The following is an 89,181-nucleotide window of genomic DNA, read 5'->3' as shown; positions in this document are numbered from 1 at the left end:
AATGTAATGTTTACAGTAGTAGTTTGTGCTTGTGCGTTGTTAGTTCCGAAAAAGAATGCTCCAAGAGCTAGTGTAGAAATAATTAGTAGGTTTTTCATAATATAGGGATTTAGGGGTTTTTTGTTAAATGTCAGTTACTTTGTTTTGACACTACAAAGATAGAACGCATTGCAAGTTTTGTTTGTAGTAGAAATTGTAAGTGCGTGTAGTAAAATATCTACAAGGGGTAGATAAGCAGGGTTGCCGCGAATTCACATTAATATATAATAGCGAATCTACGTTTGGCTTATTGCAAACGCAGACTATATATAAGGAGTGAAAATGTATGCAGATATTCTGGCTGCATTTATATTGCAGCGAACAGATTCAAACACAAGTTTAGTTTGAATGCCTAAATGTAAAGGAAAAGAGATTTGTGTTGTTAAATAGTATTAGAAAACAGAAGCTGTTTTTCTAGCGAATAAATAATATGATACTAGATGGCAGTAACACTATATGTAACCTTCTGCGTATAAGTACCGGCAGGTTTTCCCAACATATCTGTAGAAGACGATTTTGCCTGAGGAATTATATAATCTAAATCAAGATTTAATCTACTTCCTCTGTCTGCACCACTAATTAAAATCTGATCTTGAGTGGAAAGTACTATAGGAGCAGAGATTCCTGTTAGTTGTGAGCTTTCGTTTCTTTTAATAGTTAATACATCTACAGGAATAGAATTAGAGCCATTTTCAAAATTTTCACCATTCGCCTTTACCTTCAAGTTGAAAGGCTTAGTGAAAGTAATAATTAAGCTATTGGGGATAGTAGTTGTTTTTTCGGAATTGTAATCGTTTACATTTTCATAATGAAAATCGACCGTTCCACCGTCGGCAGCACTTCCTTGCTCTATTGAAATTACATCTGCCAATATAAGATTTACTGTGGTAGTTGTTTTTTGAGCCCACGCAGTGTTAATTCCAAATAAAAAGAATAGTAAAGTTATAGCTGAGATAGTCACTATTCTTTTATTCGACGATGATAAAGAGTGTGCTTTCATTTTTAGATGGTGTTAAAATGGTAGCCAAATATAATTAAAAGATTGTACTTTAACTAATATATTTACCTTTAAACTGATATTTGGCCTTTTTAAATAATTCTTCGATTCTATTGCGAGATTTTGAAATGATTTTATTTTCTAATAGATAACATCCTTTATGCCTACCGCTTAGGGTGTTATGGTTTCGAGTTTACATTTAAATATTCAAATTCATTGAAACATTAATTCGAATCCAATAGAATAGTTATATTTTTGACCTTCCTAAATCTAGAAAATAAAATGCCCCGAATACTGCTTGCCTTCCTCATTATTATTTCAGTTTCCTGTTCCAACAAGCGTGATTATAAAAATAGTTCGCGCGGCACTGGTTGGAGTATGATTGGTCGTACCGGTGGTTCGGCAAGTAATTACAATAAAGATTCCAAAGAACAGCAAACAGGTCCCGGTTTGGTTTTTATAGAAGGAGGAACTTACACAATGGGGCGAGTACAAGATGATCCAGTTCGCGATTGGAACAATGCTTCCAACCAGCAGCATGTAATGTCGTTTTATATGGACGAATCTGAAGTTACAAATGTTATGTATTTGGAATATCTAGATTGGTTAAAGCGGGTTTTCCCTCCTGATGTGGAAAATTATAAAAACATACTCAAAAGCGCAGTGCCAGATACGTTGGTTTGGCGAAACTCCTTAGGGTTTAACGAGTCTATGGTAAATAATTACTTACGCCACCCCGCATTTTCAGAATACCCAGTTGTGGGTGTAAGTTGGCTTCAGGCGGTTAATTTCAGTAAATGGAGAACAGATAGAGTAAACGAAAAATTACTGGAAGAAGTAGATTTTACCGCACGTAACACTCGGTATAATGTAACTGGAGATGAGCTATTTTCTACTCAAACTTATATTCAGGCGCCAACATTAACCTATGGTGGAAAGGATTCTATTTTAAGTGGTGGGAAACGTTCCAGTAAATTACTGGAATATAGAAACGACAGTAGCGTGATTGGAGCTAAAAACATCAATTTATATTTACAACGTAGTGATGGGGTTTTTCTTCCCGATTATCGATTACCTACAGAATCTGAGTGGGAATACGCCGCTTTAGGCCTTAACGATATTAGAGAATACAACTCACATAAAGGGCGGAAAAAATATCCGTGGACCGGACAATATACCAGATCGGGAAAACGGCAAGTGCGTGGCGATCAATTGGCAAACTTTAAACAATCAAGTGGCGACTATGGCGGTATAGCTGGATGGAGCGATGACAATGCAGATATAACTGCTCAGGTGAAAAGTTATCCACCAAATGATTATGGTCTTTACGATATGGCTGGAAATGTGGCAGAATGGGTTGCAGATGTTTACAGGCCGATAGTTGCAGATGAGTATAATGACTTTAATTACTACCGTGGAAACGTCTATACTAAAGATTCCAGAAATGAAGATGGTACTTTTAATGTAGTTACAGCCAGTAGTATTATTTACGATACATTACCCACTGGTAAACTAGTGCCGCGCCAACTTCCGGGCGAATTAGTGCAAGTACCCGTTGATGAAACGGAAACCTATCTTCGAATGAATTTTGATACTAGTGACAATCGAAATTACTTGGATGGCGATCAAAGATCTAAACGGAACTTAGCTCAAAACACTCCAGACAATCAACCTATGTATAATGCTCCGGTTCAAGTAGCGAGTATTGATAGCGCAGGTATTGTACAACGTCAATACGATAAAACCGGCAATAGAACTACATTAGTAAATGATGAAGTTCGTGTTTATAAAGGCGGTTCATGGCGCGATCGCGAATATTGGTTAGATCCAGCACAAAGACGCTATTTACCACAATATATGTCTAGAGATTTTATTGGTTTTAGGTGCGCTATGTCTAGAGTTGGTTCAAAAACTATCGCGAAAAAGAAGCCTCGAGGGTAGGCAGTTAAAAAACGAATACTTATTTAGTCGAAATTGTTTTTTCTGATTACCGCATTTATTATATTCACGTCCCAATTTAAAACCAATGATTTTAAAAACTATAAAAAATCGCAGAGCGGTTTTCCCGGCACAATACAATAATGAACCAATCGCTAAAGAAGAAGTATTAACAATACTTGAAGCTGCAAATTGGGCACCAACCCACAAGCGCACCGAACCTTGGCGTTTCAAAATTTTCCACGGAACATCGCAAGTTGCTCTCGGGAAATTTATTGCAGAAACCTATAAGCAAACTACAGAAAACTTTTCAGAATTTACATATAGTAAATTCATGGATAATCCAGTAAAAGCGGGTTGTGTAATAGCAATTTGTATGCAGCGAGATCCTAAAGAAAGTTTGCCAGAGTGGGAAGAAATTGCCGCTACAGCAATGGCTGTTCAAAACATGTGGCTTGCCGCACACGACATGGGTATTGGCGCATATTGGGCTTCTCCAGGAATCGTAAAGTATATGGATAAATTTATTCAAATGGAAGATGGAGAGCGATGTTTAGGATTCTTCTATTTAGGTAAATATGATGGAGAACTTCCGGAAGCAACGCGAAAAAGTACTATTGAAGAGAAAACTGTTTGGGTATAGAAAATAACTTAAAACCAAAACACAAATTTTAAACCTGACAGGTATCCAAAACCAGTCAGGTTTTTTTTAGTGATAAAATTTAACAACTAAGAAATTAGTTTGAACTAAATAATTAGTTATATTTGTTTTCATACATTTAATATTTGAGTTTAAATTTTAATAAAAATGAAACAACTAACAAAAGCAGAAGAAGACATTATGCAAATCCTTTGGGATTTGGAAGAGGCAAACGTTGCGTCTATTATTGAAAAGTTGCCACAGCCTAAACCTGCGTATAACACAGTCTCTACTATTGTTAGAATACTTGAAAGCAAGAATTTTGTCGATTATAGAAAGGAAGGAAGAGGGCATGTATATTTTCCAAAAATAAAAAAGACCGAATACAGTAACCAATCTTTAAATAAACTGATGGACGGCTATTTTCAAGGCTCGTTTAAAAGTATGGTTTCCTTTTTTATGAAGAAAAATGACGTCAGTATTCAAGAAATGGAAATTATTATGAAAGAAATTAACTCTGAAAAAGTTGAAAAATGATACACACATTATTTCAAATACTCGTTTTTCAAATACTGTTTTTGGCGGTGTACGACCTATTTCTAAAAAATGAAACATTTTTCGGACTGAACAGAATTTATCTATTACTAACGCCAATTTTAGGTTGCATTTTACCATTCATCAGTATCGATATTATAGAAGAGAGCATCCCGCAAGCCTATATTTTTCAGTTGCCAGCTGTAGTAATTGGCGGTAATTCTTCAGAAACCATTACTAATGGAACAATCTCTTGGTTACCGAGTTTATTATATGTTTGGCTATTCGGAATTTTTATTAGCTCGCTATTTTTCTTGTGGAAACTTTACAAAATTACAAAGTTAAAATTGTCCGGAACTACGGAATATAGTGACGGGTTTAAACTGAAAATTCTTCCCAACACCGATGCTGCCTTTTCGTTTTTCAATACTATATTTTTAGGTGAAAACATTTCCCAAGCAAATAAAACCAACATTGTTGCCCACGAAAAAATACACATTGAGCAAAGACATTCTTTAGACTTACTTTTTTTTGAAATGCTCCGCATCGTTTTTTGGTTCAATCCGTTGGTTTATTTGTTACAAAACCGAATGGAAACGCTACACGAATTTATAGCTGACGCAAAAGTTACTGTTCAGAAAAACAAAAAAGAATATTATCAAAATCTGCTTTCTGAAGTATTTCAAACTGAAAAAATAACATTCATCAATAAATTTTTCAATCAATCATTAATCAAAAAACGAATTAGTATGTTACAAAAATCTAAATCACAAAAAACCGCACAACTAAAGTATTTACTATTGGTGCCAGCAATCTGCGCAATGTTATTTTACACCGCATGTAGCAACGACCCAAAGGCTGAAGAAACACAAACCGTTTCACAGTCCGATTCTGAAGTAATGACCAAAATCAACGAATTGGCAGAAGCTATTATGAAAAAAGGCGATATGACTCCGGAGGAGGAAAAAGCCCTAAAATTTTTAACGACCGAAGCGCAACCCGGAGATAAGGTTTATACTTCTGTGCAGGAATATTTGGACGAAACCAAAGGAGAGGGAGATCTGTCCATGGCTTTTTCCGAAATAGAAAAAGCACCAACTTATCCAGGTTGTACAGGCGATAATGAAACGTTGAAGAAGTGTTTCTCAGAACGTATTAGCAGTTTTGTAGGAGAAAATTTCAACACCAACCTAGGCGAGGATCTAGGTCTTATTGGTAAACAACGAATTGTTGTCCAATTTAAAATTGACAAATTAGGACACCTTGTTAAGGCAACAGCAAAAGCTGCAAAACCCGAACTTGAAGCCGAAGCCCTTCGTGTTTTAAGTTTACTACCACAAATGCAGCCCGGCGAGCAGAAAGGCCAGAAAGTTGGCGTGCGGTATTCGTTGCCTATTATTTTTGAAATAAGGGAATAGTGTAAAATAAAAGTACTTTATTAGACTGAAGCTAATGTTTCAATAAAAGGAAAAACATTTGGGGTATTTCAAACCAAGTACGGTTTATTACTTCTTGAAAGTATAAAAATAAAAAAAGGGTAGATTTTCATCTACCCTTTTTCCATTAATAAATATTTCAATTTACATTCTTAATAGTCTTAAGTCGAATATTTCACCATCACTGGCAATTACCTTTAAAACATATAAGCCACTATTTAAATTAGATACATCTAATTGAAGGTCGTTTGTAGGAGCCGTTGTTAATGTATTCAACAAAATACCATATAGATTATAAACACCTACAGTTACCATATCAGCATCAGATGTTATATCAACGTATGACACTGCTGGGTTTGGAGACATGATGAAATAACTATAATTACCTTTACTACCTTTTTTGTAGTGGTTTTCATTTTTATCATCACAACTGTGTTTACCATCGTGTTTTGAACAAACGCAATCTGGATCTGAAGGATCCATCGGGTCAGGGTCAATTGGGTCTGGTGGGTTTGTAGATTCTACTGGAGTGTAATTAAATTCCTGAACAATACTCATACTTCCAGATCCTTTAAACGTTGCAGTATAGGCGCGAAAACCATCTGCTTCATTTACATCTGTCAATGTACCATTGTACTGAATATTGTTGGGATCTTCAATAGCATCATCCATATCGTTCGAATAAACCATTAAAGGCTTTAAACTAATGGTCTCGTCGAATGCATTTAATTCACTTTCTGTAAAATACATAGTAACATCATAAGTTGCATCTGCATTAGCAGTTGTAATGCTGAAAGCTTTTGATGGCCTAGCGGTATTTATGTTAGAAAAAATTCTAAAACTAGTGCCTTGATCAATTATAGACATTGTTACACATCCTAAATCGTCTGAAGCGTTTTCTATTTTCGCAATTAGCGAATTATCTACACTACTCATAAAGTATATTGTGTTTCCAAGATATACTTGTGTAGTAGCTGTTTTACCAACTTGAGTTGCAATACCAGCTGGAATTGCAGACACTTTTACATTGTCTATGGCAAAACTAAACGCAGAACCTGCATTTGTATCATTAAACCATCTCCAAGCTAAGAAAAATGCTTTTCCATTTAAAGCGTTTATTGTAGCGCTGTAAGTTCCGTTAGCTTTAATAATCCCTGCGGGACCATCACCAACAAACTGTTGCATAGAAACATAGTTAGCACCATCTAGCGTATACATAAATTCGCCGTAGTCAAAAATGGTACCTTCAACTGCATCTTTTTCACCACCAACTTCCCAGTCAAAAGAGACTGTAATATCACTAGCTGCTCCAGCATTAATCATTGGAGATCTAAATATGGTATTAGTTGTAGAATTTGTGTCGTAAATAGGAAGTTCAGTAATGCCATCGCTTACGTATGCTTTACCTTCGGCATCTAAAATTCCGTTTGCTTTCCAAACATTGTTTCCGTCAGATAAATCAATAGTAGACCAACCTGTTGGCAAACCATCTACATCGAAGGTTTCAGTAGCCATTAAATCAAAAGGCTCTGTTCCTGTTCTTGGAGCAAAATCATTATCTGAAATTGAATATGTTTGTTTGTGAAATTCACCATTAAAGATGTAAGATAAAACAATCGTTTCTACATCTTCTACTATAGCGTCATCATGAACAATTACTTGAATTGTTTGAATTTCTGATCCAGAAAAAGTTAATGATGTTGATGAAAGATCAAAATCTTGTCCTAAGGTAGCAGTACTCCCAGAAGTACTTAAAGAAATAGTTGCAGACGGATTAACTTCAACTCCTGTGAAAAACACTGGAAAAGAATTAGAATCATCACAACCATTAATGCTATTACTTTCAGAGAAAATCTGAACATTGCTTTCGTTAAAGCTAATTGTATTTGGATCGCCTACAGTATAAGCGTCTCCAATGTCAACAGCATGCCAAGCATTGGTGGTTTGAATTTCTTCATTAGACCCTGGTCCGTATAAAACTTGAGCGGCTAAAATTGAAGCTGCACGCATTTCAATAAACTTTGCATTAGGTGAAAGCATAGTTTCGCCCATGTATGCAATTTGCGAAGCTTTATTAAATCCTAAACCTTGCACATTGTATTGGTTACCAGCATCTGAAACCTGATCGTCAGCAGAAGCCTTTTCAAAACCAGCTGAAAAAGATTGTCCACTTCCAGTTACCAATAAATAGTACCATTTGTTTAAAACGCCACTATTGGTATGAACACCACATTGGTCATTCGCTAAAGTAGGAGTTCCGCACTCTGGTTCTACCCAGTTTGCTCCACCATATGAATCTGGATCGCCAGCTGCTTTTGGATCATCCATCCATCTTAACGCTCTAGATCCGGCCTCTCCCGGCTGTAATCCACCATCGCGCTCGTCAATTTGTTCTCCAATTCCCCATGGGTCATAGTTTAAAGAACTATCAATATCTGAAAGAACATACGCCTCAACAGAAGCTCCCCAAATATCTGAAAAGCCTTCATTCATAGCGCCAGATTCTCTTTGGTAAACTAAGTCTGCAGTAAATTCACATACTCCGTGTCCAATTTCATGTGCACAAACATCCATAGATGTCAATGGCGCAAAAGATCCATCTGGCTTTTGACCACCTTGATAACTTCCATCACCATAAGTCATGGCAGTACCATTCCAAAAGGCGTTGTCATAAGCATCACCGTAGTGTACATAATTGGTAACCTTAGTACCTAAATCATCATAACTTGATCTGTTGTGTACATTTTTCCAATAATCCATTACAACCTCTGCACCCCAGTGGGCATCAAGGGCAACATCATCATTATGAGCTTCATTATGACCAACAGCTGGAATACCATTTATTGGTACAACAGGCGCATACGGCAAAGAGAAATCATCTTTTCTGTGTTCAGCAGCAGTCCAATTGTTATCTGCTGTTTCTGGATGTAATATGTCTCCATCTCCGTCAGCGATTGGCACTGCTAAGCCAGAAATAGGGGCGCTAATTGGTAGCCCACCAATTCCTTCATAGGATACTGTTTCATTTTCAATACCTGAAGGAGTAACTCCTTTCAACACCCAATTGCCGTTGGCATCCATCGAGGTGTCAAAATTTCTAGTACCAGCATAACGGGTTTCTCCACTAGCAGCTACAAGCGGCATTGGTCCATATATGGCTGGTTTTATTTCCTTTTTGATATCTTCTTTACTATGATTGCCATCTACATGTTTTATGATAGCATCTAATAATAATATCTGACCCGAAACTGCATCTATATAAATATCTGCGCGAGACAAAGGCTCTGCGGCATAAATATTAAATTTATAGGCAAGGGTAAGGTCTACTTCATTTGTTAAGTAATTGTCAACAAATACAAGTTCACCATTAGGAAATACCTCATTGTAAGCAGCGGTAATCTCTGGAGAAGTACCTAAGCTTTGGATATAATCCCAAGCATAAAGTGTCGCGCCTACATGGTTCAATACCATTTGTAAAGCAGCACTTTCAGACAACGATGGGTTGGCGTTAATACTTGGTGATAAGCTATAATACTCCGCAGTAAGAGCTTGAACAATGTTATTCTTTGAAATAGACTTGAATACTCCGTGTTCTACTTTTATTGAGTTGGTATATTGCTGAAATTTATTTACTTGTAAACCATTGGTAGTAGTGGTTGCCTCTACAACAAACGTAGTTTCAGATCCAGTTCCTAAATTGGAGCTAAGAAAATCTGATACCTCATTTATTGATAAAGTATTTCCAGAACTATTTAATGTAATTAGCGAAGGGGTTCCCCGAGTGGAGTCCATTGTAAAGTTAGTTACTCTGGAGTCTTGGGATAAATTCGACGAAATATCCTGACTGGAGGTTTGTGCATTTAAAACTAATATTGCTTGTAAACAAAATACTGTTACAAGAAGAATTTTCTTTTGTATTATTTTTAACATTTTTAGGGGATATAAAAAATTAGTAAAAATTAGTGTTAAGAAAGGTTTGTTTGTATAGGCCTAGGTTTTAAGGGTTAATAATTAATTTTTAGGGATTTTCTAACGTTAGATTCGGCGACAATATAAAAAAACATTTAAAAAAATATGACAAAAATCATATTTAATCGATAAAGTGCAACTTTAACATATTTATTTTTATAAATTATAATGTGTACTTTTCACAATAGAATTTTACCTGAAAATGAAACACTATTGGGCATATCTGACACTGTTATTACTGGCAACTTCTTGCCAGTTTTTTGAGACCGAAAAAGTGTCTTCAGATATACTATACAAAGAAGAAGTAGAAGCTATAGATTGGACAGAAGTGGATCGCTATCCTTCCTTTTCCAATTGTGAAAATGCTTTGGAAAAGCCGGAACAGAAAGACTGTTTTATCAATACAATTAGCTCGCATCTTTATAAATCTATCAATCACGAAGAAATTGTAGCCGTACGTGAAGTTTACGATACTGTAAAAGTAAATTTTGAAGTAAGTAGTAGTGGACAGCTTCAAATTCTCGAAGTAAAAATGGACACGCTTTTGAAGAAAGAATTTCCAGGTTTAGCAGATTGGATTATACAAAGCATCGATTCGCTTCAACCTGTTGCCCCTGCCTACAAACGCGGCATTCCCGTGAAAACGCGCTTTACACTACCCGTTGTTATCAAAACAAATTAGTTATAAGTTAAACTTATATCCAAGTGTAAAATCTAAGGGAAACTCATCATTATTTTCAACATTCAATCCTACAATATCGTCGTAATTAAAAGTGATGTAGCCATTGCCAATTTTATAATCGGCACCAATACCAAACGTAAAAGGAGAATTAAAATCGGAACCCGAAACAGGTTCAAATATGGGAGCGTTACCAGATTCGCTGGGTATTTCAATTTCACTACTTGAGTGCGTAAATGCGGCAAATTTGCAATTCAAAAAAGCATCAAATTTTGAAGTTTTTACAAATTTAAAACGATAATTAAGCGATAATTGCGAAGCAGAATATTTATAGTCGCTGCTCTCAAAAGTTTGTTTAAAGCGCATTGCCATTGAGTGTCTTTTCAATTTCACAGCATCAACCACTTCAAACTCTAATCCTGCAATGGGTTGCAGCGCATTGGTTGGATTTTTCGTGTAACCGCTATTACTTATACCCGCAAAACCCCCGAGCCGAAATTGCAGATCTATAGATTGTTTTGCGTCATTATAATTGGGATCTTTCTTGCTATTGTATTCAACAAAAAAGGCGTGCAAACTCGGCAATGTCAAATTTACTTTGTCGGTTATAACCGCTGCATCGCTGGTCTGTTGTTTCAGCGTTTCTTTATATTCTTCGTTGTATTTACCGTTTTTCTTTGTGTTTTTTAACTCTTGAATGTCTTCACCTTTTTTTGAAAAATAGCGGTATTCGTTATCAATAGTATTCCAAAGCAGGGTTAAAGGGCCTTCAACTTCGGTATTCAACATATAGATTTGGCCGTCAACCGTGTATTGCTGCTGGGCTTGCAGTGTTCCTGCGAAAAGGAAAAGAAACATTAAAATTAAAGGGAGAAGCGATTTCATGCGTTCTTGATTTTAAGTATGGCTAAGGTAAAAAATTTAATTAGTTTGTTCGGCTTTTTTGAAGATTCGCCCTTTCCAAGAATACTCTCCGCTAAAACTTCCAAAAACAACTGCTACAACTACAGCAGCGTACACAAAGGGTTGTAATAGAAATTTCAAAAACAGAATGTTTTCATTAAAAAACATTGCTACTTGCCGCACGATAATATAATCTGTAATTATTTTGAAGCAAAGCAAAGCAGCGTAAACCATTAAATTTTCAGGTTTTAAAACCATAAATAGTGGAAGTATTAAAACAGAAATATTTACCAAAAAAACGAGTACTCCTAAAAAAATGGAAGCCGTGCTTTTCTGTTTAGAAGTCTTGGAAGCCCAGCGAATTCGCTGATTAATTACATCTTTCCAAGATTTTTGCGATTTTGTTGAAACAATAACTGCTTTCGATTTTAAAAACTGGACTTGCTTTGGAAACGCTATTTTCATCTTTTCCAACAGAAAAATATCGTCGCCACTAGCAATATGGTCGTTGCCAGAAAAACCATTCACTTTTAAAAATGCTTCTTTTTTATAGGCGAAGTTGGCGCCGTTGCTGAGTAAAGGATTGCCAAACCCAAAACTTCCAACGGTTACAGCTAGCAAACTCATGCCGTCCAATTGTTGAAAATTTTCAATAAAACTTCCGTTAGATTTATAAATTATCGGACCGCAAATCATCACTGGATTATAAATTTGAATAAAAGCATCCAATGTTTTTAGCCAATTTATTGGAAGCTCACAATCTGCGTCTGTGGTTACAATCCATTCAAAACTTGCGTTTTTTATTGCTTCGGAAATGGCGTCTTTTTTAGGTGAATTCGAAACACGCTTGTTTTGAATTAGTTTAATGGAAAAATCGCTTCTTTGGATGGCTTCAAAAATGATGGTTTCGGAAGAATCTTCGGAAGCATCGTTCACAAAAATGATCTCAAATAATTCTGATGGAAAGTCCAACCTTTTTATTGTTTTCAATAAATTCGGAAGGTTTTCCGCTTCATTTCTAAAAGGAATTATAACACTAAAACGTGTTACTGAATTTATTTCTTCTGTGGAAAATAATACCACTTTTTTAAATCCGAATACTAACGCCATCATACAAATAAAGTATGCGACAAAAAGTATTAAAAATATCGAAATCATCGGGTTGTAGGTTGATAGGTGAGCACAAAAAAGCTCCCTAAAAGTGAAGGCAGCACAAAATTGTAAAGCCACATTGCGAGAACGGTTGATAAAATAATTAGCTCTGGAATTTCCACAAATGAAAACAACCAAACTGCAACGCCCCCGCGAATTACAACGTCAAATATAAAAATTGTGGGCAGTATTGAAACCAAAAAGTACATTGCAAAAATCAATGGCATGGCTTCTGAAAAGCCGATGTTTCCGCCAAAAAACAGCAGAAGCCCGTAAAACATTCCGCTGAAAATTATATATCGAAATACCGAAAACACAACTGTTCTAAATTTAACTTGAAACGGAATACTTCTAAAATAACGAAAGGTTTTCGCAATTGAAAAACCTTTTAATAGTAGCTCCTTTTCCTTAAAATAATAACCAATCGCGAAAAGTAAAACAGCTCCTATTCCGAAGTAAACTACAGTTGAAATAGAATAATTTATATTGAAATTTCGCAGTAAATAAAACACTCCGAAAAGCCCAAAGACTGTTGTAACAAGCATTTGTGCGGCGCCCGAAAAGAAATTCAACAACAGTATTTTTTTTCGCATTCTATTTTCAAAAAAAAGTGCTTTTGCGCCGTATTCGCCAATGCGGTTGGGCGTTGCTAAAGAAACTGTAAGCGATGCCAAACTTTGTTTTAGCGCAGTTTTAAAATCTATTTTTTCCAAAGTAGAAACCAAGGTTTGCCATTTTAAAATTTCGAAAAACCAATTGGCAGTTGCTAAAAGCAGAAACAGTAGTAATGCAAAAATTGAAATAATCCCTTTGGAGGAAATTGCTGTTATAAGCTCACTAAAATCTAACGATTGATTGTTTTTCAGCTTATAAAAAATATACCCAAAAGTTACAGCAAGCACCAAAACTTTGGCGGCAGTAAGCAGATATTGTTTAGTTTTGCGGGGTACGGCAATCATAGTGCTAAAATACTAATTCCTGCGAAAGCAGGAGTCTCATGGGTATGAAAGACAAAACTGAAAAAATTATATTAGGAATTGATCCCGGAACCACAATTATGGGTTTTGGACTTATAAAAGTGGTGGGCAAACAGATGCAATTTCTGCAACTAAACGAGCTTCAGCTTAAAAAATACGACGACCATTATCTAAAATTGAAACTCATTTTCGAACGCACCATCGAACTTATAGACACTCACAATCCAGACGAAATTGCTATTGAAGCACCTTTCTTCGGGAAGAATGTTCAGTCTATGTTAAAGCTTGGAAGAGCACAGGGAGTAGCAATGGCGGCGGGACTTTCGCGAGAAATTCCTATTACCGAATATTCTCCCAAAAAGATAAAAATGGCGATTACCGGCAACGGAAACGCGAGCAAAGAACAAGTGGCAAAAATGCTTCAAAGTCTTTTAGGTTTGAAAGAATTACCCAAAAACTTAGACAGCACCGATGGTTTGGCAGCAGCCGTTTGCCATTTCTACAATATGGGGAAAGTTGAGGTTGGCAAAAACTACACCGGATGGGCAGCTTTTGTGAAGCAGAATGAAGGTCGAATTAAGTGAAAAAAGTAGCAGTATTCAGTTGTAGTTGGCAGCGCCTCCGCTCCGCACGCAGCGACTCTGCGGTTCAACCTAATTTCTAGAAATCCAATCATCCACGATATGCGAAATTTCTTTGTTCTCCTGTAAATGGATTATTTCTAAATCTATATTTCGTTTCAAATTGCTTCCTATCGGGAAAACAAACCCATAATACTGTGGTTCAATTTTTTTCTTACTTAGAATGTATTTGTCCTTTTCTTTTGCAGCAAAAATATATTTCAACGGAATTTCATCATAAATCAATGCGTCTACTTTTTTATTTAAAAGCATTTCGTATCCTTCCGAAATGGTTTTTACAGCTACTGGCTGGCCATCGACGTTGCGAACCCGTTCCATAATTTTATTATAATCGGGAACAGCAACTTTTTTGCCATCCAACTGTTGAATGCTTGTAATAGTTTTATCTTCTCGAACGGTCAACGAAAGCGTCGTGGCAATTCCGGCGACAAACGTAGTAGCCAGAATTAATGAGATTATCATCCAAGAACCCATCACTACTCTACCCGCAGGCGTCCGTGGCGCATAATCGCCGTAACCAACGGTGGTCATCGTTACAATTGCCAGCCAAATGCCAGAACCAATGCCTTGGTGCATACGCGCTCCGTAATCCTCTTTGTATTTCCGACCTTCCACCAGCCAAAATAAAAAGCCAACAATGGTGAGTATCAACAATAGTCCAAGAACTGCAAAGAGAAATGTTTTTGAAAAAAGCGGACTTACTTTATCCCAAACGGAGAGTTCCTGTACGGGTGCTAAAATGGCCATCTCGGTATTATAATAGGGCTGTGAAAACGAAATTTCTTCAGCGCGTTCTTCATTTATAGTTGTTGGCCCCAGTAAAATATCTATTTCGTCATTTTTGGCTGCTTCAATGCCCGCTTCCACTGAGGGGAATTCGTGTAAAGTATATTTTAAGTTGAGTTTAAAAGCAATTTCTTCCCAGATATCGAATACAATTCCCTCTTCCTTTTCGTCGTGCATTACAAAAGGCGCCGAACCCGCATAACCCACGCGAATTTTTTCATCTTTAGTTTGTCCAACCGAAAGCATGGAAAAAAATAGAAAGAGTAAAGTTAAATAACGAAGCATGTTTTGATGATTTTTCAATGATTTGAAATTCAATTTTTAAAATGAAGAAGCCCAATTTCGGTAAAAATAATAACTAATTTTGAGGGATTGGAACCTTTTAAAATTTTAAAAATCAAATGTTCCAAACTAACGAAAGGATTTGGAAGAAAACAAGTATCAAAATATAGAAGTTAATAGTTCCCCCTTGGGGGGCGGAGGGGGCTTATACATTCACATCCCGTTCTGCAAACAGGCTTGCCATTACTGCGATTTCCACTTTTCAACTTCCTTAAAGAAAAAAGGGGAATTGGTGAATGCCCTTTGCAAAGAATTGGTGCTGCGGAAAGATGAATTAAAAGGCGAAGTGGAAACCATTTATTTCGGCGGCGGCACACCCAGTTTACTTTCTTCGGAAGAATTGCAACATATTTTTCAAGTAATTTATGAAAATTATCAAGTTTCTAAAACCCCCGAAATAACGCTCGAAGCCAATCCAGATGATTTAACTCAAACCAAAATTGACGATTTATCAAATTCAGCAATTAACAGATTGAGCATCGGAGTTCAGTCTTTTTTTGAAGAAGATCTAAAAATGATGAACCGCGCTCACAATGCCACTGAAGCGTTGGAATGTATAAAACTGGCAAAGAAAAAGTTCGAGAATTTTAGCATCGATTTAATTTACGGAATCCCCGGAATGACAAACGAGCGCTGGAAAAAGAATCTTGAAATTGCCTTAAATCTCGACGTGCCTCATCTTTCGTGTTATGCCCTAACTGTCGAGCCGAAAACTGCTTTAAAAAAATTCATCGATAAAGGCATTGTGCCGCCCGTAGATGATGAGGTGGCAAAGCAACATTATGAAATATTGCTGCGCGAAACTGAAAAAGCAGGTTTAGATAATTATGAATTTTCTAATTTCGGATTACCGGGTTTTCATTCCCGAAATAATACAGCCTATTGGGAAGGAAAATCGTATTTGGGAATAGGTCCGTCGGCACACGGTTACGACGGAAAATCGCGAAGCTGGAACGTATCTAACAATACAAAATATATAAAATCTATTGAAGCTGGCGTACTTCCTTTGGAAACTGAAATACTTTCTAAAGAAGACAAATACAACGAATATATAATGACTGGCTTGCGCACCAAAAAGGGTGTTTCTCTCGAAAAGATTGAAAGTGAATTCGGAAAAAATTATTCGGAATACCTTTTGAAACAAGCTGAATTTCATTTGAAAAACGAGCTTTTAATCCGCGAGAATCAAACTTTAAAGATAGCGCCAAAAGGAAAATTTTTGAGTGATGGCATTGCGAGCGATTTGTTCAAGATTTAACGTAATTTAGACCTGTCAGGTTTTAAAAATCTGACAGATTTTAAAACTGTACTTCCAAGAAACTCAATTTCTAAAAAATGAAAACTACTGTTGAAATAAATAATAAAACTATCGTGGTTGATCTTTCCAAACCTTTGGATATTTCAATTCCATTGCAAGCTTCAGCAAATAATCCGCTGGCGTGGTATCAAACCAAACCGACAATTGAACCAGTAAAAATGGGGGATTGGACGGGAAAAGTTACAGAAGGTGGATCGGTAAATTTCAATAATGTGTTTTTTAATCCGCACGCCCACGGCACACATACTGAATGTTTCGGGCATATTTCAGAAGAATTTCATTCGGTAAATGAAGCATTGAAAACCTTCTTTTTTTTAACTGAAGTGATTTCAGTAAAACCCGAAAAAGTAGGTGAGGACAAAATCATTTCCGAAGAAAGCATTGCGAAAGCATTAAATGGAAAAACGCCCGAAGCCGTTGTAATCAGAACCCTTCCGAATAAATTAGATAAAAAATCGAAACATTGGTCGGATACCAATTGGCCATTTCTTCACGAAAAAGCTGCTTTGTTTTTACGCGAAATTGGCGTGAAACACCTTTTAATTGACCTTCCTTCCGTCGACAAAGAAAGAGACGAAGGCAAGCTTTTAGCTCACAAAGCATTTTGGAATTACCCAGAAAACCCTCGAGAAGACTGTACGATTACTGAATTAATCTATGTTCGAGATTCCGTTAAAGATGGAAGTTACTTGCTGAATCTTCAAATGGCTTCTTTCCATAATGATGCTTCGCCCAGCAAACCCGTACTTTATAAAATCCTTTAAAATGGAAACAACTTTAAAAATTGAAGAATTGGCGCAATTTGTTTTAGGAATTTTCTTTTTTTCGCAGTTAGATTATGCGTGGTGGTGGTTTCCCGCCTTGTTGCTTACCCCAGATTTTGGTATGATTGGGTATTTAATTAATGCTAAAATTGGCGCTTTTACTTACAATCTATTTCACCACAAAGCAATTGCGATTGCCATTGGGTTGACAGGATTTTATTTGAACAATTCATTCTTAATATTAATAGGTGTAATTTTGTTCTCACATGCTTCCTTCGACAGAATTTTTGGCTACGGATTAAAATATTCAGACAGCTTTAAAAACACGCATTTGGGAAGCATAGGAAAATAATATCATGGAATATCTCTTCATAGGATTAGCGGTTGGTGCCGTGTTGGCTTACTTTATTTTCGCGCGTTTTGGCGGCGGAAGAAAAGAAAAAGTAAATACTCAGTCTGTTATTTTGATGGAGAAAATACGCAGTGTTTGTAAATTCATTACGGTGGAAGGCGATTTTTCTGAAATCTTCTATTATGAAAATGTAAAGGATAAATGGCTTAACTTGCTATTGGGAAAAAAGAAAGCCTTAGTTTTAATTGAAGCAAAGGCGCATATTGGTTTCGACCTTACAAAAGTTAAGATGCATGCTGATACCAAAAACCGAACGATTGTTTTAACAAACTTTCCGCAGCCCGAATTGCTAACCATTGAAACCGATTTTAAATATTACGATAAAAAGGAAGGGTGGGCCAACCCCTTTACGGCAAGCGATTTGACCGATATAAACCAAGAAGCCAAAAAACATATTGTAGATAAAATTCCAGAAAGTGGTCTTTTAAATGAAGCTTCAAAACAGGCTTTGGAGACCATTCAACTTATGGAAAAATTAGTGGAAACCATTAATTGGAAACTCGATTATACTGCCTTGGAAGTCCAAGAAACCCCCAAACTTATTGCCCCAAAAAAATGAAACTATTACTACTTTTTTTTACGTTCCTACACGTAACAGCTATTGCCCAGGATTACGAACGCGTGGATGCCATCCTTACAATGTATCCATCCACTTTTGAAAATCCGGAGAAACTTGCCAGATTCATAACCCGCGATTTTGTAACTGATGAAGATAAGGTCAGGGCTATCTATACTTGGATTATACAGAATGTTGCCTACGATCCTAACCAGTATAAACAGTTTGATTACAAGTTTTCAAATTACCGGGAACGGAACGAAAAAGACGAAAAACTTCGGGTCAAAATCATTCAACGAACCCTCCAAACAGGCCTTGCCGTTTGTGAAGGATATGCTATGGTATTTGAAAAGCTGTGCGAGTTGCAGGGCATAAAAAACTATTTGGTACGTGGCGATATAAAATCCAATTTTGCAGATATTGGACGACCCTTTAAGCGCGTTCATATGTGGAATGTAGCTACTATTGATGGCAAGCCCTATCTATTCGATGCTACCTGGGGGGCTGGAAAATACAACGGCAAGTTTATTAAGGAACCAACCTATTTTTATTACAAAACGCCACCAGAATTATTTATAAAAACGCATTATCCTGATATGTCCGAAGATAATTTTTTGGAAGAAATATTAAGTAAAAAGCAATTTTCTGAGCGGCCATTGGTAATTGAAAAAAATCTGTTTTCAAAAGATATTGAATACCCCGCAGATGGCTTGCTTGTTGAAGATGAATATTTCGACGAAATTTTGTTCTCTATCAAAAACATAAACCCAGGAAAAATTTCATATTCTTATGGGCTTGAAATATTTTCCATTGAAGAAATTGAGAGGGAAGCAGACCGAATAAAGTTTAATGTGCCTTTGACGATTGGGGCCAAAAATTTATTAGTCTATTTTGACGGAAAGCCTGCTTTGGGTTATAAAATAAATTAAAGTTTCCTTCAAGAAAACAGATTTCTTGTAGGTCTTTATTAAAAGAAATATGAATATAGAAGAATTCAGAGAATATTGCATTTTAAAAAAAAGGGTGACAGAGTCTTTTCCTTTTGATGAAAGTACGTTAGTTTTTAAGGTGATGGGCAAAATGTTTGCGCTTGCTGGATTAGAAAAACATCCTGCATCTGCCAATTTAAAGTGTGACCCCGACAGGGCGATTGAACTTCGCGAAGAGTACGATGGGTTAATAATTCCGGGCTATCATATGAGTAAAACTCATTGGAATACTGTTGAAATTGAAAATAATTTACCCCACAATTTAGTTACTGAGTTAATAGACCATTCCTATGATTTAGTTGTAAAAAGCCTTACCAAAAAATTGCAAGCAGAACTAAATATGCTATAACTGAGAAGTTATCTCGCAAGGTCTAAAAAACAACTTGTAGCTATAAAGAATAACCTATGAACAAACCATTCGATTTTTATAAACTTCAGATTGAAACCCATACCGAAGCCTTACAAAAACTAAAGCGTAAACTCGCCTTGTCCAGCACTATTCGGCTTGTTATATTTTTGCTTGCTTGTTTGGGCGTGTACTTTTTCTTCGGAAATGCGAAAATTGTAATTGCAATTATAGTTGTATTTATTGCGGCCTTTATTTACTTGGTTTCAAAACACAGTGGTTTGCAATACGAACGCGATCTTAAAAAAGCATTGATTGCTCAAAATGAAACCGAACTCGATGTTTTAAACCGTGCTTTCCATCAATTACCTACTGGCGAAAAATATAAGGATCCGCTTCACTTTTACAGTCAGGATATAGATCTTTTTGGGCGTGGTTCAATTTTTCAATATTTGAATAGAACTGCTCTGGAAAGTGGCTCCGATTTTTTGGCGAAACTTTTCACCCAAAACGAAATTGATGGCATTCCAAAAAAGCAACAAGCAATAAATGAATTAGCAGAAAAAGCCAAGTGGCGCCAGCATTTTTCGGGCATTGCTTCGTTGGTAAAAACAGAAGTTTCCGCAGTTGAAGTTACCGATTGGCTGAAAAATTATAAAACCTTTGTTCCTTCGTGGATCAAGCCAGTTTCATTGGTATTTTCTGTCATTTCGCTAGCATTGATTGTATTAAATTACCTCGATTTGGTTTCGGGTTATGCGATTGCTGGTTGGTTCTTTTTAGGCATTGCAATTTCTGGGCGTTATTTGAAAAAAGTAAACGATTTATCATCCCACACTGCAAAAATACAAAGCACTTTTGAGCAATTTCACAAGCTTATTTTGGAGATTGAAAACCAAGATTTTACTTCAGAATTACTTTCTGAGAAAAGAAACTTAATTATTAATTCTTCCACAAAAGCATCAACAGTTTTAAAGAAATTTGCCAAGCATTTAGACGCTTTAGATCAACGCAGCAATATGCTTATTGGTGTAATTGCGAACGGTTTTATGCTCCGCGATCTTCGACAGTGTTATAATATTGAAAAATGGATTGAATCGCATAAAGAAAGCGTTCCCGTTTGGTTTGATGCTATTACGTTTTTTGATGCTTATAACAGTTTGGGGAACTTCGGTTTTAATCACCCCAATTATGTTTTTCCGAATATTAATGATGAAGTTCCAGTGTTAAAAGTGAAAGGCGCCGGGCATCCATTATTGAAAGAAGCAACCATGATTCGCAACGATTTTCAGATTAATTCGGAGGAATTTTTCATCGTAACTGGAGCGAATATGGCAGGTAAAAGTACATTCTTGAGAACTGTTTCGCTACAAATTGTAATGGGGAATGTTGGCCTGCCTGTTTGTGCAGAAAAAGCGGACTATAACCCAATCAAGCTTATTACCAGTATGCGAACCACCGATAGTTTAACGGACGATGAGTCGTATTTTTTCAGTGAATTAAAACGTTTGAAATTCATTGTTGACGAAATTAAAACCGATCGTTATTTCATCATTCTCGACGAAATTTTGAAGGGAACAAACAGCACAGACAAGGCCATTGGCTCCCGCAAATTTGTAGAAAAACTCGTTGCCAGCAATTCCACGGGAATTATCGCTACGCACGATTTAAGTCTTTGTGTGGCTGCTGAAGAATTGCCCGAAGTAAAGAACTATTTCTTCGATGCTCGAATTGAAAACGACGAACTCTTTTTCGACTATACTTTTAAAACCGGAATTTGCCAAAATATGAATGCTTCTTTTCTTCTTAAAAAGATGCAGATTGTAGATTAAAACATATATAAGTGTCACAATAACAGTTATGTAAAGTAATTTTAATTATATTTAGGTTCTGATTCCTAAACACTCTTTCCCATATTTTCATCCTCTTTTAGTTTGCCCCAACTATTAAATAGTAATCAAATTTAATATTTATACTAATTTAATTTTATGGGATTATGAAAACAACTACCAACCTTAAGTTTATCGCAATTGCATCTATTATGTTGCTTTTGAATTTTAGTGTATTTGCGCAAGATGCCGCGAACAGGCCACAATATCTTTCAGTAACAACTAACCATTGGAATATGGATAAGGAAGATTTCAGCATGGACGAATGGAAAGCCTTGGAAAAGGAATATTTGCAAAAAGTTGTAAGCAAAAATGAACATATTTTTTCGGCATCGTATTACACGCATTTATTCTCGCCAGATAATTCTGAAGTGCTTTATGTGCAAACCTACGCTTCTTGGGAAGCAATGGACAAGGCGACCAAAAGGACCGATGAGCTTGTAAAACAAGCGTGGCCGGATGAGAAAGCTAGGGGCGATTTTTTTAAAAAACTGGGCGACTACTTTGCAGTAAACCATTCCGATGAAATATATGCTCCAATTGATGGTGCCAAATACATACCACAGGACAATACAAAAGATTTAGTGCTTTATGTTCGAAAAACTTATTTCACTTTTCCAGAAGATGGTTCACAAAAGGAATTTGATGAATTACGAGCTGAAAATTTCGCAAAAGTCATTTCAAAGAATGATTACATTAAAGGATATTATCCAAATGTTCACGCTTGGGGAAGCGATAAAACCGAATTTGTAGAAGCATTTTTTGTAGATTCTATGTGCGACATGGAAAAAATGTTTGACAGAAGCGGCGAATTATTTAATCAAAATTGGACTGGAGATGTTGCAAAACAACGTGGCAAAAAATGGGGCAAATATTTTACAGGAATTCACGGTGATGCCGCCTATACTTTAGTTGCCGAGCTATCAAAATAATCATTAAAAATAATATTGAATTGAAAAGGATGCTTTAAAAAAGCATCCTTTTTTTATACTGGGGAAGTGTGTATTTTCACCGCTTCGTAAAAAGAAATAATGTTTTCCGAATGGATTCAGTAACACAGATAGTATTAGGCGCCGCAGTTGGTGAAGCGGTTTTAGGAAAAAAGATTGGCAACAAAGCGATACTTTTAGGCGCAATTGCAGGTACTATTCCAGATTTGGATATAATTGCAAACTATTTAACCGACACCGTTACGGCTTTAGAAATTCATCGTGGTTTTACTCATTCTATAGTTTTTGCCATTACATTCGGGTTACTTTTTGGGTGGCTACTTTCACTCTGGGACAAGCGCGCAACATTAAAACAATGGTCTTGGTTTTGGTTTTTGTGTTTCGTAACCCATCCGTTGCTGGATGCGCATACCACTTGGGGAACACAGCTTTTTTGGCCACTAGATCTTCGTTTGGCATACAAAAATATATTTGTAATCGATCCGCTTTATACCCTGCCATTTTTAGTGTTTCTGATTCTTGCGATGCTTCAAAAAAGAGGAAGTATTAAAAGACGAAGATTCAACAATCTTGGTTTGATTGTAAGCAGTTCCTATATGTTGCTCACCTTAATTCTAAAGGGAATTAGCTATACTAAATTTGAAGCTGCACTCAAGGATCAAAACATTGCATACTCGGCAATAGAGACGAAACCGAGTCCGCTAAATACAATTATGTGGACCGCAAATGTGGAAACTGAAGATGCATTTTTAATAGGCGATTACTCTTTTTTTGACACCAAACCCATTCAGTTTTTTTCGCACCAAAAAAATCACGAAGCGCTCGGAGATTTAAAGGAATACGACAAAGTACAACGGCTAATAAAAATTACCCAAGGTTGGTACACTATTTCCGAAAAGGAAAATGGTATTTATTTAAACGATCTTCGTTTCGGATTGATCAGCCTTGATCCTACTGCCGATAAATATGCCTTTAGTTTTCTTATAGAAAAGGAAGGAGATGATGTAAATATCAGCGAAGAGCCGAAGGACACTAGCGATGCCAAAAATCTTTTACCAGCCCTTTGGGAACGGGTAAAGGGAAATTAGCAGCTTAAATCTGCAATAATCTTCCATTCTCCCTCAATCTTTCGGAAAATAATTAAGAAGACTCCATTGGCATTTCCAGCATCCCGCACCAAATGGAATTGGCCCATTATGTAATATGAATTAACTTCAATTTTGGTAATGGCATCAATTGTAAATGATAGATTTCCAGTATATTCTTTGGTAGGATATCCTTTTTTGTAGTTATCCAGCGTTTTTTGCCAACCGTTGGTAACACCTTTACTTCCGTAAAACTTCAAGGAGTCGCTTTTCCAATAACCCTGCATAAAACCCTCAAGATCGTTTTGGTTCCAAGCGTTTTCCTGTGTTTTTAAAACTGAAAGGATCGCTTCTTTATCTGCGGCTTCTGTCTGCGAAACGGCATTTAGTGTTGCAAGTATGCAGAAAAGGAAAAGTAATTTTTTCATAAATATATATTTTAAGCTTCGTTTCCTCTGCGCATCTGTGGTGTATATTTTTACCGCAAAGTCGCAGAGGGCGCTGAGTTTCTAAATTAAAATTTCAACATATAGTCTTCTCCAAAAACAGTTTTCAATCTAGCGAGCAGCTCTTTTGCATTCTCTTTACTGAAAGCCATTGGCGGTTTTATTTTTAATACGTTGTGATCTGGCCCGTCGATGCTCATTAAAATACCGAGTTGTTTCATTCTGTTTGCTAAATAGGAAGCGTGTTTGGGCAACGGATTTTTGTTAGAATCGTTCAATTCAAACCCCAAAAACAAACCTTTGCCGCGCACATCTCCAATAATTGGAAATTGCTTTTGAAGTTTTTTCAATGCAGCAATTAAAAAACCGCCAACCTCCAATGCGTTTTGCTGCAGATTTTCATCATCAATTACTCCCAAAACCGTGCGGCCAATAGCGCAGGAAACAGGATTGCCGCCAAAGGTGTTGAAATACTCCATCCCGGTATTGAATTTTTCGGCAACTTCTTTTGTACAAGCCACAACTGCTAATGGATGCCCATTACCAGCAGGTTTGCCCATCGTTACTATATCTGGTTTAACATCGTAAAGTTCAAACGCCCAAAAGGTTTTTCCCATCCGTCCGAAACCAGTTTGTACCTCGTCTGCAATGCAAATGCCACCCGCTTCGTGAACGTACTTGTAAATTTCTTTGAAATAATTCTTCGGTGGCACAATTTGTCCGCCACAACTAATCATAGTTTCGCCTATAAAACCTGCAATTTCTCTGCCTTCAGCTTTTAGATTTGCAATGATTTCCTTTGCGTGATTGGCGTAATCAATGCCGCAATTTTCTCCCGAATATTTCCCTCGGAACGAATCCGGAAGCGGAAGAATATGTGTTGTTTCAGGTTTTGGGAAACCGCCTTCGCCTTCAAATTTATACGAACTCACGTCCATCACGGCGTTTGTGTTTCCGTGATAACCTACTTCGATTGCTAATATATCTTTGTTTCCGGTTAGAGTTTTCGCCATTCGCAGTGCGAGTTCGTTGGCCTCGCTACCTGAATTCACAATATGAATTACCGATAAATGTGGCGGTAATTTTTTAAGCAAAGCTTCCGCGTAAGCGATAATTTCTTCGTGTAAATAGCGGGTATTTGTATTTAAAACCGCCATTTGTTGTTGCCCAGCGGCAACCACTTTGGGGTGCTGATGGCCTACGTGGTTTACATTGTTTACGGTGTCTAGATATTTTCGGCCTTCAATATCAATTAAGTAAACTCCTTCGCCGCGGACGATATGCAAGGGTTTTTCATACGAAAGACTCAAACCTTTCCCGAGGTGATCTTTTCTAAAGTTGAGCATTTTTTCTTCGGAAATCTTCGCTTCGGCAGTTTCCAATTCCTCTTCAAAAATTAAATTTGGGTTCGGGCAAATACTTTTCCAAACCTCCACTTTTGAAGGCAAAGCAACACCATTGAAGTTTTCATCATTACCTAAAAGATCCAAAATAAGTTGAAAGTGAAGATGCGGCGCCCAGTTGCCATTTTCCTTCGAAGCGCCAATGTAAGCAATGCGATCGCCCTGTTTTACTTTCTGACCAACCTGTAAAATCTCAAGGGACATTAGCGATAAATGTCCGTAGAGCGAATAGAATTTTTCGTCATTAAAACGATGTTCCAAGATGAGCATTGGACCGTAATCCTTATCGTAATTGTTGTGGTGAATTATTTTCACTACGCCGTCAAAAGGTGCGTGTACCGGTGTTTTTGCGGGTACCCAAAAATCGGTTCCCAAATGAACTGTTCTGTATTGCGGACCGTTGTTACCTTCACTTTTAAACGCTGCGGTGGTGTAAAACGGACGTGTTTCTAAATAACCATTTAGCAGAATAGTTTTAGGTTGAAGTTTTTGAAATTGTCTCAGTTTAAATTTCGAAATTTCGGGGTCGTTGTATTCCGAAAGGTTCCCCAGAAGCGTGCTCCCAACGCTCATGTCGAGATTCACTATTTTTTCAGAAGCAACATTTGGAAAGATTGTTTTTAATGTTATTTGTTTGCTTTTTGCCCAAGTTATAAATTTCTTTTCTAGTGGATGAGCCGTGTATCCACAAGCATTTCGGAAGGAATAATAGGCGAAATATTCATTCACATTAAACCATATTTCCAATAAATCCCAAGCGGGTTTTTCGCTAATTACGAAATATTCATCATTGGGGAACTCTTCTTTTTTAAGCGAAGCGTTTGTTACCGTAATAACGAGGCGCATTCCAACCAAAGTATAAAGACATTTAAGCTCTTTGTCTGAAAGTTTGTAGTATTTGTTATAACCGTTTATGACCTCCAATGCTGCCGAAAGCGGATCTGGCAAATCCATAATTGCGTACGCCACAGCAATTGCGAGATCGTTGACGGTGTGAGTGAAAACCGAGTCGCCGAAATCAATAAATCCTGAAACTTTTGGATTGCTAAAATCTTCGGAAACTAAAATGTTATAATCGTTTAAATCATTGTGAACGATGCTTTTAGGAAGCTTTGTATAGGTATTTTGAATTTCTTCAAATCGATTTTGAAAATGTTGAATAATTTCTTTTTGTTCCCCTGCAAAGCTATCTGTGTGTGCGTTTGTCCAAGCCGAATTTGCCAAATCCCAATCTAAATTTCTATGCGCATTTGGGTGTTCAAAATCTTGTAAAGCCTTCGTTAAACTGCCGGCGGCTTCACCAAGATTGTTTCGTAATTTTTCAGTTTTTGGATTTACAGTCGCCCAAAGCCTGCCCGGAAGCCATGATAAAACGCGGGCAGTTTTTTTGTTTTGAATTGGGGTAAGCGATTTTCCTACTTTGTTTAAAACAACTTCTGAAACTGATACAGCAAGTTTTTTATCTGAAAGATACTTCAGAATTTCAATCTGAAAATCTAGTTGATCAAAATATTCTTCATCAGAAATTTTGAGAAGAAATTTTGCGCCTGTAGCACTTTGGAGTAAAAAGTTTTCGTCCACATATCCGTCAAGTTTTATGGCTTCGGCTTTTATATTATAATTGTCATTAGCAATTTTTGAAACTTGTGCAGATGTGGTTTTAGACATAATAAGCTGAGGATATTTGACTATCAAAATTACTAAAAAATGCTTTGGTTATTGACCCATAGCCTTCAAGGTTTATAAAATTTTGAAGACAAGAAGGACTATCTTACTATTAGCTCGCTCCAATTTAAGATTTTCTCTTTTGGGGACAAGGAGTTTTTATAAAACACTTTTCTGTTTTTTATAGAATGCATCAGCCTGCATTTGCATTAATTCGCGAGCTTTTTTGCGTTTGTAATCGTAGAGTTCTTGTTCTTCTGCAATGTCTGCGTATACTCTATTATTAATTTCACGGTCTGTAGTTACAAGTATATTGCGTTGTGCTTGTTGTTGGGTTACCCAAGATTTTAGCGCACTTTCTTGCTCTTCAAGTTTTAAATCGTAAGCGCCTTTTGGCGATAAAAGTTTTGCCAGAATTGGCGAGGTTTCAATTGCCAAAAACAATAGAAAAATAAAAAGTGACGGTAGCCATGGCAGTTTATTCAACGCATTCACTCGAGCCATTAACCCATCAAAACCATCAATTATGGGCTGGGTGTTCGAAACTTTTGTTTGATATTCTGTGGCGAACGTTGCAATTTGTGCTTCAGCAGCGGTTATTTTTTCGGTGTTAGTTTGCTTTAAATCGGCTAAAGCTGCGAGTTCGGTGTCGTGCTTTTCGCGCTTCTCTTTGTAAACCGGTCCTTTGCCCAACTTCTCGGTACCTTTTCTTCCTTCGGCTTCGGCAATGTAGGTTTCATAAAGTGCGTTTACCGATGCTTCTTTGTCGGATATTTCTTTTTTCAGTCCTACTATTTCGGTTTCCAAAGCCGTTACAGATGGCGTGTATTGTAATGCCAATTGATCTTTGTTGGCAAGGGTCATTTCATTTTTCTCTATAAGTAAAACCTGATTGATTTCCTTTTCGAAAATCTTCATTTCCAATGGTTTTGAAATTACGATTGCAATAATGATTGCCAGCGCAATTCGCGGAGAAGCTTGAATTAATTCATCAAAAAAGTTGTCACGTTTTTTAATGGTTGAAACAATAAATCTATCGAGATTGAAGATTAATAGTCCCCAAATTAAACCGAAGAAAATTGCGGAAAAGTAGTTATCGAAAACGGTATAAAGTGCAAATGAGCCCGCAATGGTTGCCATAACGGCGGTAAAGAAAACGGTGGCGCCAATGCCAGCATATTTGGTGCGTTCGCCGGGAGAACATTCGTCAAGGATTGCTGTATCTGCGCCAGAGCAGAAGATGAAAAAACGTTGTAGCATTTTGATTTTAGATTGATGAATCTATATAACGCTTTTTCTGTTAGAATGTTACAGAAGATGAATGATTATTGGATAATGTGAGATGAAGAATAGGTTTTGGTGCTTGCAGTAAAAAGGTTGAAATCTAAATAAAAAAATAGCTTACAGGTCCATTTTTCAATCTGTAAGTCTAGAATAATAATGTCAAAAATTAATGAAGAAAAGACTTGTTTTTTACCTCAGGTCTTTGTTGGCAACTGGCTTTTATTTATTCAATTCGTAAGATTCCATTATTTCCTTCGCCATTTGTTGAGTAATAGTATTTCTCATATTTGTCAAACTATCGGTCGTTTCAAAATCAAATTCGAATTCGGGAAATTTTATTCTATTCGAGTCAAACATTAAATTATGCTGAAAATTTTGAGTCAATGACTTTCCAAGTAATGGAATTAAACTGTCGACTTTATTTCCAAAAAACAAAGATGCTATATGCATTTTTGAAGCATTTCGATAGAGGTCCTTGTGATATTGTACCATTAATTCACTCAATCTTTCTCCTTGCTCGGGTTTCGTATAGTATTTCGATACTGCTACTTCTAATTTTATTTCTTTTGCTTGAATCTCAAGTTGCAATATTTGTGCGTTTACATCTTCCAACATTCTGATTCGAGTATCATTTATTTTATCGATACTTTCAATATCATACTTTTCTTTCCAAGAAGACAATTCTTTATCTAATTGTCTACTTTGTAAGTATGATTGAGAAATAGTTGTTATCAATGCAGTTATTATAGCTGTTAAAACTATTTTTCCAAAACCTATTTTATTCTCTTTTTTACTCATTTTCGGTCTATTTCAATTATATTTTCATCTTCCAATATTTTAAAATAAAGTTGGAAAAACCGAACTAAAGGCAGAATACTTATTTCCTTTTCATTGTCATATTTATATTGAATTAGACAATCTAAAGTTTTCTCATTAATATTTACAATAGAGACTAAATTAAATACTACTTTTTTAGTATTGTGATGTTTTAGCTTGTTATTAAACTCTCTTAACTCTTTAAGATACTTATATTTAATTTCCAAATTTGGTTTGTCAAATTTTCCATTTTTTGCGACATAAACTCCTTCTAAAATTGAGTAAATATCTTTTACTATACTCTTAATTACAGGAATTGATTCGTTAAATTTTTTTGTTGTCTCATCCGAAATCCAAAAGGCATCTTCTGGAAATTTGATTTTAGAGGTAAATTTTATTCTTTCTTTTAAAAACTCAATTTCATATAAATTTCCAATTCTGTCTATCACATTTTCAATATCTTCTTCGAGAAATGCAGAATTATTCAAATCATAAACATTTAGTTTTTGAGTCATTCAATTTTATTTAGTATCAATCGCAGAGTTTCGCGGTAATTGCTGCTAATGGTCTTGTATAAGGTTTGTTGCGTGTTTGTGTGCGAGGGTTTTCCGAAGGAAAATCAGAAGCTAGCAAACAAGCAACTAACATTGGTTTAGCTAAAACTAGCAATTTTTTTTATATGGTGTTGTAACACGTATTTACCGCTTTAATATGCTTTCAAGTAAATTCTCTCTTGTTGTTCCCAACGCTTTTTGTTTTTCCGATGCAAGTACATTTTCTTGAATATTTGTAAATAATACGCTTGGATTTAATTGCGGTATGGAACCTATTCCAAAATTTAATTTGTATTCCGAAAACTTCAAAGGTGATTTTTTACCACCAAAAAATAGAATTAAATCCATTTCATTATTATGTTGGTCATTTAGGGTATTCATATTAAAAATTAATTTCTGGTCGTTCATCTCTGGCGCACCAAAGTGTAATATATCTACTCTATTTTTATTGATATATTGATGACCTTCCATTGTATAGTTAGATTGCAAGTTTTGATTTAAACTTCCAGCAAAAATTGCTTGAGGACAGATTAACCTATAGCTGACATCTTGTTCGTTCTGTAGTTCAGAAAAATTAATTAATAAAATAGAAATGTCTAAAAACACATTACCATTATTCATATTTCCAAATCGGTTAAGATTTATAAAACCTTCAATATTTGGATAAGATACTTTTTTGAATAAAGCATCGATTAGATAATGAGGTGCAGGTTTAGTTTGACCATCTAAACGAGCATAATAAATGTTTTTAAATTGATGTGGACTATAATTACTCGTTTGAACTTCAAACACGTATAAATAATTTCCTCCGTTTTCAATAATTTGAACATTCACGTTGACAGGTAAAGGCGTAATTGAATCAGAAATTTTACTAATTAACGAATCCTTTTCTATAAGTTGGTCTACTAATGAAAGTGCTCCTTGAAAAATTAATCTTTCATCAATTGTTTGTCCCAAAGGTGCTCCCCAAATTAAAATTCCACCATTAGAGTTTAAAAAGGCAGAAATACCACGAATTACTCCTTCAAGATTTTTATTGAAATTCCCATATTGCGGATGAAAGGCTTTAAATTCGATTTTGTCTGATTCTTCTTTTTCATCATTAAAAAAATCGATAACATCTTGGAATTCTAATGTCTCCAAATCTTTTCCAAAGTATTGATGTGCGTAGTTTATCATATGTGTTACAACATGTGGATAAAGTCCATTATTGCGTTTATGCCCCTTAGATGGTTATATTGTTCAATTCCAAATATAACACAATCCATCTATTTTCATGTCACCTGCATCAGCGTTTCCACCTTGTTAATCATTAGTTTATTTTCTTCTTTGAGTTTGAAAATAAATTCTTGAAAGACAATTATATGTTTTGGCTGTATAGTTCAGCAACTTTTTTCAGGTCGGTTGCTTTAGTTAGTAAAAAAAAATAATCGAGTTGCCATTGTTGTGTTCTTTGGGCTTGTTTGCTGGTTGGGGTATCCCAAATAGGATAAATACGAAAGCCTGTTTTCCCATCTTTCACTTCGGTAGAAACAATTCCTTTGCTAATTAAAATTGATTTCGGAAAAACAAATTGCCCCACGCGGTTGTCCTTTTCTACATTAATAACGTAAAAGTGGAAGTTGTCCTTTACAGAAAATGGTTGTGTGATTCCTTTTGTGTTTCGGTTCCAAAAAGTAACGAACTGCCCTATTTTTTTAGGAGTTATTTTCGCTGTTCGGCATATAACAAAACACCCATCAATTTGAAATTGACAGGCGTTGTATTCTTTGCTTTCGGGTTCAGTTTTATGGTCAGAAATCTGGAAACCACAATGATTATAAACTTCTGTTGTGACTGTATTCATTAATAAAATTAAGGTAGAAGTTTTACTTTTTACTGTTAAATTGGCTTCATAACCTCAAATTTCAATCCGCTATCTTGGTCGGTAAAAAACACTTTATCGCCGCTTTTAGAAATTTTAAACGTCATTTTGGTACGCGTAGTAGAAATAGTTTGGGTGCTTTGGTTGAAACTCCACGTTGCATTTTTATTTGAAGTAGTGGTATATGAATAAGCAGTGCCATTTTCCTGTTTTTCCTTTACCTCAAAACTATTATCGGCATACAAATTAATTACAGCTTTGGTCATTGCCGTAGCCATTTTTGGATTGCTGTTACTGTTTTCAATATTTACTACAAGCCAAGTGCCAGTAACATCTTGTTGTGTTAAAGATTGACTTTGTGCCGTGGCAGCAATAAGTACGAAGGCGAAAAGTGCGATTAGATTTTTCATAGCTATATTTTTTATTGAATTATTTTAATGCGTTTTTAAACTTTTGTGAAGATAGGAATTTTTAGATAATGATTTTAATTTATTAAAAAATGCCCCATATTTCAGGGGCATTCCGGTTGGAGTTCAACCTTACTAGCTATTGAAAAATCTATTGTTTTATAATCCTTAAAGTTTTTGATCCTTCTTTAGCAGTACTCACTTTTACGAAATAGGTTCCTGCGGAAGCATTTAATTGCTTTTCGATAACCTTTGCAGAAAGGTATTTTTCCGAAGAAATTTGTTGCCCGAGCATATTGTATATCTGTAGGGTTACATCAGTATATTCCTTGCCGAGATCTATTGTGAAATGACCATTGGACGGATTGGGATACATTGAAAGATTACTCAACGTATTTACTTCAGTGCCTAATACAATGTCGGTAATCTTTAATGTAACATTGTCTGGATTGCAGATAACATCGAAAGTATAGTTTTGGTCGCCATAATGAGCAACGACCGTATTGGGTAGATTGCAACTGGTAATTGAATTTGCTGTAACAATTATAAATTCATCATTTAAACTTGCCGGATACCTCAGGTGCAATAGTATGTTTCCGTCCATAATGGCGTTGCCTTGAATATCAAAAACGTCATATTCAGTTCCTGCGGTTGGTCCATATATTTCCGTGGCCAAGATTGCGTTTGCAGAAGCTGTGTAATTGCCTTCGTTGGTCAAAGTTCCAGGAAAACCACCTGGAGAGATTGTGCCTTCAAAGGTAGTTCCGCTTGGCAGTTTCACAGAGCCATTTCCTGTAAGGGTTCCGGTGCCGGCATAATTCATAAACTCCAATAATCCTGTTTCGCTCTCAAAAGTTCCAGAGGCTAAATTATTCATGGTGGCAAACATAACAAACGTGTCTGAACTACCTTGTTTTCGTACCAGTCCTGAATTTGCTAAGGTTCCCACTCCCGCACTATAGGTTATTTGTCCTCCAGCATTTAAATTGATAATTCCCGAGCTTGTGTTATCAAGGGTTGAGGTTCCTTCTAAAATCAAAAAACCAGCAATATTGTAATCAATAACTCCTTCATTCCTTAAAATTGACTGTCCGCTTACGCTCCAAGTTGCGGAACCGCCCAAATTTAGTAGTCGCCTGTTAATGAGTGTGCCATCTCCCAGAAGGCTACCGTTAGTCCACGTTAGACCTGGACCGTCAAAATCGAAAATTGCTTCTGTACCGCTAGCAACATTTATAGTTCCGTTCCATTCTAGCGCGCCGTCCATTTGCCCTGTAAGGGTTCCGGAAAGGTCAAATCCACTATTCCATATTAATTTCTGTCCGCCGCTCACGTTGTAAATTCCATCACTAAGAATTGCATTAGGTACATCTCCATTTTCCGAATTTATATTTAGGGTTCCATTTTCTACTGTTATGGTTCCATTGTCATTTTGAAATGCGGCCAAGATTAAAAACCCTCCATTACTTTGCTGTTTTTTTATCAAACCAGAATTTAAAAGCAATCCGCTTCCGCCACCAAGCATGTGCGTTATTTGCCCGCCAGCATTTAAATTGATTACACCTGTTGAAGTATTAGTAAAGCCGTGATTTATATTGTTCAGCACAAGCAATTCATCAGAATTCATATTAAAGTCTCCATTGTTTATGAAGTGAGTATTTCCATTCATACCCTTATTGTTGACATTACTAAAATTAAATGTTCCATTATTTGTAATTGTACCTCCTTCAAGATATCCGAATGTCCAGTTTACAGTAGCGTTGCTAGCTACAGTTGAATTCTCACTAAAAGTGATGGTATTTGTTAGAGAAACAACGGCATTGCCCTCAATAACTATGGATTTAATGTCGGCGCCATCTATAATCATATTGCTTCCTGTTGGAATTATAACATCATTAAGTGATCCAGGAACTCCCGCAGGGTTCCAGTTGGCCGCAACATTAAAACTGCCGCCCGAAGGGCCTATCCATGTTTTGGTCTGAGCCGAAATAGTAAGGCAAAAAAGGCTCAATACTGAAAATAATAACAATCGTTTCATAATATTTGGTTTTAGGATTATACCCTTACATCGAAACGTTTTGCAATTGTCATCGCTTAAATGAAAAAGAAGTTTATTTTTGTAGTCTATCCCTAACCTTATGCCGCAACACAGATTTATTGTTAGTAGTTATACCGAATTTTTAGCAGATGGAGCCGTTTCTTGGCAATCTCCTAGCAATATTGCACTCGTTAAATATTGGGGAAAATATGGCGAACAGATGCCGATGAATACATCTGTAAGTTTTACCTTGAGTAAATCTCACACAAAAACAAAGTTGTCTTTTGAAAAATCTTCTGTGAAGGAATTTCAATTTGAAGTTTACCTTGACGGGAAAAGAGAAACATCCTTCGAGCCGAAAATTGAGAAATTTTTTGAAAGAGTAGAAGTGTATTTGCCGTTTCTGAAAGATTTCAAATTTCAAATTGAAACTTCAAACAGTTTTCCGCATAGCAGCGGCATTGCCTCTTCCGCTAGCGGAATGAGTGCATTGGCGCTTTGTTTAATGGAAATGGAAAAACAATTACAGCCTGCAATCACCGAAGAGTACTTACTCGAAAAAGCCTCCTTTTTAGCTCGGTTGGGTTCGGGTAGTGCGTGCCGAAGTTTAGAAGGACCATTAATTGTTTGGGGTGAACACCCAGAAATTCAAGGTAGTAATAACTGCTATGGAACAGCATATCCGTTTGAAGTTCACCAAAATTTTGAAAATTATCAGGATACTATTCTGTTAGTCGATAAAGGTGAAAAGCAAGTTAGCAGCACGGTTGGTCATAATTTAATGTTGGACCATCCTTTTGCAGAGCAACGCTTTAGACAGGCAAAGGACAATCTTTCAAAATTGATCCCTATTTTTAAAAACGGCGATATTTCAGAATTTATGAAAATTGTGGAAAGTGAAGCTTTATCGCTTCATGCAATGATGATGACTTCTATGCCGTATTTCATCTTGATGAAACCAAACACTTTAGAAATCATCAACCGTATTTGGAAGTTTAGAGAAGAAACCAAAAGCAATGTATGTTTTACGCTAGATGCCGGCGCCAATGTGCACGTTCTTTATCCCGAATCTGAAAAAGCAACTGTTTTGAAGTTTATAAAAAATGAACTTTCTAAATTCTGTAAAAACGGTGAGTTTATTGAAGATGAGGTTGGTTTTGGAGCTTCCAAAATTCAGAATTAAGAAGTCGTTCGTTTTTTGTATAGAAGTATAAAAATAAGAAGTAGAACTGCAACAATACCCGCAAATAAAAACCACCACCAAGCAACACCCGTATTTAAAGAAATAGGCGCGGTATCGCCAATAAGAACGAGTCCCGCCCAATATTGAGGAGCTGCGGTTCGACCTTCCGCGGTTTCCAAATAACTCAGTTTTGCCTTTTGCAAAGCTTCATCCTTCGGCATTCCCTTCGATAAATTATCATAAAAAAACTTCACTATTTTAGCGCTAGATTCTTCGTCAATTTCCCAAAGACTGGTCAAAATACTTTCGCTACCCGCGTAATTAAAAGCGTGGGCTAATGAAATCATTCCTTCACCCGACTGAAAGGTGGGTTTTCCTGTTTCGCAAGCAGTTAAAATAGCAAGGTTTGATGATAAATCTATATTGTAGATTTCATAGGAATACAAAGAGTTTTCGTCATAATTTTCTTCGCTATCAAGCTTTTTTGCAAAAATTAAACGGCTCAATTCTGGATTTACATTATTGCTTTCTGCGTGGGTGCCAATGTGTATTATTTTATGTTCGTTGGCCTGTGTTACAAACAAATCTTTGCTCGCGTTCTCATTCAGAAAATAATTGCCGTTAAAAATTTTGGAGTATTGCTTCACCAAATCTTCACTAAAAGGTTGCGGAAGCAGCGTGAGATAGGTTTTATCTAATTTCACTGAATCTTTAATAGCAAGTTTATATTGTTCCTTCATTTTAGTGTTGAAACCAGGCGCAAAGGCAACAAAATCTGAAGTATAATCCACCACCTTCTTTTTGTCTTTGTAAAGTAAAAGGCTGAAATTATACGATATTTCATATTTGGCAAGCAAACTATTGTTAGCCATTTCTTGAAAACTTTCGATAGGTTTTGGCGTGAGCATTTCAAAACTAAGATTGAAAAGCTCTCGGTCGGGAATGATTATTATTTTTTTGGTTTGCACAAATTCCTCAATTGGAAACCAGAGTATTTGATAAAGTTCGTAAAGCACAGGCCGCATTTTTTCTAATGAAAAGCTATAATCCTTTAAATTTGAAATATCATTTTCGGCTTTGTAATTATTTAAGTGAATCATTTTTTTCATTGAAGGCGAAACTACATAGGCATACAATTCATCTTCAATAAAAATATAACGCACCACGGTTGTGTTCTTCGGAATTTTCTGCTGAAGATCGCTTATAGATTCTTCCAAAGTTGCATAGCGCATTTTGTAGTATTTGGGGAAATTCTGTTTTAATGAATCTAAAAATTCCTCCCAATTTTTTGATGCTTCAAAAAAGTTGGAAATACTACTGTTTTCAGAATCATTCAATGATGAAACCATTTCGTTTTTAAGTAGATTTTCACGTGTTTGCACTTCATCAGGAATATGTTTGAACGTTACATTCTCGCGAAGATTTAACCGCGATCGAATGCGATTGTAAATGCTGGATTCGTGAAGAGCAATTAGTTTGTCTAAGTAGGTTTCATCTTTTGTAAGTTGAAAAAGTTCAAGCCTTAATTTTTCAGCAAAATTTAAAAGATCCTCATTTTCAGACATAAGTAGCGTAATATCTTCGTGATTATTTACCACTTTTTTACGTTGGTCTAGAATTGCAATGCCTTGTTCAATTTGCAATAGCAGTACTTTTAAGAGAGCTTGATTTTTGTTTTCAGTTATATAATATTTAGACGCTGCGTTAATAAGTAATGCCTGTGGTTTACGATATTGGCCCAAAATACTGTCTGAGGCATTCATCTTTTTCTCGCCCACCATATTGTAATTCAAAGCTTCGTGGCTGTACTTTATTGCTTCGTTATAATTTTTGAGTAAATAGTGAACTTGAGCAATATTAATAGTATGGTAGAATTCCTGCAACGTATTTTTAAGACTTCCTTCGTGAAGAAAATTATAGGTCTCTGCGGCAATTGCGATTGCTTTTTCTGGTTGCTTATTTTTTGCGTAAAACAGAGAAAGCTCGATTAAATTATCAAGAAAATCTTTTGAATAGGTGCCGTTCAATGATTTTCGGTACACTGCTTCTCCCTTTTCATAAAATCGTTGCGCATTTTCTATATCGCCAGTAAGTTCATAAATAGTGGCTCGGGTAACAATGGCCGCGGCATCCCAATATAAATCGGCGCCAGAACTCGTTTTTAAAAGTTCGAGCGCTTCGTCTGCATTTTTTGCGGCCTCTTCAAAATTACGATTGGCAGTTTTTGCCTCTGCAAGTATTATTAATGAAATTATAATACTGATATCATTCATTTCCAAAATCTTCTTTTTTTGAGCGTACGAATATTCCATAAGTTCTTCGGAACGCGAATACTCACCTAAAGTATTGTAGTATGAAGCAAGGTTATCTATTGCCACTAGCTGATTTCCTTTTGCTTTATGAATTCTTCCTTCGTCAGTAGATTTTTCTATGAATTGTTGAAATCCAGCTATAGCTTCGTCAGAAATTTTAATGGCCTCCCTGTTTTTACCGAGGGCATTCCACAAAATGGAAAGGTTCATTTTAACCAATGCAGGTCGGTAATATTTATTCATTATATCTTTATCATCGGTTTTTTCAAGAACTAAAACAGCTTGTTCAAAATAATATTTAGCACTGTCTAGCTTAGCTTCCTGCCACATTAGCCCGCCCAATGAATTGTACAATTGCTGATAAAAAACATAATCAGGATCTCCACTTTTTTTCAATAGTGATAACGAACGGATGTAATGTTTTTTTGAAAGCGGATAATTTCCCAATTTAGTAGAATAGTAACCCAAACTGTACTGAATTCCGGCTGCATCGGTGTTTTTAGGATCTTTGATTGTAGCGACAATTGGGACTGCGGTGAGTAACAATTCGTACGCTTTTTGAAGTTGACCGGCATCGTCGTAAACCCAGCCCATTTCAGTAAAAGCCTTTTTTATAAAATGTGGATTATTGGTTTTTTTAATCTCGGCAGTAAGTGCTTCAGCTTTTTTAACGGCCAATTTTTTATCTCCGTTATTTAGTTTAAAACTTCCTTCTAATTGAATATAGTTGGAAAGGCTGTCGTAGTTTTTTTCAGCCCTGTAAAAAGCAATATTTTTCGCAACTATTGCGCGCGCTTTTACTAAAGAATCTTGCTCAACGAGGGTTTGAATTTCTTTTACTGTGAAAATCTTTTCTTGCGCATATCCATCGAAAATGGTGAGCAGAAATAGTAAGTTAAAAACAAAAAGGAATCTCCAGTTTTTAGACACCATAATTTAGAAATGTTTTAAAAGATAAAACGCAACCGGGGATAGTGTACAGAAAGATACAACTTATTTTTTATTGATCTAGTTGGCCGCTTAAAACCAGTAAATTAATTCACACAGCTTTCTGAAAATAAACTTCTTAAAAATGTTATCTTTGTAACATATTTCAGTTTTAGGAATAAAACCTGTATTTTTATAGTTACAACAACACAGCTTATGCGCGGCCCGCTTTTTTACTCAAAAATTTTACTTTTCGGTGAATATGGTATTATTAAAGATTCTAAAGGACTTTCCATTCCTTATAATTTTTATAATGGCGCACTGAAAATTGATACCCATCACACCGTTTCTACTCATAAATCCAATGCTAGTCTTAAAAGATTTGCAGCTTATTTGGAAACGATTCAAGGTGAAAATCCAAAACTTGTTACTTTCGACATGGAGGCTTTGAAAAATGATGTAGAAAACGGATTGTATTTTGATAGTAGCATTCCACAAGGGTATGGAGTAGGCAGTAGCGGTGCTTTGGTGGCTGCTATTTATGATAAATATGCCAACAATAAAATTACGGTTCTTGAAAATCTTACGCGCGAAAAATTGTTGTCTTTAAAAACTATTTTTGCTGAAATGGAATCTTTTTTCCACGGTAAATCTTCAGGATTAGACCCTTTAAATAGTTATTTGAGTCTCCCAATTTTAATCAATTCTAAAGATAATATTGAACCTGCCGGTATTCCTTCACAAACGGAAAACGGTAAAGGTGCTGTGTTTTTATTAGACAGCGGAAGCACAGGAGAAACTGCGCCAATGGTTCAGATTTTTATGGAAAATATGAAGCAGGAAGGTTTCAGAAATATGCTGAAAGACCAATTTGTAAAACATACCGATGCCTGTGTTGATGATTTTCTGCAAGGCGACGTAAAATCTCTCTTCGGGAATATTAAGCAACTTTCAAAAGTAGTACTCGACAATTTTAAACCTATGATTCCTGCACAATTCCACAAACTTTGGAAGAAAGGAATTGACAGCAACGCCTACTATCTAAAACTTTGCGGATCTGGCGGCGGTGGCTATATGCTCGGCTTTACAGAAGATATTGATAAAGCGCGCAAAGCCTTAAAAGATTATAATCTGGAAGTGGTTTATAGTTTCTAGCAATACATTTATCTGAAATATTTCTTCAGATTTCTTCAACTTTATAAGCTATGTTAACCCGAAAACAAAAACACTTCCTGCTAAAGTTTTTCAGCTTGTTTTCTGTGGTTCGCGGCTACAATATTTTAATAATTGTAATTGCACAATACCTTACCAGTATTTACATTTTAGCGCCAGATTTGCCGGTGCGACAGGTTTTGTTTGATGTTAGTTTGCTAATGCTTGTTCTTGCTTCTTCGTCTGCAATTGCTGGAGGGTACATTATAAACAGTTTTTACGACAGCGAGAAAGATTTAATAAACCGTCCGCGCAAAACAATGCTGGATAAGCTCGTAAGTCAGCATACTAAGCTTTCTGCGTATTTCGTACTCAATTTTTTGTCGGTCATTTTTGCGAGTTATGTATCTTTTAGAGCAGTGCTTTTTTTCTCTATTTATATCTTTTTCCTCTGGTTCTATTCGCATAAATTAAAAAAATATCCCTTTATAGGAAATGCTACTGCCGCTATACTTGCGGTGATTCCTTTCTTTGCAATTTTTATGCATTATGGTAATTTTGATATCATAATTTTTGTGCACGCTACCTTCCTGTTTTTGCTAATTTCTATGCGCGAATTGGTAAAGGATCTCGAAAACATTCAAGGCGATTTAACGCACGGCTACAATACAATTCCGGTTGTATATGGCGAAAAAGCCTCAAAAAGAGTGTTGACACTTTTAAGTGTTTTAACGCTAGTACCTATAATTCTGCTAATCACAAAATTTAAAGTAGAAATAGGATATATGGATTATTATTTTTACGCAAGTATTGCCGGACTAGCTGTGTTTCTTGGGGTTTTGTGGTATTCAAAAAATAAAATACATTATATTATTTTGCACAATATTCTAAAGTTTGCCATCGTGCTAGGTGTTTTTAGTATTGTGTTAATACACGTAGAAATTATACTTCACCGCTTGTTTTAAATTGAAAAGCTATTTTTACTGACTATTTCAGTTTTACAAATAAGTCCCAAATCACAACCCCCACACTCACTGAAATATTTAACGAATGCTTGGTGCCAAACTGTGGAATTTCGATCACTGCATCGCTCTCAGTAACCACTTTTTGCTGCACACCTTTTACTTCATTTCCGAAAATTACTGCATAAGTTAATTCCGGTTGAACAGAAAAATCGTTGAGATTAACCGCAAGTTCGGCTTGCTCAATGGAAGCCACAAAAACCCCTTCCCTTTGCAGTTTTGCAACTACGTCTAAGGTGTTTTCAGCATATTCCCAATCTACGCTGTCCGTCGCGCCCAAAGCTGTTTTTTGAATATCTTTATGAGGTGGTTGGGCAGTAATGCCGCAGAGATATATTTTCTTAATCAAAAACGCATCAGCCGTTCTAAAAACAGAGCCGATATTGTTCAAACTGCGGATGTTATCAAGAATTATTATCAGTGGCGTCTTTTCCGAAGCTTTGTATTCTTCAGGATTGATGCGGTCTAGTTCGCTATTTTTTAATTTGCGGTTTTTCATAGGCGGCAAAGTTAATTATTAGCCAGCTATAGTTGAGGCCAATTGTTGATAAAAGCCAATAATTCTCAACCCCTTCATTTCAAAGAAAAAAGCATTTTCGTTACATTTATCCATTCAATAATTAATAGGAATATAAATTTAAAATTTTGAAAAAGGAAACCCCGTTGATGAAGCAATACAACACGATTAAGGCCAAGTATCCCGATGCTTTGTTGCTTTTTCGCGTGGGCGATTTCTACGAGACTTTTGGCGAAGATGCCGTGCGAGCCGCAAGAATTTTGAACATAACACTTACCGCTCGTAATAATGGCGGCGAGAATGTGGAGCTGGCTGGTTTTCCGCATCATTCCTTAAATACCTATTTGCCTAAATTGGTTATGGCTGGTTGTCGGGTTGCAATTTGCGACCAATTGGAAGATCCAAAAATGACCAAAACCATTGTAAAACGTGGCGTTACCGAATTGATTACGCCGGGTGTGGCTTTTAATGATGATATTTTACAATCAAAAACAAACAACTTTTTGGCGGCCGTTCACTTCGGTTCAAAAAACTTGGGTGTTTCTTTTTTAGATGTTTCCACGGGTGAGTTTTTGGTTTCTGAAGGTTCTGCGGAATATATTGATAAACTACTTCAGAATTTTAATCCTTCGGAAGTGCTTTTTTCGAAACAAAAACGAAAGCTTTTTTCAGAAACCTTCGGAAATAATTTTCACGTTTTCCACTTAGAAGATTGGATTTTTCAAACCGATTATTGCTTTGAAACGCTTACAAAACATTTCGATGTAAAAAACTTAAAAGGGTTTGGCGTAGATTATTTGGAAGATGGCATTATTGCCGCCGGAGCTGCGCTTCACTATTTAAGCGAAACGCGTCACACAAAGCTTCAGCATATTTCTCGCTTATCACGAATTGCCGAAGACGAGTACGTTTGGATGGACCGTTTTACCATTCGTAATTTAGAATTGTACCATTCTAATCAGCAAAACGCGGTTACGCTTTTGGATGTTATTGACAAAACTATTTCGCCTATGGGCGGAAGGCTTTTGAAACGTTGGATGGCGCTTCCACTTAAAAATGCCGAAAAGATAAATCGTCGTCATGAAGTGGTGAGTTTTCTGTTGGACAATCATACTGTATTAGAAAAAACGCAACAATACACCAAACGCATTGGCGATTTGGAACGACTTATTTCAAAAGTAGCAACCGCGAAAGTGAATCCTCGTGAAGTTATTCAGCTTAAAAATTCTTTGGAGGCTGTGGTTCCTATAAAAGCATTGGCTTTAAATTCAAAAAATGAATCTTTAAAAATTATAGGCGAACAATTGCACGACTGCGAATTGCTTCGGAATAAAATAAAGGAAACACTTTTTGAAGATGCTCCGGTGAATATTTTAAAAGGAAATTCTGTCGCCGAAGGTTTTTCGGAAACACTGGATGAGTTGCGTAATATTTCAGCAAATGGCAAGGGATATCTGGACGAAATGCTACAGCGCGAAACAAAACGCACGGGTATTACTTCATTAAAAATAGCTTCAAATAATGTTTTTGGATATTATATTGAAGTTCGAAATACCCATAAAGATAAGGTTCCTGAGGAATGGATTAGAAAGCAAACGCTTGTTAGCGCGGAAAGATATATTACCGAGGAATTAAAAGAATACGAAACCAAAATCCTCGGTGCCGAAGAGAAAATATTGGCTCTTGAGCAGGAGATTTTTGGAAAGTTGGTGGAATGGATGATTCAATATATTGATTCTGTTCAGCAAAATGCGGCTTTAATTGCGCAGTTGGATTGTTTATCTTCCTTCGCTACCCAAGCAAGAGAAGCAAATTACACCAGACCGTTGCTTGATGATACTTATGATTTAGATATAAAAGATGGCCGTCATCCAGTAATTGAAAAGCAGTTGCCGCCAGATTCACCGTACATTGCGAACGATGTTTTTTTAGATCGCGATAACCAGCAAATTATAATGATTACTGGGCCAAACATGAGTGGTAAATCGGCTATTCTTCGGCAAACGGCGTTGATTGTGCTATTGGCGCAGATGGGTAGTTTTGTTCCCGCTAAGGCAGTGCGTATGGGCTGTGTGGACAAAATTTTCACTAGAGTAGGTGCGAGCGATAATATTTCGATGGGCGAATCTACTTTTATGGTAGAAATGAACGAAACCGCGAGTATTCTAAATAATCTATCGGAGCGGAGTTTAATTCTTTTGGATGAAATAGGTCGTGGAACCAGTACGTATGATGGAATTTCGATTGCGTGGGCTATTAGTGAATATTTGCACGAACATCCGTCGCGTGGAAAAATACTTTTTGCGACGCATTATCACGAGTTAAATGAAATGACCGAAACTTTTGCACGAATTAAAAATTATAATGTTTCGGTGAAGGAATTGAAAGACAATGTGCTTTTTCTTCGGAAATTGGTTCCGGGCGGAAGTCACCACAGTTTCGGAATTCACGTTGCAAAAATGGCCGGAATGCCGCAAGCTGTACTTTTAAGAGCGAATAAAATACTTAAAAGGCTCGAAAAAAGTCATGCTTCGGAAGAATTGACCGAAGAAATGAAGGCAGTTTCCAAAGATGAAATGCAATTGAGCTTTTTTAAATTGGACGATCCGCTGCTTGAAGAGCTACGCGAAGAAATATTAGACATTGATATTGACACACTTACGCCCGTAGAGGCCTTAATGAAGCTAAATGAAATACGCCGCATGTTGCAACGTAATGCGACGGTTAAAATGAAAAAGTAAAATTCATTAATAATTTCTTCAAAAACACTTTGCTTTTGAAGTAAAATTTTTAAATTTGCTCCCGCTTTGAATACCAAGCGACGTTCATTAAAAATTACCCGAAAATTGCTCAGTTTGTGGAGCGCGTCCGCTTAAGGCGGATAGGGTTTGCGGGTAAGTATTGAAATAATGCGAAAATAGCTCAGTTGGTAGAGCGCCACCTTGCCAAGGTGGAGGTCGCGGGTTCGAATCCCGTTTTTCGCTCAACAAGATGCCGATGCAATTCGGCATTTTTTGTTATGTCCCGGTTGCAATAGGCAACCCAATTAAGCTCGAGTGGTGGAATTGGTAGACACGCCGGACTTAAAATCCTGTGACCATTAGGTCGTGCGGGTTCAAGTCCCGCCTCGAGTACTTTTAAAAAGCGCAATTCATTGATTATCAATGGTTGCGCTTTTTTTTGTCACTACATTTTTTATTAGACTAGCTGGTAAAGGACTTAGACAGAGATAGCTAGAGAAATAAAAAATTTAATTAAGTAGGTAGTTAATCCTTTTTCAGTTCCGAAAGAATGAGGTGTGTAGTTGGATTACCATATTTAATTAGCTTATCTATAAATTGTTGAAGGTGTAATTGGTCACGTAATACTACTACCATAAGTATATTATAAGGACCGGTTATTCTATATGCCTTTTGTACTTCTGGGAATGTTTTAATTTCTGTTAATATATAATTCAGTTTTCCATCAAAGATTTTTAATAAAACGAATACCTCTAATCCATTACCCAATAAGGCTTCATTTAATTGAACGTTATAGGACAATATCACTCCCATATCTTCTAGTTTTTGAACTCTTTCCCGTACAGAAGACGGTGAAAGAGCTATTTTTCTTCCAATTTCCGCAAATGAAAGTCTAGAATTTTCTTTTAATAAATTGATTATTTGAGTATCTATATCGCTTACCATTGATTCGTTCATATTTGTTTAAAAATACATTTTAAATTAATAATTATCTGCTTTTTGCCATTAAAGCCATTTTGCGAGGTGAGTTATCTCCCTTAATTTTAATGTAAATAAATAGTTTTTTTATATGGATTTAGAAATGTTTTTAGTTCTCTCAGTAGGAATATTTGTTGGGTTTTATGTGCAAACTGTAATTGGTTTTGCAGGGGCTTTAATGGCGCTCCCTATTTTGCTTTTTAAAATGCAACTACCAGATGCCGTAGCGTATATTTCTATATTTTATCTGTTTTCGAGTATTTTTCTAATAGCTAAGGAATGGAAAAATATTGACAGAAAAATTATACTTCAGCTTGCAATAGCATCTGTAATAGGCGTTATTTTAGGGATTGTAGTACTCGCTTTCACAAAACCGATAATTTTAAAAAGAGCGCTTGGACTATTTATATTGTTTTATGTAGCTTATGTTGTTTTTGGTAAAAAGAAGATAAAATTGAATAAGCCTAGTGTAATTAGTCTGGGTGTTTTGGCAGGTTTTTTTTCTGGAGTATTCTCTACTGGCGGCCCACTTTACGTAATATGTGTTGAAAATACAGTTAAAAATGTTAGAGCGTTTAGAGCAACAATGATTGGGATTTCGGGCGTTGTCACTATAGCTAGGGTTCCGGCACTTGCTGTGAGCGGAATATTAAATCTTAGTCATTTGAAAATGACGTTGATAGTATTTCCAGTTTTTATTCTTGCTCAATTCTTAGGAAAACGAACTTTTATGAAGATTGAAGAAAACTTGTTTAAAAGATCTTTAATGTTCCTTTTATGTGCTTCTGGCCTGATACTAATATTTTAAAGTGATAGTTTGTGAAAACAATCAGCCATGAGGCAGATAACCAGATTGTTGATGGAGATTTGATAAAAGTAATGGGTTGGTATGATAAGGAATTCGGGCTCACTAATCAGATGATTCGTGTGGTTCAAGAAATATAATTGATTTCTTTATTAGAATAATTCTAAGAGTTACCTTCAGTAAAGTCCTGAACATGTAATTTTGGGTGATAGCCATAAAAAAAGCCCTTTCATATTTGAAAAGGCTTTCTATTTTTTAGCAAAAAAATATGCTTATTGACCGTCAGTAGCGTCTTTTACAGCTTCTTTAGTGTCATCAGCAGCTTCTTCAACAGCTTCACCAGCATCATCCATAGCTTCTCCAGTTGCATCAGCAGCGTTGTCTATAGCATCGCCAGCTTCGTCAAGTGCATTTTCAGCATCAGATTGCATAGTTTCTGCAGTTTCTTCAGCATTTTCAGTAGTAGTTTCTCTGCAAGAGTAAACAGAAGCAACCAAAGCAAGAGCGGCAAGTGATAAAAATAATTTTTTCATTGTAGTAATAGATTAGTGATTAATAGTGCGCAAAAGTAATTAAAAATTCAATTCAAAAGTTTTTTTCAGGTAAATATTTCCAATACCTTTTTGGAATGTGTTTTATGTGTAATTCCATGTTCTTTCGAGAGACTATATTACTGTTTTTAAAGTAATTGCCCCACAATTTTTGAAACTGCATTTCTTTACATGTAAAGTAAGATTTCGCATCGATTTTACTATTTATGGTTGGCGAAACCTCTAATAAAACTGTTTCTACATTCTCAAGGTTGTAATAAATGCCATAATTTCGTTTTAAGTCGAAAATAAGCCATTTTTGATCGGCATATCTTCTTTTAAAATGAGTTTCAATTAAGGGCAATACATTAAAGTCTGGTTCTACTGTAGCAAAATAAATTCCATCTTTGCTTAATCGGAAACGTACAAAAGCATCCATTCTGTGTTTTTCGCGATTTACTTTTTTTACAACTTGTTCAATTTCTAAAATAAACGGATCCGAAAAATCTTTTTCAATATTAATTTCGGAAGAAAGTGCCCGACGAATATAATGTAAGATGGTATCTTCAATGGAAATGATCTCGCTTAGGTATGCTTTGTATAATTTCCTTTTAGCTTCGGCGCTTATTTTATTCGAAAGTCCATTCCAAACGCGTTGCGCTTTTTGAGAATCAGTAATTATTTCTTCTTCAGTATCGAAAAAACTTTTAACGGAATGCTCCTTTTTAACGATTGAAACAACCTTCAACTTATATTCATAAACGTAGAAAATAGCAGAAAGCATGCCATCAAAACTTCCGTCATAAATCAATATATTTTTCATGCAGAATGAATATTTGGAATGTCGAATAAATTTAATTGAGTGCTGAGATCTTTTCTAAATTTGCTGCTTGATTCGCTTAAAATTAAACCTTTTACTTGGGCAGCCGTCCGATCCTTACTTTCAAAAATTCTTGAATCGCAGGTAATAAAGTATTTTGCCCGGTTGAGCGAACCACCAATTGACTTTAGATTTTCCCAATTTAATTTTCGATACTTACGTGCGTGTATTATTTTATGAACAGATTTTAGTCCCAAACCGGGTACTCGTAACAACATGCGCATATCTGCTTTATTTATATCGATAGGAAATTGATCTAAATTTCGAAGTGCCCAACTTAATTTTGGGTCTATATCGGATTCTAAATTTGGAAAATCTTTGTTTAATAATTCACGAACATCAAAGCCGTAAAACCGAAGTAGCCAATCTGTTTGGTACAATCTATTTTCACGTAAAATAGGAACTGCGGAACCAATAGATGGCAATCGGGTATCATGGCTAATAGGCACATAACCGGAATAATAAACTCTTTTTAAATTAAACGATTTATAAAAATAGGCCGAAGTGTACATAATTTCCGCATCGCTTTCACCACTGGCACCCACAATCATTTGCGTGCTTTGTCCAGCGGGAGCATAAATAGGTACTTTCTTAAGAAGTTTCTTTTCGTTTTTATATTGAATGATTTCATCTTTTACCTTTTGCATAGGTTTAATGAAATCTTTTCTATCCTTTTCGGGAGCCAGAAGTTTTAAACCTTTCTCTGTGGGAATTTCAATATTTACAGAAAGTCGATCGGCGTAGAGACCAGCTTCGCGCATAAGTTCGTCGCTAGCTCCTGGAATTGATTTTAGGTGAATATAGCCGTTAAAATTTTCTTCTTCTCTAAGTTTTTTCGCCACGGAAATAAGGCGTTCCATAGTATAATCTGCGTTTTTGAAAATTCCACTGCTTAAAAAGAGGCCTTCAATGTAGTTTCTTCGATAAAAATTTATAGTGAGGTCAACTACTTCCTGAACTTTAAATGCTGCGCGTTTTATATCGTTGCTTTTGCGAGTAACACAATAGGCACAATCAAAAATACAGTGATTAGTTAGCAGAATTTTTAAAAGGGAAACACATCTTCCGTCTTCGGTATAGCTATGGCAAATGCCCATACCGCTGCTATTTCCTAAGCCTTTATTTTGGTTTTGCCTTTTGCTTCCGCTGGAAGAACAGGACACATCATACTTTGCAGCATCGGCTAAAATGCTGAGTTTTTCATTAATTCTTTCAAAATTCATAGTACACTTTGGAGTATGGCCAAAATTACGGAAATATTCCTAGTTGATTGGATATAATCCAATTTAAATTTAGGATATGTTCCAAATTATTATATATTTGTGTATGGAATCACAACTAACTATTGAAGCCCAACGATTTAAAAAGATTCGTGAAGAACAAAGGCATACGCAGCAGTCGTTTGCGGAATTGCTCGATATTGGTGCAACTACCGCCGATATTGAAAGGGGGAAAACCAAAATTACCGGTAAAATTATTATGGAACTCATGGCTCAGTTTAATATAAATCCGTTGTGGGTTTATGGTAAGAGTTTTGAAAAATATATAGATACGACGCGTGGCGACGTGAGTCCGAAAGTTTTAACTGTAGATACTACGGGCAACGACAGTATTTTGTTGGTTAATCAAAAAGCTGCGGCTGGTTATCCTAATAATATTCACGATGTAGGTTGGTATCAAACACTTCCTGCTTTCAATATACCATTGCCAGAATACAGAAACGCTTCATATCGTGGCTTTCAAGTAGAAGGCGATAGTATGTTACCAAATATTCGTCCCAACGAATGGGTATTGGGACGAGCAGTACCAAGCATTACTGAAGCTACGGATAGTAAAATATATATCGTGGTTTTGAGGGATTCTGTTCTGGTTAAAAAACTTCAGAAAATCCCAAATAATCCACAGGGCATTAGGCTTATTTCATTAAATGAAGAGTATTTGCCAATAGATGTAAAAGTGAAAGACATACAAGAACTTTGGATGGTAAATAGCAAACTTACTTTTGGAATTGACGAACCTTCAGAAAGTAATTTGTTGCGACAATTACAACATTCCATGGACGAATTGAAAGCGCAAATGACAGGAATAAGCCAAAAAAAAACCGACTAAAAGTAGTCGGTTTTTGAATTGTTGAAATTGCGAACTTAGTTGTTAACGTCAACTTTTATTTTAGAATCTCCGTCTTCATCTGTTTTTATTTTCACAGACTTTTCGTCGGTTTCCATTTTTATTTTGGTATCACCGTTGTCAGTTTTAACTTTTACGTCGGCGCCATCATTCTTCATTTCTTGAATAAGTGATTCTTCTTCAGTCATTTTCTCTTTTTGGTCACGACAAGAAGTAAAACCAGCAGATATAAATACTGCCGATAAGATTATTAATGCTACTTTTTTCATAATTGGTTTTTTAAGGTTAAATGTGATATTAAAATAGTATTCTAGATATCGTCTGTGCCGCCAGTTCCTGTGTTTTCCTGAATTTCATTTACACCTTCTTGAATGGTGTTTTCAATAGGATCTGTGGCGTCATCGTCTGTCATGTCTTTTACATCGTCTGCCGCGTCATTCATGTCGTCAGCAACATCTTGTACATCGTCAGTCTTTTTATTATCACGGCAAGAAACGAAAGCTGTGCTAAATGCAAGAACTAAAGCCAGACTTAAAATTAGTTTTTTCATAACTATATTGAATTTAAGTTAATTTATTTTTTGTCATCGTTACCGATGTCGTCAATTTTCTTATCAATTTCTTGATTTACTTCCTTATCCACTTCTTTAGCGGTTCTTTCTAAGATACCCTCTCTGTCATTAGAAGTATTGGTTTCAACCTTAACTTCGCGAATTACTTCTTTAGTTTCAGTTGTCTTCTCGCGGCACGAACCAAAGGCTGCGGCAACGATTGCAAGTGTTAGAATTAGTTTTTTCATAATTAGATTGTTTTTATTTGTTGGAACAAAGCTACCTTTTTAAAATTATGAAATGTATAATTATATACTAAAAAGTGTGAAGATTTTATTAATGCTTTTCTAATTTGTAGTTTTTAGCATAATATATTAAGGAAAATAAAGGCTATTTATAATTACTATTAATCCATTCCATTATTTTTTTTGTAGCGCCAGTATTTTTATTCACAAAGTGGCCTGCAATCATTCCAGTTTGGCTCCGAAAGCCTTCATTCGCAACTAGTTTCTCAAAGATTTCTTTACTTTCCGTAACATTTTTAATAGAGAATAAACCTGCCAACTCGCGCAAGCGAATGGCCTCGGGGAACTGTTCGTAATTGTTTCCTATTATAATAGGTACTCCAAAAGTGGCTGGCTCTAAAATATTATGAAGCCCAGTTTTTCCCATCGCGCCACCCACATAAGCGATATCTGCATAATTATACAGTTTGGTTAATAAGCCGATGCAATCTATTATTAAGACAGAATATGCAGCAATATTTACTTCATCTTTATTAGAATGAAGCACGGTTTTCTTTACAATATTTTCAGTGAAAGCTGCTATTTTATCGGCTTCTATTTTATGTGGAGCAATAATGAATTTTACATTTTCTGGGGCGCTATTTATATAATCTAAAAGTACGGCTTCATCTTCTGGCCAAGTGCTTCCGCAGACAATACAGAGTGAATTACCTTTAAATTCTTCAGCAAATTTTAAAGTATTGTCAATTTCAATTTGATGCGAAACCCTATCAAAACGCGTGTCGCCACTAACAGTTGTGTTGGTAAAACCGATGCTTTTCAAAAGTATTTCTGAATTTTCATCCTGCAAAAAGAAGTGATTAAAGCTTCCAAGCGCTTTAATCATAAAGCCGCCATAACTCTTAAAAAATATTTGGTCTGCGCGAAAAACACCCGAAACCAAAAGTGTTGGTGTATTTTTTTTCTGAAGTTCGAAAAGATAATTAGGCCAAAATTCATATTTCACAAAAATGGCGAGCGAAGGGTTAACTGCAGCAATAAATCTTTTCGCATTAGTTGGGGTGTCCATTGGCAAATAAACTACAGCATCTGCTAGCGGTGTGTTCTTTTTATTTTCAAATCCCGAAGGCGAAAAGAAACTCACCACAATTTTATGGTTGGGTTTTAGTTTTTTCATCGCCTCTATAATTGGTACGCCCTGCTCAAACTCTCCTAATGAAGCACAGTGAAACCAAATGGTTTTATCTGAAGGAGAAATTTTTTGTTGAAGTATTTCAAACACATCTTTTCTGCCGTTGACGAAAAGCTTCATTTTACTACTAAATAGAGCCACAATCCTTAAACCGAAGGAGGCTACATAAATTAATAAATTGTAGAGTTGGTGCATATGCTGTAAAAATACTAAATTCAATGTTCAGTAATTTAGTTATTTTGAAACGTGTTATCTTTCGAATACCTAATTAACCAATCTCTAATTCCGACGAATCAAATATCATTTTCGTAATTTTACCGAATTCAAAATTATTTCAACAAAATGAAGAAAATTCAAATGGTTGACCTTAAAGGTCAGTATCAAAATATAAAGGAACGCGTGGACAGTTCTATAATGAACGTAATTGAAACTACCACTTTTGTTAACGGTCCCGAAGTTCACGAATTTCAAAAGGAGCTTGAAGAATATCTAGACGTAAAACACGTAATTCCCTGCGCTAATGGAACAGATGCACTGCAAATTGCTATGATGGGGCTTGGCCTAAAACCAGGCGATGAAGTAATTACGGCCGACTTTACCTTTGCTGCAACAGTGGAGGTTATCGCACTTTTACAACTCACTCCAGTTTTAGTAGATGTTGATCCAATCAATTTCAATATAGATGTGGAAGCAATTAAAAGAGCTATCACGCCAAAGACAAAGGCTATCGTTCCTGTGCATCTTTTTGGCCTTGCGGCAAATATGGACGAAATTATGGCCATTGCTAAAGAACATAATCTTTATGTAATTGAAGACAACGCCCAAGGAATTGGCGCTGATTATACATCAAAAGACGGTTTAAAAAAGAAGACTGGTACTATTGGCCACGTTGCTTCAACGTCATTTTTTCCTTCTAAAAATTTAGGATGTTACGGTGATGGCGGTGCTATTTTTACAAATGACGACGATTTGGCGCACATTATTCGCGGCATTGTAAATCACGGTATGTACGAGCGCTATCATCACGATGTGGTGGGCGTAAATAGTAGATTGGATTCTATTCAAGCAGCCGTGCTTCGTGCAAAACTTCCACTTTTGGACCAATACAATGCGGCGCGTCGAAATGCAGCGAGAAAATACAGTGCGGCATTCGCTGGGATTAAAAATATAATTACGCCAACTGGATTTTGTGATAATACGCAAACCATTTGCGATGTATGTGACTGCCACGTTTTTCACCAATACACTCTTAAAATCGTAAATGCAGACCGCGATGCCTTGGTGAATCACTTAAATGAAAAAGGAATTCCTTGCGGTGTTTATTATCCAATTCCGTTACATCTTCAAAAGGCTTACAGAGATGAGCGTTACAAAGAGGAAGATTTTCCTGTAACAAATCAATTGATAAAAGAAGTTATTTCCCTGCCCATGCATACTGAATTAGATGATGAGCAGATTGATTATATTACAAAAACTGTGATTGATTTTATTTCGAAAAAATAATTAAGAGATACCCGCCTTCGCGGGCATAGATATGAAAAAAATACTCGTTACTGGTGGTTTAGGCTATATTGGCTCCCACACCGTTGTTGAGCTTCAAAATTCAGGTTATGAAGTTTTAATTGTAGATAATTTATCCAATTCTTCACTAGACGTTTTAGAGCGCATTACCAATATTTCTAAAACTCCACCAACTTTTGAACGTTTGGATCTTCGGCTAAAAGCAGATGTTTCAGAATTTTTCAAAAGAAATAATGATATTGAAGGAATCATACATTTTGCAGCGAGCAAAGCCGTGGGAGAAAGTGTTGAAAATCCGCTTCTTTATTACGAAAACAATCTAAACACACTTATCTATTTGCTTCAGGAATGCAATACCCATGAAATTGAAAATTTCATTTTTAGTTCCTCGTGTACTGTTTATGGTGAGCCGGATTCGTTGCCCATTACAGAGGATGCGCCTGTAAAAGCAGCGACTTCGCCCTATGGAAACACAAAGCAGATAAGCGAAGAAATATTAAAAGATACTTGCGCAATTTCAACTCTAAAATCGATTGCACTGCGTTATTTCAACCCAATTGGAGCGCATGCAACTGCGCAAATCGGGGAGCTTCCAGCGGGTGTTCCTCAAAATCTGGTGCCATTTATTACACAAACTGCTGCGGGCGTTCGCGAACAGCTTTCAGTTTTTGGAGATGATTACCCAACAGAAGATGGTAGTTGTGTTCGTGATTATATTCACGTTGTAGATTTGGCAAAAGCGCACGTTATTGCATTGCAACGCTTGCTTTCAGCTAAAAACGAAACTCAATTTGAAGTTTTCAATTTGGGAACAGGTAGAGGAAGCTCAGTTTTGGAAGTGGTGAATTCCTTTGAAAAAACAACGGGCGAGAAATTGAATTACAAAATTGTAGAGCGTCGCCCGGGAGATGTTACTTCGGTTTATGCAGATACCAAAAAAGCGAATGAAGTTTTGGGTTGGAAGGCTCAGGAATCTATGGAAAATGCTTTGGCTTCGGCGTGGAAGTGGGAAAAAAAAGTGCGCGGTATTCAATAATTTAATTATTTATATATGAAAAAATTACTACCCCTCTTATTGCTGCTTGTTTTCATCGGAAGCAATGCCCAAGACATTTACCTGCATTGCGGAAAACTAGTTGACACTAAAAATGGCAAAGTGCTTTCAGAAAAAACCATTGTTATTTCTGAAAATAAAATAACAAGCATTGAAGACGGTTATGTAACTCCAAAAAATCCTACAGACCAAGTAATCGATTTAAAAAATAAAACGGTGCTACCCGGCTTAATAGATATGCACGTTCATATTGAAGGAGAAAGCAGTCGCAATGGTTATTTAGAGCCTTTTATTTTAAACGAGGCAGATGTAGCTTTTAATGCTGCAGAAATTGCAAAACGAACGCTTATGGCTGGTTTTACAACTGTGCGTGATTTAGGTGGAAGTGGAGTAAATGTATCTCTTCGCAATGCAATAAATAGTGGAAAAACCGATGGTCCGCGAATTTATACTGCAGAAAAGGCCTTGGCCACAACTGGTGGGCACGCAGATCCAACAAACGGACGAAAGAAAGAATTAATGGGAGACCCCGGTCCAGCCGAAGGTGTAGTAAATGGAGTGGAAGATGCAGCAAAAGCTGTTCGGCAACGATATAAAAATGGTGCAGATTGGATAAAGATTACTGCAACCGGCGGAGTTTTAAGTGTAGCAAAAAGCGGGAAAAATCCACAGTTTACTGAAGAAGAAATAAAGGCCATAGTAGATACCGCAAAAGATTACGATATGCAGGTAGCAGCACATGCACACGGCGATGAAGGTATGCAACGCGCCGTTCGCGCAGGGGTAAAAACCATTGAGCATGGTACGCTTATGAGCGATGAAACTATGGAGTTAATGAAAAAGCATAATACATATTTAGTACCAACGATTTCCGCAGGGAGGTTTGTAAGCGATCAGGCTAAAATTGAAAACTACTATCCGGCCATTATTGTTCCCAAAGCGTTGGAAATAGGTCCGAAAATTCAGGGTATGTTTGCACGAGCGTATAAAAAAGGGGTGCCAATAGTATTTGGTACCGATGCTGGCGTGTTTCCACATGGGCAGAATGCAAAAGAATTTAGTTATATGGTTGAAGCAGGAATGCCAGCAATGGAATCTATTCAGTCGGCTACTGTGGTTCCAGCGATGCTTTTAAAAGCTGAAAACGAAATCGGCCAACTCGCTATCGGTTTTATGGCAGATATTATTGCTGTAGATGAGGATCCAACAAAAAATATCAAAACGCTTGAAAATGTAGTTTTTATTATGAAAAACGGCATAATTTACAAGAATTAACCCTCAATTAACCCAGGTTTAACGCTAATTATTTGGAAATGAGGCTTAGCAATGGTTTCTTTGTACTCGAACAGCATCCTTTACTTTTGCTTTCAAACATTTTGTCTGGTGGGCTAAAGGGGATCAAAGAAAACATGATGAAGTTAGTTTCAGTGAAACGACAAACAAGAATAGAAAAAAGATTTACAGAAAAAATGGGAATGTTCACAACTAGTGTGATCTACATCAAAAAGACATTTTTGAGTGTTCCGTTTAAAACAGTACATAAGTATCGCGAAACCTATTACGGTAAAGTAAAGTCATGCGAAGATTGCAGCATAAGTGCTTAAAAAATTTTAAATTCAGAATTCTGGATTTATAAAAACGCCGAATGATATTTATCATTCGGCGTTTTTCATGTTACTATCCGTCCATTTCTTTTTTGGATAGAACTAATCACAATTTCAGCTACCATTAAATATGTGTTCCCAAGTATGCTTTAAATCATATTTTGGAGCTTTAATATGGGCTATTTTTGAGCTATTGTAAATAGTGAAAATTAAAAATCATAATTATGAAAACAGCATCATTAATAAACGACCTTAACTACAACGAGCAAAAGCCCGCAATACAAGTTTTAATGGAAACTGAAAGTGGAAAGGAAATCAGAATTGCCTTTAAAGAAGGTCAAATAATGAAAGAGCACAAAACTCCATTCCCAATTGTAGTAGAAATATTTGAAGGAGCCATAGACTTTGGTGTAAATGGAGTGATTCATAACTTGAAGAAAGGAGATTTAGTTGCGCTTGAAGGAGGCATTCCACACGATTTAAAAGCTTTAGAGCCAAGTACGGTACGTTTAAGTCTTAACAAGGCAGACTCAGCAAAACGGGTTCAAGATGTTGCCAATCAATAATATATTTTCAAAGTAAGTATAATTTTTAAAGGGAATATCAGTTTATACTTATAGCGAAGAATATCCAAAAGATATGCGTAATAATTGTTATTATTGCAGCCTTGATGGTGAAGGAGATTTTATAATAAAATAGTTAACCTAATCCTTTAAATTACTATGAAAAGAATCTTGTTTTTAATTTTTATGGGAGGATCCTTATTGGGGTTTTCTCAAGAGACAGAAAATTTTGAAGCTGGACCTCAGGGCAAGCACGAATTAAGACTTGATGCTTTTGAAGCTTTAGCCTTTAAAAACATTGAAATAAATTATGAATATATTATTAGCAAATACTCGGGGGCTGGTGCCGCCATTAGCTTTAATTTAGATGATGAGTCTATTGGTGGTTATGGTGAAAATTTTGCCTTTACTCCTTATTACCGACAGTATTTTCTGAATAAAAAAGAGTACGGAGCGCGCGGTCTTTTTGTTGAAGGATCGTTACAATTTGCGGGTGGAGAACGTGAAAATTATTTTTATAGCTATAATCCAGTTACAGACTCATATATAGAAGGAACCACAAAAGAAAACTGGTTTGACGCTGGTGTGGGATTGGCTATTGGTCAAAAATGGGTGAGTAATAATGGTTTCACTTTTGAAATTAGCGCAGGTGGCGGAAGGTATCTTTTAAATGACGATGCTGCACCGGGAGGCTATTTTAGAGGCGGAATTTTAGTAGGCTATAGATTTTAATGAATTTGTAATTCGCTAAATAAAAAAACCTTCGGTGCCTACCGAAGGTTTTTTATACTTCAAATTGTCTATATCTGAACTAACAGATTTATATTTCCGCTTTTTCAGTTTCTGCTGAAGAATCTATCTTTTTAACCAATCCCTGTAAAACATTGCCGGGGCCAACTTCAATAAATTTAGTAGCGCCATCTTTAATCATATTTTGAACACTCTGTGTCCATTTAACTGGAGAAGTCAATTGGAAAATTAGGTTTTCCTTTATTTCCGAAGGATTCGTAACAGCAAAAGTTGTAACGTTTTGGTAAATAGGGCAGGCAGGTGCTGTAAAAGTCGTTGCTTCAATAGCAGCGGCAAGTTCTTCGCGAGCAGGTTCCATTAACGGGCTGTGAAATGCTCCGCCCACGGGCAGAATCAATGCGCGTCGTGCGCCAGCTTCTTTCAAACTTTCGCAAGCTTTTCCCACCGCATCAACATCGCCAGAAATTACTAATTGTCCGGGGCAGTTGTAATTTGCTGCAACTACAATTCCGGGAGTGTTTGCGCAAATTTCTTCAACTAAATGATCTTCCAATCCTAAAACCGCAGCCATAGTTGAAGGTGTTTTTTCACAAGCTTTTTGCATTGCCAAAGCACGTTTGTAAACCAACTGCAGTCCGTCGCTAAAAGCAAGTGTTCTATTGGCTACTAATGCTGAAATCTCACCCAATGAATGTCCAGCAACCATATCTGGTTGGAACTTACTGCCCATTACTTCGGCCAAAATAGTTGAGTGAAGAAAAATAGCGGGTTGGGTAACTTTGGTTTCTTTTAGTTCGTCGGCAGTGCCTTCAAACATGATTTTGGTAATGTCAAAACCCAAAATTTCATTAGCTTGCTGAAACAGCTCTTTAGCTTTTGAAGAATTTTCGTAAAGATCTTTGCCCATTCCGGTAAATTGAGCGCCTTGTCCGGGGAAAATGTATGCTTTCATATTAGTGGTTTTCTATATTTAATCAACTTTTTTATTGTCTTTTAATTGCAACGAATTTGATTCTGGAATTCGTTTTTTCAGTAATAGTATTTGTCCCAAATGGCTGGATTGATGCTCCATTACGTGAAACCATGAAAAATGATTATTTACGGTCGATCCTTCTGTAAATTCGGCTAACCATGCATCGTCTTTCTCTTTCAACAATTCCAAGGTTTTTTTTCGGGCTTTTTTGTAAATATCTAAATAATAAGCTGCGTCGTGGCCTTTTATGTGTTGTCTGCCTTCATCGCCCAATTCCATGGCAATTCTTAACTCTTCTAATTCCTTTTCAGATAAATTACTACTGCCGAAAGTTGCTTCTTGATAATAAACTTCGGTAGCGGCAAGGTGCATTACCAAAGCGCCAACAGAGTTTGATTTTTTATCGATTTGATAATCTAATTCAGCTTGTGTCATATTTGCCACGGTATATTCTACGCGATCGCTGAGGTTGTTTAGCATTGTTACTAAGGTGCCAATATTAGGTGTGTAGCCATCAATGGGTCCAATGTAATTTGCGTCTATGTGATTAATGTTTTTGCCCTCGATTCTTATAGAATGATTGCCTTCAGAATTTTCCTCAGAACTATAAACTGAAAAACCTTTTATGCTTTCCGCACTTGCTTTGTCAATGCCAATCCACCATTTAGGAATTTGGCTGTCTTTTACCGTAGTTTCAAAACTAGAATTATCTATGATAACCGTTTCCATTTTTCCTGTCTTTGGGTTTTCAATGGAGAGTTTAAAATCATCAAAATAAAAATTTCCATTTCCGTAAACAAGTCCCCCAAAAACCAATCTTCTAGCCTTCGAATCTAAACTGCCTTTTATAGAATAAGTTTTCCAAACAGAATCTTTAATGGGTCTATTAAACATATTATCAAAAAAACCCATTTCCCCTTTTTTGTTATCAACCCGAGCCCAGAGTCCAGCTTTACTGTAAGCTTCAGAAGCGTCTGTTTTAACAGATGCGGTTAATTCAAAAGATAACTTTTTATTGACTTCCAAGTCTAATATTTGAGAAAATGCGACCCAATCCTGCTCTTTTTCCTGTGCTGATACCGATGAAATAATAACAAGGAAGAAACTGAAAAATATTAGTTTTCCGAAATTCATAATTCTTTTTTTAGTGAAGACTTCCTTGTAAAAATATGATAAAAATAAATTTAAGCGAAAACTATTTCTTCACCCAGGTTTCATAATCAAACGAATACTTATGTTTTTCGTCTTTGCCGTGTTCAACTTCAGAAATAAGTTGCCATTCTTCTTTAGAAAATTCAGGAAAAAAAGTATCGGCATCTTTAAAAGTTCCGTGAACGCGGGTGAGTTCTATTTTATCGGCAAAGGGAAGCCCCATTTTATATATTTCGCCGCCACCAATTATAAAAGGTTGTGCGTCATCTTTTGAAATTTGAAGTGCTTCCTCCATGCTATGAACCACCACAGCGCCTTCTTTTTTATAATCCGCATTTCGGGTTATCACAAGATGCGTTCTATTGGGGAGTGGTTTTGGAAACGATTCAAAAGTCTTTCGACCCATAATTATATGGTGTTCGGAGGTCAGTTGCTTAAAACGCTTAAAATCGTCTGGCAGATGCCAAAGCAAGTCATTGTCCTTTCCTAATTCATTGTTTTCGCCGGCGGCGGCGATCATTGTAATCATTGTACGTCTGGTGGTAAAGGATTATACAATTCGTTTTCATTTGTAGTATTTGGTGGTGTTGAGGGCAGTTGTAACTCAGTATCAACCTTTTTTTGAAGTTCTCCTATACGCTCTGCTTGGCGGGCTTTTAGTTTTTCTAACTGCATATCTTCCCACTCTTTGCCCATGAATTTGTTCATTACAAAAACATTGAAAAGGTGAATTAAGAAGATAAAAGTCCAAATTAAGATAGCCCAAATAAACCAATCTTTTATAAAGAAATTATTACCATATCCTAAAAGCGGATTTATAATAATAAGTAATACCGAACCCACCAAAAATACTATGAAATGGCGCATTAGGTTTTTTTTCTGATTGATTCGGTGGCGTGCATATTCGTACTGCTCGCGCTGCTCTGAATCAATTCTTTCGGTTTTTTTAGATTTTGAAAACATAGTTGGTTATTTTCGTTGAAATTCAACAATTTCTGTTACTTTCAGTGTTGTAAAAATACCATTTTTCACCATTTAGACCACTCACTTATGGAAGATTTAAGAAAACACTTTCCTGCTTTGGAATCCTGTACGTACTTAAACACAGCCTCAAATGGCTTGATACCGAAACCTATTATTGAATGGCGCCGCCAGCACGATTTAGATTTATTGAATCATGCAAGTGTTTTTCGCGATAAACATAAAATTCATATTGAACAAATAAGGAAAACTGTTTCCGGTTTTTTTGATGCTTCCATTGCCGAAACAGCTTTGGTTCCTAACGTATCTTTTGCGCTTAATACCGTTTTAGAAGGATTTCCAAAGAAACAGAAAATCTTGCTTCTGAAAGATGATTATCCGTCAGTAAATTGGCCTGTTGAAACAAGAGATTTTGAAGTTTGCTACGCCGAAATCGATGAAAATTTAGAACAAAATATTGAAACGGCTGTGGCAGAAAACAAGCCAGATATATTTATGTTTAGCATAGTGCAATGGCTAAGTGGTATAAAAATAGATTTCGATTTTTTAAAGCAATTAAAGGGCTATCACCCCAATTTATTACTCATCGCCGATGGCACACAATATTTAGGCACAGAAGATTTTAGCTTTGCAGATAATGCCATAGATATTGTGGCTGCTAGTGCTTATAAATGGCTAACAGCAGGTTACGGAAATGGTTTTATCATGGTGAAAGAATCTGCACGTGAACGTATTATTCCAAAGACTTTAGGATTTAATTCGGCAGAACGTTTTGAGAGTTTGGCGACGGAAACAACGTTTATGAAGCATTTTGAACCGGGACATCAAGACACTTTAAATTACGGAAGTTTGGAGCAAGCAATATTATTTCAACAAAAGCTTGGGGCGAAAAATTTGTATCAAAAACTTGCTTCACTTTCTATGAAAGCGAAGGCGCGTTTTACTGAAATGGATTTGCTGAAAAATGACACCTTGCTTCGCGAAAAACATTCTTCTATTTTTAATTTGAAAGGTGATAAAGCACTCTTCAAAAAACTGAGGGAAAACGATATTATTTGTTCGCTTCGCGGTGGGGGAATACGAGTGAGTTTTCATTATTACAATACGGAAAAAGATTTGGAAAAGCTACTTCGAATTTTGAAATAATTATTCTTTTACTTCCACGCCTTTCCAGAAAGCAACGTAATTTTTTATTCCCTTTGCAGCATATTTTGGCTCTGAATAATACCAAGCGGCATCTTTATTTTTTTCGCCATCCACAACGATGTTATAATAGGAAGCTTCCCCTTTCCAAGGGCAGTAGGTTACGGTATCTCTTTCTTCGAAATATTCTGATTTAATAGCATCTGCGGGAAAGTAATGATTGTTTTCTAGAACTACAGTTTCTGAGCTTACTGCAATTATTTTATTGTTCCAAATGGCTTTCATGTTTTAAGTTTTGAGATTCGGGTTTATTACTTTTTAAGCTTCTTTCTTTACGCTTTTGTAAAGGCATAGTTTTTATAATATCCTTTTTCATCAGTAAAGGAAGATTCAATTTTTAGTCCAGCTTCTTCCGCAAGCCAGCTTACAATTGTATCGTCATATTTCTGCGAAATTTCTGTGTGTATGGTTTCCCATTGTTCAAAATGAATCTTTAATTGCAGTTTTTCAATAGATACGTCCATTGCTTCAAGTGCAACTAAAAAACTTTTTGCGGTACCTGTTTCGGGGTCGTAAACTTCCCAATGTTTAAATTTTGCCAAATCGAAGTTGCCATCTAATTCGCGGTTTATTCGCGTTAAAATGTTTTTATTGAAAGCTTCCGTTATTCCTTCGGCATCATTGTATGCATTTAAAATAGTTTGCGGATGTTTTTTTTGATCGAAACCCATAAAAACTATATCATCTGGAAGCATCGCATCCTTTAGTTTTGTAAGAAACTCGATTGCTTTTGGGTGTTTAAGATTTCCGATATTACTACCCAAAACCATAATTACTTTTTTGCGTTTATTGAACCCTTTCAATCGTTCCAATACTTCAAAATATTCACCTACTTCAGCATCTACATTTAGATTGGGCATTTCTTTTGCCAAATTATTCGAAAGTAATTCTACTGCATTTTCGCTTATATCAATCGGCTTGTAAACAAAGTTGAATTTGTTTTCAGACATATAATTTAGCAACACTTTTGTTTTTTTTCCATCTCCCGCTCCCAATTCAATTAAATCGAGGCCATTTTCACGATCGCGGAAAAGTTCGCCAATTGTTTCAGTATGCGTGGAGAGAATTTGAAATTCGCAACCGGTTAAATAATATCCCGGCATTGCCATAATTTCCTGAAAAAGCTTATCGCCTTTTTTATCGTAAAAATATTTTGACGACAGATACTTCGGAAAACTTGAAAGTCCTTCAGAAATTTCATCTTGAAAGGTCGTACTGCGCTGAGGTTGTGTTTTGGTAGTCATAAAGCTTTTGTCGTAATTATTTAGCTAACCTTAAACCGGTGAATTGCCATCTTAAATTTGTTTGAAAAAAGTTGCGATAGGTAGAACGCGTATGCTTAGGTGAAGTAGCCACAGAGCCACCGCGAAGCACCTTTTGGTTTACCATAAATTTGCCATTGTACTCGCCAATGGCGCCGGGTGCTTTTGTATAACCTGGGTAGGGTAGGTAGGCACTTTCTGTCCATTCCCATCGACTTCCCCAATCAAAATTATGTTGCGCTGCTTCCCATTCAAACTCGGTTGGCAAACGACAATCTTTCCATTGTGCAAACGCGAATGCCTCAAAATAAGAAATGTGCGAAACAGGCGCTTCACCATTGAGTTTGTGTAAACCTTGTAAAGTGTATTGATGCCAATCACCGTTAATATTATACCAGTGCATTGGAGCCACAATTTGGTCTTGCTTTACCCAATCCCAGCCTTCAGCGTGCCAAAGGTTGAAATCTTTGTAACCACCAGCATTTATGAATTCTAGGTATTCGGCATTTGTAATAAGTTTGTTTGAAATTTTATAATCGTGTAGATAGACTTTATGCCTTCCCAATTCATTGTCGTAGCAAAATTCTTCTGAATTTTTATGGCCAATTTCATAAATTCCTTCGTTCATTTCAATCCATTCTTGCTGGAATTTCTGAAGTGGATTTTCTATAAATGAATCATTGTATTTCGGCAATAAAGGATTGTTTCCTAAAATGTATTTTATGTCTGTAGTAAGTAATTCTTGGTGTTGTTTTTCGTGATGAATTCCTATTAAAAGGATCTCTCTAATTTCTTCGGAAATATCTTCCGAAAGAAATTCTCTCATTTCATTGGTTACATAAAGACGGTAATCATAAACTTTTGCCACTCCTGGTCTGGAAAGGTTTCCGCGATCATTCCGAATTACACGTTTGCCTACATTTTCATAATAACTATTGAAAACAAAGGCGAAATCGTCGTGAAAAAGCTGATAATTGGGTTTGTGTGGTTTTAAAATGAATTCTTCAAAAAACCAAGTTGTATGACCTAGGTGCCATTTTGGAGGGGATACGTCTACAATTGGCTGAACTACATAGTCTTCAATTTCCAGCGGTTTGCAAATGTTTTCGGTATGTTGGCGAGTTTCGAGAAAGAGCGAAACCAATGTATCGGTTGCAATCATAAAAAAAGTGCCGCATTTTTTTGACGACACTTTAAATATAAATATTATAATTGTTTAACTCTATTTCATACACGTTAAACAGTTGTTAAACTAGGTTTCGCGTTACAAAAAGAGTATTTTGAGTTATTATTTTCCTGTTTTGAAGGTAAAAGGTACGGCCATTTTAATTGCTCGTGGTTTTCCGCCCATCATTCCAGGCTTAGACATTTTTGGGATTGCCATAATATTTCGTTTAGCTTCCTCTTGTAATTCCTTTGTGCCGCCCGAAACATTTTGTACTTCTACCATGCCTTTTTCATTAATAATGAATTCAACAATAACTTTTCCTTGATCGTTATTTTTGTACGAAACTGTAGGATATTTGAAGTTTTGGGCGATGTGCGTAGCAAGTTTATTGTTAAAACAATTGTCGCGATCTGAGGCGCTACCTTTTTCACAACCGGGCCATACTGGGCCTATTTCTTTAAGGGTAACAGTGTTTTTTTGAACATCTCCCCATTCTTGCTGGGCAAAAATAGTAGTGGAGAATAGAATGCAGGCTAGAATAATTAAGTTCTTCATAATTGGGGGTATAAATTTGGGTTAAATGGCAACAGCACCTTTAATGTGGGGGTGTGGATTGTAATCCACAAGTGTAAAGTCATCAAAAGTGAAGCCAAATATATCTTTTACTTCTGGATTAAGCAACATTTTTGGCAAAGGTCTTTGATCTCGAGACAATTGAAGTTCAACTTGTTCGAGGTGATTGCTGTATATATGGGCATCGCCAAAGGTGTGTATAAAATCGCCAGCTTCGTAACCGCATACTTGCGCCATCATCATGGTTAAAAGTGCATATGAAGCAATATTGAAAGGAACTCCCAAGAAAATATCTGCACTACGTTGGTAGAGTTGGCAGGACAATTTTCCATCGGCTACGTAAAACTGAAAGAAGGCGTGACACGGTGGCAGTGCGGCTTTGCCATTGGCAACATTTTCTGCAAAAGGCTTTGAGGTATCTGGTAATACACTCGGATTCCAGGCGCTAACGAGCATTCTTCGGCTGTCAGGATTTGATTTAAGTGTTTTCATAACATCTGAAATCTGATCAATCTCCTCGCTGTTCCAATTTCTCCATTGATGGCCATAAACTGGGCCTAGGTCGCCATTTTCATCTGCCCATTCATTCCAAATACGAACACCATTTTCTTGCAGGTATTTAATATTTGTGTCACCATTTAAAAACCACAATAGCTCATAAATAATAGACTTTAAGTGAAGCTTTTTAGTAGTTATCATGGGGAAACCTTCGCTTAAATCGAAGCGCATTTGGTAGCCGAAAACACTTTTTGTGCCAGTGCCAGTACGGTCCTGCTTTACGGCGCCAGTTTCAATTACGTGCTTAAGGAGATCGTGGTATTGTTTCATTTTAAGGAAGCTAAATTAATGGTCTAAAATTACTAATAGTGCAGATGATGCTCAAGGAATTTAAGAATTGCTTTTTAAATAGTTATTAACGATTCAGAATTATTTCTTAATTTTAATCGTAATCTACTCACTATGGAAGAAAAATACGAGCTAATAACAGGAACATTAGAGTGTTATCCATTTTATGCTATATTCTATTTTGATGCACCGCAATATGATTTCGCCGAAGCAAAAGAGCTCGTTAATACTTTAGACACACATTATAAGGGTAGAAAATGTGTGGTTATTTCTAATAGGGAAATGGCTAAAAAAGTGAATCCAGAAGTGTACAACAGAGCTAAATCCAAAAGTGTCGTAGGCATCGCAATAGTTTCAAATAACGACGATGTTAAAAGCGAAGCAATTGAAGAGCAGGGGCTTTTTGAAGGCGCCTTTAGTTATTTTAAATGTATTAAAGAGGCAGCAGATTGGGCCGAAACTGTTGTTAATTAACATTAACCAATAATCATTCCTGCAATTGTCGCTGAAATTAGCGAAGCGATGGTTCCACCAATTAAAGCTTTCATTCCAAATTTAGAAAGAGTTTTACGTTGTCCGGGTGCTAAAGAACCAATCCCTCCAATTTGAATTCCAATAGAAGCGAAATTTGCAAACCCACAAAGCATGTAGGTTGCCATAATAATGCTTTTCTCATAATTAAGGTGAAGCCCGTTAGATATGTTTTTGAGTTCTGCTAACTGAATGTAGCCTACAAATTCACTTGCGGCGAGTTTAATACCTAACAACTGGCCCATCATATAAATGTCTTCCTCTGCAACGCCAATTAGCCACATTAAAGGCGCAAAAACGCTTCCGAGAATTGCTTCCAAAGAAAAACTTTTGTAGTCTGAATTTGCAATAACCCAATCATTTAAGGGGGTTACTCCACCAATCCAACCTAAAATTCCGTTTAGCATTGCGATAAAAGCTACAAAAACTAAAAGCATTGCACCTACATTTACAGCGAGTTTTAAACCTTCCGTAGTTCCGTTGGCGATTGCATCCAAAAGGTTGGAACCAATTTTTTCTGATGATACTTTTACATCTGTATTTATAGGTTCTGTTTGTGGATACAGAATTTTTGAAATCACAATTGCACCCGGAGCCGCCATTACTGAAGCTGCCAAAAGGTGTTTTGCAAATGTTAATCGTAACGCTGGATCATCACCACCCAAAAACCCGATGTAGGCCGCTAGAACTGCTCCGGCAACCGTTGCCATCCCACCAATCATCACGAGCAGCATTTCAGATTTGTTCATTTTTTCTAAATAGGCTTTTATAAGAAGCGGTGCTTCGGTTTGTCCTAAAAAGATATTTCCAGCAACGCTTAAACTTTCCGCTCCCGAAATATTCAAAAGCTTTGTAAGCAGCCAGCCCATTCCTTTTACTATTATTTGAATTATTCCGAGGTAAAAAAGAACCGACGTTAGCGCAGAGAAAAATACTATAGTTGGTAATACTTGAAAAGCAAATATAAACCCGTAGGAATTGATGTCTAGCATGCCGCCAAAAAGGAATTCGCTACCAGCTTTGGTGTAATCTAAAACATTTACGAATAATTGGCCCACACCTTCAAATGCGCTTTTAATAAAATTCACTTTTAACACGCCAATGGCAATTATCAATTGAAAAGCGAGGCCGATACCCACCGTTTTCCAATGGATGGCTCTTCTATTTGAACTAAAAAGAATGGCGATTACCAAAAGAGAAATCATCCCTAATACGCCACGCCAAAGACTTTGCATAGAAAAACCTTGACTAGGAGTTATTTCTGAACTATTAGCAATAGTGTCGAGCGCGGAAGCCTTTTGTATGCTTTGCGTTTTTAATTCGTATTTATAATTGTTTTCAGAAAGTAAAAGTGTGCTATCTGTAAGTTGCTCAACGCGAAATCTTCTTATACTGTCTGCAGGTTCGTTAAAGAAAAGAACCAATAAATTATTCTGAAGTAAATAGTCGCCGCTCGATTTTAAGCTGTCATTTTCAACTTGGTATTCAAAAGCTCCATTTTCGAGTTTTAGAAAATCCTTTTCAGAATTGATGTTTAGTGTAGAAAGGCCATTTTCATCTTTTACTTCTGAAAATTGCCATGTTTTTTCAATGCTTTGCGCAAAAACATTTCCGAAGAAGAAAAGCGCAATGGCTACAAGTATAAATTTCTGCATAAATTTTTTATAAATCCCAACCCTTCATTTGCACTTCGGCTTTACTCAGGGTGCCAAATATTTTAATTCTTAAACCAACAACCGACGCTACTCCCTTTTGGAAATTTCATCGCGGATGCTTGCTGCTTTTTCGTAGTTTTCGTTATTTACTGCCTCATCCAGCATTTTATTTAAATCGCCGAGGCTAAATTTAGTGAAATCCTCGCTTACTGGTTTGAAAGACTCTTTGTCTTCACCAAGAATTAAATTCTCAATAACGGCCTCTTCTTTTTTAGATAATGTTTTTTTAGAAGTAGTCGTTTTGAGAAAGATTCCAGCCTTGTCTAAAATGTTTTTATAAGTAAAAATAGGTGCTTTAAAGCGAAGTGCTAATGCAATGGCATCGCTGGTTCGGGCATCTATTATTTCTTCAATTTTGTCGCGTTCGCAAATAATGCTTGAATAGAAAACGCCATCCACCAATTTGTGAATTATAACTTGCTTCACCACAATATCGAAGCGATCTGCAAAATTTTTAAAAAGGTCGTGGGTGAGTGGGCGCGGTGGGGTAATATCTTTTTCTAGCGCGATTGCAATGGACTGTGCCTCAAAAGCACCGATAACTATAGGTAGTTTTCGTTCGCCATCAACTTCGTTCAATATAAGGGCATATGCGCCATTTTGAGTTTGGCTGTATGAAATTCCTTTGATTGTAAGTTTTACTAAACTCATTCTTCAAAAATCAGTGATAAATATTTAGTACGCGGTGTTCAGTTAAACAATTGATTATAAAAGTAACGAATAAAAAAACAATAAAAAAAGCTGTTTAAATTTGGATGCTTCCTTATTTAAACAGCCCTTTTTCGAGGCACAAATTAATGAAAAATTATGCGTTTTGCGCCTTAAATTCTTTTAATTTTTCTGTGAGTTTTGGCACTATCTCAAAGGCATCGCCAACAATACCGTAGTCTGCGGCTTTAAAGAAAGGCGCTTCGGGATCGTTATTAATTACCACCTTCACTTTTGATGCGTTAATACCCGCCAAATGCTGAATAGCACCAGAAATACCAATTGCAATATAAAGGTTTGAAGCAACAGGTTTTCCTGTCTGTCCAACGTGCTCGCTATGTGGTCTCCAGCCCATGTCGCTCACAGGTTTTGAACAAGCTGTGGCAGCACCTAATGTTTGTGCAAGATCTTCAATCATTCCCCAGTTTTCGGGACCTTTCATTCCACGACCAGCAGAAACTACAATTTCGGCATCGGCGATAGTAACTTTATCGGTTGCCTTATCTACGGAAACAATTTCCATATCAAAATCGTGTGCGTCAAGATTTGGTGCGAAGTCTTCATTTGTTGCTGAAGTTTCATTTTCCTTTAAACCGTATGAATTTTTCCCTAAACCAATTATTTTGATATCGGTTTTAATTTCTGTGGTTGCAAATGCTTTATTTGTGAAAACGCTGTGTTTCACTTTAAAAGGTGAAGTGCTTTCTGGAAGCGCAACTACGTTTGGCACAAAACCAGCCTCAAGATTAACCGCCAAAGTTGGCGCTAAAAACTTGCTGTTTGCACTTGCCGTTAGCACGATAACTTGTGCGCCTTCATTTTTTGCGGCTTGTCCAATTGCGTCTGCATAAGCTTCGCCATTGAAATTGTTCAATTTGTCATTTGAAACCTGCAATACTCTTGAAGCGCCATATTTTGCCAATTCTGAAGTGTCATTGGCATTAATGCTAACTGCAGTTACAGAAGTTCCCATTTGGTCTGCAATTCCTTTGGCATAAGCAACTGCTTCCAAAGCGATCTTCTTAATTTTTCCTTCTTCTGATTCTGTATATACTAAAACTGACATTTGATTTACGATTTTAGATTTACGATTTTAGATTGAAATGTTCGTAAATATTATTATTAAAAATTGAGTGAGCCGAACAGAGTCGAGGTATTAAATTACCTTGGCTTCGTTATGCAAAAGATTGATCAAGTCGTCCACATTATCAACCAATTTCACCGCGCCTTTTGGGGCTGGTTTTTCAAAAGAAATTGAAGTTGTTTCTGCTGTAGCATCAATTGGTTCTTTCACATTAAGTGGTTTTGAACGCGCTTGCATAATCCCGCGCATATTAGGAATACGAAGATCGCTTTCTTGAACCAAACCTTTTTGTCCGCCAATTACTAGTGGAAGTGAAGTTTTTAAAGTTTCCTTTCCTCCGTCAATTTCACGAATAGCAGTGGCTTTATCGCCTTCTACTTCAAGACCGATGCAAGTATTTACGAAATTTGCTCCCGTTAACTTTGCAAGCATTCCCGGCACCATTCCGCCGTTATAGTCAATTGATTCTCTACCGCCGATTACTAAATCGTAACCGCCTTCTTTTACAATAGCTGCAAGTTGCTTAGCTACGGAAAAACCATCAGTAGCAGGCGTATTTACGCGTATTGCTTCATCGGCACCAATAGCCAAGGCTTTACGAAGTGTTGGCTCTGTTTCTGGTCCGCCAACGTTTATAACGTGTACGGTTGCACCTTGTTTTTCTTTAAACCACATGGCTCTTGTTAAGCCAAATTCATCATTCGGATTAATTACAAACTGAACGCCATTAGCATCAAACTTGGTGTCTCCGTCGGTGAAGTTAATCTTTGAGGTAGTGTCCGGTACGTGACTTATACAGACTAATATTTTCATCTTTAAAAGTATTTTTGGATTGTAAAATATTGGCAAATTTAATTGTAAGTAAAAAAGAAATTTGCTCGTGTGCGAAGTTAAGAATATATTTCTTTTTTTTATTATGCACGCATAATAAATTTTGGTTAAAAGTGAGGAAATTATACTCAAACAGATGTTAATTATAGTATTTTTGCTTCCCCATTCCGATAATTTATGGAATTCAGTTATTTATATTTCAATCTAGACAAATGAAAACATTACAATTTAGAGAAGCCATACAAGAAGCGATGAGTGAAGAAATGCGTCGCGACGAAACTATATATTTAATGGGCGAGGAGGTTGCCGAATACAATGGTGCCTACAAAGCCAGTAAAGGAATGCTCGACGAGTTTGGAGCGAAACGCATTATAGATACTCCAATTTCTGAAATGGGCTTTTCGGGAATAGGCGTAGGTTCTGCAATGAACGGGAACAGACCGATTATTGAATTTATGACTTTCAACTTCTCGTTGGTTGCCATTGATCAAATTATTAATAATGCTGCAAAAATGCGACAAATGAGTGGTGGGCAGTTTAATATTCCTATCGTTTTCCGCGGACCAACGGCTTCTGCTGGACAACTTGCAGCTACACACAGTCAAGCTTTTGAAAGCTGGTACGCTAACTGTCCAGGTTTAAAAGTGATTGTGCCAAGTAATCCTGCTGATGCAAAAGGCTTGTTGAAAAGTGCCATTCGCGATAATGATCCGGTAATTTTTATGGAAAGTGAGCAGATGTACGGCGATAAAGGTGAAGTGCCAGAAGGAGAATATTTAATCCCGATTGGGGTTGCCGATATTAAAAGAAAAGGAACAGATGTAACGATTGTTTCCTTCGGAAAAATTATAAAAGAGGCTTATAAAGCTGCAGAAACACTTGCCGAAGAAGGCATTGAATGTGAAATAATCGATTTACGTACTGTACGTCCGTTGGATTATGAAGCAATTTATGAATCTGTGAAGAAAACAAATCGTTTGGTGATTTTAGAGGAAGCGTGGCCTTTTGGAAACGTTGCTACCGAAATATCGTACCAAGTTCAAAACAATATTTTTGATTACTTAGACGCACCAATCGTAAAAATAAATACTGCTGATACTCCAGCGCCTTACTCGCCTGTATTACTAAAGGAGTGGTTGCCAAATAGTGAAGATGTTGTTAAGGCTGTAAAGAAAGTTCTTTATAGAGACTAATTTTACGACCGAAAATAATTTCGTCCCCCTAATTTATGAAGTACCTTCTTTTATCTTTTTTTATTTTAACTGGTGCTTCGGTATTTTCCCAAACCAAAGTAAGCGGTGTAATTAAAGACGCTACGGGTTATCCTGTTGCCTTTGCGAATGTTATCTATAAAGATTCGCAGGAGGGAACTATTTCCGACGAAAACGGTCGATTTTACTTAGAAAGCGATAAAACTTATAAAACCGTAATCTTCTCTTTTATAGGTTTCACAACTAAAGAAGTGGAACTCACTACGAGAACTACCTACACTATGGAAGTACTTTTGGAAGAGAGTGCTGATGCGTTGGACGAGGTGGTTATATTTGCAGGAAAAACTTCAAAAAAGAATAATCCAGCTTTGGATATTCTTCGGAAGATTTGGGAAAATCGCAGGGAGAATGGGGTTAAAAAATTCAAACAATACCAGTACGATAAATACGAAAAACTTGAATTTGATTTAAATACAATTGATAGTGCGCTCATTAAAAGCAAGATTTTTAAAGGGATGGAATTCATTTTTGACCAGACCGATACTTCAAGTGTAACTGGTAATACGTATCTGCCTATTTTTATAAATGAGGCAGCTTCCAAAGTCTATGGCGACAATTCTTTATCTGAAGAAAAGGAAGTGCTTCAAGGAAATAAAAACTCTGGTTTTGATAACAATCAAACACTTATCGCTTTCGTAAAAGATCTTTATAGCGACTATGATGTTTATGATAATTATCTGAAATTTTTCGATAAAGCTTTTACTAGTCCGCTATCAAAAACTGGAATAGACGTTTACAATTACGTGTTGCGCGACAGTGCCTATCGCGATAATAAATGGTGCTATAATATTGTGTATTACCCACGCCGAAAAAATGAACTGACTTTTAAAGGCGATTTTTGGGTGAATGATTCCACTTGGGCTATTAAAGAAATAAATTTAAAAGCTTCCAAAAGCGCAAACCTAAACTGGGTGCGCGATGTGTATATAGAGCAGGAGTTTGAAGTATTAAACGATTCTACTTTCCTAATTACTCGCGACTATTTTATGAGCGATTTCAGCTTTAGGAAAAAGGAAGAAGCTCGAGGCGTTTATGGCAAACGTACCACCTTATATGATAATTATGTTTTTGATATTCCGAAAGACAAAAAGTTTTATTCGCAGCAAGTAGATCCATATAATTATGAGGTTTACAACCGTCCCGATGATTTTTGGGATACAAACCGAATGGAGAAACTAAGCAAAGACGAAACAGGCGTTTACAAAATGCTGGACACGCTTAAAACTGTAGGTCGGTTTAAAGCGCTTTACAATGTGGGTGCAACATTGGCCAGTGGTTATTACGAAGTAAACAATTTTGATATCGGCCCTGTTTTTTCAATTTTTGGTTTTAATGAAGCTGAAGGTATGCGAATCCGTTTGGGAGGTAGAACCTATTTTGGACAAAATGACCCTTGGAGAATAGAAGGTTTTGGAGCTTACGGTTTTAAAGACGATCGTTTTAAATACGGTATTTCTGGAAAGCTGCTTTTAGATAGAAAATCTAGACTTACTGTCTTTGGCGGTAACCGTCGAGATGTGGAGCAAACCGGAGCTAGCTTAACAAATAGTAATGATGTTTTGGGAAGAAGTTTGGCGTCGTCGTCGCTGCTTTCTGTGGGCTCAAATGATAGGTTGTCTCGAATAAACTTAAGTACCATTGGTTTTGATATTGAACCGTGGAAGAACTTTATATTACGCTTAACAGGTTCTTATAGAACTTTAGAGTCTGCTACCGAAACTTTCAGTATAGATTATAAAGTAATGGAAGATGGTCTATTTACAGGCGATGTAAAGAGCCAACTAAAACAAGCCGAAATTCAAGTAGGATTTTTATATAGTCCCGGACGTAAAACTTCAGGTTATGGCGTGGAGCGCACGGTAATAAACGATGGCGATTTTCCATCGTTTTATGCAGGTTATAGCTACGGACTAAAAGATGTAATGGGAGGCGATTTTGAATACAAAAAATTGCAAGCACTTTACACCCAACCTTGGAATATAGGTGGTATTGGTCGTTTGCTTTCTACTGTTGAGGTAGGTACAACCATTGGCGCAGTTCCGTTAAGTCTGCTAAATCCAATTCCTGGAAATCAAACTTATTTCAGTCTTTACAATACTTTTACGCAGTTAGATTATTACGAATTTGTAAGTGATACCTATACTTCACTTCATTTGGAACACAACTTTGGAGGTAGAATTTTCTCCCGAATTCCATTACTTAGAAAACTTGACCTACGTGAAGTTGTTGGTTTTAGAGCTGTTTATGGTACAATTTCGCAAGAGAATAAAGACTTAAACGCTTCCAATATAGTTTATCAATCTCCCGAAGATATCTACTGGGAATACAGTGTTGGGGTGGGTAACATCTTTAGAGTTTTCAGACTCGATTTTAACTTCCGAGGTAATTACTTAGATAATATTGATGCACGAAGCTTTGGGGTAACAGGGATTTTCGGATTTAGTTTCTAAACTTTTCTTCTTTTTTATACTTTAAATATGATGTGTTTTTTCCAAGGGATGCCAGTGGGATATCGTGTATTTAATATAAGTATTATACGCTATAGAGATACTGTATATATACTATAAACATACTATAAGTATAGTATATAGTTACTTTAAATATACTATAAACAAAATTCCTACTACTGTTTTATTCGTCTTTCATAGAATTTAGATTATAGTGCAAACAGGGGAAATTTTTCTGGAAGGAAAAAGTAAGAGCGGCTGGTGCGTGTGGTTGGAGGGTATTTAGTGAAAACACGATGAATAAAGAGATATTGGAATCGTGTCTAGTTCTCAATGATGACAATGCTTTAAGGAGTCCCACCATTGATATAAAATGCTTACAGTTACGGTTTTCCGTAATGGGTGGGTTTGCGTTAGGGTGGCTTGGATTCATTTTTTATTCCGCTGCGCTTCATAAAAAACACTCGGACACCGTGATCACTTTGGCTTGCAAATGGAACAGGCTTGGTAGCCAAGGTTGATGGCTTGTTCTAAAGTGATCTCTTTTTCGGAGTATTTGAGGTGTACCCCAATATAAACACGAAAATTACCAATTTTAGAATCTTCATCTTAATGTTATATTCTTATTTTATAAACCTTATTTAAAGTAATCGATTAACTAATATAGTTAGATTTTATATATAATAATCTACCGTCCTCAAAAGTGCCTCCTCAAATTTATAGATGTCGTCTATTGATTGAATTGGTTCCCGAGTTTCGTTTTTCTTTTCGTCAAAAACACCCACATATTTATTGCCTCCGTTTAGATGTAACCTGCAGAGTGGTTTCCGATTATTATCATCCAAGAGAATTCCAAAATAGGATTGAGTATCACGGTGTATTATTCTGTTTATGGGCAGTTTTCTTCTCAGGATTGCTACTACAATTCGGAATCCTTCCATTTCCTCTTCAGTAGTAATAACTTTGCTTTCCGGCTCTTGAACTTCAATATTATCCTCCTGTTGTTTTTCTGCTTCTTTATTTATTGCGGCATTAAGCCGATCATTTACCTTTTCACTTATGGTTTGATTGAAAGCTTTTTGGACGAGCTCTGTAAACTCTTCCATTACACGTTCAGTAAGTCTTCCGGAATATGCTTTATTTGCAAAGAGCCTTACAAAGTCATGGGAGGGAGTGGTGAGTTCGTCGGAAATTAATCTTTTGATTTCCCTTGTATATTTAAGGGAACTGGCATTGTCCACAATAGAGTCTACATCAAAATTTGATTTGTGAAATTTGGCTATTTCATTTATCACATTTTCTTTTACCGTTGTGATATCGAATTCCAAAAATGGTTTTTCGTCCATTTTGTTGGGTTCTTCCAAATCTGTGTAGAAGCGATATTCTATTCCGTTGGTGAGCAATGAAAAACGTGTTTTTGTAACATGGAAATAACGGAACAATTGTGAATTATGAACGTTGAGGTTTTCTTTCCAGTTTTTACATTCCACAATGAGGATTGGGTTACCGTTTTGAAAAATGGCATAATCGACTTTTTCGCCCTTTTTAAGGCCCAGGTCGGCTGTAAATTCTGGAACTACTTCAGTGGGGTTGAAAGTATCATATCCCAAAATATTAATAAAGGGCAGTACAAAGGCGTGTTTGGTAGATTCTTCTGTTTCTATTTTGTCTTTTAGCTGATGAATTTTATCTGCTAATGCTTTTAGTTGGTTGTGGAGTTCCATATTTTAAAATTTTGATATGAATGTTTAAATCTATAATCTTGGTTTCAATCGTTTACGGGATTCCTTGAGAGATTATATCAATTTCTCATTTCCGCAACCAATTGTTGTGTTGCATCTTTAATAAATATTTCCAGTTCATCTTTTTCTACACCTTCATAACCTTTAGGCCCATTTTTTTCACGCGTTCTACGTTCTTTGGTTAACTCGTTCATAGATTTTTTGATGACACAACCTTCAGTACAGGGAGTATAATTGAACTTGTAAACTCCCGCAAATTCGTTGGTACTAATAAGGACTACTTTAAATTCTACAGAAGCGCCGTAGCGTTCGTGAACATAGGATTGCTCTATTTTTTCATCATTATTTTTATTGAAGTATTTGTTTGTAGAATACTTGATTTTGGGATCAAGTTTTGTTAATTCAATAATCAGGTCTGTGTCTGACTTGTTTTTGAGAACTTCATAATCTACATTATTGTCTTCATTGCCTATTATTTGATTGAACAACTGTCTGTCTCTTACAACAAAGCCGCTAGCCAAAAGCTGGTTTTCTATAGCATTATACAGGTAATCAATATTTTCGTTTTCCGTAACCGTGTATGAAGATTCATTAACCCTTAGCACTACTTTTGGATTTTTATTAATGGCGAGGAATTTTTTCAAAGACTCTGTTTTTACAATTTCATCTGGTTTTTTTGAAAACCTAATGTTTTTTGAAGAGGAACAAGAAGTGGCTATAATGAGTAAAGCAAATAGGAGGAAAGTAATATTTTTCATTTCGATTAGTTTTATTTGTTAGTAACTTCAAACCTACAACACCTAAATAAAAATTCCTTACGGGATTCCGTAAGGAGCTGAAAATAGCCTATATATCCTCCTCAATTCATTATACAGTCCTTTGGGCGTTCGATAAGGGTAACTGTTTTTGAGGAAATTTCAGACTGGGGTATGTAATACTTTATATCAAGAGGTATATTTGAACTTTGGATAGGATGCAACATTTAGTTGTAATAGTAGTATGAACTATCATTTTGTTGCGAATAGAATTTACTGCCTAATAGTAAAAAGCGCCTAAAAAAAAGAGGAATGAAAAGCTATGTGCATTCATTCCCCTAAAGTACTAACAAATTGGCAAATCTCTATCCGCCTCCGTTTCCACCAATAGGCGGAGGCGGAGGAGGCGGTGGTAAATTCCCATCATCGCCGCAACAGGCTTGTGTGCTCTTCACTTCCTCAGAAATTGCTTGTGGGGTACAGGAAAAAAGACCCATATTGAGAAAAACCGTAAATAAAATTAAAGCTATTTTTTTCATTTTGTATGATTTAAAAGTTGATACTAGCGTGGCTGTCCAGGTATTTACCCAGAGAATTTTACAGCGACACCTTATGGTGGAAGTGAATCCTTCCGATTTGAGAAGTGTGGAGCGCAGAAGTAAGGCGAGAGGTTACTTCTCATAATGGCCAATCAACTTAAACTGCGGCTCCAGTAGTAGTATTGAAATGTTTTGTAAACCCTGTTACACCCAAGGTGGCATTGCAATACTGAAGCAAATGAAGAAAGAATGTGCCTGAAAGGTTGGAAAGGAAATGGAAAGGTTATGGAAAAGAATTTCCAAGTATTTTCCATTTGGTTTTTGTAGTTTTAAAATGTTGAAAAACAGTTTATATGCATAGAGAATTACTTTTAAATGCTTTTGAGAAAGTAGAGCAGAAATTGAATAGTGAAGGCATTAACAGCCCCTCAGTAAATCAATGTGCCGTACGTTTATCAGAAATTATCTCTGAAACATTTCCTTATGGTGATAGACGCCTAAGGGATTTCTATAAGGAAGCGAAGAATAGTGATGGGGGAGCTATTAATATTCCGCAGCCTCAAGTTTTAATGGTCTTAGCGCAATATTTGGGATATGATAATTACAACGATTTTCTCGTTAAGAATACTATAGATGAAGTAAAAGGGCGCGCAGATGAAGGAAATGTTCCAAAGAAAAGAAACAAATTGCTGCTAATGCTAATGTCACTTTTCTTGATAGCGGTTATTGGATTTTTTGGATACCATTATTTTACAAAACAACGATGGATGGAATGGAATTCCACTCATTATGTTGAAACTAGTTTTGACGGTGAAAAGTTAAAAACTGGAATCCTTAAAGCATATAAACAGGAGCGCATTGAGGGTTTTAGAGAGTTATCTATAAATTGCTCGACCCAGTTTTTTAATGAGGATGGAAGTGTTCGTATTTGGTACGGAAAAGATAGGAATGGCGGAATGGAATATTTTTCGAGTTATGGTCTTCATCCGCAAACCAATAAAACGCTGAGGCCAATTACCAAATATATAATTGACAAGTATGTTTGCAATTAGATTTTTTAAAAGCCGAATTAGTCAATTTGTCAATATCTTTGTTCAATGGAAAACCTTTCGCTGGCAAAACCCATTCCTATTGTTGAAATAGATCTCTCTCTTTTCAATATAACGGGTTATAAATTATTTATAAAACGAGAAGATTTATTGCACCCGTTTGTTTCGGGGAATAAATTTAGAAAGCTAAAATACAATCTCCAAGCTGCCCAAGAACAGGGGCAGAATACACTTCTTACTTTTGGCGGTGCTTATTCAAATCATATTGCAGCTGTTGCGGCTGCCGGAAAAAAGATGAGTTTTAAAACCATCGGGATTATTCGAGGGGAAGAATTAGAAAGCAAGATTGCAGAAAACCCGACGCTTACTTTTGCAAAGGAATGTGGGATGCAGTTGCATTTTGTTTCTCGGGAAGAATATAGGCTGAAAGAGGAGCTTGAATTTATAGCTGAGTTAAAAAATCAATTTGGAAATTTTTATTTGTTGCCAGAAGGTGGAACTAACGCGTTGGCAGTAAAAGGATGCGAAGAAATTTTAGGCGAAGATAATTTTTCGGCAGATTATATATGTGTTCCTGTAGGTACTGGGGGTACGATGGCTGGTTTGGTAAAAGCTTCAAATGAAAATCAACATGTTTTAGGTTTTTCAGCTTTAAAAGGAACTTTTCAATCTTCCGAAATATCAAAATATACTTCGAAATTTAATTTTGAAATCACCGATTCCTATTGTTTTGGTGGGTATGGCAAAATAGATTCAGAATTGGTTCGTTTTATAAATGAGTTCAAGAAAAAAACGGCTATTCCATTAGATCCTGTCTATACCGGAAAAATGATGTACGGTATTATGGATCTACTAAAAAAGGGGTATTTCAAAGAAAATAGCTGTATTTTTGCCGTTCATACGGGCGGTTTGCAAGGCATAGCAGGTATGAACCAAAAATTGAAAAAGAAAAACCTACCTATAATTGAATAATATGATTGGCAGATTAACTTTCCTACTTATTGTATGTATTATTTGTTTTGGCAGTTGCAAATCGAAAAAAACGGCTTCAAAATATAAAAAGAAACCCAACACCGAGCGTGTTGTTCGCACAAATCCATCTGTTAAGGAGAACAATACCAAAGCAGAAGAACCTCGCGTGGTTGATGTGCCAGTAAATATTCCGTACAGTGAACGTGTAGCTAACTACATTAACGAATATAGCGGTATAGCCATGGAAGAAATGCTGCAATACGGTATTCCAGCCAGCATAACGCTTGCCCAAGGTATTTTGGAAAGTGGCGCTGGTGCGGGCGAACTTACGATGAAGGCTAATAACCATTTCGGTATAAAATGTCATACCGGTTGGGAAGGCGATAGTGTTTATCACGACGATGATGAACGCGGAGAGTGTTTCAGAAAATACAACGATCCTAAATATTCTTATCGCGATCACTCCTTGTTTTTAACGCAACGTAGTCGTTATCAAGATTTATTCAAATTGCGCAAAGACGATTATAAAGGTTGGGCGCATGGGCTTCGCAAAGCGGGTTATGCAACGGACCCCAAGTATCCGGAAAAACTTATAAGCCTTGTAGAAAGATACAGATTAGATCAATACGACAATCAGGTTTTAGGCAAGAGAGTAAGAAATGTAGATCCTGATGATTCCAAAATTGCTACTTACGCAGTCCAAGCTGGCGATACACTATATAGTATTTCGAGAAAATTTAATCTTACTGTGGAAAACCTAAAACAATACAACGGATTAAAAAATAATGATTTGTCTATTGGTCAGGTTTTGTATCTGCATTCTCTAAAAAATCAGTAAAAAAGAAAGTTGCATTTGCAGTTTTCAGTTTGAATATTTCTTCAACAGCAATTAAATAATATTATTACGAATTCTTCAATTATTACCATGAAATACCAAAGAAGCAGTGCTCTTTTTCAAGAGGCGTTAAAAGTTATTCCCGGAGGCGTAAATTCGCCTGTACGTGCTTTTAAAGCCGTAGGTGGGGATCCTATTTTTGTAGAAAAAGCGAAAGGCGCATATATTTACGACGTTGATGGCAACAAACTAATAGACTATATAAATTCTTGGGGCCCAATGATTCTTGGCCATGCTTTTGAGCCTGTTGTAAACGCGGTAATTGAGAAGGCGAAAAAAGGAACTTCTTTCGGGATGCCCACAGAAATTGAGACTGATATAGCGGCGCTTGCCGTTTCCATGGTTCCGAATATTGATAAAATCCGTTTTGTAAATAGCGGTACCGAAGCTTGTATGAGTGCTGTTCGTTTAGCACGTGGTTTTTCGGGGAAAGATAAAATTATAAAATTTGCAGGCTGCTACCACGGGCATAGCGATTCCTTCCTTATTCAGGCAGGAAGTGGCGCCGTTACTTTCGGATCACCAAATAGTCCTGGTGTAACTGAAGGAACCGCGAAGGATACGCTGCTGGCAACTTATAATGATTTGGACAATGTGGCAGAAGTTATTGCTGCAAACAAAAACGAAATAGCCTGTATTATTTTAGAACCTGTTGCGGGAAATATGGGTTGCATTCCACCTGCCGAAGGATTTTTAGAAGGCTTGCGAAAACTTTGCGATGACAACGATATTCTTTTAATTTTTGATGAGGTAATGACTGGTTTCAGACTTGCTGCTGGTGGAGTTCAAGAATTATTTGGGGTGAAAGCCGATATAGTAACTTTTGGAAAAGTAATTGGTGGCGGATTGCCTGTTGGTGCATTTGCTGCAAGAGAAGAAATTATGAATCAACTAGCGCCCCTTGGTCCTGTTTATCAGGCGGGAACATTGAGCGGAAATCCTCTGGCAATGGCTGCAGGATTGGCGATGTTAAAAGAATTAAACGAAAATCGAGCGATTTTTGATTCTATCAATAAAAAGACCGAATATCTGCATAAAGGTTTAGACGCGGCGCTTACTTCAGAAAATGTAAAGTTCACTATTAACAGACTGGGATCTATGATTTCGATACATTTTTCTGAAATGCCCGTAACCGATTTTGCTTCGGCAGCTCATGCGAATAATGAAAATTTCAAAATCTTTTTCCACGGAATGTTGGACGAAGGAATCTATATTGCGCCAAGTGCTTTTGAAACTTGGTTTATCTGCGATGCGCTGAGTTATGAAGACTTAGACGCTACTATTGCAGCATGTGGAAAGGTTGCTAAAAACTTGAAATAAAAGTTAACTACTAAGCACAGGAAGTTGGCAAATAGTGTCACAAATATTTTTTGATATTCCAAAAAAAAGACCCTTTCTAAACTTAGAAAGGGTCTTGGAATTACTAATAATCAATCACTAATTATTCATTTTTACCCATTGGGTGTATTGATCTGCCGTTAAGGTTTTTTTCATTGTTTCCTTCAGAGAAGAATCGAATTTATCCTTATTGGCTTTAACGGTTGCATCTTTTACATCTTTACCGTCAATGTGCTTTTGATAGTTTACTTCTTTTGCTACGTAAGCTCTAAAGATAGCACGACTTTGATCACCGTTTAAATTTAATGCATCAGTCAATTTTGCAGTTTCTGTCTTGGCAATTACTTCTGGTCTGCTTTTGTCCTGCGACAACTGCTGAGCCGAGATTGTTTGAACTCCCAAAAGCATGGTTACTGCAAATGCGAATACTGTTAGTAGGTTTTTCATTTTAGTTGTTTTTAAATTTAAAGTTACTAATGTAACCAATTTGATTATAACTAAAACAATAATTGCGCCATAAAATATAATTGGAGTCTTTATTACTTATCTCCGCGCTTCTCCATTCTATTTTTGTTGCTAGAACGATGCTGTTTATGACCTTGGCTTTTGTCCCATTTAGTGTATTGTTCCTCTGTAAGGATTTCTTTCATTGCCTTCTTCATTGCGATGCGTCTGTCTAGCATAGCCGCTTTTGCCTCAAACTTTTGCGTGTCTGTCATTTCTTTTCTGTTTTCAGAACGCTCGGGTTTATTTTTCTGCATTTCGAGTAGCACTTGGTTCACTTTAGTTTGTTGCGCTTCGTTTAAACCTAAATCTAGCGTCATTTTTTTAGCGTGCAATTCAGCTTTTTGTTCTGGAGTAAAATTTTCTTTTTGCTCACTACGTTGCTCTTTTCTATCAGAATTTTTATTCTGTGCGGTAATAGCGAAAGTGGTAAGCGCCATAAAAATTATCATTACTTTTTTCATCTGTTTATTTTTTAAGGTTTTACATAACTATGACGCTCATATTTGAAATAAGTTTAATTACAATCAATTTTATAGATAATTATTGAAGAGTAGTCTTAACTCATTCAAAAGAGGAGTTCTCTAAAAGGAATTTTTTAAGGTTTGTAAAATTCAATAGTTTTATACGACTATAATACTACTACTCATGTTTACTTGCGATGATGCGAGACCACTTATGCCAAGAAGTAGGAAAAAACATGGGCAGTAGATTTTTTAAAAAAAATGAGCCGCATTTCTGCGGCTCATTTCAATTTAATATAAAATTATATACTACTTATTTTACAACGAAGCGTAACACTTTGTCATAATCATTAAATTTCAAGATATACACACCGAATGAAAGATCGTCAATGTTGATGCTGTTGTTAGTTGCATCTACATATTGTTCTTTTACTCTCTGGCCAAGCATATTGTAGATAGCTACATTGTATTCTTGTGTTAAGTTTGATAATGAAATAGTCTGATCGGCAGGGTTTGGATAAAGTGCCACACCGAAAAATTCATTGTCATTAACTCCTGCAGTAACACAAGGCGCTGGTGCAGTACCTGCGTTATTGTCGTCATAATCACAATCAGCAGAATCAGAAAACTCAGCAGAAAGTTGAATTGCGGTACCATCAGAGGCAAACACAACGCCTACAAACGTATGCGATGTAGTTAAACCTGATGTAGATACTGAAGCCGTTCCGTCTCCCGTTAAATCTAAAGTTCCGGTTGCTGGAGGATTTATGAAAGTTACTGTAACATCTGCTGTAAAGAAATCATCACTACCATCTGTAGGAGTGCCATTATCGTTACAAGGAGAAATGTTAGTTGTTTCTATTTCTGAAATGTCGCAAGCATTTGGATCGCAAACGTAGTTTGGTAATACGTAGCCACGTGCTGTAAACCTGTCTGTGAAAGCATCTATCTCTGCACAGCTATAGTTCATATCTATAGCAGCTTGCCTTACAGCAATAGCAGCGTTTTGTTGATTCGTGTTGCTGTTGGTCATTCCTAGACCTTCCCAAACTGCAGCATCCATTTTTTCTCTTCCAATAATTTCCCAGATTTCAAGTAAAACAGTTGCCCAAATTTGTCCATCTGTATGGATTGATCCGGTAAGTCCACCTGGATACATAGCTCCATAATTAGTTGCGCGGCCACCCCAAAATGGGTTGTGTCCGTCCCAGCCAAATACCCAAAAATATTGTGGGTCTGTAATATCCCAAAAACCTGTACTTCTTTTATAGCTATTTGCCCAGTAGTCACCAGTTCCTTCACTTAAACCATTTACTTGGCTAAGATTTCCGTTGGTTATGAAATCGTGAAGACCATGACCCAATTCGTGAAGTACTACGTCCATATCTTCAGCATCATCAACACCACCTTCGCCAAACTGAAGGCTTCCGGCACTGTAAAAAGAATTATCTGCGCCATTGGCACCGTGTGGATCATAACGAACCACTCCGCCATTGTAAAGCGAAACTAAAGGAATTCCTAAATCATCATTGATGTAACGGAAACTTTTATCAATATGGTGATAGCAGTTTGCAGCTTCAAAACCCTGTTGGTCTCTAGTGAAGCTAAAATCTGAAGTTGTCTGTAAAAATAAACCTGTAGACGGAGAGCCTAATTCTGCTATTTCAGTATATGGTCCTCTTAATCTGTAGTTTGTTCCGTCAAAATCAATATCTAATAAAGTTACTGCGGTTCTTGCAGCATCAAGATCTGCGTTGGTTGCGTCGTTATTATCAGAATAGTTTCCGCCATAATTGCTTCCTGTTTTGGTAAGTGGGTCTGGATCAAAAACCATTGCTGTACCAGTAGCCAAGGTTGTTGGTTTTACTGGATGTTTTGTGTCATCCCCACCATTTCTTTTATGGTAAATCGCAATATCTTGTGTGCTTAAAACAGCACCTGTTACAGCATCTACGATAGTTTCCCAATTCCCCATTCGGAATTCAGACATTGTAGTTACCCTGTAAACCAATTTGCTGTCGCCTAATTTTTTATAGACGTAAAGTTTCACCTCCTTTTGAGAAATATATCCCTCAATACTTAAAGCGGTTTTTGCTGTATTTAAAGCATCTTCTTCTGAAATTGAAGGGGTTGTGCTAATTGTTTCAACAGCACTATCAAAAGTACTTGCGTGATAAGTTACTTGGTTCTTGTTTGAAACGTGAACTGCTACTGAAGAATCAAAAACTTCTACACCGTTTACAGTATGTTGAAAGCGAAATGTTTCACCAGAAGGACCTGCGTGGCTGTTTGTTAAGGCAAAACTTTGGTTCGTTTTGTTGATTGGCATATTGTTATCCAGCCAAGTTTGGGCAACAGTTTCTTTGCTGTTCTGAGCAAAGAAAACCTGCGTAAATAACAATAATAGCGAAATGAATAATAGTCTTTTCATAAAAAATGTCTGTTTAGAAAATGTGAATAGATTCCCAAATGTAATTGTAAAGATTTATATTTCAAAGGGTTTTGAAATAAAGTAATTTCAATTCTATTTAAAATGTACTGCAGAATGCCATAAAAAAAAGGAAACTACATTGCTGCAATTTCCCATTTTTTAGGCGAAGTGATACTATTTTCTATAACATAGAAACCATCAAATTATCTTCTGTTTTTTCAACTTTTGCTACTTTAGATGCTGTCAAACCTTTTATGGCTTTATCCCACTTTTTGTTGCTCAAGCCACTTTGCGCTTTAAGATCTTCCAAGGCAACTGGCGAGGTGGTTTTTAAGACTGCAAATACGGCTTTTTCGTCCTCGCTCATTTCTGGCCTCTTCTTTTCTGGGCGCATTTGAGGAAAGAAAAGTACTTCTTGAATAGAGGGATTGTTAGTCAAAAACATAACTAAACGGTCCATTCCAATACCCATACCGCTAGTAGGCGGCATGCCGTATTCTAAAGCGCGTAAAAAGTCGTAATCTATAAATGCAGTTGCTTCGTCGTCGCCTCTATCTGCTAGTTTTAATTGTGCTTCAAAACGCTCGCGCTGGTCTATAGGGTCGTTCAATTCACTATATGCATTTGCAATTTCCTTACCGCAAACCATCAATTCAAAACGTTCTGTAAGTTCAGGATTGTCGCGGTGTTCTTTACACAACGGGCTCATTTCCTTTGGGTAATCTGTAATAAATGTTGGCTGAATGTAATTGCCTTCACACTTTTCGCCAAAAATTTCATCAATCAATTTTCCTTTCCCCATCGTTTCGTCCACCGGAACTTTCATATCGAGCGCCGCTTTTCGGATTTCATCTTCTGTTTTGCCAGTTATGTCGAAACCGGTGAAGTTCAGGATTGCTTCCGCCATTGTTACTCGTGGGTATGGCGCTTTAAAATCTATTTCGTGTTTTCCGAAAGTCGCTTTGGAAGTACCATTTACTTCAATTGCACAGAATTCCAGCAATTGTTCGCAGAAATCCATCATCCAATTATAGTCTTTATAGGAAACGTAAATTTCCATAGCGGTAAATTCTGGGTTGTGGGTGCGGTCCATCCCTTCGTTTCGGAAGTTTTTGGAAAATTCATACACACCGTCAAAACCACCGACGATTAATCTTTTTAGATACAATTCATTTGCAATTCGCATATAAAGCGGAATGTCTAACGAGTTGTGGTGAGTGGTGAAAGGTCGCGCTGCTGCTCCACCCGGAATAGGTTGCAAAACAGGGGTTTCTACTTCAAAATAACCGCGATCGTTAAAAAAGCTTCGCATGGCATTAAAAAGCTTTGTGCGCTTTACAAAAATTTCTTTTACGTGTGGGTTTACCACCAAATCTGCGTAGCGCTGGCGATACCGTTGTTCGGGGTCTGTAAAAGCATCGTGTACTTTTCCATCTGCGTCTACACGTGGTTGTGGCAAAGGTTTTAAGGCTTTGCTGAGAAGTGTAAATTTCTTCACCATTACCGTTTTTTCGCCTACTTGCGTGTTGAATAATTCGCCTTCAATTCCTATAAAATCGCCAATATCGAGCAATTTTTTATACACTTCATTATAAAGGGTTTTATCTTCACCCGTACAAATTTCGTCGCGGTTAAAATATACTTGAATGCGGCCGTCAGCATCCTGAAGTTCAGCAAAAGAAGCTTTTCCTTGAATTCGTCGTGACATTAGTCTTCCGGCAATTACTACTTTTTTTCCTTCTTCAAAATTATCCTTTATCTTTTTAGAAGTATCGCTTACGGGATAAAGATCTGCGGGATAGGGATTAATGCCCATATTGCGCAGTTGTTGTAGTTTTTCTCTTCGGATGATTTCCAGTTCGGACAGTTGCATATATTCGGTATAAAAATAAGTTTGCAAAGATAGGGAAATGATGTGCGAAATACGAAGTGTGAAATGCGAAATACGAAGTTTTGAATAAAGGGAGGCAAGCGGAAAGAAAAAAGAGAAAAGATGTTTTAGCTGCGAAAGAATTACGGATAGGCTATTAACAAATTATTGAAGCGCACAAATAAAGAATATAAATCGTAGCTTTGTTTTCTATGAGTATATGGAGAGTGCTGTTGTCAATTCTTTTTCCGCCATTAGCTGTTATAGACAAAGGCTGCGGATCGGTTATAATTGTTTTTATACTTACCGTTCTTGGGTGGATTCCTGGTGTGATTGCCGCACTTATTATTATAAATAACCCTAATAAATAGACTATGCAATTAAAATTACTCTTTGTTTTTGCTTTGACATTTACTTTGGTGAGTTGCCAATTTTCTGAAACAATGGTTATGAATGCTGATGGCAGCGGACAAATAACTGTTGAAGTTAATTTAAACGAAATGATGGCCTTTGGTGGTGCTGCAATGATGGATTCTGCAGTAGTAAAAATGGACACCATTATTAGTATGAAAGAATTTTTAGAAGAAAAAAGGGATAGTATTTCCACGCTTTCGGCAGTAGAACAACAGAAACTAAAGAAGCTAGAAAATTTTAATTTTCATATAAAAATGAATTCTGAAACTTCTGAAATGATTTATGCTATTTCAACCAATTTCAAAAATGTAGGGGAAGCTAACGATATGCTAAACGGATTGGAGCAAGCTGCAAATTTGATGCCTGGCGACAAAACCGAAGCGATGAAAACAACTAAAGAAGAAGGCTCGCAGGAATTAATTGGCGTGAATTACATCTTTAAAAACGGGGTTTTTAAGCGTGATGCGTATATAAAAGATAAAAAAATGCATCAACAACAAGTAGATAGCATGCAACAGGCTGCAGCTTTTATGGGTGGCTCTAATTATACCTTGAATTATACTTTTCCGAAGAAAATTAAGAAAACGTCGAATGCTGACGCTACCTTTTCCGCAGATAAAAAAACAGTAATTTTACAAAAATCATTTATGGAATATTTCAAAAATCCGGATGTGTTAGATTTGCAAGTAGAATTAGAAAATTAAGATTTTAGCTTTTAGCTGCTGAAATACGGATGCCTTTAGGAAAAACGAATTACTAATTATTGAATGATATTAACCAATCACAAATTAATATAATATGAAAGCACTATACTTTTTAATTCCACTATTTATGGTCAATGCCTGTAAAACACAGACGGGAACTGTAGTTACATCAGAAAATACAAATATGGCACAACTAGAAAATAATGTTGCAGGTTGCCCAGAAGAAGGAACTTGTACGGTAGTACTGCATAAAAATAAAAGCTTTGTTGTTAAAGAAGATGGCACAGGCGCTGTGTATCCAGAAATGGTGGCTAGCGAAAATATGGTTGTAGAATACACTTACTTAAAGAAGGGGCCAGAGGGTACCGCAGATGGAAATTATTCTGAAACAATACATTTTGAAATACCAGCATCTACAAATTCCATAAATAAAGAAAATGCTTCATTAAGTGATGTAAAATTACTCTATGGAAAACATTGTTATTGCAAAGGCGAAGCAGGCTATTACCCAATAACCGATGGAAAGTTAGTAGTTAAAAAATCTGATCAGTCAGTGTCATTCGACCTAAAGTTTAAAGTTGGTAAAACTTCGCAAGTGGTTACGCATATTAAGGAAACGGTGAAGCTTTAGCAATAAAGGGAGTCAAGAATCACGACGGACTAAAAGTTTGTTGAAGACATTCTATACTTCATAAATTAGAATACAAAAAGAGGCGTTCAAATTTTGAACGCCTCTTTCTGTATAGGTAAATGATTTCTTTCTTATAGCTTTCAAATAAAGCTTAACTACACCTATTCTTCCCTTTTAAGAGCGGGAGAAATAACTATACGCAGCTATTAAACGATATTGAGAGATATTCAATAGAATATCTCAAAGTGAACTGTTTGGTTGAAAATAGCGTAAAAAAAGAAAGAGAAAAGAACAGGATATAAACCCTGTCTTTTCTCTTTACTCAATATGCAATTTTCTGTAAATTAGTTTTTCACAATCTTCTTAGTAGTTACTTTGTTGCCATTTTTCACAACAAGGAAATACATTCCACTTTCAATATAATTGTACTCTAATTGTTTGTTGAAAGTACTTGAAGCAGAAACCCCATCAAAAGTATATTGATTGATCGCTCTTCCTCTTAAATCGTAAAGAGAGATTTCAATTTTATCGTTTGATGCTGGTTTGAAAGTAAGGTTAAATGTTCCATTTGATGGATTCGGGTAAACCGAGAAATTATCAAATGCAAAGTCTTCAACACTAACTACACCATCTACAGTAATAACAGCATTGTTAAGATCGTAAAAAATGTTGTTAGATGAAATAACCATCAATCTACCTGTGGTTGTATTAACGTTTGGTACATTAACCATAGCACTTCCTGTGTTAGGAACGTTTAACGCTACTGAAACTGGGTAAGTCTGACCGTTATCTGTTGAAAACCAAATATCCACGTTAGGGCTATCTACAGGAGCTACGTCAGTTCCGGCTACATCCCACGTAATTGTTTCAGTGTTTCCGATTGTCCAGGTAGTAGCTGTATTTTGTGAAGTAACCACAAATGGGCCTGAAATTCCATCAACTGTTACCGACATATTATCGCTAGCAGTAGCAGATCCACCCGCAACATTGTCGCGAACGGTATATCTGAAATTCATATTTCTTCCAACAGCAGGAACTACTTCCCAAGTACTTTGTGTGTTTCCGGCAAGCACAGTTGCAATTGCTGGCATATATCTATCAGGAGAAGCACTAGGGTCTAAAGTTCTAAAAGCTGGTCCAGTTGTAGATGTATTTGCCGGTGGCATTGGTGCAACTTGTGGGTTCATTTGTTCCCAGCAGTGAGATAATACATTTCCACCATCTGGATCAGATGCAGTACCTTTTAAAATAAAAGGAGTTGACTTTGGAATAGTGTAATTAGCTCCAGCATCTGCTACAGGAGGTAGGTTGTTAGTAGGCGTTTGCACTGCACATTGTCCAGCACCATTTTTAATGTGATTCCATATTTCTTGTATGCTTATAGCCGTAAAATAGTCATCACTGTTGTTTTGTACGTTTGGAGGACAAATTCCTGCATAACCCATAATAGAAGAAGCACTTCCAGGTTCTACAGCAGTAGAACCGTTTCTGTTATTTCCACAAGAGTTGTTAAAAGTATGGTTTGCACCAAATTGGTGACCCATTTCGTGAGCTACATAATCAATAAAGAAAATATCGCCTCTTGGTTGAGTTAAACCAGTAACCCCTCTTGCTTTTTGTCCAGTAACGCATGGTACACGAAGACCAGCAATACCA

The 89,181-nt window shown here is 36.5% G+C and carries 84 protein-coding genes and 2 tRNA genes (1 of these 86 cut by a window edge); 40 read left to right on the top strand and 46 right to left on the bottom strand.

The features are described 5' to 3' along the window. Positions 1-475: 475 nt before the first annotated feature. Positions 476-1,039 carry a peptidoglycan-binding protein LysM gene (locus AC3RVG_RS14780; RefSeq protein ID WP_489692238.1) on the bottom strand — a complete coding sequence of 188 codons (564 nt, stop codon included), beginning with the start codon at positions 1,037-1,039 and terminating at the stop codon, positions 476-478. Between the two features lie 279 nt (positions 1,040-1,318). Here AC3RVG_RS14780 and gldJ point away from each other — a divergent pair, with 279 nt between their 5' ends. The 4 genes from gldJ to AC3RVG_RS14760 all read left to right on the top strand — a co-directional run bounded on the left by gldJ (position 1,319) and on the right by AC3RVG_RS14760 (position 5,566). Next, positions 1,319-2,977 (top strand): gliding motility lipoprotein GldJ, encoded by a 1,659-nt coding sequence (gldJ, locus tag AC3RVG_RS14775; RefSeq protein ID WP_489692237.1) that lies wholly within the window; start codon positions 1,319-1,321, stop codon positions 2,975-2,977. Between the two features lie 85 nt (positions 2,978-3,062). After that, entirely contained in the window at positions 3,063-3,617 is a 555-nt protein-coding gene (locus tag AC3RVG_RS14770; protein ID WP_489692236.1) for a nitroreductase family protein, read from the top strand. 165 nt (positions 3,618-3,782) lie between these two features. Beyond that, on the top strand, positions 3,783-4,151 hold the full coding sequence (locus AC3RVG_RS14765; RefSeq protein ID WP_489692235.1) for a BlaI/MecI/CopY family transcriptional regulator: 369 nt from the start codon (positions 3,783-3,785) through the stop codon (positions 4,149-4,151). Continuing rightward, on the top strand, positions 4,148-5,566 hold the full coding sequence (locus AC3RVG_RS14760) for a M56 family metallopeptidase (protein WP_489692234.1): 1,419 nt from the start codon (positions 4,148-4,150) through the stop codon (positions 5,564-5,566). Before AC3RVG_RS14765 ends, AC3RVG_RS14760 begins: the two co-directional genes overlap by 4 nt. A gap of 162 nt (positions 5,567-5,728) precedes the next feature. On the opposite strand, the gene AC3RVG_RS14755 is transcribed toward AC3RVG_RS14760, so the two are convergent. After that, positions 5,729-9,514: a M4 family metallopeptidase gene (locus AC3RVG_RS14755; RefSeq protein WP_489692233.1), complete on the bottom strand. Its 3,786-nt coding sequence runs from the start codon at positions 9,512-9,514 to the stop codon at positions 5,729-5,731. A gap of 241 nt (positions 9,515-9,755) precedes the next feature. Here AC3RVG_RS14755 and AC3RVG_RS14750 point away from each other — a divergent pair, with 241 nt between their 5' ends. After that, positions 9,756-10,235: a hypothetical protein gene (locus AC3RVG_RS14750; RefSeq protein WP_489692232.1), complete on the top strand. Its 480-nt coding sequence runs from the start codon at positions 9,756-9,758 to the stop codon at positions 10,233-10,235. Here AC3RVG_RS14750 and AC3RVG_RS14745 read toward each other — a convergent pair whose 3' ends face one another. The 3 genes from AC3RVG_RS14745 to AC3RVG_RS14735 are packed head-to-tail and all read right to left on the bottom strand — an operon-like array spanning position 10,236 to position 13,246. Then, positions 10,236-11,117 (bottom strand): hypothetical protein, encoded by an 882-nt coding sequence (locus tag AC3RVG_RS14745; protein WP_489692231.1) that lies wholly within the window; start codon positions 11,115-11,117, stop codon positions 10,236-10,238. It abuts the gene before it with no gap. A gap of 36 nt (positions 11,118-11,153) precedes the next feature. Next, the gene (locus AC3RVG_RS14740; protein WP_489692230.1) at positions 11,154-12,293 is read right to left on the bottom strand and encodes a glycosyltransferase family 2 protein; all 1,140 of its coding nucleotides are present in this window, start codon (positions 12,291-12,293) and stop codon (positions 11,154-11,156) included. Further along, entirely contained in the window at positions 12,290-13,246 is a 957-nt protein-coding gene (locus AC3RVG_RS14735) for a lysylphosphatidylglycerol synthase domain-containing protein (RefSeq protein ID WP_489692229.1), read from the bottom strand. The genes AC3RVG_RS14740 and AC3RVG_RS14735 overlap by 4 nt, the downstream gene beginning before the upstream one ends. A gap of 44 nt (positions 13,247-13,290) precedes the next feature. Between AC3RVG_RS14735 and ruvC the strand changes: the two genes are divergently transcribed. Further along, entirely contained in the window at positions 13,291-13,848 is a 558-nt protein-coding gene (gene ruvC / locus AC3RVG_RS14730; protein ID WP_489692228.1) for a crossover junction endodeoxyribonuclease RuvC, read from the top strand. 69 nt (positions 13,849-13,917) lie between these two features. Here ruvC and AC3RVG_RS14725 read toward each other — a convergent pair whose 3' ends face one another. Next, complete coding sequence (locus AC3RVG_RS14725; RefSeq protein ID WP_489692227.1) at positions 13,918-14,994, bottom strand: transporter substrate-binding domain-containing protein; 1,077 nt, start codon at positions 14,992-14,994, stop codon at positions 13,918-13,920. Positions 14,995-15,160: 166 nt separating this feature from the next. On the opposite strand from AC3RVG_RS14725, the gene hemW reads away from it, so the two are divergent. The 9 genes from hemW (at position 15,161) to AC3RVG_RS14680 (ending at position 23,345) form a co-directional block, all read left to right on the top strand. After that, the gene (hemW, locus tag AC3RVG_RS14720; RefSeq protein ID WP_489692249.1) at positions 15,161-16,291 is read left to right on the top strand and encodes a radical SAM family heme chaperone HemW; all 1,131 of its coding nucleotides are present in this window, start codon (positions 15,161-15,163) and stop codon (positions 16,289-16,291) included. A gap of 77 nt (positions 16,292-16,368) precedes the next feature. Further along, positions 16,369-17,115: a cyclase family protein gene (locus tag AC3RVG_RS14715; RefSeq protein WP_489692226.1), complete on the top strand. Its 747-nt coding sequence runs from the start codon at positions 16,369-16,371 to the stop codon at positions 17,113-17,115. Between the two features lies 1 nt (position 17,116). Continuing rightward, positions 17,117-17,467 carry a DUF4260 domain-containing protein gene (locus AC3RVG_RS14710; protein WP_489692225.1) on the top strand — a complete coding sequence of 117 codons (351 nt, stop codon included), beginning with the start codon at positions 17,117-17,119 and terminating at the stop codon, positions 17,465-17,467. 4 nt (positions 17,468-17,471) lie between these two features. After that, on the top strand, positions 17,472-18,086 hold the full coding sequence (locus AC3RVG_RS14705) for a DUF4230 domain-containing protein (RefSeq protein ID WP_489692224.1): 615 nt from the start codon (positions 17,472-17,474) through the stop codon (positions 18,084-18,086). Beyond that, positions 18,083-19,012, top strand: coding sequence for a transglutaminase domain-containing protein (locus AC3RVG_RS14700; protein ID WP_489692223.1), 930 nt, complete (start codon positions 18,083-18,085; stop codon positions 19,010-19,012). Before AC3RVG_RS14705 ends, AC3RVG_RS14700 begins: the two co-directional genes overlap by 4 nt. A gap of 49 nt (positions 19,013-19,061) precedes the next feature. Continuing rightward, complete coding sequence (locus AC3RVG_RS14695) at positions 19,062-19,421, top strand: MmcQ/YjbR family DNA-binding protein (RefSeq protein ID WP_489692222.1); 360 nt, start codon at positions 19,062-19,064, stop codon at positions 19,419-19,421. A gap of 56 nt (positions 19,422-19,477) precedes the next feature. Next, positions 19,478-21,250, top strand: a complete 1,773-nt coding sequence (locus tag AC3RVG_RS14690) for a MutS-related protein (protein WP_489692221.1) — start codon at positions 19,478-19,480, stop codon at positions 21,248-21,250. Positions 21,251-21,414: 164 nt separating this feature from the next. Then, complete coding sequence (locus tag AC3RVG_RS14685; RefSeq protein WP_489692220.1) at positions 21,415-22,239, top strand: hypothetical protein; 825 nt, start codon at positions 21,415-21,417, stop codon at positions 22,237-22,239. Between the two features lie 110 nt (positions 22,240-22,349). After that, entirely contained in the window at positions 22,350-23,345 is a 996-nt protein-coding gene (locus AC3RVG_RS14680) for a metal-dependent hydrolase (protein ID WP_489692219.1), read from the top strand. On the opposite strand, the gene AC3RVG_RS14675 is transcribed toward AC3RVG_RS14680, so the two are convergent. The 9 genes from AC3RVG_RS14675 to AC3RVG_RS14635 all read right to left on the bottom strand — a co-directional run bounded on the left by AC3RVG_RS14675 (position 23,342) and on the right by AC3RVG_RS14635 (position 33,819). Continuing rightward, complete coding sequence (locus AC3RVG_RS14675; RefSeq protein WP_489692218.1) at positions 23,342-23,770, bottom strand: YybH family protein; 429 nt, start codon at positions 23,768-23,770, stop codon at positions 23,342-23,344. The genes AC3RVG_RS14680 and AC3RVG_RS14675 overlap by 4 nt on opposite strands. Positions 23,771-23,856: 86 nt before the next feature. Next, on the bottom strand, positions 23,857-26,859 hold the full coding sequence (locus AC3RVG_RS14670; RefSeq protein WP_489692217.1) for an aminotransferase class III-fold pyridoxal phosphate-dependent enzyme: 3,003 nt from the start codon (positions 26,857-26,859) through the stop codon (positions 23,857-23,859). A gap of 156 nt (positions 26,860-27,015) precedes the next feature. Next, positions 27,016-28,116, bottom strand: coding sequence for a DUF4407 domain-containing protein (locus AC3RVG_RS14665; protein WP_489692216.1), 1,101 nt, complete (start codon positions 28,114-28,116; stop codon positions 27,016-27,018). Between the two features lie 243 nt (positions 28,117-28,359). Continuing rightward, the gene (locus AC3RVG_RS14660; RefSeq protein WP_489692215.1) at positions 28,360-28,938 is read right to left on the bottom strand and encodes a hypothetical protein; all 579 of its coding nucleotides are present in this window, start codon (positions 28,936-28,938) and stop codon (positions 28,360-28,362) included. Next, positions 28,935-29,471: a hypothetical protein gene (locus AC3RVG_RS14655; protein WP_489692214.1), complete on the bottom strand. Its 537-nt coding sequence runs from the start codon at positions 29,469-29,471 to the stop codon at positions 28,935-28,937. Before AC3RVG_RS14655 ends, AC3RVG_RS14660 begins: the two co-directional genes overlap by 4 nt. 183 nt (positions 29,472-29,654) lie before the next feature. Then, on the bottom strand, positions 29,655-30,689 hold the full coding sequence (locus AC3RVG_RS14650) for an ATP-binding protein (RefSeq protein WP_489692213.1): 1,035 nt from the start codon (positions 30,687-30,689) through the stop codon (positions 29,655-29,657). 181 nt (positions 30,690-30,870) lie between these two features. Continuing rightward, positions 30,871-31,356, bottom strand: coding sequence for a MepB family protein (locus tag AC3RVG_RS14645; protein WP_489692212.1), 486 nt, complete (start codon positions 31,354-31,356; stop codon positions 30,871-30,873). A gap of 35 nt (positions 31,357-31,391) precedes the next feature. Next, positions 31,392-31,784, bottom strand: coding sequence for a hypothetical protein (locus AC3RVG_RS14640; RefSeq protein WP_489692211.1), 393 nt, complete (start codon positions 31,782-31,784; stop codon positions 31,392-31,394). Between the two features lie 148 nt (positions 31,785-31,932). Next, positions 31,933-33,819: a T9SS type A sorting domain-containing protein gene (locus AC3RVG_RS14635; protein ID WP_489692210.1), complete on the bottom strand. Its 1,887-nt coding sequence runs from the start codon at positions 33,817-33,819 to the stop codon at positions 31,933-31,935. Positions 33,820-33,919: 100 nt separating this feature from the next. On the opposite strand from AC3RVG_RS14635, the gene AC3RVG_RS14630 reads away from it, so the two are divergent. Continuing rightward, positions 33,920-35,002 (top strand): diphosphomevalonate decarboxylase, encoded by a 1,083-nt coding sequence (locus AC3RVG_RS14630; RefSeq protein ID WP_489692209.1) that lies wholly within the window; start codon positions 33,920-33,922, stop codon positions 35,000-35,002. On the opposite strand, the gene AC3RVG_RS14625 is transcribed toward AC3RVG_RS14630, so the two are convergent. Then, entirely contained in the window at positions 34,999-38,247 is a 3,249-nt protein-coding gene (locus AC3RVG_RS14625) for a CHAT domain-containing protein (RefSeq protein WP_489692208.1), read from the bottom strand. The two genes, AC3RVG_RS14630 and AC3RVG_RS14625, sit on opposite strands and share 4 nt — an antisense overlap. 210 nt (positions 38,248-38,457) lie before the next feature. Here AC3RVG_RS14625 and AC3RVG_RS14620 point away from each other — a divergent pair, with 210 nt between their 5' ends. Next, a complete protein-coding gene (locus AC3RVG_RS14620; RefSeq protein WP_489692207.1) occupies positions 38,458-39,396 on the top strand; it encodes a mevalonate kinase family protein in 939 nt (312 codons plus the stop codon). A 50-nt stretch (positions 39,397-39,446) separates the two neighbouring features. Continuing rightward, positions 39,447-40,358: a geranylgeranylglycerol-phosphate geranylgeranyltransferase gene (locus AC3RVG_RS14615; RefSeq protein ID WP_489692206.1), complete on the top strand. Its 912-nt coding sequence runs from the start codon at positions 39,447-39,449 to the stop codon at positions 40,356-40,358. A gap of 22 nt (positions 40,359-40,380) precedes the next feature. Here AC3RVG_RS14615 and AC3RVG_RS14610 read toward each other — a convergent pair whose 3' ends face one another. Beyond that, positions 40,381-40,914 carry a TrmH family RNA methyltransferase gene (locus tag AC3RVG_RS14610; RefSeq protein ID WP_489692205.1) on the bottom strand — a complete coding sequence of 178 codons (534 nt, stop codon included), beginning with the start codon at positions 40,912-40,914 and terminating at the stop codon, positions 40,381-40,383. 167 nt (positions 40,915-41,081) lie between these two features. Here AC3RVG_RS14610 and mutS point away from each other — a divergent pair, with 167 nt between their 5' ends. The 3 genes from mutS (at position 41,082) to AC3RVG_RS14595 (ending at position 44,066) form a co-directional block, all read left to right on the top strand. Beyond that, on the top strand, positions 41,082-43,673 hold the full coding sequence (gene mutS / locus AC3RVG_RS14605) for a DNA mismatch repair protein MutS (RefSeq protein ID WP_489692248.1): 2,592 nt from the start codon (positions 41,082-41,084) through the stop codon (positions 43,671-43,673). 170 nt (positions 43,674-43,843) lie between these two features. Continuing rightward, a tRNA-Gly gene (locus AC3RVG_RS14600) sits at positions 43,844-43,916 on the top strand. Positions 43,917-43,982: 66 nt separating this feature from the next. Then, positions 43,983-44,066 (top strand) — tRNA-Leu (locus AC3RVG_RS14595). Positions 44,067-44,198: 132 nt separating this feature from the next. On the opposite strand, the gene AC3RVG_RS14590 is transcribed toward AC3RVG_RS14595, so the two are convergent. Further along, positions 44,199-44,618, bottom strand: a complete 420-nt coding sequence (locus tag AC3RVG_RS14590) for an Lrp/AsnC family transcriptional regulator (RefSeq protein ID WP_489692247.1) — start codon at positions 44,616-44,618, stop codon at positions 44,199-44,201. Positions 44,619-44,742: 124 nt separating this feature from the next. Here AC3RVG_RS14590 and AC3RVG_RS14585 point away from each other — a divergent pair, with 124 nt between their 5' ends. Continuing rightward, on the top strand, positions 44,743-45,459 hold the full coding sequence (locus tag AC3RVG_RS14585; RefSeq protein WP_489692204.1) for a sulfite exporter TauE/SafE family protein: 717 nt from the start codon (positions 44,743-44,745) through the stop codon (positions 45,457-45,459). A 269-nt stretch (positions 45,460-45,728) separates the two neighbouring features. Here the strand turns inward: AC3RVG_RS14585 and AC3RVG_RS14580 are convergent, their stop codons facing one another. Genes AC3RVG_RS14580 through AC3RVG_RS14570 form a run of 3 tightly spaced genes read right to left on the bottom strand, consistent with a single transcriptional unit; the run spans position 45,729 to position 48,089 of the window. After that, positions 45,729-45,989 (bottom strand): hypothetical protein, encoded by a 261-nt coding sequence (locus AC3RVG_RS14580; protein WP_489692203.1) that lies wholly within the window; start codon positions 45,987-45,989, stop codon positions 45,729-45,731. A 52-nt stretch (positions 45,990-46,041) separates the two neighbouring features. Next, the gene (locus tag AC3RVG_RS14575; RefSeq protein ID WP_489692202.1) at positions 46,042-46,809 is read right to left on the bottom strand and encodes a TIGR03915 family putative DNA repair protein; all 768 of its coding nucleotides are present in this window, start codon (positions 46,807-46,809) and stop codon (positions 46,042-46,044) included. Next, positions 46,806-48,089, bottom strand: a complete 1,284-nt coding sequence (locus AC3RVG_RS14570; RefSeq protein ID WP_489692201.1) for a putative DNA modification/repair radical SAM protein — start codon at positions 48,087-48,089, stop codon at positions 46,806-46,808. The genes AC3RVG_RS14575 and AC3RVG_RS14570 overlap by 4 nt, the downstream gene beginning before the upstream one ends. Positions 48,090-48,192: 103 nt before the next feature. Here AC3RVG_RS14570 and AC3RVG_RS14565 point away from each other — a divergent pair, with 103 nt between their 5' ends. Then, a complete protein-coding gene (locus tag AC3RVG_RS14565) occupies positions 48,193-48,975 on the top strand; it encodes a LexA family transcriptional regulator (RefSeq protein ID WP_489692200.1) in 783 nt (260 codons plus the stop codon). A 35-nt stretch (positions 48,976-49,010) separates the two neighbouring features. On the opposite strand, the gene AC3RVG_RS14560 is transcribed toward AC3RVG_RS14565, so the two are convergent. The 4 genes from AC3RVG_RS14560 to AC3RVG_RS14545 all read right to left on the bottom strand — a co-directional run bounded on the left by AC3RVG_RS14560 (position 49,011) and on the right by AC3RVG_RS14545 (position 51,175). Continuing rightward, positions 49,011-49,262, bottom strand: coding sequence for a hypothetical protein (locus AC3RVG_RS14560; protein WP_489692199.1), 252 nt, complete (start codon positions 49,260-49,262; stop codon positions 49,011-49,013). Between the two features lie 41 nt (positions 49,263-49,303). After that, entirely contained in the window at positions 49,304-49,543 is a 240-nt protein-coding gene (locus AC3RVG_RS14555; RefSeq protein WP_489692198.1) for a hypothetical protein, read from the bottom strand. Positions 49,544-49,566: 23 nt separating this feature from the next. Next, positions 49,567-49,791: a hypothetical protein gene (locus AC3RVG_RS14550; protein ID WP_489692197.1), complete on the bottom strand. Its 225-nt coding sequence runs from the start codon at positions 49,789-49,791 to the stop codon at positions 49,567-49,569. Positions 49,792-49,933: 142 nt separating this feature from the next. Continuing rightward, positions 49,934-51,175 (bottom strand): 3-deoxy-D-manno-octulosonic acid transferase, encoded by a 1,242-nt coding sequence (locus AC3RVG_RS14545; protein WP_489692246.1) that lies wholly within the window; start codon positions 51,173-51,175, stop codon positions 49,934-49,936. A 147-nt stretch (positions 51,176-51,322) separates the two neighbouring features. Here AC3RVG_RS14545 and AC3RVG_RS14540 point away from each other — a divergent pair, with 147 nt between their 5' ends. The 6 genes from AC3RVG_RS14540 to AC3RVG_RS14515 all read left to right on the top strand — a co-directional run bounded on the left by AC3RVG_RS14540 (position 51,323) and on the right by AC3RVG_RS14515 (position 56,454). Beyond that, entirely contained in the window at positions 51,323-52,483 is a 1,161-nt protein-coding gene (locus AC3RVG_RS14540; RefSeq protein ID WP_489692196.1) for a DegT/DnrJ/EryC1/StrS family aminotransferase, read from the top strand. Positions 52,484-52,514: 31 nt separating this feature from the next. Further along, positions 52,515-53,537 carry a UDP-glucose 4-epimerase GalE gene (gene galE, locus AC3RVG_RS14535; protein ID WP_489692195.1) on the top strand — a complete coding sequence of 341 codons (1,023 nt, stop codon included), beginning with the start codon at positions 52,515-52,517 and terminating at the stop codon, positions 53,535-53,537. 15 nt (positions 53,538-53,552) lie between these two features. After that, positions 53,553-54,830: a metal-dependent hydrolase family protein gene (locus tag AC3RVG_RS14530; protein WP_489692194.1), complete on the top strand. Its 1,278-nt coding sequence runs from the start codon at positions 53,553-53,555 to the stop codon at positions 54,828-54,830. Between the two features lie 38 nt (positions 54,831-54,868). Then, complete coding sequence (locus AC3RVG_RS14525; RefSeq protein WP_489692193.1) at positions 54,869-55,159, top strand: hypothetical protein; 291 nt, start codon at positions 54,869-54,871, stop codon at positions 55,157-55,159. 224 nt (positions 55,160-55,383) lie between these two features. Further along, the gene (locus tag AC3RVG_RS14520; RefSeq protein WP_489692192.1) at positions 55,384-55,725 is read left to right on the top strand and encodes a cupin domain-containing protein; all 342 of its coding nucleotides are present in this window, start codon (positions 55,384-55,386) and stop codon (positions 55,723-55,725) included. Between the two features lie 156 nt (positions 55,726-55,881). After that, positions 55,882-56,454, top strand: coding sequence for a hypothetical protein (locus tag AC3RVG_RS14515; RefSeq protein WP_489692191.1), 573 nt, complete (start codon positions 55,882-55,884; stop codon positions 56,452-56,454). Between the two features lie 88 nt (positions 56,455-56,542). On the opposite strand, the gene fabD is transcribed toward AC3RVG_RS14515, so the two are convergent. From fabD to AC3RVG_RS14495, 4 genes are all read right to left on the bottom strand, one after another. Further along, on the bottom strand, positions 56,543-57,424 hold the full coding sequence (fabD, locus tag AC3RVG_RS14510; protein ID WP_489692190.1) for an ACP S-malonyltransferase: 882 nt from the start codon (positions 57,422-57,424) through the stop codon (positions 56,543-56,545). Between the two features lie 18 nt (positions 57,425-57,442). After that, positions 57,443-58,579, bottom strand: coding sequence for a DinB family protein (locus tag AC3RVG_RS14505; protein WP_489692189.1), 1,137 nt, complete (start codon positions 58,577-58,579; stop codon positions 57,443-57,445). 61 nt (positions 58,580-58,640) lie between these two features. Beyond that, entirely contained in the window at positions 58,641-59,126 is a 486-nt protein-coding gene (locus tag AC3RVG_RS14500) for a dihydrofolate reductase (protein WP_489692188.1), read from the bottom strand. After that, positions 59,123-59,560: a 2TM domain-containing protein gene (locus tag AC3RVG_RS14495; RefSeq protein WP_489692187.1), complete on the bottom strand. Its 438-nt coding sequence runs from the start codon at positions 59,558-59,560 to the stop codon at positions 59,123-59,125. The genes AC3RVG_RS14500 and AC3RVG_RS14495 overlap by 4 nt, the downstream gene beginning before the upstream one ends. An 87-nt stretch (positions 59,561-59,647) precedes the next feature. Here AC3RVG_RS14495 and AC3RVG_RS14490 point away from each other — a divergent pair, with 87 nt between their 5' ends. Next, complete coding sequence (locus AC3RVG_RS14490; protein ID WP_489692186.1) at positions 59,648-60,724, top strand: aminotransferase class V-fold PLP-dependent enzyme; 1,077 nt, start codon at positions 59,648-59,650, stop codon at positions 60,722-60,724. On the opposite strand, the gene AC3RVG_RS14485 is transcribed toward AC3RVG_RS14490, so the two are convergent. The 5 genes from AC3RVG_RS14485 to AC3RVG_RS14465 all read right to left on the bottom strand — a co-directional run bounded on the left by AC3RVG_RS14485 (position 60,725) and on the right by AC3RVG_RS14465 (position 64,612). Further along, entirely contained in the window at positions 60,725-61,006 is a 282-nt protein-coding gene (locus AC3RVG_RS14485) for a DUF427 domain-containing protein (RefSeq protein WP_489692185.1), read from the bottom strand. A 47-nt stretch (positions 61,007-61,053) separates the two neighbouring features. Then, positions 61,054-62,025 (bottom strand): L-histidine N(alpha)-methyltransferase, encoded by a 972-nt coding sequence (locus tag AC3RVG_RS14480; protein WP_489692184.1) that lies wholly within the window; start codon positions 62,023-62,025, stop codon positions 61,054-61,056. Between the two features lie 16 nt (positions 62,026-62,041). Further along, positions 62,042-63,205 (bottom strand): ergothioneine biosynthesis protein EgtB, encoded by a 1,164-nt coding sequence (gene egtB / locus AC3RVG_RS14475; protein WP_489692183.1) that lies wholly within the window; start codon positions 63,203-63,205, stop codon positions 62,042-62,044. Positions 63,206-63,331: 126 nt separating this feature from the next. Then, positions 63,332-63,766 (bottom strand): TonB family protein, encoded by a 435-nt coding sequence (locus tag AC3RVG_RS14470; protein ID WP_489692182.1) that lies wholly within the window; start codon positions 63,764-63,766, stop codon positions 63,332-63,334. A gap of 21 nt (positions 63,767-63,787) precedes the next feature. Beyond that, the gene (locus AC3RVG_RS14465) at positions 63,788-64,612 is read right to left on the bottom strand and encodes a thymidylate synthase (protein ID WP_489692181.1); all 825 of its coding nucleotides are present in this window, start codon (positions 64,610-64,612) and stop codon (positions 63,788-63,790) included. A 132-nt stretch (positions 64,613-64,744) separates the two neighbouring features. On the opposite strand from AC3RVG_RS14465, the gene AC3RVG_RS14460 reads away from it, so the two are divergent. Next, positions 64,745-65,104 (top strand): hypothetical protein, encoded by a 360-nt coding sequence (locus AC3RVG_RS14460; protein WP_489692180.1) that lies wholly within the window; start codon positions 64,745-64,747, stop codon positions 65,102-65,104. A 2-nt stretch (positions 65,105-65,106) separates the two neighbouring features. Here AC3RVG_RS14460 and AC3RVG_RS14455 read toward each other — a convergent pair whose 3' ends face one another. From AC3RVG_RS14455 to AC3RVG_RS14440, 4 genes are all read right to left on the bottom strand, one after another. Further along, entirely contained in the window at positions 65,107-66,816 is a 1,710-nt protein-coding gene (locus AC3RVG_RS14455; protein WP_489692179.1) for a NupC/NupG family nucleoside CNT transporter, read from the bottom strand. An 87-nt stretch (positions 66,817-66,903) separates the two neighbouring features. Beyond that, complete coding sequence (locus AC3RVG_RS14450) at positions 66,904-67,527, bottom strand: bifunctional nuclease family protein (RefSeq protein ID WP_489692178.1); 624 nt, start codon at positions 67,525-67,527, stop codon at positions 66,904-66,906. Positions 67,528-67,681: 154 nt separating this feature from the next. Continuing rightward, complete coding sequence (locus AC3RVG_RS14445) at positions 67,682-68,650, bottom strand: electron transfer flavoprotein subunit alpha/FixB family protein (RefSeq protein ID WP_489692177.1); 969 nt, start codon at positions 68,648-68,650, stop codon at positions 67,682-67,684. A gap of 90 nt (positions 68,651-68,740) precedes the next feature. Further along, entirely contained in the window at positions 68,741-69,481 is a 741-nt protein-coding gene (locus AC3RVG_RS14440) for an electron transfer flavoprotein subunit beta/FixA family protein (RefSeq protein WP_489692176.1), read from the bottom strand. A gap of 230 nt (positions 69,482-69,711) precedes the next feature. On the opposite strand from AC3RVG_RS14440, the gene AC3RVG_RS14435 reads away from it, so the two are divergent. Both AC3RVG_RS14435 and AC3RVG_RS14430 read left to right on the top strand, forming a co-directional pair. After that, positions 69,712-70,692 carry a pyruvate dehydrogenase complex E1 component subunit beta gene (locus AC3RVG_RS14435; RefSeq protein WP_489692175.1) on the top strand — a complete coding sequence of 327 codons (981 nt, stop codon included), beginning with the start codon at positions 69,712-69,714 and terminating at the stop codon, positions 70,690-70,692. Between the two features lie 35 nt (positions 70,693-70,727). Next, positions 70,728-73,220, top strand: a complete 2,493-nt coding sequence (locus AC3RVG_RS14430) for a DUF5686 and carboxypeptidase-like regulatory domain-containing protein (RefSeq protein ID WP_489692174.1) — start codon at positions 70,728-70,730, stop codon at positions 73,218-73,220. Positions 73,221-73,891: 671 nt separating this feature from the next. On the opposite strand, the gene AC3RVG_RS14425 is transcribed toward AC3RVG_RS14430, so the two are convergent. From AC3RVG_RS14425 to AC3RVG_RS14415, 3 genes are all read right to left on the bottom strand, one after another. Then, positions 73,892-74,941, bottom strand: coding sequence for a type I restriction endonuclease (locus tag AC3RVG_RS14425; protein ID WP_489692173.1), 1,050 nt, complete (start codon positions 74,939-74,941; stop codon positions 73,892-73,894). 77 nt (positions 74,942-75,018) lie between these two features. After that, the gene (locus AC3RVG_RS14420) at positions 75,019-75,717 is read right to left on the bottom strand and encodes a hypothetical protein (RefSeq protein ID WP_489692172.1); all 699 of its coding nucleotides are present in this window, start codon (positions 75,715-75,717) and stop codon (positions 75,019-75,021) included. Between the two features lie 362 nt (positions 75,718-76,079). Further along, a complete protein-coding gene (locus tag AC3RVG_RS14415) occupies positions 76,080-76,253 on the bottom strand; it encodes a hypothetical protein (protein ID WP_489692171.1) in 174 nt (57 codons plus the stop codon). Between the two features lie 353 nt (positions 76,254-76,606). Between AC3RVG_RS14415 and AC3RVG_RS14410 the strand changes: the two genes are divergently transcribed. The 4 genes from AC3RVG_RS14410 to hemL all read left to right on the top strand — a co-directional run bounded on the left by AC3RVG_RS14410 (position 76,607) and on the right by hemL (position 80,489). Continuing rightward, complete coding sequence (locus AC3RVG_RS14410; RefSeq protein WP_489692170.1) at positions 76,607-77,305, top strand: hypothetical protein; 699 nt, start codon at positions 76,607-76,609, stop codon at positions 77,303-77,305. A 45-nt stretch (positions 77,306-77,350) separates the two neighbouring features. Next, positions 77,351-78,274 (top strand): 1-aminocyclopropane-1-carboxylate deaminase/D-cysteine desulfhydrase, encoded by a 924-nt coding sequence (locus tag AC3RVG_RS14405; protein WP_489692169.1) that lies wholly within the window; start codon positions 77,351-77,353, stop codon positions 78,272-78,274. A 1-nt stretch (position 78,275) separates the two neighbouring features. Continuing rightward, positions 78,276-79,112, top strand: a complete 837-nt coding sequence (locus tag AC3RVG_RS14400) for a glucosaminidase domain-containing protein (RefSeq protein ID WP_489692168.1) — start codon at positions 78,276-78,278, stop codon at positions 79,110-79,112. Positions 79,113-79,199: 87 nt separating this feature from the next. Next, on the top strand, positions 79,200-80,489 hold the full coding sequence (gene hemL / locus AC3RVG_RS14395; RefSeq protein WP_489692167.1) for a glutamate-1-semialdehyde 2,1-aminomutase: 1,290 nt from the start codon (positions 79,200-79,202) through the stop codon (positions 80,487-80,489). Between the two features lie 117 nt (positions 80,490-80,606). On the opposite strand, the gene AC3RVG_RS14390 is transcribed toward hemL, so the two are convergent. From AC3RVG_RS14390 to lysS, 4 genes are all read right to left on the bottom strand, one after another. Next, positions 80,607-80,954, bottom strand: a complete 348-nt coding sequence (locus AC3RVG_RS14390) for a hypothetical protein (protein WP_489692166.1) — start codon at positions 80,952-80,954, stop codon at positions 80,607-80,609. Positions 80,955-81,046: 92 nt separating this feature from the next. Continuing rightward, positions 81,047-81,475: a DUF4890 domain-containing protein gene (locus tag AC3RVG_RS14385; RefSeq protein ID WP_489692165.1), complete on the bottom strand. Its 429-nt coding sequence runs from the start codon at positions 81,473-81,475 to the stop codon at positions 81,047-81,049. 313 nt (positions 81,476-81,788) lie between these two features. After that, the gene (locus AC3RVG_RS14380) at positions 81,789-83,906 is read right to left on the bottom strand and encodes a T9SS type A sorting domain-containing protein (protein ID WP_489692164.1); all 2,118 of its coding nucleotides are present in this window, start codon (positions 83,904-83,906) and stop codon (positions 81,789-81,791) included. 181 nt (positions 83,907-84,087) lie between these two features. Then, complete coding sequence (lysS, locus tag AC3RVG_RS14375) at positions 84,088-85,779, bottom strand: lysine--tRNA ligase (protein ID WP_489692163.1); 1,692 nt, start codon at positions 85,777-85,779, stop codon at positions 84,088-84,090. Between the two features lie 209 nt (positions 85,780-85,988). Between lysS and AC3RVG_RS14370 the strand changes: the two genes are divergently transcribed. The 3 genes from AC3RVG_RS14370 to AC3RVG_RS14360 all read left to right on the top strand — a co-directional run bounded on the left by AC3RVG_RS14370 (position 85,989) and on the right by AC3RVG_RS14360 (position 87,525). Further along, the gene (locus AC3RVG_RS14370) at positions 85,989-86,147 is read left to right on the top strand and encodes a YqaE/Pmp3 family membrane protein (RefSeq protein ID WP_489692162.1); all 159 of its coding nucleotides are present in this window, start codon (positions 85,989-85,991) and stop codon (positions 86,145-86,147) included. A 3-nt stretch (positions 86,148-86,150) separates the two neighbouring features. Next, positions 86,151-86,894, top strand: coding sequence for a hypothetical protein (locus AC3RVG_RS14365; protein WP_489692161.1), 744 nt, complete (start codon positions 86,151-86,153; stop codon positions 86,892-86,894). A gap of 94 nt (positions 86,895-86,988) precedes the next feature. Next, on the top strand, positions 86,989-87,525 hold the full coding sequence (locus AC3RVG_RS14360) for a hypothetical protein (protein ID WP_489692160.1): 537 nt from the start codon (positions 86,989-86,991) through the stop codon (positions 87,523-87,525). Between the two features lie 344 nt (positions 87,526-87,869). On the opposite strand, the gene AC3RVG_RS14355 is transcribed toward AC3RVG_RS14360, so the two are convergent. Further along, positions 87,870-89,181, bottom strand: the 3' portion of a protein-coding gene (locus AC3RVG_RS14355) for a zinc-dependent metalloprotease (RefSeq protein WP_489692159.1). It continues 935 nt past the right edge of the window; the window shows 1,312 of its 2,247 coding nt (coding positions 936-2,247); its start codon lies beyond the right edge, outside the window; it ends in the stop codon at positions 87,870-87,872.

This window comes from Aequorivita sp. IT1282 (assembly GCF_058068205.1).
This window is presented reverse-complemented; position numbering and strand designations above follow the sequence as displayed.

Bases quoted from the DNA above. Each gene is read 5' to 3' on its own strand.
- AC3RVG_RS14780 (WP_489692238.1), bottom strand. From the start codon at position 1,039: ATGAAAGCACACTCTTTATCATCGTCGAATAAAAGAATAGTGACTATC.
- gldJ (WP_489692237.1), top strand. From the start codon at position 1,319: ATGCCCCGAATACTGCTTGCCTTCCTCATTATTATTTCAGTTTCCTGT.
- AC3RVG_RS14770 (WP_489692236.1), top strand. From the start codon at position 3,063: ATGATTTTAAAAACTATAAAAAATCGCAGAGCGGTTTTCCCGGCACAA.
- AC3RVG_RS14765 (WP_489692235.1), top strand. From the start codon at position 3,783: ATGAAACAACTAACAAAAGCAGAAGAAGACATTATGCAAATCCTTTGG.
- AC3RVG_RS14760 (WP_489692234.1), top strand. From the start codon at position 4,148: ATGATACACACATTATTTCAAATACTCGTTTTTCAAATACTGTTTTTG.
- AC3RVG_RS14755 (WP_489692233.1), bottom strand. From the start codon at position 9,514: ATGTTAAAAATAATACAAAAGAAAATTCTTCTTGTAACAGTATTTTGT.
- AC3RVG_RS14750 (WP_489692232.1), top strand. From the start codon at position 9,756: ATGAAACACTATTGGGCATATCTGACACTGTTATTACTGGCAACTTCT.
- AC3RVG_RS14745 (WP_489692231.1), bottom strand. From the start codon at position 11,117: ATGAAATCGCTTCTCCCTTTAATTTTAATGTTTCTTTTCCTTTTCGCA.
- AC3RVG_RS14740 (WP_489692230.1), bottom strand. From the start codon at position 12,293: ATGATTTCGATATTTTTAATACTTTTTGTCGCATACTTTATTTGTATG.
- AC3RVG_RS14735 (WP_489692229.1), bottom strand. From the start codon at position 13,246: ATGATTGCCGTACCCCGCAAAACTAAACAATATCTGCTTACTGCCGCC.
- ruvC (WP_489692228.1), top strand. From the start codon at position 13,291: ATGAAAGACAAAACTGAAAAAATTATATTAGGAATTGATCCCGGAACC.
- AC3RVG_RS14715 (WP_489692226.1), top strand. From the start codon at position 16,369: ATGAAAACTACTGTTGAAATAAATAATAAAACTATCGTGGTTGATCTT.
- AC3RVG_RS14710 (WP_489692225.1), top strand. From the start codon at position 17,117: ATGGAAACAACTTTAAAAATTGAAGAATTGGCGCAATTTGTTTTAGGA.
- AC3RVG_RS14705 (WP_489692224.1), top strand. From the start codon at position 17,472: ATGGAATATCTCTTCATAGGATTAGCGGTTGGTGCCGTGTTGGCTTAC.
- AC3RVG_RS14700 (WP_489692223.1), top strand. From the start codon at position 18,083: ATGAAACTATTACTACTTTTTTTTACGTTCCTACACGTAACAGCTATT.
- AC3RVG_RS14695 (WP_489692222.1), top strand. From the start codon at position 19,062: ATGAATATAGAAGAATTCAGAGAATATTGCATTTTAAAAAAAAGGGTG.
- AC3RVG_RS14690 (WP_489692221.1), top strand. From the start codon at position 19,478: ATGAACAAACCATTCGATTTTTATAAACTTCAGATTGAAACCCATACC.
- AC3RVG_RS14685 (WP_489692220.1), top strand. From the start codon at position 21,415: ATGAAAACAACTACCAACCTTAAGTTTATCGCAATTGCATCTATTATG.
- AC3RVG_RS14680 (WP_489692219.1), top strand. From the start codon at position 22,350: ATGGATTCAGTAACACAGATAGTATTAGGCGCCGCAGTTGGTGAAGCG.
- AC3RVG_RS14675 (WP_489692218.1), bottom strand. From the start codon at position 23,770: ATGAAAAAATTACTTTTCCTTTTCTGCATACTTGCAACACTAAATGCC.
- AC3RVG_RS14670 (WP_489692217.1), bottom strand. From the start codon at position 26,859: ATGTCTAAAACCACATCTGCACAAGTTTCAAAAATTGCTAATGACAAT.
- AC3RVG_RS14665 (WP_489692216.1), bottom strand. From the start codon at position 28,116: ATGCTACAACGTTTTTTCATCTTCTGCTCTGGCGCAGATACAGCAATC.
- AC3RVG_RS14660 (WP_489692215.1), bottom strand. From the start codon at position 28,938: ATGAGTAAAAAAGAGAATAAAATAGGTTTTGGAAAAATAGTTTTAACA.
- AC3RVG_RS14655 (WP_489692214.1), bottom strand. From the start codon at position 29,471: ATGACTCAAAAACTAAATGTTTATGATTTGAATAATTCTGCATTTCTC.
- AC3RVG_RS14650 (WP_489692213.1), bottom strand. From the start codon at position 30,689: ATGATAAACTACGCACATCAATACTTTGGAAAAGATTTGGAGACATTA.
- AC3RVG_RS14645 (WP_489692212.1), bottom strand. From the start codon at position 31,356: ATGAATACAGTCACAACAGAAGTTTATAATCATTGTGGTTTCCAGATT.
- AC3RVG_RS14640 (WP_489692211.1), bottom strand. From the start codon at position 31,784: ATGAAAAATCTAATCGCACTTTTCGCCTTCGTACTTATTGCTGCCACG.
- AC3RVG_RS14635 (WP_489692210.1), bottom strand. From the start codon at position 33,819: ATGAAACGATTGTTATTATTTTCAGTATTGAGCCTTTTTTGCCTTACT.
- AC3RVG_RS14630 (WP_489692209.1), top strand. From the start codon at position 33,920: ATGCCGCAACACAGATTTATTGTTAGTAGTTATACCGAATTTTTAGCA.
- AC3RVG_RS14625 (WP_489692208.1), bottom strand. From the start codon at position 38,247: ATGGTGTCTAAAAACTGGAGATTCCTTTTTGTTTTTAACTTACTATTT.
- AC3RVG_RS14620 (WP_489692207.1), top strand. From the start codon at position 38,458: ATGCGCGGCCCGCTTTTTTACTCAAAAATTTTACTTTTCGGTGAATAT.
- AC3RVG_RS14615 (WP_489692206.1), top strand. From the start codon at position 39,447: ATGTTAACCCGAAAACAAAAACACTTCCTGCTAAAGTTTTTCAGCTTG.
- AC3RVG_RS14610 (WP_489692205.1), bottom strand. From the start codon at position 40,914: ATGAAAAACCGCAAATTAAAAAATAGCGAACTAGACCGCATCAATCCT.
- mutS (WP_489692248.1), top strand. From the start codon at position 41,082: ATGAAGCAATACAACACGATTAAGGCCAAGTATCCCGATGCTTTGTTG.
- AC3RVG_RS14590 (WP_489692247.1), bottom strand. From the start codon at position 44,618: ATGGTAAGCGATATAGATACTCAAATAATCAATTTATTAAAAGAAAAT.
- AC3RVG_RS14585 (WP_489692204.1), top strand. From the start codon at position 44,743: ATGGATTTAGAAATGTTTTTAGTTCTCTCAGTAGGAATATTTGTTGGG.
- AC3RVG_RS14580 (WP_489692203.1), bottom strand. From the start codon at position 45,989: ATGAAAAAATTATTTTTATCACTTGCCGCTCTTGCTTTGGTTGCTTCT.
- AC3RVG_RS14575 (WP_489692202.1), bottom strand. From the start codon at position 46,809: ATGAAAAATATATTGATTTATGACGGAAGTTTTGATGGCATGCTTTCT.
- AC3RVG_RS14570 (WP_489692201.1), bottom strand. From the start codon at position 48,089: ATGAATTTTGAAAGAATTAATGAAAAACTCAGCATTTTAGCCGATGCT.
- AC3RVG_RS14565 (WP_489692200.1), top strand. From the start codon at position 48,193: ATGGAATCACAACTAACTATTGAAGCCCAACGATTTAAAAAGATTCGT.
- AC3RVG_RS14560 (WP_489692199.1), bottom strand. From the start codon at position 49,262: ATGAAAAAAGTAGCATTAATAATCTTATCGGCAGTATTTATATCTGCT.
- AC3RVG_RS14555 (WP_489692198.1), bottom strand. From the start codon at position 49,543: ATGAAAAAACTAATTTTAAGTCTGGCTTTAGTTCTTGCATTTAGCACA.
- AC3RVG_RS14550 (WP_489692197.1), bottom strand. From the start codon at position 49,791: ATGAAAAAACTAATTCTAACACTTGCAATCGTTGCCGCAGCCTTTGGT.
- AC3RVG_RS14545 (WP_489692246.1), bottom strand. From the start codon at position 51,175: ATGCACCAACTCTACAATTTATTAATTTATGTAGCCTCCTTCGGTTTA.
- AC3RVG_RS14540 (WP_489692196.1), top strand. From the start codon at position 51,323: ATGAAGAAAATTCAAATGGTTGACCTTAAAGGTCAGTATCAAAATATA.
- galE (WP_489692195.1), top strand. From the start codon at position 52,515: ATGAAAAAAATACTCGTTACTGGTGGTTTAGGCTATATTGGCTCCCAC.
- AC3RVG_RS14530 (WP_489692194.1), top strand. From the start codon at position 53,553: ATGAAAAAATTACTACCCCTCTTATTGCTGCTTGTTTTCATCGGAAGC.
- AC3RVG_RS14525 (WP_489692193.1), top strand. From the start codon at position 54,869: ATGAGGCTTAGCAATGGTTTCTTTGTACTCGAACAGCATCCTTTACTT.
- AC3RVG_RS14520 (WP_489692192.1), top strand. From the start codon at position 55,384: ATGAAAACAGCATCATTAATAAACGACCTTAACTACAACGAGCAAAAG.
- AC3RVG_RS14515 (WP_489692191.1), top strand. From the start codon at position 55,882: ATGAAAAGAATCTTGTTTTTAATTTTTATGGGAGGATCCTTATTGGGG.
- fabD (WP_489692190.1), bottom strand. From the start codon at position 57,424: ATGAAAGCATACATTTTCCCCGGACAAGGCGCTCAATTTACCGGAATG.
- AC3RVG_RS14505 (WP_489692189.1), bottom strand. From the start codon at position 58,579: ATGAATTTCGGAAAACTAATATTTTTCAGTTTCTTCCTTGTTATTATT.
- AC3RVG_RS14500 (WP_489692188.1), bottom strand. From the start codon at position 59,126: ATGATTACAATGATCGCCGCCGCCGGCGAAAACAATGAATTAGGAAAG.
- AC3RVG_RS14495 (WP_489692187.1), bottom strand. From the start codon at position 59,560: ATGTTTTCAAAATCTAAAAAAACCGAAAGAATTGATTCAGAGCAGCGC.
- AC3RVG_RS14490 (WP_489692186.1), top strand. From the start codon at position 59,648: ATGGAAGATTTAAGAAAACACTTTCCTGCTTTGGAATCCTGTACGTAC.
- AC3RVG_RS14485 (WP_489692185.1), bottom strand. From the start codon at position 61,006: ATGAAAGCCATTTGGAACAATAAAATAATTGCAGTAAGCTCAGAAACT.
- AC3RVG_RS14480 (WP_489692184.1), bottom strand. From the start codon at position 62,025: ATGACTACCAAAACACAACCTCAGCGCAGTACGACCTTTCAAGATGAA.
- egtB (WP_489692183.1), bottom strand. From the start codon at position 63,205: ATGATTGCAACCGATACATTGGTTTCGCTCTTTCTCGAAACTCGCCAA.
- AC3RVG_RS14470 (WP_489692182.1), bottom strand. From the start codon at position 63,766: ATGAAGAACTTAATTATTCTAGCCTGCATTCTATTCTCCACTACTATT.
- AC3RVG_RS14465 (WP_489692181.1), bottom strand. From the start codon at position 64,612: ATGAAACAATACCACGATCTCCTTAAGCACGTAATTGAAACTGGCGCC.
- AC3RVG_RS14460 (WP_489692180.1), top strand. From the start codon at position 64,745: ATGGAAGAAAAATACGAGCTAATAACAGGAACATTAGAGTGTTATCCA.
- AC3RVG_RS14455 (WP_489692179.1), bottom strand. From the start codon at position 66,816: ATGCAGAAATTTATACTTGTAGCCATTGCGCTTTTCTTCTTCGGAAAT.
- AC3RVG_RS14450 (WP_489692178.1), bottom strand. From the start codon at position 67,527: ATGAGTTTAGTAAAACTTACAATCAAAGGAATTTCATACAGCCAAACT.
- AC3RVG_RS14445 (WP_489692177.1), bottom strand. From the start codon at position 68,650: ATGTCAGTTTTAGTATATACAGAATCAGAAGAAGGAAAAATTAAGAAG.
- AC3RVG_RS14440 (WP_489692176.1), bottom strand. From the start codon at position 69,481: ATGAAAATATTAGTCTGTATAAGTCACGTACCGGACACTACCTCAAAG.
- AC3RVG_RS14435 (WP_489692175.1), top strand. From the start codon at position 69,712: ATGAAAACATTACAATTTAGAGAAGCCATACAAGAAGCGATGAGTGAA.
- AC3RVG_RS14430 (WP_489692174.1), top strand. From the start codon at position 70,728: ATGAAGTACCTTCTTTTATCTTTTTTTATTTTAACTGGTGCTTCGGTA.
- AC3RVG_RS14425 (WP_489692173.1), bottom strand. From the start codon at position 74,941: ATGGAACTCCACAACCAACTAAAAGCATTAGCAGATAAAATTCATCAG.
- AC3RVG_RS14420 (WP_489692172.1), bottom strand. From the start codon at position 75,717: ATGAAAAATATTACTTTCCTCCTATTTGCTTTACTCATTATAGCCACT.
- AC3RVG_RS14415 (WP_489692171.1), bottom strand. From the start codon at position 76,253: ATGAAAAAAATAGCTTTAATTTTATTTACGGTTTTTCTCAATATGGGT.
- AC3RVG_RS14410 (WP_489692170.1), top strand. From the start codon at position 76,607: ATGCATAGAGAATTACTTTTAAATGCTTTTGAGAAAGTAGAGCAGAAA.
- AC3RVG_RS14405 (WP_489692169.1), top strand. From the start codon at position 77,351: ATGGAAAACCTTTCGCTGGCAAAACCCATTCCTATTGTTGAAATAGAT.
- AC3RVG_RS14400 (WP_489692168.1), top strand. From the start codon at position 78,276: ATGATTGGCAGATTAACTTTCCTACTTATTGTATGTATTATTTGTTTT.
- hemL (WP_489692167.1), top strand. From the start codon at position 79,200: ATGAAATACCAAAGAAGCAGTGCTCTTTTTCAAGAGGCGTTAAAAGTT.
- AC3RVG_RS14390 (WP_489692166.1), bottom strand. From the start codon at position 80,954: ATGAAAAACCTACTAACAGTATTCGCATTTGCAGTAACCATGCTTTTG.
- AC3RVG_RS14385 (WP_489692165.1), bottom strand. From the start codon at position 81,475: ATGAAAAAAGTAATGATAATTTTTATGGCGCTTACCACTTTCGCTATT.
- AC3RVG_RS14380 (WP_489692164.1), bottom strand. From the start codon at position 83,906: ATGAAAAGACTATTATTCATTTCGCTATTATTGTTATTTACGCAGGTT.
- lysS (WP_489692163.1), bottom strand. From the start codon at position 85,779: ATGCAACTGTCCGAACTGGAAATCATCCGAAGAGAAAAACTACAACAA.
- AC3RVG_RS14370 (WP_489692162.1), top strand. From the start codon at position 85,989: ATGAGTATATGGAGAGTGCTGTTGTCAATTCTTTTTCCGCCATTAGCT.
- AC3RVG_RS14365 (WP_489692161.1), top strand. From the start codon at position 86,151: ATGCAATTAAAATTACTCTTTGTTTTTGCTTTGACATTTACTTTGGTG.
- AC3RVG_RS14360 (WP_489692160.1), top strand. From the start codon at position 86,989: ATGAAAGCACTATACTTTTTAATTCCACTATTTATGGTCAATGCCTGT.